Source organism: Klebsiella terrigena, from assembly GCF_012029655.1.
GTDB classification, from domain to species: Bacteria; Pseudomonadota; Gammaproteobacteria; order Enterobacterales; family Enterobacteriaceae; genus Klebsiella; species Klebsiella terrigena.
Map to the genome: position 1 here is coordinate 1,707,629 of NZ_CP050508.1, position 115,343 is coordinate 1,822,971.

Genomic DNA, 115,343 nt, shown 5'->3' on the forward strand with positions numbered 1-115,343 from the left:
TCGCGGCGCTTCAGCCACCAGTGCGCGGCGAGCACCAGCACAACCGCAAGGATCAGCCAGACTGCGTGCTTGAGATGACCATCAAGATGATGCAGCCACGGGCCAATGGCTTCTCCCCCCAGGTAGCCGAGGGTGGTGAACAGCAGCGCCCAGACGATCGCCCCGAGGATATTGAGCGGCATAAAGACCTTCGGCGGCAGGCGGCTGGCGCCGATCAACAGCGGGCCGATGATGCGAAAGCCGTACATAAAGCGCGTCCCGATGACGAACAGATAGGGGCGGCGCTGGATCATGCGCTGCGCCTTACGGATCCGCGCCTGTTGGCGGGAAAAGCGTCGCAGCAGCCGGCCGCCAAAGCGCCTGCCGAGCAGGTACAGCAGCTGATCGCCAATCATCCCGCCGAGCGCCACGGAAATGACCACCAGCGGAAACTTCAATAAGCCCTGATGCGCCGCCACTCCGCCAAGGAGGGTGATCGTTTCGCCTTCCGCTATGCTGCCGATGACCAGCGCAGCGTAGCCATAATGGGAAATCAGGTTATTGATATCCATACAAAAAATTCTCCCTCCTCGCGGCATTTTTCCGGTAGCGCCGGCGCGCGGCCTGTGCCCGGCCCGACTGCCAGTCTTACCCGTCCTGAATGACGCGACGTTTTGACCCTAAAGCCTAAGCATACACCCTGGCGCTTAAAATGAGGTTAAGTGCCTTTTTATCGCTGTACACAAAATAATCTCTCAGGGTGAATTATACTTGTATCACTGCTGTACGAAGCCGTGACAAGGGGGACGATATGAACCATGTCTGGGGACTCTTCTCTCATCCGAATCAAGAGATGAGCGTTATCAAGAGCGAAAACGAAACGATTTCGCATCACTACACGCACCACGTGCTGGTCATGGCGGCGGTTCCGGTTATCTGCGCGTTTATTGGCACCACGCAGCTGGGCTGGAACTTCGGCGATGGCACCGTGATAAAACCGTCGCTGTTTACCGGGCTGGCGCTCGCGGTGCTGTTTTATGCCGTGATGCTCGCCGGGGTTGCGGTGATGGGGCGGGTCATCTGGTGGATGGCGAGAAGCTATCCGCAGCGGCCTTCGCTAAAACGCTGCATGGTGTTTGCAGGCTACGTCGCGACGCCGCTGTTTTTAAGCGGGATCGTGGCGCTCTATCCGCTGGTGTGGCTGTGCGCGTTTGTCGGCACGGTGGCGCTATTTTACACCGGCTACTTGCTCTATCTCGGGATCCCAACCTTCCTGAGTATCAATCGTGAAGAGGGGCTAAGCTTTGCCAGCTCCACCCTCGCAATCGGGGTGCTGGTGCTGGAAGTGCTGCTGGCGATAACCGTTATCCTGTGGGGCTACGGATACCGGCTGTTCTAACAACATACATTGCCAGCATAAATGGATTTTTATGCTGGCAATGCAGCATTTGCTCACTATTCTTATTAGCCAGGCGCGGCCGTGGCGCGGTATGATTGCTCCCGCCAGCGTCGTTTTTGCTTCAGCGCCGCAGCGTACGTACAAACGTGCAAAAATACTTTTCAGAATGCTCACCATGCCGAAATTTCGAGTTTCTTTGCTCAGCCTGACTTTGCTGCTGGCTGTTCCTTTTGCGCCCCAGGCGATAGCAAAAACCCCCGCGACCCTTCACGCCATGCAGCCGGATATCGCTTCCGGTAGCGCGATGATTGTCGATCTTGCGAGTAAAAAAATTGTCTACCAGAGCCAGCCGGATCTGGTTCGCCCGATGGCCTCCATCACCAAAGTGATGACCGCCATGGTGGTTCTTGATGCCCATCTGCCGCTGGATGAGATGCTGAGCGTGGACATCAGCCATACCCCGGAAATGAAGGGGATCTATTCGCGCGTGCGCCTGAACAGCCAAATCAGCCGCCGCAACATGCTGCTGCTGGCGCTGATGTCTTCAGAAAACCGCGCCGCCGCGAGCCTCGCTCACCATTACCCCGGCGGCTATGACGCCTTTATTCGCGCGATGAACGCCAAGGCGCAGGCGCTGGGCATGACCCATACCCGCTACGTTGAACCGACCGGCCTGTCGATTCACAACGTCTCCACCGCGCGCGATCTGACCAAACTGCTGATTGCTACCGAGCAGTATCCGCTGATCGGCCAGCTGAGCACCACCAAAGAGGATATGGCCACGTTCGCCCAGCCGGCCTACACGCTGCCGTTCCGCAACACCAACCACCTGGTGTATCGCGATAACTGGAATATTCAGCTGACCAAAACCGGCTTTACCAACGCCGCAGGCCACTGCCTGATCATGCGCACGGTGATTAATCAGCGCCCGGTGGCGCTGGTGGTGATGGATGCGTTTGGCAAATATACGCACTTTGCCGACGCCAGCCGCCTGCGGACGTGGATTGAGACCGGGAAGGTGATGCCGGTTCCGGCTTCCGCTCTGAGCTATAAAAAGCAGCGTGAAGCGCAGATGGCGGATGCGATGCTGAAAGGCGGCGCGCAGACCGCGCAGAACGATTAATCGGACGCCAGGCTTTGCCCAAAGCGCCGGCTCGGGGATTGCCCGTCCCGGCGCTTTTGCGCTCTCCCCGCAGGCGACGCCGCTGCGGGTTTTCGCCCAAATCTACTCCGGGATCGTCAGGTCGCCGTCGCCAAGCCGGCGCTGCATAATCAGCGTATCCCGCCAGTCGCCCATCTTGTAGCCCACGCTGCGCAGCTGTCCCGCCACGCTAAAGCCAAATTTTTTGTGGATCGCCAGCGAGCCGGCGTTATTGTGCCCGTCGCCGATGATCGCCAGCATCTGCCGCCACGGCCCCTGCTCGCACTTCGCGATGAGCTGCGACAGCAGGGCGCTGCCGATGCCGCGTCCGCCCATGCCTGATTCGACGTAAATCGACTCTTCCAGGGTGTAGCGATAGGCCGGGCGAGGGCGGTAAAAGGTGGCGTAGCAGTAGCCGACGATGGACCCACGCCACAGCGCCACCAGCCACGGAAGGCCGTTGTCGCGTACGGTTTTAATCCGCTTGCGCATTTCGTCGACGGTGGGGGGAATATCTTCAAAGGAGGCGCGCCCGTTGAGGACGTGCCAGACGTACAGCGCGGCGATGGCGTGAGCATCATCGGGCAGGGCTTCGCGGATTTCTAATTCAGCGCTGTGTAACATATCCGCTTCGGACATGGTGGGGCTCCTTAAGCCAGGTTTACCGGAGACGCGTTTTCTTCGGCATGCAGCGTAATACATAACCCCGGTAGATGAATAGCCCCGGCAGGGATCGTTCTTCGGCCTGCTTGCCCGCGGGCGAAGTCAGGCCGAAGACGTTCGCGGTTAGCCTCTGCGCCTACGAGGCGCTGCCGTCGCTCTCCTGGCGCTCGCCCCAGTATTTTTGCTTGCTGGTTTTGCCGATCCCCGGGTTCATGCTGTTGGTCGGGTCGTTCTGGCGGTAGAACTGCTTTAAGCTCTCCGGCGCTTCGTAAAGATGCCCGACGTTGTGCTCGGCGGGATACTGCGCGCCGCGCGCTTTTAGCAGCTCCAGCATTTTCTCCTTCAGCGCGTGGGCATCCACGCCTTTCTTAACGATGTAGTCCTGGTGGAAGACGTGGCACATAAAGTGGCCGTAATAGAGCTTATAGACCAGCTGGTCGTCGATTTCGGCCGGTAAATGCTCAAACCACTCGGTGTCGTTGCGGCGCAGGGCGATATCCAGCGCCAGAATATCCTCCACCTCGTCGGCGTGAACGGCCTGGTAGCGGATAGCGGCACCCGCCGCGGCGAAGCGGTGCAGGAACGCCTTGCTGCCTTCCTCCGCCGTGCAGACGAAGAAATCGCCCTCGGCCTCTTTAAAGTACTCCGTCAGCCACGCCTGGGCTTCCTCGACGCCGTCGCCCGCCATCTTCAGCAGCAGGTGGTGCTCATATTTATCGCGCCAGGTTTTCATTCGCTCCGGCAGGTGCGCCGGGAAAACGTGACCGATTTTTTGCATAAAGCGGTCGGTGAAGTGCGGCTTAAACAGCGGCACTTTCTCCAGCATCGCGTCGGTGCGGCCCTTCATGGTGAAGAAGAACGGCATTTTGTCGGTGCCGAGCTTGTCGATCATCAGGAAGGTGTCCTTGCCGTAGCGCTCGGCGATATCGTAGATATCGCGATGCATATACTCTCCCGCCACCGGCAGGTTGTTAAATTCAGCAAGAATATGGCGGCGGATTTCGGTCAGCACTTCAGGCCTGTTGCTGCCGATATAAAACACCTGCTGGCGCTTTTCCGCCGGGAAGGTGTCGAGACGGGCGGCAAACACCGCCAGCTTGCCGGCGCAGCCCGAGGACTCAAACAGGCGGTCGGGGTCGGCGTTGTAGCGCGCCGGCGTGTCGGCGGTCACGTCGCGCACGCGGGTGACGTAATCATGATCGTGGGCGTGGCGGCCGTCGTGCAGGACGTCTTCATCCTTAATGCGATCGTCGTCGAGACGGCTGAGGATCTGCTCCGGCGTGGCGCCGAGATCGATGCCCAGGTGGTTAACCAGGCGCAGCCTGCCGCTCTCATCAATCTGCGCAAACAGCGACATTTCGGTATAGGCCGGGCCGCGCTGAACCAGCGAGCCGCCGGAGTTATTGCAGATACCGCCGATAACCGATGCGCCGATGCAGGAGGAGCCAATCACCGAGTGCGGCTCGCGGCCAAACGGCTTCAGCGCCTTCTCCAGCGAGTAGAGCGTGGTGCCAGGGAAGGCCAGCACCTGCTCGCCTTTACCCAGCAGATGCAGCTTGTCGAGGCGCAGGGTGCTGATAATCACGATCTCGCGATCGTAATCGGTGCCGCTGGGGGTGGAGCCTTCGGTGAGGCCGGTATTCGCCGCCTGCATGAGAATAATTTTATCGGCCTCCACGCAGGCGCTCAGCACCCGCCAGAGTTCCAGCAGCGTTCCCGGAAAAACCACGGCCAGCGCGTCGCCGTGGCCGGAGCGGAACCCTTTGCGATAGCGCTGGGTTTTGGCCGGATCGGTGAGCAGATGCGAGGAGCCAACCAGTCGCGCCAGCTCTGTCAGAAATGCGTTGTTTTGGGGTGTTGCTGCAGATGACATGATCCACTCCTTGTGGTGGGACAAAAAATTCTGCACTAAGAATAGCGCTTTGTATGACAATTTGGTGCAAGAATGTTGCGAAAAATCAGAGCAGAAGCCGAGCTTTCTACAGGCGTCTCGCCTATGTTTATGGCAAACTGCGGTTTTTATTATACTTGTCGCCTACAAGCTGCGCGCCGCCGGCCTCGCCCTTTACGGGCCGGCGTCGGGACGACGAGCGCCGCAGTTCGAAATTGATAAAGTATAGGTTTCGCCAAAATCCTCGCTACTGGAAGAAAGAGAGATAACCATGAAATGGCTCTGTACTGTAGGCCTCGCCGTTAGCCTGGCGCTGCAACCCGCGCTGGCGGATGAACTGTTCGGCAACCATCCTTTGACTCCGCAGGCGCGGGATGCCTTCGTCAGCGAACTGCTGAAGAAAATGACGGTGGACGAAAAGATAGGCCAGCTGCGGCTGATTAGCGTCGGGCCGGATAACCCGAAAGAGGCGATCCGCGAGATGATCAAAGAGAGCCAGGTCGGGGCTATCTTTAACACCGTGACCCGCTCGGATATCCGCGTGATGCAGGACCAGGTGATGCAGCTCAGCCGGCTGAAAATCCCGCTGTTCTTCGCCTACGACGTGCTCCACGGCCAGCGCACCGTCTTCCCGATTAGCCTCGGCCTGGCCTCCTCCTTTAACCTCGACGCGGTCAATACCGTCGGGCGTATTTCGGCCTATGAAGCCGCCGACGATGGCCTCAACATGACCTGGGCGCCGATGGTGGATGTCTCCCGCGATCCGCGCTGGGGACGCGCCTCCGAGGGCTTTGGCGAAGATACCTATTTAACCACCATGATGGGCAAAGCGATGGTTGAGTCGATGCAGGGCAAGAGCCCGGCGGACCGCTACTCGGTGATGACCAGCGTGAAGCACTTCGCCGCCTACGGCGCGGTGGAGGGCGGTAAAGAGTACAACACCGTCGATATGAGCCCGCAGCGCCTGTTCAACGACTATATGCCTCCGTACAAAGCGGGGCTGGATGCCGGCAGCGGCGCGGTCATGGTGGCGCTTAACTCGCTCAACGGCACTCCGGCCACCTCCGACGCGTGGCTGCTAAAAGAGGTGCTGCGCGACGACTGGGGCTTTAAGGGCATTACCGTTTCCGACCACGGGGCGATCAAAGAGCTTATCAAGCACGGCGTTGCCTCCGACCCGGAAGACGCGGTGCGCGTGGCGCTGAAGTCCGGCATCAATATGAGCATGAGCGACGAGTACTACAGCAAATACCTGCCGGATCTGGTGAAGTCCGGCAAGGTGACGATGGCGGAGCTGGACGACGCGACGCGCCACGTGCTTAACGTCAAATACGACATGGGCCTGTTCAACGATCCGTACAGCCACCTGGGGCCGAAGGAGTCAGACCCGCAGGACACCAACGCCGAAAGCCGCCTGCATCGTAAAGAGGCCCGGGAAGTGGCGCGCGAAAGCCTGGTTCTGCTGAAAAACCGTCTCGAGACGCTGCCGCTGAAAAAATCGGGTACCGTGGCGGTCATCGGGCCGTTGGCCGACAGCAAGCGCGACATGATGGGCAGCTGGTCGGCGGCAGGCGTTGCCGACCAGTCGGTTACCGTGCTCACCGGGATTAAAACGGCGCTCGGCGATCGCGGCAAGGTGCTTTACGCCCGCGGTGCCAACGTGACCGACGATAAAGGCATCGTTGATTTCCTCAACCTGTATGAGAAAGCGGTGCAGGTCGATCCGCGCTCGCCGCAGGCGATGATCGACGAGGCGGTGGCCACCGCGAAGCAGTCCGACGTGGTCGTCGCGGTTGTCGGCGAAGCGCAGGGGATGGCGCACGAGGCCTCCAGCCGCACCGATATCACGCTGCCCAAGAGCCAGCGCGACTTAATCAGCGCCCTCAAAGCCACCGGTAAACCGCTGGTGCTGGTGCTGATGAACGGCCGCCCGCTGGCGCTGGTCAAAGAGGATCAGCAGGCTGACGCGATGCTGGAGACCTGGTTTGCCGGCACCGAAGGCGGCAACGCCATTGCCGACGTGCTGTTTGGCGACGCCAATCCGTCCGGCAAGCTGCCGATGTCGTTCCCGCGCTCGGTCGGGCAGATCCCGGTCTACTACAGCCACCTCAATACCGGTCGTCCTTACAACGCCGACAAGCCGAACAAGTACACCTCGCGCTACTTCGACGAGGCCAACGGCCCGCTCTACCCGTTCGGCTACGGCCTGAGCTACACCACCTTTAGCGTCTCTGACGTCAAAATGTCGGCACCGACCATGCAGGCCGACGGCAGCGTGACCGCCAGCGTGCAGGTGACCAATACCGGCAAGCGCGAAGGGGCCACGGTTATCCAGCTGTACCTGCAGGACGTGACCGCCTCGATGAGCCGTCCGGTGAAAATGCTGCGCGGCTTCAAGCGCGTCACGCTCAAGCCGGGCGAGACGCAAACCGTCAGCTTCCCGATTGAGGTTGACGCCCTGAAGTTCTGGAACCAGAAAATGAAATACGCCGCCGAGCCGGGCAAATTCAACGTCTTTATCGGCGTCGATTCCGCCCGCGTGAAGCAGGGCGAGTTTGAATTGCTCTAGTTCGGGCCGGCGCGATGCGCCGACTTTGCTCCTCTATCAGGCCGGGTAACCGGCCTTTTCTTTTCCTTTCATCGCGCATTTGGGCTACTCTTTTCTCTTAAGCTTCTGTAAATGGAGCGCAAATTAAAGAGGGATGCGGGATGAGGATTGCAAGCAAATGGTCGGGCGCGCTGGCGCTGGCAGCCCTGGTGAGCCTTCCGCTGCAGGCGGCGGAGCCGGTCAAAGTGGGCTCAAAAATTGACACCGAAGGGGCGCTGCTGGGCAATATTATTTTGCAGGTTCTTGAGAGCCACGGCGTAAAAACGGTGAACAAAATTCAGCTCGGCACCACGCCGGTAGTGCGCGGCGCCATTACCGCGGGCGAATTAGATATTTACCCTGAGTATACCGGCAACGGAGCCTTCTTCTTTAAGCAGGAGAACGACCCGGCGTGGAAAAACGCGCAGCAGGGTTATGAGAAGGTCAAAACCCTGGACGCCGAGAAGAATAAGCTCATCTGGCTAACGCCCGCGCCGGCCAACAACACCTGGACCATCGCCGTGCGTCAGGATGTGGCGCAAAAAAATCATCTCACTTCGCTGGCCGACCTGAGCGGCTATCTGCAAAAGGGCGGCGAATTTAAGCTGGCGGCCTCCGCGGAGTTTATCGAACGTCCGGATGCGCTCCCGGCCTTTGAAAAGGCCTACGATTTCAAGCTTAATCAAAGCCAGCTGCTGTCGCTGGCCGGCGGCGACACGTCGGTGACCATCAAGGCGGCGGCGCAGCAGACTTCCGGCGTCAACGCGGCGATGGCCTACGGGACCGACGGGCCGGTGGCCGCGCTCGGGCTGCAAACGCTGAGCGACCCGAAAGGCGTGCAGCCGATCTACGCCCCGGCGCCGGTCGTGCGCGAAGCGGTGCTGAAGGCCTATCCGCAGATAGCGCAGTGGCTGCAGCCGGTCTTCGCCAGCCTTGACGAAAAAACGCTGCAGCAGCTCAACGCCAGCATTGCGGTGGAGGGGCTGGACGCGAAGAAAGTTGCCGCAGACTATCTGCAGCAAAAAGGGCTGTTGAAGTAGGTTTTGGTGGCTATTCGTTGCTATAACCGCGTTTCGCTGCTGCTGGCACTTTTACTGCTGATGATGGTGGCGCTGCCGTTTGTTAACTATGCGCCGAACCGGCTGCTCTCCGGCGAGGCGCGCTGGCTGTGGCAGAGCTGGCCGTGGCTGGCTGCCGCGCAGCTGGGCATGGCGGCGGCCGTCCTGCTGCTTTGCGCGCTCCCCGGGCGCTTACCGCTGCTGTTAACTTTCCTGATAGCCGATGCGCTGCTGCCGCTGCTGTGGTACGGCGGCGGGCAGGCGGCGCTGCAGCTGGCGCAAAGCGGGTCGTCGCTGGCGCGCACGTCGCCGGGCAGTGGCCTGTGGCTCTCGCTGGCGCTGTGCCTGCTGCTGGCCAGCGATGCGATACGGCGCCTGACGGCACGCACCCTGTGGCGCTGGTTGCTCAATGCGCAAATCTGGCTCATTCCCTGCGTCCTGCTGGCGACGGGGAGGCTTGACTCGCTCTCGCTGCTAAAAGAGTACGCCAACCGCCAGGATATCTTTGACGATGCCCTGCGCCAGCACGTGCTCCTGCTGCTCGGTACGCTGCTGCCCGCTCTGCTCATCGGCGTACCGATGGGCGTGTGGGTCTGGCGGCAGCCGCGCTGGCAGGCGTCGGTGTTTACCTGCCTCAACGTCATTCAAACTATCCCTTCGGTGGCGCTCTTTGGCCTGCTGATCGCGCCGCTTGCCGGCCTGACGCGCCGCTTTCCCGCGCTGGCTGAGGCCGGCATCTCCGGCACCGGAACGGCGCCCGCGCTGATTGCGCTGGTGCTCTACGCGCTGCTGCCGCTGGTGCGCGGCGTGGTCACCGGTCTGCAGCAGGTGCCGCGCGAAGCGCTGGAAAGCGCGGCGGCGATGGGCATGAGCGCTTTCCAGCGTTTCTGGCAGGTACAGCTGCCGCTGGCGCTGCCGATACTGCTGCGCAGCCTGCGGGTGGTGAGCGTACAAACCGTCGGTATGGCGGTGGTGGCGGCGCTGATCGGCGCCGGGGGATTTGGCGCCCTGGTCTTCCAGGGCCTGCTCAGCAGCGCGCTGGACCTGGTGCTGCTCGGGGTGATCCCGACGATCGCGCTGGCGGTGGTGGTGGATGCGCTTTTTGCGCTGTGGGGCGCGTTGCTAAAAGGAGAGGCCGGTGATTGAATTTGACGGCGTAAGCAAATCGTTTGCCGGGCAGCCGGCGGTGAAAAACCTCAACCTGCATCTGCGGGAAGGGGCATTCTCGGTGCTGATCGGCACCTCCGGCTCGGGCAAGTCGACCACCCTGAAGATGATCAACCGGCTGGTCGAGCACGACAGCGGCACCATCCGCTTCGCCGGCCAGGATATTCGCGAGCAGCCGGTGCTGGCGCTGCGTCGGCGGATGGGCTATGCCATCCAGTCGATAGGCCTGTTTCCCCACTGGACGGTGGCGCAGAATATCGCCACCGTCCCGCAGCTGCAGAAGTGGCCGCGCCAAAAAGTGGATGCGCGGGTTGATGAGCTGATGGCGCTGCTGGGGTTGGAGGCTACGCTGCGGGCGCGCTATCCGCACCAGCTTTCCGGCGGCCAGCAGCAGCGGGTTGGCGTGGCGCGGGCGCTGGCGGCCAATCCGGAGGTGCTGCTGATGGACGAACCCTTCGGCGCGCTCGATCCGGTGACCCGCGAGGCGCTGCAGCAGGAGATGATCCGCATTCACCGGCTGCTGGGGCGCACCATTGTCCTGGTCACCCACGATATTGACGAGGCGCTGCGGCTGGCGGACCACCTGGTGCTGATGGACGGCGGGGAAGTGGTGCAGCAGGGGGAACCGCTGCAGATGCTGCTGCAGCCGAAGAACGACTTTGTTGAGACCTTTTTTGGCCGCAGCGAGCTTGGCGTGCGCCTGCTGTCGCTGCGCGGCGTCGGCGACTATCTGCGTCGCGATGAACGTCTCGCCGGCGATACCCTCAACGTGGCGATGACGCTGCGCGAGGCGCTGTCGCTGTTCGTGGCCCATCGCCGCGAGGTGCTGCCGGTGGTGGATGAACGGGGAGTCGCCTGCGGGACGCTGCACTTCGCCGATCTGCTGCGCGAGGGGGGGCGGCATGAAGGCTCTGCGTGATCCGCTGCTGTGGCTGCTGGCGCTGTTTATCGCCATTCTGCTGGCGCTTCCCTACAGCGCGCCGCTTTTTAGCGCCCTGTTTCCGGAGCTGCCGCGCCCGGTCTATCAGCAGCAGAGCTTTCTGGCCCTGACCCTCGCCCACTGCTGGCTGGTGGCGCTCTCCAGCCTCGCGGCAACGCTTATTGGCGTAGGCGCGGGGATTGCGGTAACCCGCCCCGCGGGCCGCGAATTTCGCCCGCTGGTGGAGACCATCGCCGCCATGGGGCAAACCTTTCCGCCGGTGGCGGTGCTGGCGATTGCGGTTCCGGTGCTGGGGTTTGGCTGGGAGCCGGCGCTGATTGCGCTGGCGCTGTACGGCATTCTGCCGGTGCTGCAGGGCACACTAGCGGGCCTGAGCGCGGTGCCCTCGGGGGCGCTTGAGGTGGCGCAGGGAATGGGGATGACCGGCTGGCAGCGGCTGGTAAAAGTCGAGCTGCCGCTGGCGGCGCCGGTGATGCTGGCCGGTATTCGCACTTCGACGATCGTCAATATGGGGACGGCGACGATTGCCTCAACCGTCGGGGCCAATACGCTCGGCACGCCGATCGTCATTGGCCTGAGCGGGTTTAATACCGCCTATGTACTGCAGGGGGCGCTGCTGGTGGCGCTGGCGGCGATCGTGGTCGATCGCGGGTTTGAGCGGCTGAATCAGCGAATCAGCCGACACCACCGCGAACGATAAAGGAGTAACCGGCAAGCATAACGCCGCTGATCCCGCCGATAGCCATAAATAAGAACAGGGTAATAACCGCAATTTTTGCTGGCTTCATAATAGGCTCCTGATGTTAACGGGGCGATTATACGGTGAAGCGCAGGTGTTAATGAAACATTAATTGCTATTTAGCCAGATAACGCGCCCCTGCTGCTGCCACTCCAGCAGCTGCTCCTGCTCGGAGGCAGCGGGCGTTTCACCGCACCACACCAGCAGGGTGCTCTCGGGGAACAGCTCCGGGCGAATCTGCGTCAGCGAGTGGGCGACGACGTCGACCCGCCAGCCCTGTTCGCTGGCCACCCAGCCCTCCAGCCACAGCCGGGCGATGTCGCCGCTGTTCCAGCCCACCACCAGCGCGTGGCTGCCCGGGTGCTTCCAGGCGCTGGCGAGGCTCTGCGCAATATGGTTGATGAGGATCCCGTCGAGAATGCCGCGCAGCGCGATAAGCGTTGGCTGGGGGCTGAGCAGACGATGGCGTAAAGGAACGAAGAGGTGGTTGACCAGGGTGTGCGCCGGATAGCTGTGGCTGCGCTCTTTAATCCACGTCCGCAGGCGATGGTAGCTGCCGTCGTGGAGCAGCGTCAGCACGATCTCCTGCTGTTCGCGCCAGCCGCCTTGCTCCTGCGGGTCGCTGTCGGCGAGCAGCGTTTTGACTTTTCCTACCTGAACGCCGGAGTCAATCCAGCGCTTAATTTCGCGGATGCGGTCAATTTCCTGCTCGTTGAACAGGCGGTGGCCGCCGTCGGTACGCTGAGGTTTAAGCAGTCCGTAGCGCCGCTGCCAGGCGCGAAGCGTGACCGGGTTAACATCGCAAAGCTGGGCCACTTCACCAATCGTATAAAGCGTCATCTCTTCCCCTCCCGCAGAATTCTCCTCCCTATAACTGTAGAAGCTGTTTGTGGAAGGGGAAATATTTGCTCATTTTTTGTGCTGCCAAAAGAGAGCGAGGCGCTAAGAAGTGTGATCGCGGCCATGAATGTTCATTTTCTTGTAGCGCTTCAAAGAAAGATTTTCCCCGGCGGTGTATGTTACGCGCTTTCAGGTGATGTGTGGTCTGCGGGTATGTACGAGTTCGATCTGGTGTTGCTGCTGCTTCAGCAGATGTGCGTCTTTTTAGTCATCGCGTGGCTGATGAGCAAGACGCGGCTGTTCATCCCCCTGATGCAGGTTACCGTCCGTCTGCCGCACAAGCTGCTGTGCTACGTCACCTTCTCCATTTTCTGCATTCTCGGGACCTACTTCGGCCTGCATATCGAAGACTCTATCGCCAATACCCGGGCCATCGGCGCGGTGATGGGCGGCCTGCTCGGCGGGCCAGTGGTCGGTGGCCTCGTCGGGCTGACCGGCGGGCTGCACCGCTACTCGCTTGGCGGCATGACCGCGCTAAGCTGCATGGTTTCCACCATTGTTGAAGGGCTGCTTGGCGGGCTGGTGCACAGCATCCTCGTCAAGCGCGGGCGGCCGGATAAGGTCTTTAGCCCGCTGACTGCCGGGGCGATCACCTTCTTTGCCGAACTGGTGCAGATGATGATCATCCTGCTGATCGCGCGCCCGTTTCAGGATGCCCTGCATCTGGTGCAGAGCATTGCCGCGCCGATGATGGTCACCAACACCGTTGGCGCCGCGCTGTTTATGCGTATCCTGCTCGATAAGCGGGCGATGTTTGAAAAATACACCTCGGCGTTTTCCGCCACCGCGCTGAAGGTCGCGGCCTCGACGGAGGGGATCCTGCGCCAGGGGTTTAACGAAGAGAACAGCATGCGGGTGGCGCAGGTGCTTATCCAGGAGCTGGATATCGGCGCGGTGGCGATTACCGATCGCGACCGGCTGCTGGCCTTCACCGGCATCGGCGACGATCACCATCTACCCGGCAAGCCGATCTCCTCCCTCTACACCCAAAAGGCGATCGACAGCGGAGAAGTGGTGTATGCCGACGGCAACGAGGTTCCCTACCGCTGCTCAATCCATCCGCACTGCAAGCTCGGCTCGACGCTGGTGATCCCGCTGCGCGGCGAGAACCAGCGGGTGATTGGCACCATCAAGCTGTATGAGGCCAAGAACCGGCTGTTCAGCTCAATCAACCGCACGCTGGGCGAGGGGATTGCCCAGCTGCTGTCGGCGCAAATTCTTGCCGGGCAGTATGAGCGCCAGAAGGCGCTGCTCACCCAGTCGGAAATTAAGCTGCTGCATGCCCAGGTTAACCCCCATTTTCTGTTCAACGCCCTCAATACCCTGAAGGCGGTGATCCGCCGCGACAGCGACCAGGCCGGCCAGCTGGTGCAGTATCTGTCGACCTTCTTTCGCAAGAACCTGAAGCGGCCGTCGGAGATTGTCACCCTGGCGGATGAGATTGAGCATGTGAACGCCTACCTGCAGATTGAAAAGGCGCGTTTCCAGACCAATCTACAGATTCAGATGCTGGTGCCCGAGGCGCTGGCGCATCACCAGCTGCCGGCGTTTACGCTGCAGCCGATCGTTGAAAACGCCATTAAGCACGGCACCTCGCAGCATCTTGGGGTGGGCGAGATTATCATTCGCGCCAGCCAGGATGAGCGCTGGCTGCAGCTGGATATCGAAGATAACGCCGGGCTCTATCAGGCCAATCCGGACGCCAGCGGACTCGGTATGAGCCTGGTGGACCGGCGGCTGCGGGCGCGATTTGGCGCCGAGTGTGGAATTACCGTGACCTGTGAAGCCGAGCGCTTTACCCGCGTTACGCTGCGACTGCCCGTGGAGGAGAGCGCGTGTTAAAAGTACTGATAGTTGATGATGAGCCGCTGGCGCGTGAAAACCTGCGGATCCTGCTGGAAGCGCAGAGCGATATCGAGGTCGTGGGCGAGTGCGGTAACGCCGTTGAGGCGATCGGCGCGGTGCACAAGCTGCGCCCGGACGTGCTGTTCCTCGACATCCAGATGCCGCGCATCAGCGGGCTGGAGATGGTCGGCATGCTCGACCCGGAGCATCGGCCCTATATCGTGTTCCTGACCGCCTTCGACGAATACGCGGTGAAGGCGTTCGAGGAGCACGCGTTTGACTATCTGCTCAAGCCGATTGAGGGCGCGAGGCTGGATAAAACCCTCGCGCGCCTGCGCCAGGAGCGCAGCCTGCAGGATATCTCGCTGCTCGACGACGCCCGGCAGGCGCTGAAGTATATTCCCTGCAGCGGGCATAGTCGGATCTGGCTGCTGCAGATGGAGGACGTGGCGTTTGTCAGCAGCCGGATGAGCGGTATCTACGTCACCGACAGCGAAGGGAAGGAGGGCTTTACCGAGCTGACCCTGCGCACCCTCGAGAGCCGAACGCCGCTGCTGCGCTGCCACCGCCAGTATCTGGTCAATATGGCCCACCTGAAGGAGATCCGTCTCGAGGAGAATGGCCAGGCCGAGCTGCTGATGCGCGCCGGGCACACGGTGCCGGTCAGCCGCCGCTACTTAAAAAGTCTGAAAGAGGCGATTGGTCTGTAAAACGGCAGAATCGTGGTAGACTTAGCGCCAGTATTTTTCATCATGAAGGCATTATGATCAGCAACGATATCCTACGTAGCCTGCGCTACACCTTGAAAACCAATAATGATGGCCTGGTGCGTATTTTCGCGCTCGGCGATTCCGTCGTCAGCGCAGAGCAGCTGGTACCGTGGCTGAAAAAAGAGGATGAGGAAGGCTTCCAGCGCTGCCCGGATATCCTTCTGTCGATCTTCCTCAACGGTCTGATTTACGATAAACGCGGTAAAGATGAGTCCGCACCGCCGCTGGCGGTGGAGCGTCGGGTGAATAACAATATCGTGCTGAAAAAGCTGCGTATCGCCTTCTCCCTGAAGACCGACGACATTCTCGCCATTCTGACCCAGCAGCAGTTCCGCGTCTCGATGCCGGAAATTACCGCCATGATGCGCGCGCCGGAGCATAAAAACTTCCGCGAGTGCGGCGACCAGTTCCTGCGCTATTTCCTGCGCGGTCTGACCGAGCGCGTTCACGCCGCTAAAGCCTGAGTTTCAGCCTCAGGCAGCCCGGCTGACGCAACGCTTAGCCGGGCGATGACCTACTTCACTTCCTGAAAACCCTGCTCTTCGAGTAATTTTGTCGACACCGACATCGACACGAACTGCCGCGAGCAGTCGGTAAACATCGATCCCGGCAGCTTGCACAGCTCGCTGATTTTCGCCTCGCTAAAATCGACGCTCAGATGCTCCAGGGCATAGCTGTCTTTGTAGTCGATGGTCTGCTCCACACCCTTTATGCTGCGGTAAACGCTGCTCATCGGTTCAATAATCGCCCGCGCCTGCTCTTTATTGCTGGCGCCGATGGTTTTATAGGGGATGGTGTTGTTGGCATCCTGGCGCAGCACCTTGTCGCCATCATAATAGTAGGTAAAGCTGAGCTCGACGCCTTCGGCCGCGCGGTTAAAGGTTTTGCTCTGCTCTTTTTTGTTGTCGCAGCCGGCCAGCGCCGTGGCAAGGAGAGCGGCGACGGCGATTGCGGTCAGCCTGTGTGTGTATTTCATCCCGGTTCCCTGTGTTGGTATGTATACCGTTCCGTTGTCAGAATAGCGTATTGAGTATTGTTCTTATCCGCGAGGGGTGCAAATAAAAGCGCCCGTCCGGGCGGGCGACAGGCAAAAAAAAAACGCTGCCGGGGCAGCGTTTTTCGCGGAGATTATTTGACCTGTTGGCCAGGCTGGGCGCCGCTGTCCGGGCTGAGCAGGAAGATATCTTTCCCGCCAGGGCCCGCCGCCATCACCATCCCTTCGGAGATGCCGAAGCGCATTTTGCGCGGCGCGAGGTTCGCCACCATCACCGTCAGGCGGCCAATCAGCGCCTGCGGATCGGGGTAGGCGCTGCGGATGCCGGAGAAGACGTTGCGCTTCTCGCCGCCGATATCCAGCGTCAGGCGCAGCAGCTTGTCGGAACCGTCGACGAATTCGGCGTTTTCAATCAGCGCGATGCGCATATCCACTTTAGCAAAATCATCAAAGGTGATGGTTTCCTGCAGCGGATCGTCCGCCAGAGGGCCGCTGACCGGTGCGGAGAGCGCCTTCACCTCTTCCTTCGATGCTTCTACCAGCGCCTCAACCTGCTTCATTTCGATGCGGTTATACAGCGCTTTGAAGGTGTTGACCTTATGCGCCAGCAGCGGCTGCTGAACGGCATCCCAGCTCAGTTCGCTGTTGAGGAACGCTTCGGCGCGGGCGGTCAGCTGCGGCAGCACCGGCTTGAGCCAGGTCATCAGCACGCGGAACATATTCAGGCCCATGGTACAGATCGCCTGCAGATCGGCATCGCGGCCCTCCTGTTTGGCGACTACCCACGGCGCCTGCTCGTCAACGTAGCGGTTTGCCACGTCGGCCAGCGCCATGATTTCACGGATGGCCTTACCGAACTCGCGGCTGTCCCAGGCTTCGCCAATGCTTGCTGCCGCATCGGTGAAGGTTTGATACAGCGCCGGGTCCGCAAGCTCAGCCGCCAGCATGCCGTCGAAACGTTTGGCGATAAAGCCGGCGTTGCGCGATGCGAGGTTAACCAGCTTGTTGACGATGTCAGCATTCACACGCTGAATGAAGTCTTCGAGGTTCAGGTCGATATCGTCGATGCGCGAAGAGAGCTTGGCGGCGTAGTAGTAGCGCAGGCTGTCGGCATCAAAGTGGTTCAGCCAGGTGCTGGCCTTGATGAAGGTACCGCGCGATTTAGACATCTTCGCGCCGTTGACCGTCACGTAGCCGTGAACGAACAGGTTGGTTGGCTTGCGGAAGCCGCTGCCTTCCAGCATCGCCGGCCAGAACAGGCTGTGGAAGTAGACGATATCCTTGCCGATAAAGTGATACAGCTCGGCGTCAGAGTCTTTCTTCCAGTAGGCGTCAAAGCTTTCGCTGTCGCCGCGCTTGTCGCACAGGTTTTTGAAGGAACCCATGTAGCCGATCGGCGCGTCCAGCCAGACGTAGAAGTATTTGCCCGGCGCGTTGGGGATTTCGAAGCCGAAGTACGGCGCATCGCGGGAGATGTCCCACTGCTGGAGGCCCGACTCGAACCACTCCTGCATCTTATTCGCCACTTGCTCCTGCAGCGCGCCGCTGCGGGTCCACGCCTGCAGCATCTCGCTAAAGGAGGGCAGGTCGAAGAAGAAGTGCTCGGACTCACGCATCACCGGCGTCGCGCCGGAAACCACCGATTTCGGCTCGATAAGCTCGGTCGGGCTGTAGGTCGCGCCGCACACTTCGCAGTTATCGCCGTACTGATCCGGTGATTTGCATTTCGGGCAGGTTCCCTTCACGAAACGGTCAGGGAGGAACATCCCTTTTTCCGGATCGTAGAGCTGAGAGATGGTGCGGTTTTTAATAAAACCGTTCTCTTTCAGGCGCGAGTAGATAAGCTCCGACAGCTCGCGGTTTTCGTCGCTGTGGGTGGAGTGGTAGTTATCGTAGCTAATGTCGAAACCGGCAAAATCGGTCTGGTGCTCCTGACTCATCTCGCCAATCATCTGCTCCGGAGAGACGCCAAGCTGCTGAGCTTTCAGCATGATCGGCGTGCCGTGGGCGTCATCGGCGCAGATGAAGTTGACCTCGTGGCCGCGCATTCGCTGGTAACGGACCCAGACATCAGCCTGGATGTGCTCCAGCATGTGGCCGAGGTGGATTGAGCCGTTGGCGTACGGCAGTGCGCACGTTACCAGAATTTTCTTCGCGACTTGAGTCATAGTGAGCATTACATCTTCTGTTGTAAAAAGGGCTTCCGATATTACCAAAAGGGCACTGGGTGCGCCATAAATGGCTGACCATATATGGATAATCCTCAGCTGTGATAAACTCAATCATTACTGAAAGCATCTCATAACAACAAAGGAGTCGGGATGAATTCGCAATCCCAGGCCAAATCCCCCGAACGTCTACGCGCGATGGTCGCCGGAACGCTGGCTAATTTTCAGCACCCCACTTTGAAGCATAATCTCACCGCGCTGAAGGCGCTGCACCACGTTGCCTGGCTGGACGACACCGTGCATATCGAGATTCAGATGCCATTCGTCTGGCACAGCGCTTTTGAAGCCCTGAAAGAGCAGTGCAGCGCCGAGCTGCTGCGCATTACCGGCGCGCAGGCTATCGACTGGAAGCTGACGCACAGCATCGCCACCCTGAAGCGGGTGAAAAACCAGCCGGGCGTTAACGGCGTGAAGAATATTATTGCCGTGAGCTCCGGCAAGGGCGGCGTCGGCAAATCGTCTACGGCGGTTAACCTCGCGCTGGCGCTGGCGGCGGAAGGGGCGAAGGTCGGTATTCTCGACGCCGATATTTACGGCCCGTCGATTCCTACCATGCTGGGCGCTGAAGATCAGCGTCCCACCTCGCCGGACGGCACCCATATGGCGCCGATTATGAAATTCGGCCTCGCCACCAACTCCATCGGCTATCTGGTGACTGATGAGAATGCCATGGTGTGGCGCGGCCCGATGGCCAGTAAAGCGCTGATGCAGATGCTGCAGGAGACGCTGTGGCCGGATCTCGACTATCTGGTGCTGGATATGCCGCCGGGCACCGGCGACATTCAGCTGACGCTGGCGCAGAACATCCCGGTGACCGGCGCGCTGGTGGTCACCACGCCGCAGGACATCGCGCTGATCGATGCCAAAAAGGGCATCGTGATGTTCGAAAAAGTGGAGGTGCCGGTGCTGGGTATCGTGGAGAACATGAGCATGCATATTTGCAGCAACTGTGGTCACCATGAGGCTATCTTTGGCACCGGCGGTGCGCAGAAGCTGGCGGAAAAATATCACACCCAGCTGCTCGGCCAGCTGCCGCTGCACATTCATCTGCGCGAGGACCTGGATAACGGGACCCCGACGGTGATCGCCCGCCCGGAAAGCGAGTTTACCGATATCTATCGCCAGCTGGCAGGGCGCGTAGCGGCCCAGCTCTACTGGCAGGGTGAGGTTATCCCCAGCGAGATCGCCTTCCGCGCGGTGTAAGCGTCGCGGATAAAACAACGCCCGGGACTTCGCTGCGCCATGCGGGAGCAGCAGAAGGACCGGGCGTTTTTCGTGGCGGCAAGCGGCCGCTACGCACAATCAGTGCTGGTAGAAAATCTCGCCGTCGTAAATTTTGACAATTTTGCCTTCCGGCTCGGTGACCAGCACGTAGCTGCCGCCCATATAGGTCCAGTGGGTGTTGGCGTCTGGCGCCGGCAGGTGGCGCTGCTGCCACTGCTTAATGGTGTACTCCGGGGTCATATACAGCGGCGGTACGCTATCGCCGACGCGAAACTGCTGGAAGTCGGAGGTCACGCCGTCCAGCTCATATTTCTGCAGATCGGCGGCGGAGACCGACCCAACTGCGCAGGTGCCGGCCAGCAGTACGCCCAGAAGCATCATTTTTGTTTTACGCATAAATTCCTCATTATTATCCTGGACACAAAATCGCAGCCTCGTATCATTCCGAAGCATGAGGGCGATGGCAAGTACTGGTTGATTAAAAATGTAAGCAAACGATGGTGCCGATTACGCGATTCAGCAAACCGCGCCTGTTTTAGGAAAAGTCCGGGGATCCGGAGGTGGGAGTGAATATGTTCAGGCTGGAAGATCTGACGTTATTTGTCCGCGCGGCGGCGTTGGGCAGCTTTAGCGACGCGGCGCGGGAGGTCGGGCAGCAACCGGCGCAGGTCAGCGCGGCGATTAAGCGTCTGGAGACCACGCTGAATATCCGCCTTTTTGCCCGCTCAACCCGCAGCCTGCGCCTGACCCCCGAAGGGGAGACCTGGCTGCCCTATGCCACGCAGATGCTCGATACCCTGCACGCCGGGCTGCAAAAGATTCAGCTGCCGGATGACCAAATCCGCGGCACGCTGCAAATTGCGGTGCCCTCCGACCTCGGGCGTAACCTGCTGCTGACCGTGTTTCGCGGATTTCGCCAACGCTACCCGGAGCTCAGGCTGCGTATCCTGTTCTCCGATCACCGCACCGACGTGTTTAAAGATCCGGTCGACGTGGCCTTTCGCTACGGCGATAACGACGACGCGTCGTTTATCTCGCTGCCGGTGGCGGCGGAAAACCGCCGGGTGCTGGTGGCTTCCCCGGCGTGGATCGCCGAACACGGTGAACCGCAAACCCTGGAGGAGCTGGCGCAGCGTAACGCTCTGCTGTACGTGCTGCGCGGCAGGCAGTTCGATCGCTGGCCGTTAAGCCTGGCGGGTGAGGTTCAGCATCTGCAGGTTTCTGGCGTTATCGTCAGTGACGATGCGGAAGTGATTCGCCGCCTGGCAATTGCCGGGGAGGGGTTTGCCTACAAGTCCTGGCTCGACGTCAGCGACGATATTCGCGCCGGGCGGCTGCAGGTCCTGCTGCCGCAGTATCAGGGCGACCGGGTGCCGCTGAATATGATTTGCCCGCACCGCAAGCAGCTCTCTGCCGCGGTGCGTTTGCTGTATGAAGAGGTGAAGGCCCGCTGCGAGGCGCTGCACAACCAGCGCCCGGCGCCCTAGTGCCTGACCAGGGTCGCGAAGTAGTAGACCAGCGGAATCGCGAGGATCCACAGCCCTAACGGGATCTCGCGCCACTTTCCGGCCACGCTCTTAATCACCACGTAGAACAGCAGCCCGCCGGCGATGCCAGTACCGAAGCTGTTGGCAATCAGGGTGATCATCACCATCATCAGCACCGGCAGCCCGTCGGTAAAGTTGGCTAAATCGACCTTGCGCAGGCCGCTGAACATATTCAGGCCAATCAGGATCAGCGCCGGCGCGGTGGCCTCTTTGGGGATCATCAGCGCAATCGGGGTAAACAGCAGCATCAGCAGGAACATCACCGCCGCCGCCAGCGCCGTCAGCCCGGTCTTACCGCCGGCTTCGGCCGCCGCGGAGGACTCAATCAGCGCGGTGGCCGCCGGAATGCCGACCCACGGCCCGATGGCCGCAGCAATGGAGTCAACCATAAACGGCCGGTTGATGTGCACCATATTGCCCTCTTCATCCAGCAGTCCCGCCTCGCCGCCTACCGCCAAAGTGGTTCCCATGGTGGAGAAAAACTCGGAGGCGAAAAAGATAAACAGAAACGGCAGAAAGGCGATATTCAGCGCGCCGAGCATATCGACGTGGCCGAGAACCGGCGTCAGCGAGTGCGGCATGGCGATAAAGCTGGTCGGCAGCCGGGTGACGCCGAACGGGATCCCGACAAGGGTGGCAACGAGGATCGCCCACAGGATCGCACCCGGAATGCGCCGCGCCTGCAGCGCAATGGCGAGAAACAGGCCGCACAGCGCTACCAGCGCGCCGGGGGAGAGGAAGTCGCCGAGCATCAGGGCGTTGGTTTTCGCATTCGCCAGCACCAGGCCGGCGTTGCGAAAGCCGAGAACCGCCACGAACAGCCCGATGGAGGCGGTGAGCCCCAGCTTGATCGACTGCGGCACCGAGCGGGTCACCACCTCGCGCAGGCCGAATTTGGTCAGCAGGAAGAACAGAATCCCGGACCAGCAGGCGATGCCGAGGCCGATTTGCCAGCCGATGCCTTCGCTCCCTGCGAGGGTGACGCCCACCAGCACCGACCCGCCGATGCCGGGGCCGACGATAAACGGCAGGTTCGCGTAGAACGCCATCAGCAGCGTGCCGGCGACGAAGACCAAAATGGTTCCGGTAGTGACCGCGCCTTTATCCATTCCGCCAACCGCCAGCAGGCCGGGGATCACCACCAGCAGATAGGCGGCGGCGAGAAAGCCGGTGACCCCCGCCAGGCACTCGGTGCGTAGCGTGCTGCCGCGGGAGTAGAGGGCAAATCGCTGTTCCAGCCAGCGGCCCCGGGTTGATGCAGGAAGCGTGTTGTCAGCCATTATCAGGCTCCGTGATTATTGTTGTGGGTATGCTCCGGGGTTTCCCGGCAGGCTATCAGCGGGTCGACGATCCGGCGGGTGGTGCCGTCGGTCAAGCCCAAATCGGTCAAATGCGGCCCGGCGTTGCAGGCGAGGCAGGTCCCCTCGATGGCCTTAAACACCCGGTACGGCGGCTCCCAGTCGGCAATTTCAGCGCTCAGGTCGCGCAGCTCGCGGAACTGGCGCGCCAGCTCCGTCGCCGGCAGGTCGGAAAGCATTCCGGCAATCGGCATGGCGACGTGGGCCAGAATCTCCCCCCGCTGCGCCAGCGCCATGCCGCCGCCGGAGGCGATCAGCCGGTTGGCGGCCCGCGCCATCTCTTCGGCGTCTCGCCCGAGCACCACGAGGTTATGCGAGTCGTGGGAGTAGCTGGTGGCAATCGCCCCGCGCAGCTCGCCCCAGCCCTCAAGCAGGGCAATCTGCGGCGTCGCCTGATGGCGACCGTGGCGGTGCTTGACCCAAATCAGGCTGAAGCCGTCGGGCAGCTGGACTTTGCCGTCGCGGATCTGCACCTCAACTTCTCCCCACTGCGTAAAGCGCGCGCCGCGAATATGCCGCAGGCGGGCAACGCCGTGGTGAATACCGGCCACCTTAAGGATAAAGTCGTCGGCGCTCAGCGGCGCAAGCTGCAGGGTATCGCGCGGCGGCGTGACGCCGGTGGCCGCAGGGATTGGCCGGCACAGCCGCCCGTCCCGGGCAATCAGCTTCCCGGCAACGTAGACCTCGCGCGCCTGCAGCTTATCCAGATCGGGAAACACCACCAGGTCCGCGCGGCGGCCGGCGGCAATCAGGCCTAAATCATGGCGCTGCAGGCGGATCGCTGAGTTCAGCGTAGCGAAGCGCAGGGCATCGGTGGCCGGCAGGCCGTGCCCGATCAGCAGGTTGAGCAGGGCGATAATGCCGCCTTTTTCCAGCAGCATATCCGGCGGCACGTCGTCGGTGCAGACGGTGATCTGCGAGGAGAGGTGCGGCAGGGTTTTCAGCGCCTTGACGATATCCTCCAGCAGATAGGGGTGCGAGCCGCGAATTTGCAGCGTCAGTCCGGCGCGCAGCTTTTCCAGCGCATCCTCCGCCGAGGTGAGTTCATGATCGGAGGTGACGCCGGCGGCCAGATAGGCCTGCAGGTCCGCGCCGTTCAGCCCGCGGGCGTGGCCTTCAATCAGCTTGCCGCTGTCCAGGCCCGCCTGAACTATCTCCTGCATCCGCTCGCTGGCGTGCAGCACGCCGTGCATGTCCATCACTTCCGCCACGCCGCGCACCTCCGGCCACGCCAGCATGGTGGTCATCTCTTCTCCGGCAAAATCGGCGCCGGACATCTCCAGCCCGGGCGTGGACGGGACGCTGGAAGGGGCGGCGACCATCACCTCGAGCGGCAGATTGCGGCTGGCGGCAACGGCGTAGCGCACGCCTTCCACGCCGAGCACGTTGGCCAGCTCGTGCGGATCCCAAAATACCGCCGTGGTGCCCTGGGCGAGGACGATTTCCGCGTAGCGCTCGGGGGGGAGATGGGAGCTTTCGAGATGGACGTGGGTATCCATCAACCCCGGGGAGAGGTAGGCGCCCTGCAGGTCGCGGGATTCAGCGGCGTCGCTGCGGCTGCCGCGCGGATGGACGCTGGCAATCATCTCGCCGACGATGCCGACGTCGGCGGCGCGGAGTTCCCCGGTGACCATATCAACGATCTGCCCTCCGGTGAGTAACAGGTCGAACGGCAATTCGCCCCGGGCGGCCTGGACGGCGCGGCGGCGGTTTTCAGCACTGCTGGACATAACAACTCCGGCACAAGGATAATGGCGCTACTCTAGGGGCACAGCAAACGTTTGCCCAGATGAATAAATTTATCGCCCGATAAGTTCGGGTTATTCTGCCTACTCACCCTCAGCGATGGATAACATGACCGAACCCTGGCAGCGGCTGCCCGCGCTTTCTCTTAAGCAGCTCCAGTATTTTGTTACCCTGGCGCAGCTGCGTCACTTTACCGATACCGCCAACCGGCTGGCCATCAGCCAACCGGCGCTGAGCAGCGCGCTGCGCCAGGTTGAAGCGGTGCTCGGCGGCAGGCTGGTGAACCGCACCGCCTCTTCGGTCACGCTGACCGAACTGGGCGCGGCGATCCTGCCCCACGCGCAGCGCGTGCTGAGCGTGGCCCAGCTGGCGTTTCAGGATATGCAGCAGATCGTTGAAGCCGGCGGCGACGGCACGGTGCGCATCGGCCTGATGCCGTCGGTCAGCTCGCTGCTTTTTCCCCTGCTGCCGCAGACCTTGGCCGAAACCTTTCCGCGCCTGCGGGTCGAGTTTCACGATCGGGCCAACGACGCGCTGGTGCGCGAGCTGCTGAGCGGGCAGATTGATTTCGCCGTGGGCGCCATCGACAGTTCGATCCCCGCAGAGCTGCAGGTCTATCCGCTGCGCGAGGACCCGTTTGTGGCGGTGCTGCACGGCGACGATCCGCTCGCCGGTCAGCCGCATCTGCCGTGGAAGCTGCTGGCTGGCCGCGATATCGCGGTGTTCTCGAAGGGCAATATCCAGCGGCTGGTGGGGGCGCTGGCGGAGAGCCATCGCCTGATGCTGAATACGCGCTATCAGGTGGACTATATCGAAACGCTGTATGGCCTGGTGCGCTCGCGCCTGGCGATAGCCATTCTTCCCGAGCTCTATACCACCCACTTATGCGATCCGCAGCTGAAGATAGCCCAGCTGCAGCAGCCGGCGCTGAGCCGCACCGTGGCGCTGATGCGCGGGCCGCAGACGCTACCGCCGCTGATTGAGTCGAGCTTCGCGTTGCTGCTGAGTTCGCTGCGGGAAGTGAATCCCTGATCGGCCGGACGGGGCCTGCGCGAGCGAGCTACGGCAGGTGCTTAATCAGCACCAGCGCATGGTGATAAACGGACATAGCCCACCTCGGCTGGTTATCTGCGAAATCACTATTCCCACAGCTAATCTTGTGACCGGGGCGGTGGGGAAAGCAAATCGAGATGTGCGCGCAAGGGCAGGGAATCAGGGCGGGAAGCGCAGGGGGGGCGCGGAAATGGCCAAAAAAAATCCCCCGCGACCGGCGGCCTCGGGGGATGATAATCGGCTCAGTTACGGAGTAACGATATTGAACCAGAACTCAAACTTGTCCATGTAGCTCAGCATTTCGTCCAGCTTCGCAGCATTACCGGTAATTTTCACCTCACCCTGATCAACCGCCTGCTTCAGCGTCTCTTGCTTGAGGATAATCTTGTTCAGCGTATCGCGATCGAGGGTGATGTTGGCATCCGCGTTGTCGGCGACCGCGTTAGCGGTGTGGTTCAGGACGCCGTTTTCCAGCTCCAGCTTGTACTTGCCGCCGTCTTTACCCAGATCGACGTTGAGAATCGCCTTCGCCGCGCCGGCTTTTTCGCCGTTAATATGCACGCCCAGGTAGTCGAAGAACATTTCCGGGGTCATCGCGCGGACGGTATCCGGGCTGGCGGTGTTCGGCGTTGGCAGCTTCTGCACGCCGTTACGCAGCTCCTGCGCGCCGGTGAGGTAGAAGTTACGCCAGGTGCCGGCTTCCGCCTGGTAGCCCAACTGCTCCAGCGCATCCGCTTCGAGGTTCCGCGCGTCCTGGTTTTGCGGGTCGGCGAACACCACTTTGCTGGTGACCTGCGCCACCCAGCGATAGTTACCCTGGCGGTAATCCTCTTTGGCTTTGCTCAGGATATTGCCGGCGCCGCCCATATATTCGACAAACTTCTTCGCAGCCTGCTCGGGCGGCAGCTCGTCGAGGGTAGCCGGGTTGCCGTCAAACCAGCCGAGATAGTACACGTAGGTGGCCTTGACGTTGTGGCTGACGGAACCGTAGTAGCCCCGGCTTGACCACTGCTTCTCCAGCGCTTCCGGCAGCTTGAAGTTCGCGGCAATTTCGTCGCGGGTCAGGCCTTCGTTAGCCATGCGCAGGGTCTGGTCGTTGATATAGCGATACATGTCGCGCTGGCCTTTCATCAGCTTAACAATGTTGTCGTTGCCCCAGGTCGGCCAGTGGTGCTGTGCGATAATCACGTCGGCGTCGCTGCCCCAGCGGTCGATGGCTGCGTTGATGTATTTCGACCACGCCAGCGGATCGCGGATTTTTGCGCCGCGCAGGGAGTAGGTGTTGTGCAGCGTGTGGGTCACGTCTTCCGCCGCTTCGATCATTTTCTTCTCTTTGACGTACCACAGCATTTCCGACGGGGCCTCAGAGCCCGGCGCCATCATGAAATCGTAGGTCAGGCCATCAATCACCTCTTCCTGCCCGGTTTTAGTGATGTAGTTTGTCGGCTGGATCAGCGTAACGGTACCGGCGGAGGTGGTGGTACCCAGACCCGCGCCAACCTGACCTTTCGCGTCGGGCTTGAGCAGGTTGCCGTACATATAGCTGGCGCGGCGGCTCATCGCCGTACCGGCCATGATATTTTCCGAAACCGCTTCTTTCATAAAGCCGTCCGGCGCGTAGATTTTGACTTTGCCCGACTTCACGTCGGCTTCGTCAACCACGCCGCGAATGCCGCCGTAGTGGTCAACGTGGCTGTGGGTGAACAGCACCGCGACCACCGGCTTCTTGCCGCGATTGGCGTAGTAGAGGTCCAACCCCTCTTTGGCCGGTTCGGCGCTCAGCAGCGGATCGATGATGGTAATGCCTTTATCACCTTCGATAATGGTCATGTTGGAGAGGTCGAGGTTGCGAATCTGGTAAACGCCGTCGGTGACCTTGAACAGACCGCCGATATTAATCAGCTGGGACTGGCGCCACAGGCTAGGGTTAACGCTATCCGGAGACTTTTGGCCTTCTTTAACGAAGTCGTATTTCGCCGGATCCCAAATAACGTTGCCCTGTTCGCCTTTAATCATGCTCGACGGCAGCGCGGCGATGAAGCCTTTATGCGCGTTTTCAAAATCGGTTTTATCGGCAAACGGCAGCTTGTTGTACAGCGCGCTATTGGCCTGACGGGTGGCAGGCGTCGCATCGTTCGGCTGAACCTGTGCAAAAGCGGAAGCGGACAGCGAAACCAGAACACCGGCCATCGCCAGGTGTTTAGCAATCTGATTTAATTTCATTAAATGACCTCTTAGATTATTTGTGCCGAAATCAATAATAAATATGATACGGCTAATGCAAATGCGGACTCATTACCGGCTATTGTAAGTGGAATAGATGGTGTTAATAGTCCCATATGGGACTGCCTGGAAAATAACAACGGTAGGCCTCGAATCCACGCCGGACTCGCTGCTATACTGAACTTACGGCAGAATGGAGTGAGGGCATGCGGTGAATTTTCAGGAAATACACGGCTATTACAGCACGTTAGAGATTGATAGCTATCTGGATGAAATCATTCAGGAAGGCGAGGTCGTTTCGTTGCCTGCCAATAAAAAATTAGAAGTCAAGGCTGGCTATATTTATTTTTGTACTGGCGGTTCTTTATCAATATTAATGCCGGAGAACGGTCTTAATATCGGGAATAGCATTGAGCATATGCCGATTGGCCTAATGGAAAGATACTGCCCGCTGGCTAAGTTTGAATATATGGGAAGCGCGCCGGTCAGGCTTATTAAAATATCCTATGAGGCGTTTGACCGTATCTTTATCCAAAATAATCCGCAGCGCGTGCAGGAGCTGGCGACGATTCTGGTGTATATGACTATTTTCACCATCGACCTGCATAACGAGCGTCGGCAGCTGACCAGCTACCAGACCATCCGGCCGATGCTGTTTCGCTATCTCTACCGGCAGAATACGCATGAGGGTGAAAATGAAGGCCTGGCGCTGTTTATCATCAAGCGAACCAATCTTTCGCGGACCCACGTTTTCCGGGTGCTTGCCGACCTCAAGGCCGGGGGCTACATCACGATGGCAAGAGGAAAGCTGGTGTCTATCGACCGGGCGCTGCCAGAGGAGTATTAGCGCAGAGAAACCCCGCGACCGGAGGCCGCGGGGGGAGGTTTACGGCGTCACAATGTTGAACCAGAACTCGAACTTGTCCATGTAGCCCAGCATTTCATCCAGCTTCGCCCCGTTACCGGTGACCTTCACTTCACCCTTATCTTCAGCCTGTTTCAGCGTTTCTTCTTTCAGGATGATTTTGTTCAGGGTCGCACGGTCCAGCACGATAGTGGCATCCGCATCTTTCGCTTCGGCCTTAGCGGTGTGGTTCAGCACGCCGTTTTCCAGCTCCAGCTTATACTTGCCGCCGTCGTTGCCGAGGTCGATGTTGAAGACCGCTTTGGCTTTACCGGCTTTCTCACCGTTGATGTGTACCGCCAGATAGTCAAAGAACATTTCCGGGGTCATCGCGCGGACGGTATCCGGGCTGGCGGTGTTCGGCGTCGGGCCTTTCACCACGCCGTTGCGCAGCTCCTGCGCGCCGGTGAGGTAGAAGTTGCGCCACGGACCGGATTCTGCCTGGTAACCCAGCTGCTCCAGGGCATCCGCTTCCAGATTACGCGCCGCCTGGTTTTTCGGGTCGGCGAAGACGATTTTGCTCACCACCTGGGCTACCCAGCGGTAGTTACCCTGGTCATAGTCCTCTTTGGCCTTCTTCATGATGGCGTCGGCGCCGCCCATGTAATCAACAAACTTTTTAGCCGCTTCTTCCGGCGGCAGTTCGTCGAGGGTGGCCGGGTTGCCGTCGAACCAGCCGAGGTACAGCACGTAGGTGGCCTTCACGTCGTGGCTGACGGAACCGTAGTAGCCGCGGTTGGCCCAGGTGTGCGCCAGGCTGTCCGGCAGCTTGAATTTGGCGGCAATTTCGTCGCGGGTCAGCCCTTCGTTAGCCATGCGCAGGGTCTGGTCGTTGATGTAACGATAGAGGTCACGCTGGCTCTTCAGCAGGTTGACGACGTTTTCGTTGCCCCAGGTCGGCCAGTGGTGCTGAGCCATGATGATCTCAGCTTTGTCGCCCCAGCGAACGATCGCTTCGTTGATATATTTCGACCACGGCAGCGGCTCGCGGATTTTGGCTCCGCGCAGGGAGTAGGTGTTATGCAGGGTATGGGTGACGTCTTCCGCCGCTTCGATGAGCTTCTTCTCTTCGATATACCACAGCATTTCAGACGGTGCTTCAGAGCCCGGCGCCAGCATGAAATCATAGGTCAGGCCGTCGATAACCTCTTTCTGGCCGTCTTTTTCAATGATGTTGGTCGGAGCAATCAGGGTCACGGTGCCGGCGGAGGTGGTGGTCCCCAGCCCAGCGCCTACCTGGCCGGTGGCTTCCGGCTTCAGCAGGTTGCCGTACATATAGCTGGCGCGACGGCTCATGACGTTACCGGCCATGATGTTTTCCGCCACGGCGGCTTCCATAAAGCCGGCCGGCGCATAGACTTTCACTTTGCCCGACTTCACGTCGGCTTCATCAATGACGCCGCGCACGCCGCCGTAGTGGTCAACGTGGCTGTGGGTGTAGATAACGGCCACCACCGGCTTCTTGCCGCGGTTTTTGTAGTACAGGTCCATGCCCACTTTCGCGGTTTCAGCGGATACCAGCGGGTCAACGACGGTAATGCCTTCTTTACCTTCGATGATGGTCATGTTGGAGAGATCGAGGTTGCGGATCTGATAGACGCCTTCGGTCACTTCAAACAGGCCGCTGATGTTAATCAGCTGAGACTGACGCCACAGGCTCGGGTTGACGGTATCCGGCGCCTTTTCCCCTTCTTTGATGAAGGCGTACTGCTGCGGGTTCCAGACGACGTTGCCCTGTTCGCCTTTGATGACATAGCCAGGGAGAGCGGCAATAAAGCCTTTATGCGCGTTGCTAAAATCGGTGTTGTCGGAGAAGGGCAGCTGGTTGTAAAGGGCATCGTTTGCCTGTTTGGTGGCGGCGGTCGCTTCTTTAGGGGAGGTATCAGCCCAGGCGGAAAGGGCAAAGGTCGATAGCACCCCGGCTAACGCCATTCCCTTTACTATTGGTGTCAATTTCATTGGAATCCTCATGATTTTTCGGTGATTCACTCGGTAATATCGATGTGACAACGGGTCACACTTTGTAACGCTTGCTAAAACTATAACCACTTGTTTACATTGATCAAGTTTATGGTTACAAAAATATTTATTTAGTTAATAAATTACTACTTTAGTACTAGATTTGTTGCCGAGCGTTTCTATGGCATGGGGTATCTTTCAGGCAGCAGAACGAAGGCCGCCTGGCCCAACAATGTGCTAAGGAGCCGCGGCTGCAGGAAAACAGCATGAGCCTGCTGCTCCAAAGGACGCGCTTTTTGTCTGGGGGATTAGCTGAGGTTCACATAGTGACCAGGCAAGATATAGTGACAACGCTAAAATTAATTAAGAAATAAAGGTTTTTATAGATCCCTAAGCCCCGTTAACTATTAAAACTCTCTGGCGAGGGTAAGGTAGCCATTAAATCTGATGGAACACTCATCTTTATTCATAAGGCTGGAGGCAATGAATATATCTTTCATGCCCCGGACGTTGGTGTAGGTATATTTTGCGGTAATGGACCGAGCGTTGTTCTCATAGTAGCTGGAGAAATAATCCCTCACGGGAATTGTCGCCAGGCCTTTATCAATACTTTCTTTATGGTCCCTTTTAGCCAGCGATTCTGCATAGAGTTCTGATACGGTTGCCGTATTGATTATCTCTACCGTCGTTTTATCTCTTTGAATCGCGGCTGGATCGATTTTTAAATCCTTGGAGATAGCGTCAAACAGGGATAATTCCATTGACGCACCCACGGAAGCGCAGCCGAGATCGTCAGCATAAGAAGCGGGGTGAACCGCAGCCAGGGTGAAAATGAGTGCTTTTTTCATCATTTTTAATCTTCCACTACCAGAGTTTTATCGCTACTGGCCGCAACGATCTGACTCCAGGACTATTCCCCGCGTTAGCGGAAAGACGATTAAAGGCCGGTTGGTCACAATCTTTGTCATTCAATGGGTCAGCCGTATTCAGATAAACGCGATAAACGCTATGCGAGTTTACTTTATAAAGCCCTGCCATTCGTCTCTCCCTTATGACCATTATAGCCACTCCATTATTCGTCATATTTTGTGTTGTTTTGAGTGTCAATCGTACACGTGTGCGGCCGTTATCAGGAATGGAGATTTCAGGGAAAGCTCTGAAAGTCCGGACTCTCGCTCTGGGGCAGCGCTTAAAATCGAAGGGCTTAAGTTAACTTGTATGGCCTATTAAGCAGATCTAAATCCACGGCCATCAGAAGCGCATCAGGACAATATCTTTTGTCATCCGGAGTTGCATTGACCAGCTGATAATCAGAACTTTCCCGGAAAAAATATTTCCTCTATTTGATTGCATAGTAGTACGATAAATGACCAATTCCATTGCAGAGTAGAGGGATTTTGAATGCCTGTAAATGAAAGGATTAACGCAACATCGGGAACACATATTAACCCCGGCGGCGTGAGACTTATCACAATGGGTGAGATCGCGTTAGGAAGATCGCTTTATGGCTATGGCCTCAGATACAATCAAATTTGGCTGCATCGGGAAAGCTGTTTACCGTTCAACCTACAGCCTATTGATGTTGCTATGAGCCCAAATGGTGAAATGTGGTTTAGGGAAGACACCTATTCTCACGATTTCTCGATGGAAGCGAACGTACAGAAAAAACATAGATTTATGCACGAAATGATGCACGTATGGCAAGCACAGCACGGAATGTTTGTTAGAACAAGGGGACTATTTTCCCGTTTTGCTGATTACAGCTACAGCCTGGATAAAGCTGACATTCGGCATTACAGTTTAGAACAACAAGCCTCTTTAGTTAGCGATTATTGGTTATTGAAAACTTATGGCTTTAAAAACTATATGTATCTTCCTGCATTACGAGATTCTGAGCCTAAAGAGTCTGATTACTCATTGCTCCAAAGATACGGAAGTGTGATGAAGGGATTTCCGGCATGAAGAGATTAACTATTCTACCTTTAGTTTTCCTTCTTTCCGGTTGCCCTGGCGGTAATCCTGCACCACACCCCAGAACGACATTTATCAATGGCGAACATCTTTGTTTCAGTGAAGATAATAAAGATGTATTGAACTATTACACTATTGATACAAGTGAAAACGGTAAAATAGGAACAGTGGTTAGCTCAGGTTATAATAAATTAAATTCTTCTTATCCGGATAATTGCATTAATGTTAAATGGAAGAATAATCACACCTATGCGATCAACTATGGGTTAAATAATAAAAGGTACGTTCATGAGTTTTTTATTGATAGCAATGGAAAGTTAACCAAATAAGGAGGCGGAAATGTCATTACCAGCTTATTTATTCCTTTACGATGAAAATGGAATGCAAATTATAGGTGATTGTTTGGCGTCAGGCCGTGAGGGGGCAATCGAGATCATGAATAGTAGCTACGGTGTAAGGCAAGGCGTAGATAGCTGCACGGGGAGCATGACGGGAACACGGCAGCATGATCCCGTTACTATTCATAAGCAGCTGGACAAAGTGAGTCCTTATCTTGCTATTGCTGTATGTGAAGGGCGACGCCTGCAGAAAGCAGTGATCAAATACTATCAAATAATCGAGGCTGGAATAGAAACGGAATTTTATAAAATTACTCTTGAAAACGTTGTTATTTTCTCTGTTGATTTCTCACATGTTTATTATCCCGGCAGTACATCTCCTAACATGCACGAGGTGGTGGGGCTTCGATTCCGTGGAATTGAATGGAATTATGTCAGAGGAAATATTAAATACGATGACGCATGGATGAAACCGAAGAAAGAAGGATAGAAGACACAATAAAATAACCCTTAACGGTAATTCGCTACGTAGTTCTGCATTGCCGTCCAGTAGCGGCAATGCGCCAGCGTACACGTTGCATCCTATATTCAATCTGAGACTTGATACATTCTTACCGCACACCATCGGCAGCGATTCAAGCGCTCAATCTTCACCGGGTGGATAAGATAAAGGCGCTTCGGCTCCTTTTTCCAGTTTGGTGGGGGCAAAAAAGGGTTAGATACCTTTCTAAGGCGAAGAAGCGATAACCACAAGGGCGCGCTTGCATCAGCCAGCCACTTCCCCTAATCTGGCAAAAAGTACAGAGATTCAATCTACATGACTCGGGGTGCCCTTCCTTGTGAAGGCTGAGAAAAACCCGTACCACCTGATCTGGATAATGCCAGCGTAGGGAAGTCAGAGACCACAAGGTCGTTGCTTCTTCATCGCCTGGCTGGAGCAAACGATGCAAGCTGAGCCACTGAACCCCGCGCATATCGCGCATCTGCAACATCTTTTTCGCCGCCACTCCCCCCTTATTCACTGCATGACCAACGACGTGGTGCAGACGTTCACCGCCAACGTTCTGCTGGCGATTGGCGCTTCCCCCGCGATGGTGATTGACCCGCAGGAGGCTAGCCAGTTTGCTGCCATCGCCGATGCGCTGCTGATTAACGTCGGCACCTTAACCGTCGATCGCGCCGACGCCATGCGCGCGGCCGTCTCCAGCGCGCAGCGGGCGGGCAAGCCGTGGGTGTTGGACCCGGTTGCGGTCGGGGCGCTCACGCTGCGCAGCGAATTCTGTCGTGACCTGCTAACCCAGCAGCCGGCCGCCGTTCGCGGCAACGCCTCGGAAATTATGGCCCTGGCGGGGATGAGCGGCGGCGGGCGCGGGGTCGATACTACCGATACCGCGGCGGCGGCGCTGCCGGCCGCCCGGGCGCTGGCGCGTCAGCTGAATACGGTGGTGGCGGTAACCGGCGAGGTGGATTACGTCACCGACGGCCAGCGCACGCGCGCCGTCAGCGGCGGGGATCCCCTGATGACCCGCGTTGTTGGCACCGGCTGCGCCCTGTCTGCGGTGGTTGCTGCCAGTACGGCGCTGCCCGGTGACCGGCTGGAAAACGTCGCGGCGGCCTGTGGCCTGATGAAGCTGGCAGGCGGGCGGGCTGCCCGTCAGGGCGGCCCGGGCAGCTTTACCCCGGCGTTCCTTGATGCGCTCTACGGGGAGGTACAGCAATGAAGCGAATCAATGCCTTAACGATTGCCGGCACCGATCCCAGCGGCGGCGCGGGCATTCAGGCCGATCTTAAAACCTTCTCCGCCCTCGGGGCCTACGGCTGCTCGGTGATCACCGCGCTGGTGGCGCAGAATACCCGCGGCGTGCAGTCGGTGTACCGCATCGAGCCTGACTTTGTTGCCGCCCAGCTGGACTCGGTGTTCAGCGACGTCCGTATCGATACCACCAAGATTGGCATGCTGGCGGAGACGGATATCGTCGAGGCCGTGGCGGAGCGGCTGGCGCGCTATCGGATCGCCAACGTGGTGCTGGATACGGTGATGCTGGCGAAAAGCGGCGATCCGCTGCTGTCAGCATCGGCGGTGGCGACGCTGCGCACCCGGCTGCTGCCGCAGGTTTCGCTGATAACGCCTAACCTGCCGGAGGCCGCGGCGCTGCTGGATGCGCCGCACGCACGCAATGAAAAAGAGATGCTCGAGCAGGGCCGGGCGCTGCTGGCGCTGGGCTGCGGCGCGGTGCTGATGAAGGGCGGTCATCTCGATGATGCCGAAAGCCCGGACTGGCTCTTTAGCGCCGAAGGCGAGCAGCGCTTCACCGCCCCGCGGATCCTCACCAAAAATACTCACGGCACCGGCTGTACGCTCTCCGCCGCGCTGGCCGCGCTGCGCCCGCGCTACGACAATTGGGGACAAACCGTCGCCGAGGCCAAAGGTTGGCTCTCCGCAGCGCTGGCGCAGGCGGATTCGCTGGAGGTGGGGCAGGGGATTGGCCCGGTGCATCATTTCCACGCCTGGTGGTAAGCCTGATATACTGACGCCAGATTTCAGTCAGGAAAAGACAAATGGAACAGGCGCATACCCGGTTGATTCACCAGCTCGTTGAACGCATGGCCGCGGAGGATAACGTGCCGCTGTACATCAGGTTTGCTGACACCATCAAAGACGCCGTGCGCAGCGGCTGGCTGGAAAACGGCAATATCCTGCCCGGCGAGCGCGATTTGAGCCAGCTCACCGGCGTGTCGCGCATCACCGTGCGCAAGGCGCTGCGGATGCTGGAAGATGAAGGCGTGGTCACCCGCGCCCAGGGCTACGGCACCCGGGTTAACAATATTTTCGAGTATTCGCTGAAGGAGGCGCGCGGCTTTACCCAGCAGGTTGTGCTGCGCGGCAAAAAGCCCGACACCCTGTGGGTCAACAAGCGGATCGTCAAATGCCCGGAGGAGGTCGCGCAGCAGCTGGCGATTGCCGCCGGCAGCGACGTGTTTATACTCAAGCGCATTCGCTACGTGGATGACGCGGCGGTATCGCTCGAAGAGTCGTGGGTGCCCGCGCACCTTATCCACGACGTCGAGGCGATCAGCGTCTCGCTGTACGACTACTTCCGCAGCCAGCAGATCCTCCCCCAGCGTACCCGCTCCCGGGTCAGCGCCCGCATGCCGGATGCCGAGTTTCAGTCGCATATCCAGATGGATAGCGCGATCCCGGTGCTGGTGATCAAACAGGTTGCCCTCGATCAGCACCAGCACCCTATCGAATACAGCATTAGCTACTGCCGCAGCGATCTATACGTCTTTGTGTGCGAGGAGTAGGGCTTCGCGATCCGGGGCGCAGTCGCCGCCACGGTGGCTGACCACCCATGCCGCCACCGCATTCCCCAGCGTCACCGCCTCCTGCAGGCTCCAGCCGGCGGCAAGTCCGGCCAGAGTGCCGCCCGCGTGGCTGTCCCCGGCGCCGATGGTATCGACCACCGTCGCCGGGAAGGCCGCGACCTCACCGCAGGCCTGCGGGCTGAAATACCACGCGCCTTCTTTATCCAGGCGGACGATCAGCGGAGCGCCGTACTTCTTCAGCCATGCGGCGCCGAACTCGCTTACCTCGGCGGAGAAGCCGTTGGCCTCGGCGGCAATCAGCGCCTCCTGACGATTAACGGAAACCAGCGGCTTCAGCGCCATCAGGCGCGCCATTAATGCCGCGGGGATATCGGCAATGCGCGGACCAAAGTCGATAAACGGCGTGACGTCACGCTGCTTTTCCAGCCACGCCACCAGCCGCTCGCCGCTGGGGGAGGCCAGCTGGTAGCCGGAAAGATAGACCAGGGCGCTGGGCCCGGCGCTGAGCGGCGTGAGCCAGTCGTCGCACCACTGGTTTTCGACGCCGCTGAAGGACATAAACGTGCGCTCCCCGTCCGGCTCCACCAGCGCCAGGCACCAGCCGTTATCGCCGCTGGCGCGGGTGATAACGCTGGTTATTCCCTCCTGCGCCAGGCGATTGCGGATGATGTCTGCCCACACGCCTTCGCCGATGGGCAGCGCGTTTTGCGCCGCGATGCCCAGCCTTTTTAGCGCCACCGCAATATTCAGGGCGCAGCCGCCAACGTTGACGCTCTGCTGCTGCAGCTCGATATCGCAGCCGCGCCACGGCAGGGCGTAGGCGTCGGCAATGACGTCGATCACCGCGGCCCCGATAACCGTCACCGGTCGGGAGGCGGTGAGGGTGGCGAGCTTATCGCTCAGCTGACGGCTATTCATTGCGCCTCCCGCTGCTGGCGGTAACGGCTGAGAGCGTCGGCGTAGCGCGTGAAGTCGAGCCTGTTGACCTCGTCCAGACGCGCTTTGAGCCGGCTATCGATGGCCGATATGCCGTTTAGCGCCCCGCAGATGGCGGTAGCCATCGCGCCGATGGTATCGGTATCGCCGCCAAGGTTGGCGCAAAGCACGGCGCAGCGGTTAGGGTCGGTTCCGGCAAGCTCAACCATCGCCACGGCGCAGGGCACGGATTCGATAGTGCTGGTTCCGGCCCCCACCAGCTGATAAAGCTGCTCGCAGGCGGACTCGACTCCACCCGCGCCGCGAACGGTGCGCAGCGCCAGCTCAATGCGCAGGGCCAGCGAGGCGCTAAAGGTGGTGGTGCGCAGCTGCTGGGCGTGCCCGGCGATGGCCGGTAGCGCGTCGGCGATGGCGGACCAGCTTGCGCCGTCAACGGCGCGTGAGATGGCCCAGGCGATGACCGTCGCGCCGGCGATGGCTAAATCAGATTTATGCGTCGGGCTGGAGGCGGCGGCGACCTCGTGAATAAAGGCGTCGAGGTCGCCGGTCGGCAGCAGGCATCCCAGCGGCGAGGCGCGCATGGCCGCGCCGTTGGTCACCCCGTTATTCTCCAGTTCGCTCACCGGCGTGCCGCGGCGAATGGCCTTGAGGGCGATTTTCGACGTCGGTCCGAGGACGTTTTTATTAAAGGCGTCAAACTCCTCCGCCCAGCGCAGGATGTGGCGGCCGATGGTATCGGGAACAATCCGCCCGTCGCACTCGATGATGGCATCGGCGAGGCACAGGGCCATTGAGGTGTCGTCGGTGAACTCGGCCTCGGCAAAGTAACAGGCGGCATTGTTTTCCGCCGGACCGGGCAGGAAGCGGTCGATCCAGCCGAAATGGGCCTTCACCCGCGATCTTGGCCATAGCTCCGACGGCATGCCCATCGCATCCCCTAATGCCTGCCCGTAAAGGGCTCCGAGAATACGTTCTGCTTTCATTTGACTTCCTCTTGTGTAAGCGCAGCATCCTGCGTATCGATGTCAATGGTGGTGATCTCCTTATCCGACTCGCGGAAGAACACCATGAACAGGACGGCGATAACGGCAATCATTATGGCGCCGAACGTCCACATCCCAGCCCAGTTAAAGGTATGGCCGTTAACCGGCGTCGGGTAGGCAAACATTTTCTCCATCATCACGCCGCCGAGGCGGTAGCCCAGCAGGCTGCCGAATCCCTGACAGCAGAGGGTGATTAGCCCCTGGGCGGCGTTGCGCATCGCCACCGGCGCCTTTTTATCGACGTAGATATAGGCGGTGACGTAATAGAAGTCGTAGCTGACGCCGTGCAGCAGAATACCGAGGAACATCAGCGTATAGGTGAAATAGTTATCTGCCGCGCCGTAGACGAAAAAGCCGTAGCGGATGGCGGCGGTAATAAGACCAAGCAATAGAACCTTTTTAATACCAAAGCGCTTGGTGAAGAACGGCAGCGCCAGCATAAAGAAGATTTCAGAGAACTGGCCGAGAGTCATCCAGCCGGTGGCATTTTTCATTCCCGATTCGCTGAGATAGCCGTTGGCAAAGATGTAGTAGAAGGCCAGCGGCATGGCGAAGAGGAACGAGCAGAAGAAAAAGACGAGGAAGTTCCTGTCGCGCAGCATGATCAGCGCGTCCAGCCCCAGCATCACCTTCAGGCTCAGCTTGCCGGTGCTCTTCGGCGGCGTATCCGGCAGGCACAGCGCAAAAATACCCAGCACCAGCGAGCTTCCCGCGGCGATAAGCAGCGGTACGTTAGTGGGCGAGATATCACTCAGGCCGAGCATTCCCGGCAAGAAGCCGCACACCAGGCCGGAGCCGATCCAGCCGATGGTCCCCATGACCCGAATGCGCGGGAAATCGCGCTCGACGTCGGCAACGTTGGAAAAGGCGATGCTGTTGGTTAGGGCGATGGTCGGCATGTAGGTGAGCGAGTAGGCCAGCAGCAGCGGGAAGAAGCCGCTGAAGGTGGTCTGCTGCGCGGCCAAGTACATCAGTATCGCCCCGGCGAACATCAGAATCGCCAGTACTTTTTGTGCGGAGAAGAAGCGGTCCGTCAGCGAGCCGACCAGCACCGGGGAGAGAATAGCGGCGATGGCGGTACAGGCATAGGACCAGCCAATTTCGCCGGCGCTGAAGCCGCTTTTGCTTAGCCACAGCCACAGGGGAACAAACCACGCTCCCCAGATAAACCACTCAACGAACATCATGAACGACAGCTTTGCTGTAGTTTTCATTTGGAGATCCTTCATGACAGGTAAGGTACGCATTGAGAGTACCATTTGATAATACCTTTGAAATACCATTGAGGCGATTGTTTGAGCAAGCTAACACTTTTTCGTATCTGAATCGTGCCAGCAGAAGTTGCTGAAAAAATGCGATCCCGGCTGGAAAATCTGCTAAGTCGGTACCAGGCTTAACCTGCCCAAAAAAGTTGGGTCAGGATAATTGACGCCGGCTGCGGCCGGCCTTACGGGAGTTATTGCTATGACTGATATTACGCAGTTGCTTGGCAAAGATGCCGACAGCCTGTTACAGCACCGTTGTATGACTATTCCAGCCGATCAGCTCTATTTACCGGGAGCGGATTACGTCGACCGGGTGATGGTGGATAACAATCGTCCGCCGGCGGTGCTGCGTAATATGCAGACCCTGTACAATACGGGGCGCCTGGCCGGCACCGGCTACCTGTCGATCCTGCCGGTTGACCAGGGCGTGGAGCACTCGGCGGGCGCCTCTTTTGCCGCCAACCCGCTGTACTTCGATCCGAAAAATATCGTTGAGCTGGCGATTGAAGCCGGCTGTAACTGCGTGGCGTCAACCTACGGCGTGCTGGCCTCGGTATCGCGCCGCTACGCGCACCGCATTCCGTTCCTCGTTAAGCTGAATCACAACGAGACCCTGAGCTACCCGAACACCTTCGACCAGACGCTGTACGCCAGCGTTGAGCAGGCCTTTAATATGGGCGCGGTGGCGGTGGGCGCGACCATCTATTTCGGTTCTGAAGAGTCGCGGCGCCAGATAGAAGAGATCTCCGCGGCGTTCGAACGCGCGCACGAGCTGGGGCTGGTCACCGTGCTGTGGGCCTATCTGCGCAATCCGGGATTTAAGAAAGATGGCGTCGATTATCACGTTTCCGCCGATCTGACCGGGCAGGCTAACCACCTCGCGGCGACCATTGGCGCGGATATCGTGAAGCAGAAAATGGCGGAAAATAACGGCGGCTATAAGGCGGTTAGCTTCGGCTATACCGACGACCGCGTCTACAGCAAGCTGACCACCGACAACCCGATCGACCTGGTGCGCTACCAGCTGGCGAACTGCTATATGGGGCGGGCGGGGCTGATTAACTCCGGCGGCGCGGCAGGGGGCGAAACGGACCTGACCGATGCCGTCCGCACGGCGGTCATCAACAAGCGCGCCGGCGGCATGGGGCTGATCCTCGGACGTAAAGCCTTCAAAAAATCGATGGCCGACGGCGTGAAGCTGATCAACGCCGTGCAGGACGTCTATCTCGACGGCAAGGTAACCATAGCCTAGGCATGTCTTTTGTGTCTTTTATGTCTTTGAATGTCGTTTATCGAATGCTCTGAAGCCAGCTGAAACCGCGGGTGTTATCGGCCTCAAAATCGCTGAGACGCTGCTGGCAGGCCGGGGCAGCCCGCATGGATGCGGGCTGAGGGCCGTGATTTACAGGGACGTTACCTCGGCCCGACCCGACAGCCTGACGGCATCGGTCGAAGGGACCGCGCAGCGGCGATTTTGGCTGGCCGGAGCCCGGGGGTACAGGGGGCGGCGGCGATGGGCCGCCCCCTGTGCGCTCCCTGCGCTTTAGGATACATGGGGCAGGGAAACCGCCGGGGAGCGCAACATCCTGCGGAGCAAGAAAATATCCTCCACCGTGGCGACCACCAAACCTTATGTGACGGCAACGGGCTGCAACATCCTGCGCAGCAGGAAAATATCCTCCGCCGTGGCTACCACCAAACACCAAACCTCATGTGACGACGATGGGCTGCAACATCCTGCGCAGCAAGAAAATATCCTCAGCCGCGGCGACCGCCAAACCTCAGGGAGCCAGACCGACTCCTCCTTAAACCCACCGAACGCCACCCGCCGCTACTCCCTTATCAGCCTTGCCGTCTTCTGCAAAGCCAAATAAGCCTCATAGCGACGCTGGTGAACCCCCTGATACTGCGTCGCGCTGCCATAGGTCCTGTCCACCCGCGTAAACCGCTTCATCGCCTCCGGCAGCGACGCGCAAACCCCGCCGGCAACGGCGCCAAGAATCGCCGAACCCAACAGCACCGGCTCGCTGCACTCGGTGCTCATCACCGGGATCCCGCAGGTATCAGCCAGCAGCTGGCGAACCAGCGGATGCTGCCCCGCGCCGCCGCTAATCACGATATTCTCGCTGCGCACGCCGCAGGCCTCCTGGGCATCAAGGATCTGCCGCAGGCCGTAGCCGATACCGCACAGCCCGGCCACGTACAGCGCCAGCAGATTATCGATATCCCCTTCCATTCCCAGCCCGGCAACGATCGCCCTGGCACCAGGATCCGCCAGCGGGGCGCGGTTGCCTAAGAATTCGGGCACCACGTGCAGGCCAGCGGCGAGGTGTACCGCCTCGGAGGGGCTCTCCATGCGGGCCAGCACCCGGTCCGCGAGATAGACCGGCAGCGGCAGCCCGGCCTCCTGCGCCAGCTGGCGGGCCTCGTGCGCCGCCGGATGGAAGCTCAGCAGCCGGTCGATAGCGGCGCCGGCCGCGCTCTGGCCGCCTTCATTAAGCCAGAAGCCCGGCACCATCGCCGAGTAGTACGGACCCCAGACGCCGGGTACGAAGATAGCCTCCTGCGAGGTGGTCATGGTGCAGGAGGAGGTGCCGAACACGTAGGCCATATTGCTGAGCGCGCCGTCGAGCACCCCAACGGTGCCAATGCCGCCGGCGTGGGCGTCAATCATGCCAACCGCCACCGGCGTTCCGACGGGCAGGCCCATCTGCTGAGCGGCGACGGCGGTAAGGCCGCTGCCGCAGGGCGTTCCCGGATCGACAATGCGCTGGCCGATGCGCGCAAAGTCTTCATCCGCCAGCTCGGCGAGCCCAATCTGGCGGAAGTAGTCGGCATCCCAGCGCTGCTCGTGGGCCAGATAGGTCCATTTACAGGTGACGGTACAGACCGAGCGGGCCTCGTCGCCGGTGGCGCGCCAGGTCAGGTAGTCCGCGAGGTCAAAAAAGTGTCGCGCCTGCCGATAAGTCTGCGGGCGGTTCTCCTTCAGCCACAGTATCTTCGGCGTCTCCATCTCCGGCGAGATAATGCCGCCGACGTACTGCAGCACCGGATGGCGGGTGGCGTTAATCTTTTCTGCCTGCCCGGTCGCGCGGTGATCCATCCAGACGATAATGTCGCGGTTGGGGTCTTCTGAAGGACCTACCGCCAGCGGCGCGTCGTTTTCACCGACCACCACCAGCGAACAGGTGGCGTCGAAGCCAATGCCCGCCACCGAGCCCGGCGTGGCGCCGGCGCGCGCGATCGCGGTTTTAATACAATCGCACACCGCCTGCCAAATCTCGCTGCTGGATTGTTCAACCATGCTGCCCGCGCTGCGAAAGAGGGTAATCTCCCGCGTCGCGTGGGCGAGCAGTTCACCATTGAGGTTGAAAATGCCCGCCCGCACGCTGCCCGAGCCGACATCGACGCCAATAATGGTTGGTGTATCGCAGTTCATAGAGCCATCCTTTAGCCAGCCTGATTGAAGAGTTAGAGATCCACGCTGTTAGGCAGGATAACGAGGTCGCGCACGGTGACGTTCTTCGAGCGGGTCACCATAAACAGCACGGATTCAGCCACCTCAATCGGCTGCATCAGGCTGCCGTTGGCCAGCGCCTCCTCCATTTTTTCTTTCGGCCAGTCGTCGAGCAGGGCGGTCACCACCGGGCCAGGCAGGACCGCGCCGACGCGTACGCCGTACTGCGACACCTGACGGCGGGTAGTGTGCACGAAGGCCTGAACCGCGAATTTCGAGGCGGTGTAGATAGGCTCCCAGATAACCGGCACCACCCCGGCGATGGAGCTGGTGAAGATGATATCGCCGGACTTCTGTGCGATCAGGTGCGGCAGTACGCTGCGCACGCTGCGAAAGGCGGCGTTGGTGTTGAGATGTAGCACGCGATCCCACACGTCCGGATCGCCTTCGGCCACCGGCCCGCCGATATAGGCGCCGGCGTTGGCGTGGAAGATATCCAGCCCGCCCGCCAGCTTAAGAATGCCGGGCAGAATATTATCGACCTGTTCGCCCTGCATCAGATCCACCTGCAGGGCAAAGGCGTTTTCGCCCAGTTCGGCCACAATCTTATTGAGCTTTTCGCCTTCACGGTCGATCAGCACCACCTTCGCGCCCGCCGAGAGCAGGGTTTTGGCGCATTCAAGGCCGATACCGGAAGCCGCGCCGGTCACCGCAGCGACTTTACCATTGAGAGAAGTATTCATAGAGGATACAGAGTGGTTCATTTTATAATCCTTCACCGAGTCTATTTTGGTAAATCGATCTGGCCCGCAATAAGCCGGGACCAGCGTTGGAGTCAGGCACTAAATCTTGCTAAGATTTTGAATATCAGCATCATTTATTTATATACGCTGGATACTGAGCGGCGTGCGACCTGGCGCGCCGGGGAGCATAGTGGTAGCTCAATCGATGAAGCTAATGTGCGCCAGCTTCATCGATTGAGCAAGTGGGTAAATTAACAGCGAAATGAATTTGTGACGCAAGTTGGGAAAATGAAAAAAATCACTATCTACGATCTGGCGGAATTATCCGGCGTCTCGGCAAGCGCGGTCAGCGCGATCCTCAACGGCAACTGGAAAAAGCGCCGTATCAGCGCGAAGCTGGCGGAGAAGGTTACCCGGATTGCCGAAGAGCAGGGCTATGCGATCAACCGCCAGGCCAGCATGCTGCGCAGTAAAAAATCCCACGTGATCGGCATGATCGTTCCTAAATATGATAACCGCTACTTCGGATCGGTGGCCGAAAGCTTTGAAGAGATGGCGCGCGAGCGCGGCCTGCTGCCGATTATTACCTGTACCCGTCGCCGCCCGGAGCTGGAGATTGAAGCCGTGAAGGCGATGCTCTCATGGCAGGTGGACTGGGTGGTGGCGACCGGGGCGACCAACCCGGACAAAATTACCGAGCTGTGCCAGCAGGCGGGCGTGCCCACTGTCAACCTTGACCTGCCGGGCACCATTGCGCCGTCGGTGATTTCCGATAACTACGCCGGGGCGCGGGCGCTGACCGATAAAATCCTCGACAACAGCCTGCGCCGGCACGGCAGCCTCGCACCGCTGACCTTCGTCGGCGGACGCAGCAGCGACCACAACACCCTTGAGCGCTTGCGCGGCTTTCACGACGCGCATCGGGCGCGCGGCCTGAGCGTACCGGCGGAAAATATTCTCGCCCCCGGCTACTCGAAAGGCAAAGTTGAGGCCAGTATGCAGGCCCGCTTCGGCGCGCCGGATGAGCATCTGCAGGGCTTCTTCGTCAACTCCACCATCTCGCTTGAAGGGGTCGTCCGCTGGCTGGCCCAGCGGGGCCTGACCGGCACCGGGCAGCCGCCGATGGGCTGCTTTGACTGGGATCCCTTCGTCTATCTGCTGGGGCACGATATCGACATGGTTCAGCAGAACGTGCCGGCGATGCTGGAGGCGGTGTTCGGCATTATCGATTCCGGCGATGCCGCTAAGCAGCTGGTCGAAATTCCGCCGCTGCTGATCGGCAGCCGGGAGCTTATCTGAGCGCCGCGCGGGCGCTAGCGCGTTAGCAGCCAGCGGGCGGTGTGTTCATCGGTCACCAGGCCGTTGATCCAGCCGCCCTTCAGCGCGGCCAGAATCGCCGGACGCTTGTATTCGCCGCAGGCCACCGCAATGCGCGGGCAGCGGTTGTGGCGGATATCGTAGCTGGTGATCATCTGGTTGATATTGCTCTCCACCACGCCGCCTTCGGCATCAATAAAGCGGCCGAGGATCTCGCCGATCCCGCCCTGCGCCGTCAGCTCGTCCAGCTGCGCCTGATTAATAAATCCGTCCTTGAAGATCGGGCTCTGCGTGCCCAGCGGGCCAATGCCGACGAAAATCACGTCCGCCTGCTGCGCGACGCCCGACACGCTCTGAAACAGCCGGCTGGTGCACCACATCCGGTGCTCGTCCGCCGTTTGCGCGTAGCGCGGCGCCGGCCACTGGTAATATTTGGCCTGAATTTTCCGCGCCAGCAGCAGGGGAACGTCGTCGTAGTAGTTGCACTGTCCGTCGGCATCCATCGCGCTTATCAGCGCCACGCAGCGGGTGTTGAAGCTGTCGAAATCGATGCGCTGCATGGTTTTCTTTAGCGTCAGCCCGGAGCCAATGCCGATGATTTTGGCCTTATCGTCCTGCAGATAGCGGGCCATCAGCTGGTAGCAGCCGAACGACACGCTGTCGAGGGTGCTCTCCTCGCTGTAGGCCGGGACGATATTGCAGTCGATAAGCTGATATTTTTCCTGCAGCAGCTGGGCGTAGTCGAGGCAGTTTGCTACCGGATGATGTAGCCCAATCGAGACGATACCTTCCTCTTTCGCCGCGGCAATCAGCCGCTGGACTACCGGCCTGGAGGTGCCGAGCTGGCTGGCGATCTCGCTCTGATTCTGGCCGGCAATGTAGTACATCCACGCGGCGCGGACCTTCTGGTCCAGCCTGATGTCATCTTCTTTACTCACGGTTCCCTGCCTTAAGTTTGCGGCCACGGTGAGACGTTCGTCTTTCTGCAGGCCCGCTGATGTTGACTGTTAGCAGCATTTTGGCCGCGGCTCAGAAAACAGGCAAGCTTTTGCTCTTATTTGGTCATTTGTAATTTGTTTGGGTAATTGTTCTTTTGTGATCTACGGCTCTTAATTGGGTCAAATGATCATCTACAGTGAGCCACATCACTCAAGGAGATCAGAATATGAATCAGCAATACACATGGCTTCACATCGGTTTGGGTTCTTTTCACCGTGCGCATCAGGCGTGGTACCTGCATCGCCTGATCGCCAGCGGCGATAAGCGCTGGCATATCGCCGCGGGCAATATTCGCGACGATGCCGAGCAGGTGGTGCAGGCGCTGGCCGCGCAGGGCGGGCGCTACGTGCTGGAGACCGTCAGCCCGGAAGGCGAGCGCGAATATGAAGAAATCACCTCAATTCAGAAGCTGCTGGCGTGGCAGAAGGGGCTGCAGCCGCTGATTGACGAAGGGGCTAACTCACAGACTAAGGTGATTGCCTTCACCGTGACCGAAGGGGGCTACTACCTCAATACCGGCCATTGTCTGGAGACCAGCAACCCCGATCTGCTTGCCGACCTGCAGGGCGACTGCAAGACCATTTACGGCACCATCGCGCGTATTCTGGAAAAGCGCATGGCGGATAACGCCGGGCCGCTGACCCTGCTGAACTGCGATAACGTCCGCCACAACGGCGAGCGCTTTCACGACGGGCTGGTGGAGTTCCTGCAGCTAACCGGCAGGCAGGCGCTGGTCGAGTGGCTGGCGGCGAATGCGAACTGCCCGAACACCATGGTTGACCGCATCACGCCGCGCCCGGCGGCGGATCTGCCGGCGCGCATCAAAGCGCAAACCGGTATTGACGATAGGGCGCCGGTGATGGGCGAAAGCTTCATTCAGTGGGTGGTGGAGGATAATTTCCGCGCCGAACGGCCGAACCTGGAAGCCGTTGGCGTCGAGATGGTGGACTCGGTTATCCCTTACGAAGAGGCGAAAATTCGCGTTCTCAACGCCTCGCACAGCTGCATCGCCTGGGCGGGCACCCTGATCGGCCAGCGCTATATCCACGAAAGCACGCTCACCGGGTTCATCTACGCCATTGCCGATCGCTACGTCACCGAAGACGTGATCCCGTGCCTCGGCGATAACGGTATCGACCTCGCGACCTATCGCGACGTGGTGCTCAAGCGCTTTACCAACCCCTACATCCAGGACACCAACCAGCGGGTGGCGGCGGACGGCTTCTCTAAAATCCCGGCGATGATCGCCCCGACCCTGCAGGAGTGCTACCAGCGCGGCGCGCGTCCGGAGGCGACGGCGATGCTCCCGGCGCTGTTCTTCGTCTTTATGGAGCAGTGGCATAAGGGAACGCTGCCGTATCAATACCAGGACGGGATCCTCGACGCGCAGGCGGTGCACGAGATGTTTGAGGCCAGCGACCCGATCGCCGTCTACGCCAAAGACCGGGCGCTGTTCGGCGCGCTGGCGGAGAACGAGGACTTCCTGGCGCTGCTGCGCGAGAAGATTGCCGCAGTTTATACGCTGATTAAGTAAGAGGTGGCTATGTACTTAGGGATCGATCTTGGCACGTCGGAAGTGAAAGCGCTGGTCATTGACGAGAACAACGACGTCGTCGCCAGCCATAGCGCACCGCTGAGCATTCAGCGGCCCCATCCTCACTGGTCAGAACAGGCGCCGCAGGCGTGGTGGGAAGCCACGGAATATCTGATGACCACCCTGCGGGAAAAGTGCGGCCCTCACTGGTCGGCCATCAAGGCGATTGGCCTTTCGGGGCAGATGCACGGCGCGGTGCTGCTGGACGAGCGCGGGGAGGTGATCCGCCCGGCAATTCTGTGGAACGACACCCGCTGCGCCGACGAGTGCCGCGAGCTTGAGGAGGCCGCCCCCGAGCTGCACCAGGTGGCGGGAAACCTGGCGATGCCGGGGTTTACCGCGCCTAAGCTGCTGTGGGTGCGCCGCCACGAGCCGGCCAACTTCCAGCGCACGGCGACGGTGATGCTGCCGAAGGATTATCTCCGCTACCGGATGACCGGCCGCAAAATCTCCGACATGTCGGACGCCGCCGGGACGCTGTGGCTGGACGTGGCGAAGCGCGACTGGTCCGATGCGCTGCTGGACAAGTGCGGCCTGTCGCGCAGCCATATGCCGACGCTGGTCGAAGGCTGCGAGGTTTCAGCAACCCTCGATCCGCAGGTGGCGGAGCGCTGGGGGCTGAACGCGTCGGTGGTGGTGGCCGGCGGCGGGGGCGATAACGCGGTCAGCGCCATTGGCGTTGGGGCGGTCTCGCCGGGGGATGCCTTTATCTCGCTCGGGACCTCCGGCGTATTGTTCGTGGTCACCGACGCCTATCGTCCGGCGCCGCAGTCGGCGGTTCACGCCTTCTGCCACGTGCTGCCGAACCTGTGGCATCAGATGAGCGTGATGCTCAGCGCCGCCAGCTGCCTGCAGTGGTTTTGCCGTCTCACCAGCACCACCGAGGTCGCTCTGCTGGAGGAGATTGCCCAGCTCAGCGAGGAGGAGAAAGCCAGTGCGCCGTTCTTCCTGCCGTACCTTTCCGGCGAACGCACCCCGCATAACGACCCCGACGCTCGCGGGATGTTTTGGGGGATGACGCACTCCAGCCTGCGCGCGCAGCTGGGCTACGCGGTGCTGGAGGGCGTGAGCTTTGGCATCAACGACGGGCTGCAGGTGCTGAAGGAGAGCGGCACGCGGATTGAGCAGTGCTCGCTGGTCGGCGGCGGCGCCCGAAGCCCGTTCTGGGCCCAGCTGCTGGCGGATATTCTCGCGATGCCGGTGGTCACTCACAAAGGGGGCGAAACCGGCGGCGCGCTGGGGGCCGCGCGGCTGGCCTGCCTGGCGGCAGGGAAACCGCTGGCCGCGGTGTGCGAAAAGCCGGAAGTCTGGCAGACCTGGCGCACAACGCCGGCCCGCCATCAGGCACTGATGCAGCGCTATGCGCAGTTTAAAACCTTATATCTCAACGACCTGAATTACCGTCAGCGCTAAATATCAATAACATACCCTAACGAATTCGGGCCGCGGGAAGGCAAGGCGCCTGCGGCCTGAACGATGAGGGGTAGAACAACCGCTCCGGTGGCGTCATCGGAGCGAACTCCTGTACCCTGCAAACGAGGTCATTATGTCCACAACCAATAAACAGTGGCTCGGTCTGCCCCTGAATCTGATATGGGGATACATTGCTATCGCCGTGTTTATGACCGGCGACGGTTTCGAGCTGGCTTTTCTCTCGCACTATATCAAAGAGCTGGGCTTCACCCCGGCGCAGGCCTCTTTCGCCTTTACGCTGTACGGCCTGGCCGCCGCGCTCTCGGCGTGGATTTCCGGCGTGGTGGCGGAGATCATCACCCCGCAGAAAACGATGATGATCGGCTTCGTGCTGTGGTGCGTGTTCCACGTTCTGTTCCTGATTTTTGGCCTCGGACACGCTAACTATCCGCTGATCCTGCTGTTCTACGGCATTCGCGGCTTTGCCTATCCGCTGTTCCTCTACTCGTTCATCGTGGCGATTATTCACAACGTCAAAAGCGACAGCGCCAGCTCGGCGCTGGGCTGGTTCTGGGCGGTCTATTCCATCGGCATCGGCGTGTTCGGCAGCTACATCCCGAGCTTTACCATCCCGCATATCGGCGAGCTCGGTACGCTGTGGCTGGCGCTGGCGTTCTGCATCACCGGCGGCGTCATCGCGATGGTCGCGCTGCGCAAAATCGAAACGCCGCGGCATATGCAAAACCTGACCACCCGCGAGAAGTTTGCCGAGCTGGGCCGCGCGGTCACGCTGCTCTACAGCAATCGCAATATTCTGCTCTCCAGCATGGTGCGTATTATCAACACCCTGTCGCTGTTCGGCTTTGCGGTCATTATGCCGCTGATGTTTGTTGACGAGCTGGGCTTCACCACCTCGGAGTGGCTGCAGGTGTGGGCGGTGTTCTTCTTCACCACCATTTTCTCCAACGTGCTGTGGGGGATCCTCGGCGAGAAGCTGGGCTGGATCAAAGTGGTGCGCTGGTTTGGCTGCGTCGGCATGGCGCTGTCGAGCCTTGCCTTCTACTACATTCCGCAGCACTTCGGGCATAACTTCGCCATGGCGCTGATCCCGGCGGTTGCGCTGGGGATCTTTGTTGCCGCCTTCGTGCCGATGGCCGCCGTGTTCCCGGCGCTTGAGCCAAAGCATAAAGGGGCGGCCATTTCGGTCTATAACCTGTCGGCGGGGCTCTCCAACTTCCTCGCCCCGGCGATAGCGGTGGTTCTGCTGCCGTACTACAGCACCATCGGGGTGGTTATCGCCTACACCGCGCTGTACGTGCTGGCGTTCTTCCTCTGCGCGTTTATCCGCGTCGAGCAGCCGGGCTTTAGCCAGCAGCCGGCCGGCAGCGGTAAAAGCGTCGAATTTTCCTGATGATAGTCTACGGGCCGCGTGAGCAATATCGCGGCCCGCCTGAGGTGGATGATGAGTATTAAAGCGGTAATTTTTGATATGGACGGCGTGCTGATTGACTCGGAAGGTCTATGGCGCCAGGCGCAGATGGAGGCCCTGGCATCGCTGGGCGCGACGGTCAGCGTCGAGGAGTGCGAAACCTTGACCAAAGGCAAGCGGCTGGACGACATTGCGCGCATCTGGTGCCGCCACTGCCGGCTCAGCGTCGCGCCGCAGCGCCTGCAGCAGACTATCCTGCAGCGGGTCACCGGCCTGATTACCGCCAGCGGCGAGGCGATGGAGGGGGTCAATGACGCCTTAGCCCATTTCCGCCGCTGCGGCTATAAGATTGCGCTGGCGACCTCCTCGTCCCATCAGGTGATTGCCGCCGTGCTGGATAAGCTCGCCCTGCGCCCCTGGTTCGATGCGATCTCCAGCGCCGACGACGAAGCGTGGGGCAAGCCGCACCCGGCGGTCTACCTCTCAACCCTGCGCAAGCTCAACCTCCGCGCGGAGCAGTGCCTGGTTATCGAAGATAGCGCCAGCGGCTTTCAGGCCGCCCGGGCCGCGGGTATTCCGACGATAGCGGTGGCTGAAGATTGCCAGCATCCGCAGTTCCACGGTGCGGTTGCCCGCCATCACTCCCTCACCGAGCTGCTGCTATCGCGCGACGAACGCGTTAAGGCGGCCGGATAGTTCCGAACCGGTGAGCGCAGGATCCCTGGAGGTGTAAACGGTCGGTTTATCTCTTTTCTGCGCTCATTTTTCACGCTTTTCCCTTGGCGATCGCCTTCACATTTCCTCTCCCTTTTGTGAAAACAATCACGTCCTGTCGTGCCGATGCCCAAAATTCGGTCGTTGCATAGCGGAATTTGTCCGAGGCAGTGTTAATGATTTGTGCTTAGATTAATAATTGAAACGCTTTTTCAATTATATGAACTCATTCACCATGCTTATCAGTTGGGCGAATTTTGGCCATATGGGTTCAGGTGCATCGTACTAAGGACAAAGAATGAAAATTGAATCTGTAAACGTCACCGTTTTTCACTATCCCACCCGGCGGGTTGCCGATAGCGCCGGGCACTCCCACCCGGGAGCGGAAGGGCTGGCGAAAATGGCGATGCTGACCATCACCGCCGATGACGGCACCCAGGGCTACGCCTTCGCGCCGCCGGAAGTGGTGCGCCCGTTTGTGGTGGACACCTTTTTCCGCAAGGTACTGGTGGGGCAGGACCCCTTTAATCGCGAGCGCATCTGGCAGGATCTTAACCACTGGCAGCGCGGCAGCGCCCACCAGCTGACCGAACGCGCGCTGTCGTTTGTTGAGCAGGCGCTGTGGGATCTGCTGGGCCGCAGGCTCAATATGCCGGTCTATAAGCTGCTGGGCGGCTATCGCGATAAGGTGCCGGCCTACGGCAGCACCATGTGCGGGGACGATCTGCCCGGCGGCCTGTCGACGCCGGACGAGTTCGCGGCGTTTGCCGAAAAGCTGGTGGCGCGCGGCTACAGGGCCATCAAGCTGCACACCTGGATGCCACCGATCGCCTTTGCGCCGAATCCGAAGATGGATATCAAAGCCTGCGCCGCGGTACGTGAAGCGGTTGGCCCGGACGTTGAGCTGATGATTGACGGCTACCACTGGTACAGCCGCGCCGAGGCGCTGTGGATTGGCAAAGAGCTGGAAAAGCTCGACTTCGCCTGGTTTGAAGAGCCGATGGAGGAGGATTCGATGTCGTCCTACGCCTGGCTGGCGGAAAACCTGACCATTCCGATCGTCGGCCCGGAGAGCTTCGGCGGCAAGCATCATATGCGCGCTGAATGGGTGAAGGCCGGAGCCTGCGATATTTTACGCGCCGGGGCCAACGGCGTCGGCGGGATTACGCCCACCATGAAGGTGGCGGCGCTGGCGGAGTCTTTCGGCATGGACTGTGAGGTTCATGGCAACGGGGCGGCGAGCCTGGCGGTGGTGGGGGCGATCCGCAACTGCCGCTGGTACGAGCGCGGTCTGCTGCACCCGTTCCTCGATTACGACACGCCGGCCGCCTATCTCAACAGCATCGTTGACCCGATGGATGAGCAGGGCTTTGTGCATTTGTCACAGCGCCCGGGCCTCGGAGAAGACATCAACTTTGCGTATATCGAAGCCAATACCGTTAGCCACAACTGATTAATAAAAAGTCCGCATGCTGAAGGCATAGCGGATATGGCCGAACGGATAACAATGATAAAACAGGCCCTGAGTCAGCCGCTGCGGCGCCAATGATGACGGGCGTGTACCCTACAGGCGAAAGATAGATGAAGAAATCCTCCTTACTGGGAGCGTGCCTGCTCGCGCTCGCCGTGACGCTGGGGAGCGGGGCGAGCTACGCCAAAACGCCGCCCGACCAGCTGATCGTCGGTATGAATATGAATAACCTGCTGACACTCGACCCGGCGGCCATGACCGGCAACGAGGTGGTGGGGGTAGTGGTCAATCTTTACGATTCACTGGTTGAACTGGACCCCGAGCAGCTCACCAACGTGCGTCCGGCGCTGGCTAAATCCTGGGAGATAAGCCCGGACGGCGCGACGCTGACCTTCCATCTGCACGACAACGTGACGTTTCACTCCGGCAATCCGCTGACCGCGGCCGACGTGGTGTGGTCGATGCGGCGGATCCTGCACCTTAACCTCGCCCAGGCCTCGGTGTGGAAATCCTACGGCTTCAGCAAAAGCAATATCGATAAGCAGGTGACGGCGCTGGACGACGTGACGGTGCAAATCACCCTGCCGAAGGCCAACGATCCGCAGCTGGTGCTCTACTCCCTCGGCGCGCTTGGCAACCTTGGCGTGATCGACAGCAAAACGGTGCAAAGCCACGCGCAGGATAACGACTGGGGCAACCGCTGGCTGACCACCCACGAAGCCGGGTCCGGGCCGTTTATGCTGGAAACCTGGCAGGCGAAGGAGGTGCTGCGCATGCAGCGCAACCCGAACTACTGGCGCGGGGAGGCGAAGATGAGCCGGGTGGTGTTGCGCCATTTTCAGGAGTCGCAAACGCTGCGCCTGATGATTGAGAAGGGCGATCTCGACATCGCCAACAATATGGCGGTATCGGATATCAACGCCCTGCGCAGCAACCCGCAGCTGAGCGTCGATGCGGTGCAGCGCGGAACGATGTACTACGTGGCGATGAGCATGAAGGAGGCGCACTTCGCCAATCCTAAGGTGCGCGAGGCCCTGCGCTACCTGATTGACTATCAGGGGATTAACCGGGCGCTGATGCCGGGCTACGGCGTGCTGCACCAGCGGCCGATCAAAGCCGGCATGCCCTCGACGCTACCGGACCCGGGCTACCGGCTGGATATTGCGCGGGCGAAAAAGCTGCTGGCGGAGGCGGGCTATCCCGACGGCTTCACTACCACGCTGCGGGTGCTCTCCGACCAGCCGTTCCTCAATATCGCCATTGCCGTGCAGTCCACGCTGATGCAGGCGGGCATTAACGCCAAAATTATTACCGGTACCGGCAACCAGATCTACGGGGCGATGCGCGAGCGTCAGTTCGACCTGCTGGTGGGCCGCGGCGGCAGCGGGATGGAGCCGCATCCGCACTCCAGCCTGCGGGCGCTGGTCTATAACCCGGATAACAGCGACGCCGCGCGGCTGACCAACTTCCAGGGCTGGCGGACCGGTTTTTACGACCCGCAGCTCAACGCGATGATCGACGGCGCGCTGCTCGAACGCGACCCGCAGAAGCAGGTTGCCGACTACCGGGCGATTCAGGCCCGCTACGACCAGCTGATCCCGGCTCTGATCCCGCTTTCACAGATGGTTGATTCGGTGGTGGTCCGTCGGGAGGTGCACGACTATCGACCGCATCCGTCCGCCACCACCTTTTTACGCGAAGTCTATAAAGTCAGCGAAGGAGAGAAAGGATGAGTACACGCCTTTTCGCGCCCGGCTCCCGCGCCCGGCGTTTGGCTAAACGGCTGCTGCAGGTGGCGATCACGCTGTTCGGCCTGCTGCTGCTCACCTTCACCATCGGACGGGTGATGCCCATCGACCCGGTGCTGGCGATTGTTGGCCCGGATGCCGACCACGGCACCTATCAGCAGGTGTACCACCAGCTGGGGTTTGACCAGTCGCTGGTCACCCAGTTTGCCATCTATTTCGTCAACCTGCTGCACGGGGATCTGGGCAACGCCCTGCTGACCGGGAAACCGGTGATGGACGACATTATTCGCGTCTTCCCGGCGACCATGGAGCTGGCGACGATGGCGATCATCGTTGGTGCCGGGCTCGGTATTCCGCTGGGCGTGCTGGCCGCGGCGCGGCGCAACAGCCTCAGCGACTACGTGGTGCGTATTATTAGCCTCGCCGGCTACTCGACGCCGATCTTCTGGGTCGGGATGATCGGGCTGCTGGTGTTCTACGCCTGGCTCGGCTGGGTGGGCGGCGCCGGACGGGTGGATCTCGGCCTGGACGGGATCGTGCCGCGGCGCACCGGCCTGATGACCGTTGACGCGCTGCTGGCGGGGAATGGCCGGGTATTCTGGAACGCCATCAATCACCTGATTTTACCCGCTTCGCTGCTCGGCTTTCACTCGCTGGCCTACATCAGCCGCATGACCCGCAGCTTTATGCTGGCCCAGCTGTCGCAGGAGTTCATTATCACCGCCAGGGTGAAGGGGCTCACCGAGCGGCAGGTTATCTGGCATCACGCCTTTCGCAACATACTGGTGCAGCTGCTGACGGTCGTGGCGCTGGCCTACGGCGCGCTGCTGGAAGGGGCGGTGCTGATCGAGACGGTCTTCTCGTGGCCCGGCTTCGGCTCCTATCTCACCGGCAGCCTGCTGCTCGGGGATATGAACGCGGTGATGGGCTGCGTGCTGCTGGTGGGGGTGATTTTCGTGATGCTCAATCTGCTTTCCGACATGCTGTACCAATTCTTTGACCCGAGGACCAAATCATGACGGTTTCGCTGGATACCCCGCTGCGAGGCGGAACGAACGAGGGCCGCCAGCGGATAGTTCGCGGGCTGAGGCGCGGCGCCGGGTTTATCGGCCGGATGGCGCGCAATCCTCTCACCGCGATCGGCGGCGGGATTATCGGCCTGCTGCTGGTGGTGGCGATTTTCGCGCCGCAGATTGCCCCCTATCACCCGCTGGTGCAGGACCTCAATAACGCGCTGGCGGCGCCCAATGCGCAGCACTGGTTCGGCACCGACGAGTTTGGCCGCGATATCTTTAGCCGGCTGGTCTACGGTTCGCGCATCACGCTCTATATCGTGCTGCTGGTGTCGGTGACCGTTGGGCCGCTGGGGCTGCTGCTGGGGGTGAGCGCCGGCTACTTTGGCGGCAGGGTGGATATGGTGCTGATGCGCGTCACCGATATCTTTATCTCCTTCCCAAGCCTGGTGCTGGCGCTGGCCTTTGTGGCCGCGCTGGGCCCCGGCCTTGAGCACGTGGTGATTGCGATTACGCTGACCGCCTGGCCGCCGATTGCACGTCTGGCCCGCGCGGAAACGCTCTCTCTGCGGCAGGCCGATTTTATCTCGGCGGTGCGTTTACAGGGCGCTTCTGCGACCCGCGTGCTGTGGCGGCACATTGTGCCGCTGTGCCTGCCATCGGTGATCATCCGCATCACCATGAATATGGCGGGAATTATCCTGACCGCCGCCGGGCTGGGGTTTCTCGGCCTCGGCGCCCAGCCGCCGGATCCGGAGTGGGGGGCGATGATCTCCAGCGGTCGCACCTACATGATGGAGTGCTGGTGGGTAGTAACGATCCCGGGGCTGGCAATCCTGATCAACAGTCTGGCATTCAACTTCTTAGGAGATGGCCTACGTGACATCCTCGATCCTCGTAGCGAATAGCGCACCGCTGCTCGACGTGCGCGACCTGTGCGTCGACTTTGTTAACGGCGGCGCGGTCACCCATGCGGTGCGCGGCGTCTCCTTCCAGCTGGGGCGGGAGAAGCTGGCGATTGTCGGCGAGTCCGGCTCGGGCAAATCCACCGTCGGGCGGGCGCTGCTGCAGCTGCATCCGAAAAAGGCGCGGGTTAGCGCCAGCCGGATGCAGTTTGCCGACCTTGATTTACAGCAGCTCAGCGAGGCGCAGATGCGCGCCGTGCGCGGCAAGCGCATCTCCATGATTATGCAGGACCCGAAATACTCGCTCAATCCGGTGGTGTGCGTCGGCGATCAGGTGGCTGAAGCCTGGCTCACCCACCATCCGGGGCGTAAAAACGAGGCCAGAAGCAAAGCGCTGGAGATGCTGGAGGTGGTGCGCATCCGCGACCCGCAGCGCGTCTATCGGCTCTATCCGCACGAAATTTCCGGCGGCCAGGGGCAGCGCATCATGATTGCCATGATGCTGATCGTCGACCCGGAGCTGGTGATTGCCGATGAGCCCACCTCGGCGCTGGACGTCTCGGTGCGTCTGCAGGTCCTCGGCCTGCTCGACGATCTGGTGCAGTCGCGCGGGCTGGGGCTGATATTTATCAGTCACGATATCAACCTGGTGCGCAGCTTCTGCGATCGGGTGCTGGTGATGTACGCCGGGCGGGTAGTGGAGTCCATTGCCGCCAAAGACCTTGATAACGCCCGCCATCCCTACACGCAGGGGCTGATTAACTCCCTGCCGGATATGCAGCGTCGCCGCCCGGTGCTACCGGTCCTACAGCGCCAGGCCAGCTGGCTGACGGAATAAGGAGAGCCTGATGATTGACGTACAAAACCTCAACCTCGCCTTTGGCGAGGGCAGTAAGCGTAGCCAGGTCCTGCATGACGTGAGTTTTCACGTCCGTTCCGGCGAGATCTACGGCCTGGTGGGGGAGTCCGGCTCCGGCAAAACCACGGTGCTGAAGTGCCTGGCCGGGCTGTTCACCCACTGGCAGGGGGCGCTGGCGATCGACGGCCGCGCGCTGGAGCATAAAATCAGCCGCCAGCGCTGTCGGCAGGTGCAAATGGTGTTTCAGGATCCCTACGGCTCGCTGCACCCGCGGCATACCGTGGGCGATATTCTTGAGGAGCCGCTGCAGATCCACGGTATCGGCGATCGCGATCGGCGGGTCAATACGCTGCTGGACAGGGTGGGGCTAAATCGCGCCTTTCGCGACCGCTATCCGCACCAGCTTTCCGGCGGCCAGCGCCAGCGGGTGGCGATCGCCCGGGCGCTTATCCTCGAACCTCAGGTGCTGCTGCTGGATGAGCCCACCTCTGCGCTGGACGTTTCGGTGCAGGCCGAGATCCTCAACCTGCTGGCGGAGCTGCAGCGGGAGGCGAAGCTCACCTATTTAATGGTCACCCACGACCTTGGGGTGATTGCCCATCTCTGTCATAAGGTGGCGGTGATGCAGCACGGGCAGATCCTCGAAACCCTGACGGTGGATGCGCTGGTCAACGGCGAGGCGCAGGCGGCCTACACGCAAATGCTGGTCAACGCCAGCCGGCAGTATACCCGGGAGATGGCGCGGGAGGTGGCCGCGTACTGAATGACGCCCGGCGGCCTGTCGCCGCCGGGCGTCGGGGATTATTTCAGCAGCGCGCAGTCCGGCGGCAGCCGGCAGCGCAGGGCGCCGGGCAGAATTTCCATGCGGAAGGTTTTGCCGCTCAGCGGCTCGCCGTCGAGGTTAAAGGTCATCTCGTGGGCGGCGGTAATTTCAAACCACGACGACACGCCGTCCACCAGGTTAGGGGAGTTGTCGGGATTGGCCAGCGTGCTGAACAGCGCCGGCAGCAGCTCCTGGCCGGTAAAGATGCGCAGATGCAGCAGCCCGTCGTTGATTAACGCTTGCGGGCACAGCTGCTGGCCGCCGCCGGCCTGACGTCCGTTGCCGATGCCGATCACCAGCGCGTCCCCTTGCCAGGAGAAGTTTTCCCCGCGAATTTCACAGCGGTCGGGCTTAAGGGTATCCATGCGCATCAGGCCGTGGATCAGGTAGGAGACGCCCCCCAGCGCGGCCTTGAGTTTTTCCGGCGTTTCGGTGGTGATCCGGGTGCCGAAGCCGCCGGTGGCCATATTGATAAAGCCGGTTTTATCGTTGACCCGCGCGACGTCAATCGCGATATCGCGCCCGACGATCGCCAGCTTGAGTGCGCTGGCAAGATCCTGCGGGATGCCGACGCTGGTGGCGAAGTCGTTGGCGGTGCCGAGGGGGATGATCCCCAGCGCCGCCTTGCTGCCACTCTGCACCAGCGCGGTGGCGACTTCATTGATGGTGCCGTCGCCGCCGCCGGCAATCACCGTGCCGACGTTAAGCCGTTCGGCCTCATCGACGAAGCGCTCGGCGTCGCCTTTTTCCCAGGTGACGCGGACGTGGATATCGACGCCTTCGTCGCGTAACAGCGTTATCGCTTCGCGCAGCTGCGGCTCATTAGCGCCTTTGCCATTCAGGATCAGTAAGCTGGACGGAAACGTTGACATGATGGTTGCCTCATTGCACAAGATGCAGACAGTGTATCTCAGGTTGGCGGCGATGAAAATTTTACGCGAAAAATCGTGGGGATAGCGCGCGGGCGGCGGGATTAAAAAAATAAGCCCGCGTAAGGGAGATTACGCAGGCTAAGGAGGTGGTTCCTGGTACAGCTAGCATTTATGGGTTATGTTTTTCAGCGAAATGGATGATAACGACTTTAAGCGAAACGGTATGTGATCCGTTTCTAATATCCGTGCATCCTGAAAAAATAACCCTGATAAACTAGTTGCTGTGCGGGTTTCGGGTGCTCTGGCCGGTGAAGTTGCGCATCAGCAGGGCGTACTGCAGCACCATATCTTCCGGTACCGGCAGCCAGACCGTGTAGCCATCGCCGGGGGCGACCGGCATCACTTCGCCTTTGGCATTTTCCATATGCTCGAGGGTGAAGTTGACGTTGCCCTGCGGCGTCATCAGCTCAAGGCTGTCGCCGAGGGTGAATTTGTTCTTCACCGCCACCGCCGCCAGCTGGCCGTTACGTTCGCCGGTAAACTCCCCGACAAACTGCTGGCGCTCTGACAGCGAGTAGCCGTACTCGTAGTTCTGATAGTCATCGTGGGTATGGCGACGCAGGAAGCCTTCGGTATAGCCGCGGTGGGCCAGCCCTTCGAGGGTTTCCAGCAGGCTTTCGTCGAACGGTTTGCCGGCGGCAGCGTCGTCGATCGCCTTACGGTAGACCTGCGCGGTACGGGCGCAGTAGTAGAAGGACTTGGTGCGGCCTTCGATTTTCAGCGAATGCACGCCCATCTTGCTCAGGCGCTCAACGTGAGCGATGGCGCGCAGATCCTTCGAGTTCATGATGTAGGTGCCGTGCTCGTCTTCGAAGGCGGTCATATATTCGCCCGGACGCTTGGCTTCTTCAATCATAAATACCCGATCGGTCGGCTCACCAATTCCAAGAGTGGGCTCAACGTTCTGTACCGGGATCGGCTCATGCTTGTGCACGATATTGCCGACGTCGTCCTGCTTGCCTTCCTGGACGTTATATTCCCAGCGGCAGGCGTTGGTGCAGGTGCCCTGGTTCGGGTCGCGTTTGTTGATATAGCCGGAGAGCAGGCAGCGGCCGGAGTAGGCCATGCACAGCGCGCCGTGAACGAAAATCTCGAGCTCCATCTCCGGCACCTGGCTGCGAATTTCGGCGATCTCTTCCAGCGACAGCTCGCGCGAGAGAATGACCCGGCTGAGCCCCATCTGCTGCCAGAATTTTACCGTTGCCCAGTTGACGGCGTTGGCCTGGACCGAGAGGTGGATCTGCATCTCGGGGAAGTTTTCCCGTACCAGCATGATTAGGCCCGGATCGGACATGATCAGCGCATCCGGCCCCATTTCCACTACCGGCTGCAGATCGCGAATAAAGGTCTTCAGCTTGGCGTTATGCGGCGCGATATTCACCACCACGTAGAACTTTTTCCCCAGCGCATGGGCTTCGTTGATGCCGAGCTGCAGGTTTTCGTGGTTGAATTCGTTGTTGCGCACGCGCAGAGAGTAGCGCGGCTGGCCAGCATAAACGGCATCTGCGCCGTAGGCGAAAGCGTAACGCATATTTTTCAGCGTTCCCGCCGGGGAAAGGAGTTCCGGTTTAAACATGATTTTCTCGTTCTGATGACAGGTCAGATTCGCCGCAGCTGGTGGGCGAGTTGGGGAGTGTCCCCACATTAAGGGCGGGCATTGTAGCGCCGTGGGGCAGGCAGGTAAACCCTTTCCCGCCGCCTGCGCCGGTCGGATGGTTCAGGCGCTATAGAGGGCATAACGGCGGAGGCGCTGTAAGCGTAAAAAAATACCCGCCAGAAGGCGGGTAATGGCGCTAGCCCCGGCCTATGCCAGTCGGCAGGCGTCCGCCTCCCAGCGGTAGCCGACGCCGTAGACGGCGCGGATAAACGACTGCTCGGCGTCCAGCGACTCCAGCTTGCGGCGCAGGTTTTTAATATGGCTGTCGATGGTGCGGTCGGTGACTACGCGATAATCATCGTAGAGATGATTCAGCAGCTGCTCGCGCGAGAACACTTTGCCCGGCTCCTGGGAGAGCGTTTTCAGCAGGCGAAACTCCGCGGGGGTGAGGTCCAGCAGCTTGTCGCGCCACGAGGCCTGAAAGCGCCCTTCATCGACGATCAGCGGGCTGTCGGCATCCAGCGCCTGCAGCTCCGGGCGCGGCCGGCAGCGGCGGAGGATGGTTTTCACCCTCGCCACGACTTCACGCGGGCTGTAGGGCTTGCAGATATAGTCGTCGGCGCCGATCTCCAGCCCCAGCAGGCGGTCGATCTCCTCAATTTTGGCCGTCACCATCACCACCGGAACGTCGGAGAAACGGCGAATTTCGCGGCACAGCGTCAGGCCGTCGGTGCCCGGCAGCATCAGATCCAGCAGGATCAGGTGCGGCGGCGTCTGGCGAACGTAGGGCAGCACCCGATCGCCGTGGTTAATCAGCGTCGGCGCGTAGCCCGCGGCAAGCAGATAGTCGATCAGCAGCTGGCCGAGCTTGGGTTCATCTTCCACGATAAGAATACGCGGCGTGTTTTCATCAACAGGTAATTCAGTCATACGTCTCTCGGTAAATCGCGTTCCAGAGGTAACTCTACTTTAATGCTAACCCCGCCAAAAGGCGAATGGCCGGCCCGTAAGGTGCCGCCGTGGGCGGCGACGATATTCACGCAGATAGCCAGCCCGAGGCCGGAGCCGCCGCTGGCGCGATTGCGCGAGCCTTCCGCGCGGTAGAAGCGTTCACAGAGGCGCTCCAGCTGGGCGTCGCTGACGCCAGGGGCGCTATCGGCGAAGTCGACGATCAGCATCCGACCGCTTTGCGCGGCGCTAATCAGCAGCTTGCCGCCGCTGTCGGTGTAGCGAAGGCTGTTTTCCAGCAGGTTGTTGAAAAGCTGCATCAGGCGATCGCCGTCGCCGAAAATCATCGCGCTTTCCGGCAGCGATACGCCGATCTCCAGCCCGCGGCTGGCGAAGCGCTCGCGGAAGGCTCCCGCCGCGACTTCCAGCAGGTTGATGATATCCACGGAGGTTTTCTGATAGGCCAGCGCGCCCTCGTCCGACATCGACAGCTGGTGCAGATCGTCAACCAGCTTGGTCAGGGTAGCGACCTCCGCCTGCAGGGAGGGAATAGAGTCCGGGGTGAATTTGCGCACTCCGTCCTGAATCGCCTCCAGCTCGCCGCGCAGAACCGCCAGCGGCGTGCGCAGCTCGTGGGAAATGTCCGCCATCAGGTCGCGGCGCATCTGTTGGTTGCGCTCAAGGGTGCTGGCGAGCTGGTTAAAGTCCTGCGCCAGGCGGCCAAGCTCGTCGCCGCCGCTGGCGGTGACGCGGGTGGAGAAATCCCCCGCCGCGAGGCGATGGGTGCCCTCTACCAGCCGCTTGACCGGCGCCAGCAGGCCGCGCGCCAGCGGGAAGGTGGCCAGCGCCGCGAGGATGGTCGCCAGGGCCACAATCAGCCAGCTGGTGCGCTTCTGCTGACGATCGAAGTTGATATCGGTATTGCGGGTTAAGCGCTCTACCGGCGAGGCGATGACCGCCCCCACCGCGGCGCCGTCAACGAGGATCTCGCGGCGGGTGCCGTCTTCGGGCACCGGCTCGCGCGGGCCGACCAGCACCCGGCCATTCTGATCCACCACCCAGAACATCGTCCGCCAGCCGTGCGGCGGAATATCCGGCCCGGGACCGCGCGGCCCGTCATCCGGCGGCGGTCCGCGGTCCGAGCCGGGGCCTGGCCCGCGCGCTCCGTCAGGCCCGGGTCCCTGGCCGTGGCCGGCGGGGGAGCGGTCGTCGTTGTCGCGTTCAAAGGTGCGCAGCAGCTGGAAAATAAAGCGGTCGTTGTTGCGCAGGAACTTCCAGCTGCCGTGCTGGGCATACTGCTCGCTGAGGGCGTCGCCGAGCATCGTCAGCCGCTGCTCGTTGCCGCGCTTAATGTAGTCGATAAATCCGCGCTCAAAGCTGATCCGCACCGCCCAGTGCATGCTGATCAGCAGCACGATACAGGTGGCGAAGATGGCGAGAAACAGTTTGCCGGTAATGCCGGGACGCCAAAACTTCACGGTTCACTCCTTTTGCGGCGGGCGATGACGGTATTGCCTTCGATGTCATCCGGCACGCGGGAAAAAATAAGCGCCGGCAGCGAAATAATGACCGCCATGCTCAGATAGGTGTAGAGAAAGACCTGATGCGCGGTCGCCGCATCGGCGCTGAGGTGCTGCTGGCCGAACATCCCCAGCAGCATGCCGGCGATGGTCACGCCAATGCTCATCGCCAGCTGCATCACCATCGACAGCATGCTGTTGCCGCTGCTGGCCAACGGGTCCGGCAAATCCTTCAGCGTCAGGGTATTCATTGACGAGAAGCGGCTGGAGTTGATCATGCCCTGTAAAAACAGCACTACCGGCAGCAGCCAGTACCAGCCCGCCAGCGCGACGGCCATAAACAGCAGGCTAACCAGCGCGAGGCCGAGGGTGGCGACGGTCAGCACCCGGCGGTAGCCAAAGCGGTTCACCACCTGTACCACGATGCGCTTCATGCCCATGCTGCCGAGCACCATCGGGATCATCATCAGGCCGGCGTGGAACGGCGTGAAGCCGAGGCCAATCTGCAGGAATACCGGGGTCATAAACGGCAGCATGCCGCTGCCGATGCGCCCGGCAAAGCTGCCGCCGAGCCCGAGGGAGAAGGTGCGGTTGCGGAACAGGTCGAGGCTGAACAGCGCCCCGTCGTTGCCCCGCGCGTGCCACAGATAGAGCCCAATGGAGGCGATGCCGATGGCCACCAGCGCCGCCAGCAGCGGCGGAGAGATGCCGAGGCCCTTTTTGCCGTCAAGGGCGAGGGTCAGCGTCGCCATGCCGGCGGCGAGCAGGATAAAACCGAGCATGTCAAAGCGCCGCGTCTGCAGGGTGTAGTTCGGCATCAGCGAGAGCGTGGCGATAGCGCCGATAATGCCGACCGGAATATTGATTAAAAAGATCCAGTGCCAGGAGGCATATTCCACCAGCACGCCGCCGAGCGCCGGGCCCAGCAGCGGCCCGACCTGGCCGGGAAGGGTGACGAAGGTCATCGCCGCCATATACTGCGAGCGGGGGACGATTTTCATCACCGTCAGGCGGCCAACCGGCACCATCATGGCGCCGCCGACGCCCTGCAGCACCCGGGCCAGCACCAGCTGGTCGAGGGTATTGGCCTGGGCGCAAAACAGCGATCCGAGGGTAAAGAGGATAATGGCGCTGAAAAAGATATTGCGCACTCCCACCCGGTCCGCCAGCCAGCCGCTGGCGGGCAGCATAATCGCCACCGTCAGCACGTAGGAGACGATAACCATATGCATATGCAGCGGGCTCTCGCCGAGGCTTTTGGCCATCGAGGGGAGGGCGGTATTAACGATAGTGGTATCCAGCGACTGCATAAAGAAGCCGAATGCCACTATCCATAGCTGCCAGCGTACGCTGGACGGGAGATCGGTCATGTTATTCGCTTACCGGTTGCCGGGCTTTTCGGGAAAAACGCAGCCGCAGACGATCGAAGAACAGATACACCACCGGCGTGGTGTACAGCGTCAGCAGCTGGCTCACCACCAGGCCGCCGACGATGGTAATCCCCAGCGGCTGGCGCAGCTCCGAGCCGTCGCCGCCGGATAGCACCAGCGGCAGCGCGCCGAACAGCGCCGCGAGGGTGGTCATCATAATCGGGCGAAAACGCAGCAGGCAGGCCTGGAAAATGGCCTCTTCCGGCGGCAGGTTGCCGTTACGCTGCGCCTCCAGCGCGAAGTCGACCATCATGATGGCGTTTTTCTTCACTATTCCAATTAATAGCATAATTCCGATCAGCGCGATGAGGCTGAACGGCGCGCCGAACAGCTCCAGCGCCAGCAGCGCCCCGACTCCCGCCGAGGGGAGGGTGGAGAGGATTGTCAGCGGATGCACGTAGCTTTCGTAGAGGATCCCCAGCACGATATAGACCGTTGCAATCGCCGCCAGAATCAACACGATCTGCGAATTCATGGTCTGCTGGAAAACCTGCGCGGTTCCGGCAAACGAGCCGCGCACGCTGGAGGGCACCCCGAGCTGGGTCATGGCGCGGTTGATGGCCTCGCTGGCCTCCGACAGGGATTTACCGGTCGGCAGGTTAAAGGAGACGGTGGAAGCCGCCGAAAGTCCCTGATGGTTCACCGACAGCGGGGCGTTAGCCGGCTGCCATTTGGCGAAGTAGGAGAGCGGGATCGGTTTGCCTTCGCTGTTGATAACAAACATCTTATCCAGCGCGCTGACGTCCTGGGTATAGACCGGGTCAACCTCCATCACCACCTTGTACTGGTTGAGGGGCTGGTAGATGGTGGAGATCTGCCGCTGGCCGAAGGCGTTGTTGAGCAGGCTGTTGGCGTCCTGCACGCTGATGCCGAGGCGCGACATGGTATCGCGATCGTAGAGCAGGTTCATCTCCGCGCCGTTGTCCTGCTGGTCAGAGTTGACGTCAGCCAGCTCGGGCAGCGCCGCCAGCGCTTTGCGAATTTTGGGCTCCCACTCACGCAGCGCCGCCAGGTCGTCCGACAGCAGGGTGTACTGGTAGCTGGCGTTGGACTGGCGTCCGCCGACGCGGATATCCTGCACCGCCATCAGGAACAGGTTCGCCCCCGGCTCCTTCGCCAGCTTTTTCCGCAGCCGGTCAATGATCTGCTGCGCCGTTTCGTGGCGCTGGTCGCGGGATTTAAGGGTGATAAACATCATCCCGCTGTTGACCCGCGAGCCGCCGGTGAACCCGGTAACGTTATCCACCGCCGGGTCTTCCCGAATGATTTTCATAAAGTCCTGCAGCTTGCCGCGCATCGCCTGGAAAGAGATGCTCTGGTCCGCCTGAATGCCGCCCATCAGCACGCCGGTATCCTGCTCCGGGAAGAAGGTTTTCGGAATCGAGATATAGAGCCAGATGCTAAGGGCAATCGTGCCCAGCAGGACGAGGCCGGTCATTCGGCTGTGCCTCAGCACCCACTTCAGCGATTTGCCGTAGCCGCCCTGGACGGCCACCAGCAGGCGGCCAAAGCCGCGGTTGCGCGTAGGCTCGTGCGGCTTGCCGCTCTTCAGCAGCCAGCCGCACATCATCGGCGTCAGGGTTAATGACACCGCCAGCGATATACCAATCGCCACCGACAGGGTGACCGCGAACTCGCGCAGCAGGCGCCCCGGCAGGCCACCCATCAGCAGCAGCGGTAAAAAGACTGCCACCAGCGACAGGCTCATCGACAGCACCGTAAAGCCCACCTCCCGGCTTCCCTGCAGCGCCGCCTGCAGCGGCTTCATCCCCGCCTCAAGGTGGCGGGAGATATTCTCCAGCACCACGATGGCGTCATCCACCACGAAGCCGGTGGCGATGGTCAACGCCATCAGCGACAGGTTGTTGAGGCTAAAATCGCAGAGGTACATGGCGGCAAAGGTGCCGATCAGCGACACCGGTACCGCCACCGCCGGGATCAGCGTGGCTCTGCCGGAGCGCAGGAACAGGAACACCACGAGGATCACCAGCGCCACCGAAATCACCAGCGTCTGCTCGACCTCCTCCAGCGAGGCGCGGATCGTCGGGGAGCGGTCCTGGGCGATTTGCAGATCGATCGCCGCCGGGATGGTTTTTTGTAGATCCGGCAGGCGCGCGCGAATGCCGTCCACCGTCTGGATGATATTGGCTTCCGGCAGCTTGCGGATCATCAGCAGAATTGCCGGTTTGGCATTGGTCATCCCGGCGTTGCGCACGTCCTGTACCGAATCGCTGATGTTGGCAACGTCGCCGAGACGCACCGCCGCGCCGTTGCTGTAGTGCACGATGACGGGCTGATACTCCGCGGCGGTTTTCAGCTCATCGTTGGTGTGGATCTGCCAGCGATGGCTGCCGTCCTCCAGCGCCCCCTGCGGCCTGCGCACGTTGGCGTTATCAATCGCCGTGCGCACGGCGTCCAGCGACACGCCCTGGTTAAACAGCGCCTGAGGATTGAGGTCAACGCGCACCGCGGGCAGGGAGCTGCCGCCGACGTCAACGTCGCCGACGCCGTCAATCTGGGCGATCGTTTGCGCCAGCTGGGTGGAGGCAAAATCGTACAGCTCGCCCTGGGAGTAGGTATCCGAGGTGAGGGTCAGGATCATAATCGGCGAATCGGACGGATTGGCCTTGCGATAGGTTGGACGGCTCGGCATGCCGCTGGGCAGCAGGCTTTGCGCGGCGTTGATCGCCGCCTGCACGTCGCGGGCAGCGCCGTTGATATCGCGGTCGAAGTTGAACTCCATAATAATGCGCGTGCTGCCCAGCGAGCTGGAGGAGGTCATCTCATTGACCCCGGCAATGCGCCCGAGGGAGCGCTCCAGCGGCGTCGCCACCGACGAGGCCATGGTTTCCGGCGAGGCGCCGGGCAGCGAGGCGCTGATCATGATTACCGGGAAATCCACCTGCGGCAGCGGGGCGACCGGCAGCAGGCGGAAGCCGAGAATGCCGCACAGGGTGATGGCCAGCGAAATCAAAATCGTCGCCACCGGGCGGTAAATGAAGAGAGCGAAAAACTTCATTTACGCCTCCTCCTCACGCCGTGGGAAGCGGCTTTTGAGGTACAGCGACAGGCGGTCGAACAGCAGATAGATGACCGGGGTGGTAAACAGCGTCAGCACCTGGCTGAGCATCAGGCCCCCGACCATGCCGATCCCCAGCGGACGCCGCAGCTCCGCGCCGACGCCGGTGCTCAGCATCAGCGGCAGCGCGCCGAGCAGCGCCGCCAGGGTGGTCATCAGAATGGGGCGAAAACGCAGCAGGCAGGCCTGATAAATGGCCTCGCGCGGCGGCATGCCCTGTTCGCGCTCGGCGGCGAGGGCAAAGTCGATCATCATGATGGCGTTTTTCTTGACGATACCAATCAGCAGGATGATGCCGATAATGGCGATCACGTCCAGCTCGCTGCCGGCCAGCCACAGAGCCAGCAGGGCGCCGACGCCGGCGGTCGGCAGGGTGGAGAGAATGGTGATCGGATGGATAAAGCTCTCATACAGCACGCCGAGGACGATATACATCGCCACCACCGCAGCGACCACCAGCCAGACGGTATTCCCCAGCGCCGACTGGAAGGCAAGAGTGCTGCCCTGGAACTCGGTGCGGATATCGGTGGGGAACTCCAGCGCCTGCTCGGCGGTCTGAATCGCCTCCACCGCATCGCCGAGGGAGTAGCCGTCCGGGACGTTAAACGAGATGGTGGTCACCGGGAACTGGTCGAGGTGGTTGATCGACAGCGGGGCAAAGCGCTGCTCAACGGTGGCGATTGACTTCAGCGGCACTATGCCGCCATCGCTGCTGGTGAGGCGAATGCCGTCGAGCGCGGCGAGTCCCGGCGTGGCCTGGGTGTCATGCTCCAGCACTACCCGATACTGGTTGGCCTGGGTATAGATGGTTGAGATCAGGCGCTGACCAAAGGCGTTGTACAGCGCATTGTCGACATCGGCCATGCTGATCCCAAGGCGGCTGGCGCTGTCGCGGTCGACGTTGATGTAGGCCGCCAGGCCTTTATCCTGCCAGTCGCTGCTGACGTCGGAGAGCTGCGGCAGCGCCTGCAGGCGGGTCAGCAGCTGCGGAACCCAGTTGCTGAGCGCATCCAGCGAGTTGGCCTGCAGCGTGAACTGGTACTGCGTGCGGCTGACGGTGGTATCGATGGTCAAATCCTGGGTGGGCTGCAAATAGAGCGCGATGCCCGGAATGCCGTCCACCGAGCGCTGCAGGCGAGAGATAACCGTCTGGACGCGGTCGTCGCGCTCGCTCAGCGGCTTGAGGTTGATCTGCAGCCGGGCGCTGTTCAGCGCCGGGTTGGTGCCGTCGACGCCCACGAACGACGTCAGGCTCTCCACGGCCGGGTCCTTGAGGATCAGCGCCGAGACCTGCTGCTGGCGCTGGGCCATGCTGGCAAAAGAGGCCGACTGCGGGGCCTGCAGCGTGCCCTGAATAATGCCGTTGTCCTGGATCGGGAAGAAGCCTTTCGGGATAAACACCCACAGCATAATCGACAGCGCCAGGGTGCCCAGCGCCACGCTGAGGGTCAGCCACGGGTGGTTCAGCACCCGGCTCAGCAGGCGGCCGTAGGCGGCAATTACTCGATCGAAGAAGCGTTCGCTGGCGCGGGAGAAGCGGTTTTGCTTGCGCAGCGATTCATGGCTCAGCATCCGCGCGCACATCATCGGCGTCAGGGTTAGCGACACCACGGCGGAGATCAGGATCGCCACCGCCAGGGTGACGGCAAATTCGCGGAATAATCTGCCGACGATATCGCCCATAAACAGCAGCGGGATCAGCACCGCGATCAGCGAGAAGGTCAGCGAGATGATGGTAAAGCCGATCTCGCCGGCGCCCTTGAGCGCGGCGGTCAGCGGTTTTTCGCCCTTTTCGATATAGCGCGAGATGTTTTCGATAACCACGATGGCGTCATCGACCACGAAGCCGGTGGCGATGGTCAGGGCCATCAGCGTCAGGTTGTTAATCGAGAAGTCGAGAAACACCATCACCGCAAAGGTGCCCACCAGCGAGAGCGGCACGGCGACGCCGGGGATAATGGTTGCCGGGACGTTGCGCAGGAACAGGTAGATGATCATCACCACCAGGGCGATTGCCAGCATCAGCTCAAACTGCGTATCGCTCACCGAGGCGCGAATGTTGTTGGTGCGATCGGAAAGGACCTGCACCTTGACCGATTTCGGCAGGCTTTCGGTCAGCTGCGGCAGCATCTGGCGCACGCTGTCGGCGGTGGCGATAATATTCGCTCCCGGCTGGCGCTGAACGTTCATGACGATCGCCCGCTGGTTGTTCGCCCACGCGCCGAGCCAGCTGTTTTCCGCACCCTGCTCGATGGTGGCGACGTCGCCGAGGCGAATCGGCGCGCCGTTCTGGTAAGCGACGATCAGCCGGCGATACTCTTCCGCCGACTGCATCTGGTCGTTCGCGGAGAGCGTCACCGCCCGCGACGGGCCGTCGAGGCTGCCTTTCGCCGAGTTGACGTTGGCGCTGGTGATGGCGGTGCGGATGGTTTCACTGGTCAATCCGAGGGCGGCAATCGCCTGCGCGTTGAGCTTCACGCGCACCGCCGGACGCTGGCCGCCGGCGAGGGTCACCAGGCCGACGCCGGAGACCTGGGAGATTTTCTGCGCCACGCGGGTTTCCACCATATCTTCCACCTGGGTCATCGGAATGGCGGAAGAGGTGACCGCGAGGGTCATAATCGGCGGATCGGCCGGGTTCACCTTGCTGTAGACCGGCGGATTAGGCAGGTCTGAGGGGAGCAGGTTGGTGGCCGCGTTAATCGCCGCCTGCACCTCCTGCTCGGCGACGTCCAGCGGCAGCGTCAGCTGGAACTGCAGGGTCACCACCGAGGCGCCGCCCGAGCTTTGCGACGACATCTGCTTGAGGCCGGACATCTGGCCAAACTGGCGCTCCAGCGGCGCGGTGATCGCGGAGGTCACCACGTCCGGGCTGGCGCCAGGGTAGAGGGTGATTACCTGAATGGTCGGATAATCCACTTCCGGCAGCGCCGAGACCGGCAGAAAGCGGTAGCCGATAATCCCGGCCAGCAGAATAGCCACCATCAGCAGCGTGGTGGCCACCGGGCGCATGATAAAGAGACGGGAAGGGCCGCCCGTACTGCTCGGCGGTAGAACTTGCATCAGGAGCGCGCTCCTTTTTTGCCGTATTCGCGGCTGGTGGCTTTTTCCGGCGCGGCGGCGGATGCGCTGTGCGGCTCGACCACTTCAACCTTCGCGCCTTCGGTCAGGCGATCGATACCGTCGGTGACCACGCGATCGCCGGCGGAAAGCCCGGCGCTAATGACCACCTTCAGGCTATCCTGAATACCCGGCGTCACCGTATGTTTGCTGACCTTGTTGTCGGCGTTCAGCACCCACACGAAGTGACCCTCGTTGCCCATCTGCAGGGCGGCGGCAGGGATCACCACCGCATTGTGCTCGGTATCCACCAGCATGCGGGCGTTAACGAACTGGTTGGGGAACAGCGCATCGTCCTGGTTGCTGAAGCGGGCTTTCAGCTTAATGGTGCCGGTGGTGGCGTCAATCTGGTTATCCAGGCTGAGCAGCGCGCCGCTGGCGATTTTCTGCTTGTTGGTGCGGTCCCAGGCCTCAACCGGCAGGACTTTACCCGCCTTCTGCGCCTGAACCACCGCCGCGATGTCATTTTCCGGCAGCGTGAAGACTAAATCGATCGGCTGGGTTTGCGTTAATACCACAATGCCGGTGGTATCGCCGCTGGCGATCTGGTTGCCGATATCCACCTGCTTTAAGCCGACGCGCCCGTCGATGGGCGCGACGATGCGGCTCCAGTTGAGCTGCAGCTGGGCGCTGGCCACCGCCGCTTCATCGGCTTTAATCGTGCCGTTGGTTTCGCTGACCAGCGACTGCTGGGTATCCAGCTCCTGACGGGAAACGAGGTTGCTTTTGACCAGCTGCTGATAGCGGGCGAGGTCGCGCCTGGCGTTGGCAAGGGTCGCCTTATCTTTCGCTAGCTGGCCCTGGGCCTGTGCCAGCGCGACTTTGAACTGGCTGGGGTCGATTTCCGCCAGCAGATCGCCGGCTTTTACCTGCTGGCCTTCCTGGAAGTGGATCGCCAGCAGCTGGCCGTCGACGCGGCTGCGCACGGTGACCGTATTGGCCGCGGTGACCGTGCCGAGGCCGCTGAGATAGCGCGGCACCGATTCGCTGGTGGCCGTAGCCGCCTGTACCGGTGCCAGGGGCGCGCCGAAGCGGCCGTGACGGCCGCCCGCAGCGGGCGCACCTTGTCCTGCCGCCGCCGGAGCCGCTTCACCCGCCGTATCACGACCCTGCCAAAACCAGTATGCGGCGCCGGCAACGATGACGACCGCCAGGGCGGTTGCCCAACGAAGTGTGTGACTGCCTTTCATTATTTTGCTATCTCATCCTGAAACGTTTCGCGAAATGATACTAGTTTAGTGAGGGAACGCCCCGCAAAAATGGAGGAATTATGAAAAGACTGTTGAGATATGTCTGGATAGAGGCCATTCCCGGCGCCGCCGGGCGGCCGTTTTCCCTCCTCAACCCGCTGCGCCGCGCGCATCGACGCAGCCTCTGCTGACCTTCCCCTCCGTCGGCGCATCTTCTTGCGGCATCCCGGCGGCAAAGTGCGAAGAAGATGCAGCGAAGTTGCATGATTAAGCACTTGATGCACATCAAGCATCCTGTCGACTTTTAGTTTAAAAAATAAAAAAGAGTTGTAACTGACGCGGCTTTTATTCAATTTATACGGCGAATGTTTTAGTGCACTTCGATAATAAAAATATATGTGCACTGAACGCGACGGGTTCATAAATCAGGGGTAATTTTAGTGGCCAGTGCAAACAAACTCACGCTCTTCATCGTTATCTTTATGCTGATGGGCATACTTTCCGGCGCGGCAATTCACGCCTACGCCTCCCCGACTGCCATCGTGGCATGGTCGGATAACATCACGCTCTTCACCGATATGTTTTTACGTCTGATCAAGATGGTGATTGCACCGTTGGTCTTCAGCACCCTGACCGTCGGCATAATGCGGCTGGGCGAAACCGCCACTATCGGTCGCGTAGGCGGTAAGGCGATGGTGTGGTTTGTCACCTCCTCGATCCTCTCCATTCTGGTGGGATTAGTGATCGTCACCCTCTGGCATCCCGGCAACGGCCTGAATCTGGCGATCCCCAAAGAGTCCGTGGATACCGGGCTGGCGGTCAGCGGGATGAGCCTGAAAGGGTTCCTGTCGCATACCATTCCGACCAGCATTACCGAAGCGATGGCCAGTAACGAAATTCTGCAGATCGTGGTTTTCTCGATGTTCTTTGGTATCGCCGGGGCATCGCTGGGGGAGAAGTTTAACGCCCCGCTGGTGGCCGCGCTGAACGTGGTCTCCCACATTATGCTCAAGGTGACCGGCTACGTGATGTACGTGGCTCCGCTGGCGATTTTTGCCGCTATCTCCTCGGTGATCGCCTCCCAGGGGCTGGGCATTCTGCTGAACTACGCCTCATTTATCGGCGGCTACTACGTTGCGGTACTGCTCACCAGCGCGGTGCTGGTGGCGGTGGGCTATATGGTGCTGAAAAAAGAGGTCTTCCGCCTGCTCAATATGCTGAAAGATCCGGTGCTGGTCGCCTTTACCACCAGCAGCTCGGAAGCGGCCTATCCGAAGACGCTGGAGCGGCTGGTCAGCTTCGGCTGCTCGCGTAATATCGTCTCCTTCGTTTTGCCTATCGGCTACTCCTTTAACCTGGTCGGTTCGATGGTCTACTGCTCCTTTGCCTCCCTGTTTATCGCTCAGGCGTATAACATTCACCTCAGCTTCAGCGAAATTACGGTGATGATGCTGACGCTGATGCTGGCTTCGAAGGGGATTGCCGGGGTGCCGCGTTCGGCGCTGGTGGTGCTGGCCGCGACGATCCCCAGCTTCAATATTCCGGTCGCCGGGATTTTGCTGCTGATGGGGATCGACCATTTCCTCGATATGGGGCGCTCCGCTATTAACGTGCTGGGCAACGGTATTGCGACGGCGATGCTGTCAAAAAATGAGGGTCAGCTGCAGGAAGAGGTGCCGGAAACGGAGCCTCAGGGCGTTCAGGCCTGACGATGGCATACGCGCTCTTGGCGGAGCGCGTATTTCTTTCAGCGCGCGGGTGCGGCGAAATAAAAAGATGCCCCTAACAGGCACGCAAGGGGCGATGTGACGAAGTAATAATTCCCCGCTAGATACGTTGTTATTATTGTATAACCACGCGGTGAAGCGTCTTTATACCGGGGATGCGCTGATGTTATCCGCTGTCTGGCGAGCATGAGAAGCTATTTTTCCGCACGGCGCTTTTTTTAGGAATTGCCTCCCTGTGCAACCCCATAAATTCCTAAATTTAAACTCTGGGCCGCAAATATTCCCCGACGATGACGCGGGCTATCCTCTTTCTCTAAGTAAATTCATAAACTGAAAAAAATCATGGTTGTTATTAAGCCGGTATTTTTCCATGATCTTACTTTTATGGTAGGTGGTCGTTTTGATACTCACCTTATTGATGGCGGATATTTTACCGATATCAAACCCGTGAATAAGACCGTGGGCGACCGCGACCTGCGAACGCGATAGCGTTTGGTGCGGACAGTGGTTGCAGATTAACCCGGGGTCCTTGAATAATTTAATCGGCGGATTTTCAGCGCTCTTAAGCACCTTTTCGATAATTGCCCGCATCTGCGCCACGCTGGCCGATTTGATGGCGAAAAAGATAACGTCCCTCAGGCAGTTGACGATGCCGGCCGGCTCCGGGAGGGCGTCGTAGCTATGCAGGATAATGACCGAACTGCCCGGTTTGCGATTTTTTATCAGCGTATTGCACAGGTGAATTTCCCCCGGCAGAAGGTCGGCGAAAATGATGTCCTCGTGCGCCAGGGTATCGCTGCGCGAGGAGAAGTTCACCCGGACGCCGGGGCGATCCCGGGTGAGCTCATTCACCATGTAAACTAACGCATCGCGGATAAAGGCGCTGCGGGTGTTAAGCGCAATATTAATCGTTTTCATGGCGTGACTTCCTTTATAAGTCAACGTGACGCCATTGCGCGACCGGACCTCCGGCGTAGGCGATGGTTGCTGTGTGTGCTGCAGAAAAAAGCTGCGCATCGGCTTATTACCGCTGCCGGTTATTATTGGACGCATTATTTTTCGTGTTGCCCGAAATCCGCTGAACGTTATTTTTTACGTCCGTAGGTAAACGGAATCTTTTGTTTTTTACGGTCCTTCAGATAGGACACCAGGCAGTAAACCGAAATACACAGACAAAATACGCACAGCAGCAGGGCGAACCCCGTTTGCATGTTCATGATGAATTTCCTTTATTTAAGGGCCTGTCGGGCAGGCTCTAAACGGTGTATGGCACAAAAAAAGGGGTGAATATTGCTCTACGCTGCCTGCTGCGCCGCGGTTAATGCTCTGGCAAAGCCAGGCAGGGCGGCGTTATCGTTATATTTACCTGGCGGCCGGTATCACGAACTGTGCCTGTCAGACCGTTCGCTAAAGGGGAGACACCGGCAGCCCGCGCTTGATGGCGCAAAATCAGTGTAAGAAAATTCCTAATCGGGGCGTCAGTCTCATTTCTCTCATTTCTCTCAAAAAGTGAGAAAAAATAACAACGACAGCAAAATGAATAACGTACCGGCAATGACGACGGCGCGGGAAGGGGCGCACCTGTCCATCGAACTCAGGAAAGAAACGCCAGGCCTTTGCCGAAAATGGCGCGGATAGGCAGGCTGATACCGTGTAGCCGCGCCTTATGCCGCAGCCGGCTGATGACCACGTCGATGCGGTGCAGCTCGGGTTCCCCTTCGTCGGTGAAGAGCCAGGCATGCAGATCGACCTTGCTGCACACTTCATTGCGGTTGCGCATCAGGATCTCCATCAGCCGGTACTCCTGCTGCGTCAGCGGAAGGATCAGCCCCGACGGTGCCACCAGCCGCTCGGCCTGCAGCGTCCACGGGGAGGAGACCGCCGGGTCGGCCACTCGCGCCGGCGGCGCGGGCGTCACCGCCTGTTGCTCCTTCAGCCGCGCGCCCAGCGCATGGATAGTGTCCGCAAGGTCGGAAAAGTTAACCGGTTTAATCAGGTAGAAGTCTGCGCCGAGGCTTAACGCCTGCAGCTTGTCCTGCTGGTGGCCTCGGGCGGTAATCACGATCAGACCAAACTGGCCGAGCTGGTGCAGATACTCCAGCACGCTGAAGCCATCTTCGCCCGGTAGCCCGATATCGATTAATACAATATCAACCGGATCGGCGTGCAGCTGCCGCCAGAACGCCTCGGCGCTGCGTACGCCCCAGGCCGCAAACCCGCGGTGGCGGAGAAAAGCCTGCAGTTCGTCGAGTAAATCAGCGCTATCTTCAATGATAGCCACGCGTAATGTCATAACCTGGCCTTCTGCTGTTCTGTCAGGGGAAGCGTTAACGCAAATTCGCAGCCGGTCGGCGTGTTCGCCGCCAGCCATAAATCGCCGCCGTGGGCCTGGACTATTTGCCTGGCAACGTACAGCCCGAGGCCGGTACCGGCCGGAGACGCACCGTGGGTTTCGCCGCGTCGGTAGCGCTCGAAAATCAGCTCGATCGCTTCGCCGGCAATGCCCGGGCCCATGTCGCGGATCCTTATCTCGACGTGCCGCTCCTTTTGCGCGATATCGATGCTGATTTCGCCGCAGGGCGCATACTTCACCGAATTGTCGAACAGGTTGGCCAGCGCAACGCACAGCAGCCCGCTATCAATAAACAGCGTCGGCGAGGGGGCATCGGGCGTCACGAGCTGGCCCTCGAGCCTGATCCTGAGGTTGTGCTTCAGCGAGAGGTCCACCACCGTCGCCGCCATTTTGATCACCGGCAGCAGCGCCGCGTCCTGTTTATCGACGGAAAACGCCTCAGAGGAGAGCCGGGCATCGGCCAGGCAGTTATCGGTGAGCTGCACGAGGCGGGTGGTCGCCCGCTGCATGCGATCCAGCCGGGGCTCCTGCTCCAGGGTTGCGGCGCACAGGCGCAGGTTTTCCAGCGCGGCCTGGATAATCGCCAGCGGCGTTCTGAACTCATGCGCGACCATCCCCATAAACTGGCGCTGGTTAAAGCTGGCCTCGCGCTCGATGCGCAGCTCACGCGCCAGCTGCTGTTTCTGCAGCAGCCGGCGGTTTTCCGCGCGTACCCGCAGCACGGCGATGATCAGCACGGTGATGATATGGACGATCAGCGCGTACTGCCAGGCGGAGTAGATCGCTTGATGATAGGGAATGATGCCGTGTATCGAGAGCAATACCAGCGCCGCCGAGGCGACGTAGACCGGCGGCAGCAGGCCAAGGAGCAGCGTATTTAAGTCGATCGCTTTGCGCCTCCACAGCATCCAGGAGGTGGTCAGCAGCACCGGGGAGGCAATAAAGAATATCCCCGCCTCAATCTGCATCGCCAGGCCGTAAAAGCCCAGCGGAATGCTCAGCTGGAGTAAGACGTTCAGCCCCACCGCCAGCAGCAGCAGGCGATAAAGCCTGGGCATGTTCTTCTTCAGGTCGAACACTTCGGCGTGCAGCCACAGGGCGGTGGCGTAGCTGAGCAGCGACAGGCAGCTTATCATGTAGTCCTGAACGGGCAGCACCGCCTGGCCGAATAGCCACTCCGGATAGCCGTGCAGCGCCGCAACCAGCGGGTAGTTGAGGGAGAAGAGGCAGATCCCCCACAGCAGGCGACGGCGCAGCGCGATGGCCAGCCACAGGGCAATGCCGCTGGCAATAATGGCGAGGCCGAAATAGAAGCTCCAGAAGGCGGTATCGATGGTGGCCGACTGTACAAACTCCTCGGGGGAGGAGAGAGTCGCCAGCAGGATCAGGGTGCTGGTGCTCTGAAGATGGAACACCACCTCGTAGCCCGCAGGGCCCGGGGGCGGCTGAAAAATCAGTACGCTTTCGCGATAGTCGATATCGCTCTCCCTGGCCGGGGCGTGGTCGCCGAAGGTCTTGCGGATCCAGGGCGCAGCGCTGCCGGCCGGACGATAGAATACCGTCAGGTTGTCGACAAAAGAGGGGCCAACCTGCAGCCAGCGCGGCTCGCCGGCGAAGTAAGAGGCCGGCAGGGTGGCCTTAAGCCACCAGGCCTTGCGCGAGTAGCCAAAGGAGGGGATTTTGTGCAGCGGCTGCAGGTCACTCTCCGGCAGCGAAGCGAAGGTATCCACCGTCATTCGGCCATCGGCGTCGGCAAACCAGAAGACCGGAATATCAATTCCCAGCTGGTAGGTCTCAGCATGAGCCGGCGCCAGGGTCTGGAAATAGCTCAAAATGCCGCAGCAGACTAAAAAAAGGCACCTGAACCAGGCTGCCGGCTTAGCCGTAGCAAAAATAGCGCACACGCGATTCAATCACGCCCCCTTGCGGCATTATTAACGGTATTTTAAATAGCGCGACAGTGAATAACCGGCAGCGTAAATCCGCCGGGATCCCGGGGAAAATGCAGAGGTTCAGACGCGAAAGCATTTTGCTGACCCGACAGAGAATATTCCAGCTTTATTTCAGTTCGCCGTTTCTGTTGGTCATAACGGGCCAAAGCCTTGCAGCAGCGCCGCGGGCTTAGGGTATATCACGAATGACAGAGGATGGGAGAGAGCATTTTGTGATATCAGGCGTCCGGAGCGGGCTGAGAATATCGTTTTATTTGCCGACGAGTTGGCCGATACGGGCGACAGGAGAGTTTATCGCCCGCAACATTGACGGACGACGGGGCGGCCGAAGGTGCGGCCGCCCGTAGCGGGGTTAGCTAAAGACCACCTGCGCCCAGCGGGCCAGACCGGCGGTGACCGAACCAAAGTCATCGCCACCGGCAACGGGAATACCCGGCAGATGGGCCGCCAGCGCTTTCTTAATCAGCGGGGAGCGGGCGCTACCGCCGGTCAGATAGATCACATCCGGCGTTTCGCTGCTGCTGTCCAGCGCGAGCTGAACCTGCTCCATGATCCGCGCCAGCGGCTGATTCAGCGCGGCTTCCAGCCCCTGCTGGCTGATGGCCGTCGCCAGGTCGGCGCTGATAAACGGCAGCCCGGCGGTGACGCTATCCTGCGCGGAGAGGGCAATTTTGCTCTCCTCGGCACCGCGTACCAGGCGATAGCCGAGGCGCTGGCGCCACACCTTGGTCAGCAGCGCAACCTTCTCGCCGTCGCGGGCGTCACGGACTAAATCGTTGAGCAGTCTGCCGTTGGCGCTGCTGTAGAAATCGGTCTGCGCCGGGACGTCGTTAATCGCCACCGCGTTCCACCACGGCAGAACCGGCAGGGCAATCCCTTTTTCGGTTTCGCCGCCCATGCCGAGCAGCGGCATCAGGCATTTAAAGGCGAGGGCGATATCAAGATCGTTTCCGCCGACGCGACAGCCGCTGTGCCCCAGCAGGCTTTGCTGGCGATCGGCCTTCTGACGCCATTCCGGGCCCATCAGCAGCAGCGAACAGTCGGTCGTACCGCCGCCGATATCGACAACCAGCACGCGCTTTTCCGCGCCGAGGGTGGCTTCGAAATCGAGCCCCGCGGCAACCGGCTCAAACTGAAATACCACGTCGCGGAACCCGGCACGCTGCGCCGCGCGTTCGAGGATCCCCTGCGCCTGGGCGTTAGCCTCATTGCCGCCGAGACCCTGGAAGTTAATGGGGCGACCAATGACCGCCTGGTCGATGGTCTCCGACAGCTGGGTTTGCGCCTGTTGCTTAATATGGACCATCATGGCGCAGACCAGATCTTCAAACAGCGCGACCTGCTGCGGCTTCAGGCCGCTGGCGCCGAGGAAGGATTTCGGCGATTTGACGAAGTACACTTCCTCCGGGTCATCGACGTACTGGTGCAGGGAGGCGAGACCAAACTGCACGCTGCTATCGAGAACCTCGATATCTTCCTCGCGGTTAAAGTTCATCGCGCGGCGCAGCAGCGCCTGATTTTCATCACCGTTGGTCGGGACGCTATGATGCCGGTAGAGCCACTCGCTGACCGCTTCGCGGGTCGGCGCAGAGAGCATTGAAGGCAGCAGCTTGCTGCCGTTTTCCAGCGTTAACAGCTGCGGCGTATTATCGCGCATTACGGCAACCGAACAGTTGGCGGTTCCGTAGTCAAAACCAATAAACATGACCTGAAAATCCCCATGCCAGTGAAGAAGGGGGGCGACTTTAGCGGATTGCCGCCACGGCGACAACTGGAATTTAAAAGCAAGGTGCGCCATCCGCACAGCGGCTATCATTGAGGCAATTCATCAGGAGAAACTATGACGCTATTACCCTGGCACCCGCCCTACGACGGGGAGTGGATACTCGGTTTTCTCGGCGCCCGCGCGGTTCAGGGAATCGAAACCTTTAGCGAAGGGCGCTATACCCGCAGCTTCTCCCTGGCGGGGCACGGCGGGTTGATAACGATCGCCCCGGACGATGCCGCGCAGGGGCTGCGGGTGACGCTCTCCGAGGGACTGCTGCCGGTTGCGGATGAGTGCCTGCTCCGCGTGGCGCGTATGTTTGACCTCGCCTGCGACCCGCAGGAGATCATGCTCGCGCTGGGTCCGCTGGCACGGCCACGGCCGGGTCTGCGCCTGCCCGGCTGTCTCGATCCCTTCGAGCAGGCGGTGCGGGCGGTGCTCGGGCAGCTGGTTAGCGTAGCGATGGCGGCCAGGCTGACGGCGAAGGTGGTAGCGGCTTTCGGCGAGCCGCTGGCGCTGGCGCCGGGATATTTTCTTTTTCCGTCGCCGCAGAAACTGGCGCTGGCCGACCCGCTGGCGCTGAAGGCGCTGGGCATGCCGCTGCGGCGCGCCGAAGCGCTGGTTTATCTGGCGCAGGCGGCCATCAGCGGCGAGCTTCCGCTGACGGCGCCGAACGATATTGCGGCGGGGATGAAGCAGCTGCAAACTCTGCCGGGCATTGGCCGCTGGACCGCGAGCTATTTCGCCCTGCGCGGCTGGCAGGCGAAGGATATTTTCCTCGCCGATGATTATCTGATTAAGCAGCGCTTCCCCACCCTGACCCCGGCGCGTATTGCTCGCTATGCCAGCCGCTGGCAGCCGTGGCGATCCTATGCGCTGTTGCACATCTGGTACACCGAAGGGTGGAGCCCGGTCGCGGAATAGCCTAACGGGGCGCTTAGCGCTGGTATCGCCGCGCTGAAGCCCCTATAATTGCCGCGTTTGACGCTAAAACGTCACCCTTCCTGTACATAAAATCATTCGAGATGCGTCAAGGCGGCGGGGAAGTGAACCCCCGGAAGCGGGCTAAAGCCAGCGACCGAAGTGCACGACGCAGCTAACGCCGAGGCAGTTTGCAGGATGATGTGTATATATATCCAGGTTAATCAGGTCGCAAAAAGTTATGACTGATACGTCTCATCAGTGCGTCATTATAGGTATTGCCGGCGCATCGGCTTCGGGAAAAAGTCTTATTGCCAGCACGCTCTATCGCGAATTACGCGAGCAGGTTGGCGACGAGCATATCGGCGTTATTCCGGAAGACAGCTATTACAAAGATCAAGGTCATTTGTCGATGGAAGAGCGGGTTAAAACCAACTATGACCATCCCAGCTCTATGGACCATAGCCTGCTGTTTCAGCACCTGCAGATGCTGAAAAGCGGCCAGCCGATTGAATTACCGGTTTACAGCTACGTTGAGCACACGCGGATGCCGGAAACAATTCATATTGAGCCGAAGAAAGTGATTATCCTTGAGGGGATTTTACTCCTGACCGACGTGCGTTTACGCAATGAATTAAACTTTTCCATTTTCGTCGATACGCCGCTGGATATCTGCCTGATGCGCCGTATTAAGCGCGACGTTAACGAACGCGGGCGCTCGATGGATTCGGTGATGGCACAGTATCAGAAAACCGTCCGTCCGATGTTCCTGCAGTTTATTGACCCTTCCAAGCAGTATGCCGACATCATCGTGCCTCGCGGCGGTAAGAACCGCATTGCGATTGACATTCTGAAGGCCAAGATCAGCCAGTTCTTTGAATAACACTAACGAATTGTGTAACGTGCAAAGAGAACCCATATTGCCCTTATCCCCGGAAGGTGTGAGGGCGCGATGCCTTAAAGGAGAAAGCTCATGCGTCTGTGCGACCGAGATATAGAAGCCTGGTTGGATGAGGGCCGGCTATCCATCAGCCCGCGTCCACCCGTTGAGCGCATTAATGGTGCGACCGTCGATGTCCGCCTGGGCAATAAGTTCCGCACCTTTCGCGGCCACACGGCGCCGTTTATCGACCTGAGCGGACCGAAGGCGGAAGTGAGCGCGGCGCTGGAGCGTGTGATGAGCGAAGAGATCGTGCTGCCGGAAGGCGAAGCGTTCTATCTCCATCCGGGCGAGCTGGCGCTGGCGGTTACCTTTGAGTCGGTGACCCTGCCTGCGGATCTGGTGGGCTGGCTGGACGGACGTTCGTCGCTGGCGCGCCTGGGGCTGATGGTTCACGTGACCGCCCACCGCATCGATCCGGGCTGGTCGGGCTGCATCGTGCTCGAGTTCTTTAACTCCGGCAAGCTGCCGCTGGCGCTGCGTCCTGGGATGCCGATCGGCGCACTGAGTTTTGAACCGCTGTCCGGCCCGGCGGCCCGTCCCTATAACCGCCGTGAAGACGCCAAATATCGCGACCAGCAGGGCGCGGTGGCGAGTCGAATCGACAAGGATTGATAACGTAAGCGGCTTGCTGAGGGTGCCATGAGACGAATTCTGACGACGCTGATGATCTTACTGGCGGTAGTTGTCGCCGGGCTTACCGCATTGGTATTGCTGGTCAATCCCAATGATTTTCGCGCCTATATGGTGCACAAGGTGGCGGAGCGTAGCGGTTATCAGCTCAAACTCGATGGCCCGCTGCGCTGGCACGTCTGGCCGCAGCTGAGCATCCTGTCCGGGCGCATGACGCTGACGGCGCCCGGCGCGGCCGAGCCGGTGGTTCGCGCCGACAATATGCGCCTCGACGTGGCGCTGCTGCCGCTGATTTCCCACCAGCTGCAGGTTAAGCAGGTGATGCTTAAAGGCGCGGTTATCCAGCTGACGCCAAAAACGGAAGCGGTGCGCGATCTGAATGCGCCGGTGGTTCCGCACGACAACACGCTGCCGCAGGTGTCGGAAGACAGCGGCTGGTCCTATGACGTGCGGAAGCTGCAGGTTGTCGACAGCGTGCTGTTCTTCCAGCACGAAAGCGGCGAGCAGGTGACGGTGCGCGATATCCGTCTGCAGATGGATCAGGATCAAAATCATCACGCGACGCTCGATTTCTCCGGGCGGGTCAATCGCGATCAGCGCGACCTGGCGCTCTCCTTCTCCGCCGAGGTGCAGGGCGGCGATTATCCGCACTCCCTGCAGGCCGAAATTACCCAGCTTAACTGGCAGCTGCGCGGCGCCGAGCTGCCGGCTAACGGCATCAGCGGTCAGGGCAGCCTGCAGGCCAGCTGGCTTGAGGATCAGAAAAAGATCGGCTTTGATAAGCTGAATCTGACGGCTAACGGCAGCACGATTTCCGGCAGTGCCAGCGTGGTGCTGGGCGAGCAGGCCGACTGGAAGCTTAATCTCCACGCCAGTACGCTCAACCTCGACAGCCTGCTGACGCACACCGAGACCGCCGGCGATAGCGCGGCAAGCCAGCAGGGGCAAAGCCAGCCGCGGCAGATGCGTCCGGTGATTGCCGATAGCGACATTCAGCAGGATTACGATAGCCTGCGCGGCTTCAGCGCGCATATGGCGTTGACCGCCGATCGCCTGCAGTGGCGGGGAATGAACTTTACCCAGGTTAAGAGCGATATCACTAACCAGCAGGGGCTGCTGACGATTAATCAGCTGCAGGGCGAGCTCGACGGCGGGCTTATCTCTCTGCCAGGCACGCTGGATGCGCGCAAGGATACCGCTGAGGCTTCTTTCCAGCCAAAACTCGATAACGTCGAGATTGCCACCATCCTTAATGCCTTTAACTACTCGTTGAACCTCACCGGTAAGCTCTCGCTGGCCGGCGATTTTTCCGGTCAGCGTATTGATGCTGACGACTTCCGCCGCAGCTGGCAGGGGCAGGCGCATCTGCAAATGAGCGATACCCGCACCGAAGGGCTCAACTTCCAGCAGCTGGTACAGCAGGCGGTTGAGCGCAGCACCAACGTGCAGGCGCAGGAGAACTACGATAACGCCACCCGCCTCGACTCCATGAGCAGCGACCTGCTGCTGGATAAAGGCGAGGTCACGCTGAAGAGCCTGCAGGGGCAGTCTGAGCTGATGGCGCTTACCGGGCAGGGCGGCCTGAATCTGCTGAAAGAAGAGTGCGACATGCGCTTTAACGTCCGCGTGCTTGGCGGCTGGAAAGGCGAGGGCAAGCTGATCGAACGACTCAAGCAGACGGCGATTCCGCTGCGAATCTACGGTAAATGGCAGGCGCTGAGCTACAGCCTGCAGGTTGACCAGATTCTGCGTAAGCAGCTGCAGGATGAGGCGAAGCAGCGCCTGAACGATTGGGTTGAACGCAATAAGAATAGCCAGGATGGCAAAGACGTGAAGAAGCTGCTCGATAAGCTTTGAGCGCTTTGACCTGCTGCTGGACTCCCGGATAGCGGCGTAACCGCCTTATCCGGGCTACGCGATCGTACTCGCCCCGTAGCCCCGGTAAGCGCAGCGCGACCGGGGACGGTCGTCAACGTTCGCCACAGGTGAAATCATCCACCTCTCCGCTCCAGTTAGCAGGATATAGCCCGCGCCGGACATCCCGCTGAAAGGTTGAAAATGGCCAGTCCTGTATCTGTTTTACCCAGCCATGTTTGAACGGATTCATGTAGATGTAATCGACGTGACGGCGATAATCCTGCTGATTGCGAATCGTATGTTCCCAGAAACGAGGCTGCCAGACGTTATTCTGACTTAATGTTCTGGAAAATCCTCCCTTTATGTCCCGCCAGCGCCCCGAAAAATCACAGTCGTTGTCCGGCAAGGTCCAGATGCAATGCAGGTGCTCCGGAAGTACAACCCAGGCGTCGATATAAAAAGGCTTTTGCCGTTTAACGGTCATAATCGCGTGACGTAAGGCTGCAACCTGCTGAGTCAGGAGCGCGCTTTTCCTGTTGCGTAAATTGACGGTAAAAAACCAGGTTGCACCATGAATGTAGTTGCGGCGATAGGCGACCAAAGAAGGCTCCTTATGTGAGATGTGGTCTCTGCAGCGGGAGAATAAATTGGGATAAGCGCGTAGGCCATGAACAGTAGAAAGGATTGGCAAATGGCTCGCAAAATGCCGGTATACGCAGTGCGGCCGGGGGAAGCAGAAGCAGGCCAGATGCTGAATGCGGGTTTAACGGTTATCACCGATAGCTTCCCGGATAGCGGCGCAAGCGCCTTATCCGGGCTACGCGATCGCATACGCTTCGTAGCCCCGTTAAGCGCAGCGCGACCGGGGGACGCGAGCCATATGCTGAACGCGGGTTTAGCGGTTATCACCAGGGGCTTTCCCGGATAGCGGCGCAAGCGCCTTATCCGGGCTACGCGATCGCATACGCTTCGTAGCCCCGGTGAGCGCAGTGCGGCCGGGGGAAGCAGAAGCAGGCCATATGCTGAACGCGGGTTTAACGGTTATCACCAGGGGCTGTCCCGGATAGCGGCGCAAGCGCCTTATCCGGGCTACGCGATCGCATACGCTTCGTAGCCCCGCTAAGCGCAGCGCGACCGGGGAGTGCCATCATCCTATACTTCGTAATTCAGCTCATCGTCATGCACCGGCGGTGGGATTATCTGTACCTTCTGCACCCGGTGGCTTTCAACCTGCAGGGTGCGCAGAATATAATCGCCAATCTTAACCTCTTCCCCTGCTTCAGGCACATGCTGGAGATATTCCATCAGCAGGCCGGCGATGGTGTGATATTCGCGCTTATCATCGATCGGCAGGGGAACGTACTGGACTAAATCTTCGAGCGGCATATGGCCGTTGACCGTCCAACTGCCGTCAGGGGCCCGGGTAATATCGTGGCGGGCGTCAATCTCTTCCGCCTCGTTCGGCAGATTGCCGGCAATCGTTTCCATCACGTCGCTCAGCGTCACCAGCCCCTCAACGGAGCCGAACTCATCGACCACGAAGGCAAAGTGGGTACGGGCATGACGAAACTGCTCGAGGGCGGGAAGCAGCGGCAGCGTTTCGGGGAACACCAGCGGCTGGCGCAGCAGAACGCGCAGGTTGAGCGGCTCGTTGCGCAGGGACTGCTGCAGTAGGTCGATAACGTGCACCACGCCGAGCAGGTCTTCGTCATCTTCCCCGCCGGTGACCACCAGCCGGGTATGCTGGTTTTTCTCCAGTAGCGCGCGGATTTCGGCTTCCGGTGCGCTCATATCGATATGCTCGATATCATGGCGTGAGGTCATAATGCTGCTGACGGTGCGCTGGTTGAGGTTAAGCACCCGCTCAATCATCCGCCGCTCCTGGGGGTTGAACAGCGGGCCGTCCTGCTGATTGACAATGAGCGCCGCGCTGTCGGTATTCAGCTCGGCGTTTTCCTTATGCCCGCTCAGCAGGCTCATCACCGCTTCCGTGGTGCGCTGGCGCAGCGTCAGATTGGCCGAGAGGAAACGACGGCGATTGAACAGTGCCAGCTGGTTGAGCGACTCAATGATCACCGAGAAGCCGATCGCCGCGTACAGATAACCTTTCGGGATTGGGAAGCCAAATCCTTCGGCGATGAGGCTAAAGCCGATCATTAACAGGAAGCTGAGACACAGGATAACGATAGTCGGGTGGCTGTTAACGAAGCGGGTCAACGCTTTGCTGGCAAGCAGCATCAGGCTTATGGCGATAACCACCGCCGCCATCATTACCGCCAGATGATCGACCATGCCGACCGCGGTAATCACCGAGTCGAGCGAGAATATGGCGTCCAGCACCACAATCTGCGTTACCACGCCCCAGAACCGCGCGCCTTTGCGTTGAACGGGATTATCGCTGTCCTTGCCTTCGAGGCGTTCGTTAAGCTCAACCGTGGCTTTAAACAGTAAAAATAGCCCGCCAAACAGCATGATCAGGTCGCGCGCGCTGAAGCTCAGGTCATGATAGGTCAGCAGCGGCTTCGTCAGGGTGACTAGCCAGGATATCGATGCCAGCAGCAGCAGGCGCATCAGCATGGCCAACAGCAGGCCAATGACGCGGGCGCGGTCGCGCTGAGCGGGGGGAAGTTTTTCGGCAAGAATCGCGATAAACACCAGGTTATCAATCCCGAGCACCAGTTCAATAACGACAAGCGTTACCAGACCGGCCCAGATTGAGGGGTCGGCAATCCATTCCATCATTCGTTAAAACCTTTACAACATAAGCGTGCCATACGTCGATCATGGATAAGCGACTGCTAAATTGCAACTCGAATTATGTCGTATACGGTCCTTCAGACCCCGCCGCCGCTGAGGTCGGAGACAAATAAAAGTAATCGTGATGAATATTCCAGCGGGTGAAATATAAACGTTATGACTTATATTTATGCGAATTAATCGATTTATAAGCGATTGAAATCAGGGTTGCCGCCGGGAGAGGGCTTATTGTGGCTCTGAGCGCCAGCGGCGTTATATCGCGGCTCATTGCCGGCTATCATCAGCGCGATTGCTGGTGTCGCGGTACGAGGTGCAGGCAGCTATTTTGCTACATCAGGGTGGTGAATAGTTTTTCCTACTACCTATTTGCGTAGATTGTGATATATCCGTTTATATATGATGATATGAGTAGATTTATATGGTGATTAGAGGCGTATTGTCTGGTCAGGTATAGGGTGGGTATTTCAAAATATCTCAACTTCACGCTCATTTTAACGCAGCGCTGAGCGCTATTCAGCGAGCGGTTTCTGCGCACCTGAACTATAAAATATTAAGTAATATCAAGTGGTTGGTGTTATTTTGCGTTTACTGATGCATAGCTTAATCTTATGAGTGGCGATTAAAGGATAAGTAGGGTGCATCACGATGAGCGCGCCTTGCGATCCAACGAAATAAATGGCATAAGAATTTTCTTAAATCGGCCTGTCGGCCATCGTACTTTAAGTGTATTCTCTGGTTAAACGCGTAAATTCAGAATTTGACGGGAAGTCGGGCCGGTCGCAAACCTGTATTATCAGCAATAAATGCCGTTGATACATGCGGTCTGACAGGCATAGAAAGATCTATAACTTACGGATGGATATGAGAATGGCGAGTTTGAAAGCGGTTATTCCGGTAGCAGGGTTAGGTATGCATATGTTACCGGCAACTAAGGCGATCCCCAAAGAGATGCTGCCGATCGTCGATAAACCTATGGTTCAGTACATCGTTGACGAAATTGTTGCCGCCGGCATCAAGGAAATTGTGCTGGTTACCCATTCATCCAAGAATGCAGTTGAAAACCATTTTGATACCTCCTACGAGCTGGAAGCGCTGCTTGAACAGCGCGTGAAGCGCCAGCTGCTGGCTGAAGTGCAGGCTATTTGTCCGCCGGGCGTCACCATAATGAACGTACGTCAGGGACAGCAGCTTGGTTTAGGCCACTCTATCCTTTGTGCCCGCCCGATTGTTGGCGATAACCCGTTTGTTGTCGTGCTGCCGGATATCGTATTAGACGATGCCAGCGCCGATCCGCTGCGCTATAACCTTGCGGCGATGGTTGCCCGCTTTAATGAAACGGGTCGCAGCCAGGTTCTGGCGAAGAGAATGCCCGGCGATCTGGCCGAGTATTCGGTTATTCAGACTCGTGAGCCGCTGGAGACAGAAGGGCAAATTGGCCGCATTGTCGAGTTTATCGAGAAGCCGGATGAGCCGCAGACCCTCGACTCCGACCTGATGGCCGTAGGCCGTTACGTTCTTTCCGCCGATGTGTGGAGTGAACTGGAGCGCGCTGAGCCGGGCGCATGGGGCCGTATTCAGTTAACGGATGCCATCGCAGAGCTGGCGAAAAAGCAGTCCGTCGACGCTATGCTGATGACCGGCGAGAGCTACGATTGCGGTAAGAAGATGGGCTATATGCAGGCATTCGTTAATTACGGACTGCGTAACCATAAAGAAGGCAACAAATTCCGCGAGAGCATTAAGAAGCTGCTGGCCTAACAGCGTGAAGGCGACAGCGTAAAAATAGCAGGCTACGGAAGCAAAATTAAGAAGGTAAATCCCTCGATGCTCCTGTAGCCGGTTAGATAGTCTTTAACCTGAAAGAAATATTTATCTAAAAAGTATATACAATCAATGGGTTAGCGGTTTTTGATAAGCATTTCACTGAATTTATGCGAAATAAGCCCTGTGGAACAGGTTGCGAGCGGATAACGGCAAAACTGCGTAATGGTCAGACGAGCAGAATTTAATCTTAATGAAGAACTACTTAGTAAGATTATTCTTAAAACAGATGCGTAGTCCCGGCGAACATAAAAAAATAAAACTTGACTGAGATCATACTTACGCATTAAACAACGGTTATGCATGCATAAAAATGTGAAGTTTATGGGTATGCATGCCCACATAAACATCGTGGAAAACGCTATGAACAGGAGATATCGTCAAAGGATGAAAAGTAAATGAGCTGGCAATTTGTCTCCTTTTTTGGCGATAGCACCGTGCTGTTACCTAGCGCGGCGGTACTGTTGATTGTGTTGTTCCTGCGGGCACCATCCCGGCAGGTGGCCTGTCACTGGGCACTCTTGTTCGGTATCACTGGCGCAATCGTTAGCGCATCTAAACTGGCCTTTATGGGCTGGGGCATCGGAATTCGGGAACTCGACTTTACCGGTTTTAGCGGACATACCGCTCTGTCAGCCGCATTTTGGCCGATTTTTTTATGGCTCCTTTTCTCTCGCGCCACGACAGGAGTGCGTCGCGCCGCCGTCGTAATGGGCTATGCCCTTGCGGCGCTGGTGGGTTACTCCAGATTAATGATTCACGCCCACTCCACCTCGGAAGTGGTCGCAGGCCTGCTGCTTGGTGCGAGCGGCAGCGCATTGTTCCTCCTGCTGCAATCGCGGACATCGCGGGCGGGGAATGTACAGCTTTCTTGGAGCGGGGTGTTCAGCGTAATGATGATCCCCGTCCTGCTGCTTAACACTGGCGTAAAGGCGCCAACCCAGTCCTTACTGGGTGAGATTGCGGTGAAGATTGGCCCGCTGGAAAAGCCCTTTACCCGCGCGGATCTGCATAAGTACTTTTATTGATCGCACCAAAGACACGCGTTGAGCTTACGGGCATCGCTAAATATCCCGGACACAGAGCTAGCGTCAGGATAGCTGCAGATTGATTAAGCGGGCTTAAGCTGATTCATATTCGTGAAATAAATAACTGTTACTACATCCTGAGCGATATCCATGTTTTTTATGGTGCTTGTGAGATGATTCCTAAATAGAGCGATAAGATTAACGTCTGATTTTAAATTAAGTTTGTCAAGTATAATCACCAAACTAGATCTATTAGATTTTGTAGTTGACCGGAGCGGATAGTGAATGAATTCATTCGCACTAATAGTTAGGTAAAGCGTTTTAAAACAACGGTTTACGTTGTTTTTTCGTCTGTGGCGAATGTTAGGAGACTAAATTTTAGGATGCTGCTGAATAAGTTTAATGCTAAGCGTGTGTTTAGATTTAGCATCAAGGCAGATGGGTTTTAATGAGTGAATAATTTTCATTTGCTCTCCCATTTGACGGCAGAATCTCGTAAACTTGATGCCGCTAAAATTATAGTGTGTGAGTAATTATTCGACGGACATGAAGTCGGTCATTTGGCTTAAAAAAGGAAGTACAGTGCATTGGTAGCTGTTAAGCCAAGGGCGGTAGCGTTTCCGAAAGTACTCGAATCCTTTCAGCAAGGCCTTCTTCAGGCGTTCGAAATTCCTAAAACCTGCCTCGGCAGGTGAATAACCTGACGACCCGTATATACTGAGTCGCTTTCAGAGAATAGCCGGTGCGATCTGCAGCAACACGCCAGTCACGGCTATACACAGCAAAGAATAGTTCTTGATAACGCTACGCGTGTTTTTTGCTTGCATTATATGCGATATGAACGATTATCAACCGCTGAGGCGGCAACGTTTCACCGATGATTTACTCTACCGCTCCCCGGTGATCGTTGCTGCAGTATAGATGTGGCACAAACATACTGAAGGCTGGCGTCAGAGTACGCTCTCAATACCTACATTCCCCGCAACCGTGTCTGTTTGCAGGTGGGGCTAAAAAATGGATCTTGTATAATGATGAAAATTGCGCGTATCGCACTTGCTCTCGGGCTGCTTACCTCGGTGAGCTCGCCGGTTTATGCCGCTGGTCTGGTGACGAATGATAACGAGCTGCGTAACGACCTGTCGTGGCTATCCGACCGGGGCGTTATCCAGCTCAGCCTTTCAACGTGGCCACTGAGCCAGGAAGAGATTACCCGCGCATTGAAGAAGGCCAAGCCCTCCTATTCGTCAGAGCAGGTTGTCCTGGCGCGCATTAACCAACGCCTCTCTTCCCTGAAGGCTGATTTTCGCGTCAGCGGCTATACCTCGACCGACCAGCCCGGAACGCCGCAGGGCTTTGGTCAAAGCCAGCCAGCGGATAACTCGCTTTCGTTGGCCTTCAATAATAGCGGTGAATGGTGGGACGTTCATCTCCAGGGAAATGTTGAAGGCGGAGAGAGGATCAGCAACGGCTCTCGCTTTAATGCGAATGGCGCCTATGGCGCCGTGAAGTTCTGGAACCAGTGGCTGTCGTTTGGCCAGGTCCCGCAGTGGTGGGGCCCTGGTTATGAAGGCAGCCTGATCCGCGGCGACGCCGCCAGGCCGATGACCGGCTTTTTAATGCAGCGTGCCGAGCAGGCCGCACCAGAAACCTGGTGGCTGCGCTGGATAGGCCCGTGGCAGTATCAGATCTCCGCCAGCCAGATGAATCAATATACCGCAGTGCCACATACCAAGATTATCGGCGGCCGATTGACCTTTACTCCGTTCCAGTCGCTTGAACTGGGTGCGTCACGCATTATGCAGTGGGGTGGGGAAGGGCGGCCGCAGTCTTTCAGCAGCTTCTGGGATGGCTTCACCGGGCAGGATAATACCGGTACGGCGAATGAGCCCGGGAATCAATTGGCTGGGTTTGATTTCAAATTCAAGCTTGAACCAACGTTAGGCTGGCCGGTAAGTTTCTACGGACAGATGATCGGTGAAGATGAGGCTGGCTTTTTACCTTCAGCAAACACCTTCCTCGGTGGTGTTGAAGGGCATCATGGTTGGGGTAAAGATGCTGTTAACTGGTACGTAGAAGCGCACGATACCCGCTCTAATATGAGCCGTACAAATTATGTTTATACCCACCATATTTATAGAGACGGCTACTATCAGCAGGGCTATCCGCTGGGTGATGCAATGGGCGGTGATGGACAGTTGTTTGCCGGAAAAGTAGAACTGGTTACAGAAGATAACCAGCGCTGGAGTACGCGCTTAGTCTTCGCGAAGGTTAATCCCGAGAATCAATCGATTAATAAGGCGTTTCCACACTCAGATACATTGAAAGGTGTACAGTTAGGATGGAGTGGGGATGTATATAAGACGGTGCGCCTGAATACTTCACTCTGGTATACCGACGCTGAACATAGTGACAGCGATGATGTAGGTGCAAGTGCAGGGATCGAAATCCCGTTTAGTTTATAGGCTGAATGCTGCGAATTTTAAAGGGAAAGAGATGTTTTCTTCCTAAAGTCGGTATGAAATAAACTGACGAATTGAAAGCGGTTCAGGTATTAACAAATTTTGGTTTACTGATGATGTGACATTATGAAGAAAAAAATTGTTAGATTTTCGGCATTAGCATTGGCAATTGGGTTTTTAGCGGGTTGTACTATCCTTCCTGGCCAGGGATTAAATAGCCTGCGCAAAAATGTGGTTGAACTACCGGATAGCGATTACGATCTGGATAAGTTAGTTAACGTTTATCCTATGACGCCGGGCCTAATCGACCAACTACGGCCAGAAACGGTAATGGCGCGTTCCAACCCACAGTTAGATAACCTGCTGAGAAGCTATGAGTATCGAATTGGCGTCGGCGATGTACTGATGGTAACCGTTTGGGATCACCCAGAGTTGACTACGCCCGCAGGACAGTATCGCAGCGCAAGCGATACCGGCAACTGGGTTAATTCTGATGGGACAATCTTCTATCCTTATATAGGCAAAGTCCAGGTTGTAGGTAAAACTTTGGCTGAAGTAAGGCAAATAATTGCTAGTCGCTTGACTACGTACATTGAAAGTCCTCAGGTTGATGTCAGTATTGCTGCATTTCGTTCGCAAAAAGTTTATGTGACAGGTGAAGTAACAAAATCTGGCCAGCAGGCAATTACAAATATACCTTTGACAGTTATGGATGCAGTTAATAGCGCAGGTGGTCTTGCGCCTGATGCTGACTGGCGCAATGTTGTTCTCACTCATAATGGTAAAGACACAAAAATTTCATTATATGCATTGATGCAAAAAGGGGATTTAACCCAAAACCATTTGCTATATCCAGGTGATATTTTGTTTGTACCACGCAATGATGATCTGAAGATATTTGTGATGGGTGAGGTTGGTAAACAGAGCACTATGAAAATGGACCGTAGTGGTATGACTCTTGCTGAAGCTATAGGGAATGCGGAAGGGATATCTCAGGCAATGAGTGATGCAACAGGTGTATTTGTTATCCGCCAATTAAAAGGGGATAAACAAGGCAAGATAGCGAATATCTACCAGCTCAATGCTCAAGATGCCTCTGCTATGGTATTAGGGACTGAATTTGCGCTACAACCTTATGATATTGTCTATGTCACAACAGCCCCACTCGTACGTTGGAACCGAGTAATGACCCAGTTAGTACCGACAATTACTGGTGTCCATGATATAACTGAAACCACCCGTTACATCAAAACGTGGCCATAATATGTTCAACTCTATCCTTGTTGTATGTACTGGAAATGTGTGCCGGTCTCCAATAGCGGAGCGACTGCTGCGCAAGCAGTTGGTTGGAAAGAAGGTCGATTCAGCCGGTGTCGGTGCACTAGTCAATCATTCTGCCGATTCCTCAGCCATTGCAATTGCAGAAGAGCACGGGTTGTCATTAAGCGGGCATAAAGGGCAGCAATTTAGTTCGAAAATGGCGAGAGAGTATGACCTGATATTAGTCATGGATAAGTCTCATATAGAACAATTGAACAGGATTGCACCAGAGGTTCGTGGGAAAACATTGCTTTTAGGTCATTGGATTGATCAAAAAGAAATTCCCGATCCTTACAGACAAAGCAAAGAAGCATTCGAGTTTGTATATCAGCTAATTGAGCAGAGTTGCAAACTTTGGGTACAAAAACTGAACAGTTAACTCTTTAGGAATTTCGTGCATGCCTTCTGAAACGCCGATAAAAAATACAACCCAACAGAAAACTGAAATTGATATCGGTAGACTAGTTGGTGAAGTTATAGATCATCGTAAATTAATTATCAGTGTCGTGGCAATCTTTGCGACGATTTCGTTGGTATACGTGCTTTTTGCAACACCAGTATACCAGGCTAACGCATTAGTGCAGGTTGAGCAAAAGCAAGGAAATGCTATCCTTGATAGCTTGACCCAAGCATTGCCAACAACCCAGCCTAAGTCAGACCCAGAAATATCACTGCTTTTATCTCGTATGATTCTAGGGAAAACAGTTGATGATCTGAATCTGCAGGCACAAATTGAGGAAAAGCATTTCCCATTATTTGGGAAAGGTCTGAGTAGAATCTCAGGAGGATCTGATGGACGTATTTCAGTAAGCAATTTCAATCTGATTTCTTTGAATAAGAATCATCCTAAAATTGAATTGGAAGTTATTGATAACAAATCATTCGTGATTACAAATGATGCTGAAGAAATAAAAGGAAATGTTGGAGAGTTAATAGATAATGGAAATTTATCTATTAAGGTTAACAGTATTGATGCTTTACCTGGAAGTGTATTTGAAATCACATATTTGAGTAAATTGGACGCAATCAATAATATCCAGAACTCATTTAAAGTTGAGGATCAAGGCAGAGATACAGGGATGCTTAGCCTCACACTTACTGGTGAGGATCCAATTTTAATTAAAAGGATTTTGGACAGCATTAGTAAAAATTATCTGGAGCAGAATATTGATAGACAAGCGGCACAAGATGCCAAAAGTCTTGAATTTTTGGGTAAGCAATTACCAAAAGTTCGCAATGATCTAGATAAAGCTGAAAATATACTAAATGCTTATAGGCAAAAGAAAGATTCTGTAGACTTATCTTTAGAAGCAAAATCAGTCTTGGATCAAGTTGTCAACGTTGACAATCAGTTAAATGAGTTAGTTTTCCGTGAAGCAGAAATATCACAGCTTTATACGAAAGAACATCCGACATATAAAGCATTAGTTGAAAAAAGAGAAACACTAAATCAAGAGAGAGCTCGGCTAAATAAACGTGTAGCTTCAATGCCCGAAACACAACAGGAGATTTTGCGATTAAGTCGCGATGTAGAATCTGGTCAAGCCGTATATATGCAATTGTTAAATAGACAACAAGAGCTTAGTATCGCAAAATCAAGTGCAATCGGTAACGTACGGATTATTGACCCTGCAGTGACTGAACCAACAGCAGTTAAACCTCAAAAAATTGCGATTATCGCAATTGGAATAATTGCAGGCTTCTTTGTATCTGGGTGGATTATTCTTCTCCGTATCTTACTAAGAAAGGGCATTGATTCACCTGCCCAATTAGAAGAAAATGGCATTAATGTCTATGCAAGTGTCCCAATTTCTGATTGGTTATATAAAAATAGCGACAATGCTGGGAAACTAGGTATTAATAAAGCGCATCATCATAAAGCTTATGGTTTATTGGCGGTTGAAAATCCGGCTGATTTAGCGATCGAAGCAATAAGGAGCCTTAGAACGAGCCTCCATTTTGCTATGCTAGATGCTGTAAATAATGTATTAATGATCTCTGGTGCGAGTCCGAATGCTGGTAAAACATTCGTAAGTAGTAACCTTGCTGCTGTTATGGCTCAAGGAGATCGAAAGGTCATTTTTATAGATGCCGATTTGCGCAAAGGATACGCTCATAAGATATTCGGTTTACCAAATGATATTGGCTTATCTGAATATTTATCCGGTTCTGCAGATATAAAGCGTGTTGTTAAAAGAGTAGATTCTGGTCAATTTGATTTTATCAGCAGGGGAACAAATCCGCCTAACCCAGCAGAATTGTTGATGCGTGGAAATCTCGAAGAACTAATTGAATGGGCTTCTAAAAATTATGATCTCGTGATTGTAGATACGCCACCAGTTCTTGCTGTAACGGATCCAACAATAATATCCAGATGTGCAGGTACGACATTAATGGTTATCAGACATGAGGTAAATACTTTACCTGAGGTTGTGGCAGCAATAAAACGTTTCGAAATGAATAATGTTAGTGTCAAAGGTGTAATTCTTAATGCTGTAGTTAAACGCGCAACTAACTATTACGCGTATGGATATACTAATTATACATATGACTACACTGATAAAAATAAATAAATGTAGGTTCGAAATGTCAGCCAGAAATGGCTGGCATTACCTTTACTAAAAATGAGATGATTTCATGTTGGTCAATGGTTTTGGAACTACAAATAAATGCGAGAGCTTCACAATATGGAGTATTGTGATTCTGAGTGTTTTAGGTGCAACATATACAGCAAAATTGTTACCAATTTCTGAAACAGGATTGCTTGAAGTTATTTTCTTGCTGTCCTCCGCGCTGGCTTTAATTACAACTGGAATAAACAAAAGTGCAATGTTTATTTCAAATGCTTTTTTAATTTATCTCTTTTATTCTTTCGTTACAGTAACACTGATAACGCATGCCAATTTGTTGGATTTTATTCAGGCATATAAATCTTACTATTACTTCATACTACTTGGCGTTTTTTATAAGAAAGCGATTTTCTCAGAAAAGGTCGTGGAAAGGCTTTTTAAGTTTCTTTTATTTGTTTTTATCGTTAAATATAGTTTTGATAAATTCGCATTGAAAATTGATAGACCAACAGTACTTATAGAGAATAACTTCGAACTGATATTACTGATACTGCTTTATTACTATGTAAATATAATAAAAAAAGATGCAAATATAATAAACACTCTGCTTATGCTTGTGGTTTGTATAATTTCTGGCTCTCGCTCCTCATTGATTGCAATGATGATAGCTATTCTATTTTCGTTTGACCGTCGATTAGATATTAAAAAAATAGTAATGATGACTTTGGTGCCACTAGCGGTACTAGGGGTTTATATGATATTTCAGGCGCGGTTAGAAGATTCTGGTGGTAGTTCCTACGAACAGATCGATAGATATAGATTTTTTTTGGAGTTTCTTTCATCAACATCTGAGTGGCCTTGGTGGAAGTTTTTTACAGGCTCTACGGCATTGACTCCATTATCTGCCATATCATGTGGAAATTTATCATATTATCACCTTCTTTTCAGTTATGCTGGTGATGGGAAATGCTATTCCGTAATATTACATTCATTTTTACTTCGCGTTATATATGATCATGGTATTTTTGGATTTGTCGTACTCTTAATAGTTTTAAATTTATTTTTGAATAAATTCTCCCTAAAAAATAAATTTTGTATTATCGCTATCTTAATGGCTACCGCAATGTCAGTTTCGTCATTAAATAATGTTTATGTATCATTAGCATTAGTTTTCTTTATCGGTGCTGAAAAAAATTATAGGGTAACAAATGGAACAACTTAAAGAAAATGTCAAGGAACCATTTACTATAGTAATACCGAATTATAAAAGAATTAATGAGTTAATAAGAGCTATTGATAGCATTAGAGAACAAGAAAATTATGATTCATTAGTTCATCAAATAATAATTGTGGACGATAAAAGTGAAAACATTGAAGATATTGAAAATGCATTGAAAATTTTTAGCGATGATAAAATTTTTTTAGTAAAAAACTCCTTTAAAAGTAATGCTGCAGCAACACGTAATCAAGGCGCCAGGTTAGCTCAAACTGAATGGGTATGCTTACTTGACTCTGATGATGCATTTACAAATAACAAACTTCAGTTACTAGTAGATAAAATAGGTAGTAAGGCTGATGTTTATTATAATAAAGCTATAGTCTATTTTGATGAAAAGATTGAAGATGTAGTACCACATAGGCCCAAAAAACCAGATGAAAAAATATCTGAGTATTTATTTGTTAGTGATGAATATATGCAGACATCAACACTAACTATTAAAAGAAGTTTCTTTGAAGATAGTGGTTTCAATGAAAAATATATTCGACACCAAGACTATGATCTATGCTTAACGTTTGATGATAAGAAAATGATGGTAGAATATGCTGATTTTATTGGTACTAAAATATTCTGGAATTCTAAAGAAAGACCAAATGAAAAGGGAGAGTCATTTCAGTATTCTCTGAATTGGCTTGAAGAGAACAGGTATCGAATCACTGAAAAAGCGTATCAGAAATTTTATTTTAAATTCATTGTGTTGAAATCTGCAAGAAGTGGTTTAAAAAAACTCAGCATCAAAAACTTCCTTAAATTAAATATTAAAACACTTCATATTAAACAAATTATAATTTATTCAATAGTAATTATTATACCTAGCAATCTGCAGCGAACACTTTATATGATGTATAAAAAGGCTAAAATTAATGCAGCTAAATTCAAATCCAGTTAAAGAATTATCCAAAAAAATACCACAAACTGAATTTCATATAGAAAATAACAAAGGTATTAATACATTTCTAAATTGTTATTCCTATTATGTATATCGAAAAATAGCAAACAGCTATCAAAGTTTCGATAAAATTTATTGTGATGGTATCTTGTTCCAAAAAATGGTAGGGCTTATTGGTATCAAAACTAAAAGGATTAGTTTTGATATGACTTCACTTGCACCAGAAGTTTTCGGGTATGCTGAACGGAATCTTAACACCGTCGCAATCATAGGTAGTGAGGATAAATATCTGCAAAAAGCCATTTTGGAAATAAAAAATAATTTCCCAAAATTGGATATAATTGAATCCAGGAATGGATTTTTTAATTCAAAGGAAGAACGCACTGATTATTTGGAGAAACTATCTGGAATAAATCCTGATATTATTATTGTTGGAATGGGAACTCCTTTGCAAGATTATTTTTTGACAGATATAAAGGATAAAGGTTGGGAAGGAGTTGGTTATACTTGTGGTGGTTTTATTCATCAAACTGCGAGTAAAGGAACTGTTTATTATCCAAAGCTTATTGATAAATATAATCTAAGATGGCTTTACAGGATATATGATGAACCAAAATTGTTTAAACGATATTTCATTTACTATCCATTGTCCATAGCGCTATTCTACTATGATTATGTCAGAGGTAAATTTAACAAATAATGCAAATGCAGTCATAATGTATGAAAGTATATCACTTCAAAGACTAATTAATAGGAAATTGTCATGCTGGATATTACAAAAAGAAATTTTTTAAAGTTTGTATCTTTACTTAGTACCCAGCTTGTTTTACCTAATAAAGTTTTTTCAGCTACAGAAGGTGATCTCGATTCAGTTACATCAGCTCAGCTATTTCCAAGCAATATTGCTGGGAAAATGACAAGTTTACATGATTACATGTCTCCAGAAGAATTAGAAGATGCAAATAGTGACAATCCACATCGAGACCATTCTGCAGCGTTAAAAAAAGCGCTGCAAAATACATCTTTTTTATATCTACCTGCAGTAAAAGGAGCATACCGTTTCAAAGATGTGGAATTACCTGATGGCGTTTGGTTAATAGGGAATTCCAAATTACCATATATGGGAAGTCAATCTTCTAAGTTGATAGGGTGTGGTTCATCTATTATTATGGCTGAAGGGGGGACATGCATATTTAAATATAATAATAATGTGACGCTTTTCGGTTTAGCTCTATATGGGAATGAGAAACTTGATAGCGATGGGGTCACGTTTGCTAACACAGAAGTAGGCAAACTTTCTAATTTGCGTTTTTTATATTGTGGTTTCTACGGTTTCAGAATCGCAATCGGGAATAAAAATAAGTATATTAAGGTAGATGTAAATAACTGTGTTATTTCTGCTAATAAAGTTGGAGTATACAATATTGTCGACTCAAAAGTATTTGGTGGAAGTATTAATGGGAATATGGCAGATGGTATATTATTAAATAAAGGCGCAAATGACAATACTTTCTTAAATGTAAAAGTTGAATGGAATGATGGAAGTAATTTTAAATTTATAAACTCAGTAAACAATATTATTTCTTCTTGCATTAGTGATCGCGCAGGACAATATGGTATATATTTGAATAGCTCTCAGGTTGTTATTGACTCTTCAGTATTTAGACGTAACTCTGCAAAAATTAGTAATGATGAAAAGTCTGGACATGTATTGTTAACAGGTGAGAGAACGTCAGCCTTGATAAGGAGTATAAAAACAGTTATAGGCCGCGATGATGATAAGAGTGGTAAGGTATCCCCTAAGTATGGAATTGTATGTCAAGGAGAAAGTTCGGCTATGAAGCTAATTGTCTCTGATAGTGATCTTACAGGTGTTACGGGCAGCTCATTCAACTTTTCTGTTAAACCAGATATATTCAAAAACACAAATAATATAACTAAATAATATTCATTTAATAATTAAAGTCCCGATAAAGAATACTATATTGGTCTTGTCGGTTAACTAGGAAAGAAATGTATGTCGATAACTAGAAGCAAACCCTTGCTGAATATGATTTGGCTATCAGGTGATAGCATTATACGCTTGGGGTTCGGGTTCTTAATTAGCGTTTGGCTAGCTCGTTATATGGGGCCGAATGAGTTTGGATTATATAATTATGCCATTGCTATAATTGCTATTTTCACTGCAGTGGCATCACTTGGGATGAATGGTGTTACTGTTAGAGAATTGGTAAGCAAACCTGATAATTCAGATGTTATTATGGGAAGTTCTTTCCTTTTACAAATTTCTGGCAGTATTCTAGCCTGCTTTTTAGTAGTTATTTTTACCTTGCTACTGCGACCACATGAATATGATGTTCTACTTGTTGTTGTAATAATGTTACCTTCTGTATTATTTAGATCTAGTGATATTATAAAGTATTGGTTTGAATCAAATGTAACGTCAAAGCATACGGTAATAGCACAGAATATAGCATTCTTTATAAGTTGCGCTCTTAAGATTACAGTTATTTTATTAAAAGGCTCATATTTATTAATATCTCTTACGGTTTCTATCGAAGCATTATTCGTTGCAATTATCTTGTTTTATATTTATTATAAGAAAACTTCTAAAATAAAATGGAAAGTTGACTCGAAAGAATGTAAACAACTACTTTCACAAAGTTGGCCTTTGATTTTTTCTGGTTTAGCATTGATGCTTTATATGCGAATGGATCAAATCATGATCGGGAATTTAATCGATAATACAGCTGTTGGTGTATATTCTGTTGCTGTTAAAATGATAGAGGTATGGTATTTTTTTCCAATTGCTATAGTTTCTTCCTTTTTCCCGAAGATTATTAAATCAAAAGAGAAAGGTGAAGAGGTATATAATGCCAAAATGCAATTATTATATGATGCTCTTGTGATAATCGGACTCTTATTAGCAATATTCATAACATTTGTTTCTAGTTATATAATTATTTTTTTCTTCGGTGAGAAATATTCTTCTTCTATTGATGTTATTAAAATATACGCATGGGTTAGTATATTTTATTTTCTAAGTTCGGCAAGTGGACGATGGTATATAAATGAAAAGTTGCAAATGTTCGCTCTAACTAGAAATCTTTTAGGCTTATTAGTTGGTGCTGCTTTGAATTATATATTAATACCTATATATGGGATTGTAGGATCCGCATACGCGACCTTAATTGCATATTTTTGTGCAGCTTATCTTTTTGATGTATCTAATAGGAAAACACGAATTTCATTTTATCAAAAATCCAAAGCATTATGGATCCCTGGTGCTATTTTTCGCTTGAGAAAATCATTGTTGAATAAAGGTTTAGTATGATCGCAAAACACAAGGTAAAAGAAATAATATTGTATGGTGCGTTTGATAGATATAACTATGGCGACAATTTAATGCCCATATTAATGGAAATGTATTTAGTACGTTTTCATGCCAATGCGGTTAAAAACTATAATATCTCTTTTGCATCTATCAAATCATCAGATTTAACAAAGTATGAATGTAAAAAAACTTTGCCAATCACAGAATTTTTAAATGCAGAGGATGGATCTGTTTTAATTGTTGTTGGAGGTGAAGTACTTAGCGCCGATGTTGTCGGATTATTCACTCATGTACAAAAAAATCCATTACATGCAAAGCTTATCCGCGCCGGAAATAAACTATTTCCACAGCTTATAAAGAATATCGCAAAACAGAATTATGGCGCCATATGGGATTATCCATATATACCTCAAATCAATTCTTTCAAAAATAAAGTCAAAGTCATATATAATACAGTTGGTGGTATTCCTTATCCATCACAAAAAGAAAATATAACTAATGCAGCATATATTTCATCTAGGGATGAAAGAACATACAATGCTGTTTCGTCAATGGTTCCTACCGAATTAGTCCCTGATTCTGTCTTAATGGTTTCATCGTTAATTGATTTTGATTTCTTAGAAAATCATGTGCGATTAGAAATTAAAAATTTAGTCAAGTCCAAAAAAATCATTACGGTTCAAGCTTGTCCTTACAAGGTACAATTTACATATCAGGAAATGGCTCGAGAACTAGATTTGATAGCCTCTACTAGTGATGTTCAGCCAGTTCTATTACCTATTGGGTATGCGAGTGGACATGACGATGTTGTTTTTCTTCAGAAGGTTAAAGATGCTTCGTTATCTGGGCTTGCAATATATGATGATCTTTCTGTATGGGAAATTATGTATATGATCGCTAGCTCCGAAGCATTCTATGGTACTAGTTTGCATGGGGTGATTACTGCAATGTCCTTCGGAGTTCCTCATTACTGCATTAATCATGATATTAAAAAATTAGTTTCTTTTTTGAAAACATGGAGTATTTATCCATATAATGAATCGATCGCGGTTACTGATATTGCGTCAACTTTAAAGTATGATCATAGTAGTAGACGTTCTGAACTACTCAATACCGTAGAAGAATCTAAAAAAAGAATATTCGAAAGTCTAAATAAAATATCTGCAATTTTATAACCCCCCGTGCTGGGGACATTGTAAAATGTCTATTGAGAAACATGGCAGGTTAGTACATGAATGCTTTAATTATTGCAGTAATTTATAATAAAAAAATCAACAATTCTCAGACACTAAATTCATTATTAGATGCACTCGAGGTCGATGCTCATCTCTTGATATTCAATAATGGGCCAAGAGTCCTAGAAACAGACGATGAAACTTATATTGGTCTAAAAAATAAATTTAATGGGAAAGTTTTTGTTCAAGAAGATTTAAGCAACAGACCCTTAAGCGTGTTGTATAATTATGCAATAGATGAATATAGTGGTTACAGCTATTATTGCCTTTTTGATGACGATACAAATATTCCAGTCGATTATTTTGTAGAAATTGAGAAAGCTAAAAACCTCCATCCTGTTGATCTAATGTTACCAGTTATTCGCTCAGTAAGTGATGATGTCGTGCACTATCCATTAATTAACAATCAACCAACTGACACAAAAGGCGTCTTGTCTTCTGAGAAAACCGTTTTTTCAATTGGCTCAGGACTTACAATATTTAATTCATTAATTGAGTGTTTCAAAAATAATAATCTAAAATTATTCGATGAAAGGTATGCTTTTTATGGTGTTGACTTCAGTTTATTTAGAAGAATTAAACGAATTCAAAAGGAGGGGGCAACTATCAATATTGCAGTCGTATCCTCATTGTCACACTCTTTAGCGAAGACCAAAAAAGTCAAAGAGAATTGGCGTAAGTGTGAAATAACGATAGATCAAGCGTTAACAACGAAGTTTTATGGAAAGACTCCTTTTGATATATTGTTCGTCATTGCAAAAAAATTATTGAAATTGGATTTTAATAATGCTTTGTTAGCATTCAAAACATATAGTAAAGGTTATCATCCGCGGTCAAAGAAATACATGTGACTTCTCTTATAAATTTATCTCCATTAAATTTAATTGTACTGTCAAGTCAATCTCTGTAGTTAACACCTTGTAATTTCTAAGCATGTGGTTACGGTACAGCATATAAATATATTCCATTTTAGGTCTGAAAGAGTAAAATATGGCGATATTACATTATCGTTCGCGCTCAAATGCGAATGCTTCACTAATTTCGGTTTTACAACGCTTTTCAGATATAATAATTATTTTTTTATCTTTATATCTGGTTTGTTTATTTCACAAAATGCAGTTCAATTATCAAGCTTTAATGATTGCTCTATTGGTATTGGTCATTTTTCAAATGATTGGCGGAATTACAGATTTCTATCGCTCTTGGCGAGGAGTGAAATTTTCAGCAGAAATAATATTGATTTTGCAAAACTGGACTTTGAGCCTTATATTAACTATGGGAGTAACCTCTTTTCAAGAGACCTTTGAGATCGGGATTGATATCTTTTTCCAATGGTATTTGATTGTTGCCTTAGGTTTTGTATCTTGTCGGTCATTGATTCGTTTTTTATCAGGGGTTTTACGCAAGTTAGGATATAACACACGGCGCATTGCTTTGGCTGGATCTATGCCCGCTGGTGTTAACTTAATAAAAAGTTTTACCGATGAACCTTGGCTTGGATTTATCGTAAAAGGTATTTATGATGATGAATTGTTTGAATCTAAGGATGGTATTGATTATATCGGTAACTTTGATATGTTAGTACAGGATGCAAGGGAAGGAAAGCTAGATCGTATATATATAGCTATGAGTATGAGTAACGAAAATACGATGAAAGAGCTTGTTCGTAAACTAACCGATACGACATGTTCCGTTCTTTTCATCCCAGACCTTTTCACATTCAATATTCTTCAGTCCCGTACAGAAGAAATTAATGGTGTACCTGTTGTTCCGCTTTTTGATACTCCATTGAACGGAATTAACATGGTTTTTAAAAGGCTCGAGGATATAATCTTTTCTTTAATAATTATTTTGTTAATCTCCCCAGTGCTATTTTGCATCGCATGTGCAGTTAAAATATCATCACCTGGGCCGGTTATTTTCCGTCAAATACGATATGGTATGGATGGTAAGCCGATAAAGGTATGGAAGTTTCGTTCTATGAAAGTCATGGAAAATGATGATAAAGTTATACAAGCAACAAAGAATGACTTCCGTGTTACAACAGTTGGTAAATTTCTTCGAAGTACCTCTTTAGATGAACTCCCTCAATTTTTTAATGTTTTATTTGGCCAGATGTCTGTTGTAGGTCCGCGACCTCATGCTGTTGCACATAATGAGCAATATAGGAAACTAATTCAAGGTTATATGTTACGGCATAAAGTGAAGCCTGGTATTACAGGTCTTGCTCAAATAAATGGTTGGCGTGGAGAAACAGATACTCTTGAAAAAATGGAGAAAAGAATTGAGTATGACTTGCTTTATATTAGAGGTTGGAGTATCTGGCTAGATGTTAAAATTATATTCTTAACCATTTTCAAGGGTTTTATTAACAAATCCGCATATTAATGATTTATAATTATATTATTTTATAAAAAGAGGATGTAATGAAAATTTTGATCACCGGTGGTGCTGGGTTTATTGGGTCTGCAGTAGCAAGATATATTATTAATGAAACTGATAATGAAATTATTATTGTAGATGCTTTGACTTATGCTGGTAATTTAGAATCACTTCATACTATATCTAACAATTCACGTTTTCACTTCGAAAATATAAATATTTGTGATCGCATATCATTAGATCGTGTTTTTAGTGAGTATAAACCAAATGCCGTGATGCACCTTGCTGCAGAGAGTCACGTCGATCGTTCAATCGATGGCCCATCTGCTTTTATTGAGACTAATATTCTTGGGACCTATACTTTATTGGAGTCTACGAGAGAGTATTGGAATAATCTTGATAGTGTTGCAAAAAAAGACTTTCGTTTTCATCATATCTCGACAGATGAGGTCTTCGGTGACCTTCATGGAAGCAATGATTTATTTACAGAGACAACTCCTTATGCGCCAAGTAGTCCTTACTCTGCGTCTAAGGCATCCAGTGATCATTTAGTTAGGGCATGGTTACGTACTTATGGTATGCCGACCATGATCACTAATTGCTCAAACAACTACGGGCCTTATCATTTCCCAGAAAAATTGATCCCACTAATTATTTTGAATGCACTAGATGGCAAACCTTTGCCTGTTTATGGTAATGGTGGACAAATTCGTGATTGGTTGTATGTGGATGATCATGCTCGTGCGCTTTACACCGTTGTAACTAACGGCCAAGTTGGAGAAACTTACAATATCGGGGGACATAATGAACGTAAAAATATTGATGTTGTTACCACTATCTGTAACTTACTTGAGGAATTGGTTCCAACTAAACCTGATGGCGTAGCAAAATATTCCGATTTGATTACATATGTTGTTGACCGTCCTGGCCATGATATGCGTTATGCTATTGATGCCAGTAAAATTGAGACTGAATTGGGTTGGAAACCACAAGAAACGTTCGAAAGTGGTATCCGAAAAACGGTGCAGTGGTATTTATCAAACGTTGACTGGTGGAGTCGTGTCAAAGATGGGTCCTATGCAGGCGAACGTTTGGGCATTTCTCAGTAATTATAGATAGGAAAATCCGAAATGAAAGGTATTGTTTTAGCTGGAGGGTCCGGCACTCGTTTATATCCACTAACCCAAGGAACATCTAAACAGTTAATGCCAATCTATGATAAACCTATGGTTTATTATCCTATTTCAGTTCTTATGTTAGCTGGCATCAGAGATATTCTTATAATTTCAACTCCCGATGATATGCCAGCCTTCAAACGACTACTTGGGGATGGTAGTCAGTTTGGTATTACTTTTAGTTATGCAATACAACCAAGTCCTGATGGTTTAGCTCAAGCTTTTCTGATCGGAGAGGAATTTATTGCTGGCGATTCTTGCGCTTTAGTTCTGGGAGATAATATTTACTTTGGTGAAAGCTTTGGCCGTAAGCTGGAAAATGTTGTAATGCGTACTGACGGAGCTACTGTTTTTGGTTATCAAGTTATGGATCCTGAACGTTTTGGGGTCGTAGCGTTTGATGATGAGAACCGCGCTGTTTCGCTTGAGGAGAAACCTACAAAACCTAAATCAAACTGGGCAGTTACTGGTTTATATTTTTATGACAATAATGTTGTGGAAATGGCCAAGAAAGTAAAACCGTCGGAGCGTGGTGAACTTGAAATTACGACTCTTAACGAAATGTATTTAGAGCAGGGTAATTTACATGTCGAGAAACTTGGACGCGGTTTTGCTTGGTTAGATACAGGTACACACGAAAGTCTGCTTGAGGCATCGCAATTTATTCATACAATTGAGCAACGCCAGGGATTTAAAGTTGCTTGCCTTGAGGAAATTGCTTATCGCAAAGGATGGCTATCTAAAGAAGATGTGCTTGCACAAGCGAAAGTGTTATCAAAGACACAATATGGTAAATATTTGCAAATGCTGGCTGAGGAAAGTTAATATGCATATTGTTGAAACACGAATTCCTGACGTTAAGATTATTCAACCTAAAGTTTTTGGTGACGATCGAGGTTTTTTCCTAGAAACTTTTGAAAGAAAACGTTATCAAGAATTACTACATATTGATCTTGAATTTGTTCAGGATAATCACTCTCGCTCTTCTCAAGGTGTTTTACGTGGTTTGCATTTTCAGAATCAAAATCCGCAAGGTAAACTGGTGCGAGTAGTCCGTGGTACTGTATTTGACGTTGCTGTTGATATCCGTCCTGAATCACAAACGTTTGGTCAGTGGGAAGGTGTTATTCTTTCAGAAGAGAATAAAACACAATTTTGGGTGCCACCGGGACTTGCTCATGGTTTTGTCGTATTATCGGATGTTGCTGATTTTGAGTATAAATGTACGGATTATTATAATCCTTTATATGAAAGTTGCCTTATCTGGAATGATCCGGAAATTGGTATCGAATGGCCAATAGATAACCCTTTATTATCTGACAAAGATAAAAAAGGAAAAACACTGAAGGAACTTTTCCCATGAGAGTTTTATTGACTGGTGCTAATGGGCAACTTGGTCATTGTTTTCAGGATCGTCTTCCGAAAGAATGGGAGATCTGGCCGACAAATACTCATGAGCTTGATATTACTGATTGTGATACTGTTTTAGCTGCCGTAGGAAGCTATCAACCTGATATTATTGTTAATGCTGCTGCCTACACTGCCGTTGATAAAGCTGAAACGGATATTGAATCTGCTGATCTTGTGAATCATCGTGGTCCACACCATCTTGCATTTGCTGCAAAAAAATATAACTCTCGATTTATTCACGTTTCTACTGACTATGTCTTTGATGGTAATGCTACTGTTCCTTACACGGAAAGGGATCGTACTAATCCTCTTGGTGTATATGGAAAAACAAAACTCGATGGAGAGAAGGCTGTAATTGAAGAGCTACCACAATCTATCATTATACGGACTGCATGGGTATTCAGCGAGTATGGTAATAACTTTGTAAAGACTATGTTACGTCTGGGACTTGAGCGTGAAAGCATAGGGATTGTTGGTGATCAGCGTGGTTGCCCAACATATGCTGGTGATATTGCCAATGCAATCATTGAACTAATCAATGCTCAGGCTACCGGTGGTGTTTATCATTACTGCGGAGATAGGGACGTTTCATGGTTCGAATTTGCAAAGGAAATTTTCGATTCAGCCAAATATGCTGGTAAATTGAGCAAAATTCCAGATATTAATGCGATCACGACGGATTGCTATCCTACACCGGCTAAAAGACCTCTCTTTTCAATTCTTGATACAACAAAAATTCAAAAATTAGGTGTTTTACCTTCTAACTGGCGCGTGGCCATTGGTGATGTGGTTGCAAAGTTATAAATCAATTTCGTGTTGTTATACAAAACCTTACTATCTATTTTGACATGGGCAATTTAGTTGGTGTGTCATTCTGTGCGCTTTAGTAATTATCCCATTGCTGAATGATTAGTTGTAGTTTTCGCGAACGGGAATCAAAATATATACATGGTATTTGACATTCTAGTGTGGCCTTAATTTTTAGGCTATGCGCCTCACCTGCTTTGAGCTAACATAATCATCACATTTAAGCTGCGAGCGTGTCGCAGTGACCACACCAGACAGGAGTATGTAATGTCCAAGCAACAGATCGGGGTTGTCGGTATGGCAGTGATGGGGCGCAATCTTGCGCTCAACATCGAAAGTCGTGGTTATACCGTCTCTGTTTTCAACCGCTCCCGTGAAAAGACTGAGGAAGTGATTGCCGAGAACCCTGGCAAGAAACTGGTCCCGCATTATACAGTCAAAGAGTTTGTTGAATCCCTCGAAACTCCGCGCCGCATCCTGTTAATGGTCAAAGCGGGTGCCGGCACTGATAGTGCGATCGATTCTCTCAAACCGTATCTGGATAAAGGAGACATCATCATTGATGGTGGTAACACCTTCTTCCAGGACACCATCCGCCGCAATCGTGAACTGTCTGCTGATGGTTTTAACTTCATAGGTACCGGTGTTTCTGGCGGAGAAGAGGGCGCACTTAAAGGCCCATCCATTATGCCTGGCGGTCAGAAGGAAGCCTATGAGCTGGTAGCGCCAATCCTTGAGCAGATCGCCGCCCGAGCGGAAGATGGGGAGCCTTGTGTTGCCTATATTGGTGCTGATGGTGCAGGCCACTATGTGAAAATGGTTCATAACGGCATTGAATACGGCGACATGCAGCTCATTGCAGAAGCGTACGCTTTGCTGAAAGGTGGTCTGGCCCTTTCTAATGAAGAGCTGGCTACAACCTTCACTGAGTGGAATCAAGGTGAGTTAAGCAGCTACCTGATAGATATTACTAAAGACATCTTCACTAAAAAAGATGAAGAAGGTAAATACCTGGTTGACGTGATTCTTGATGAAGCGGCCAACAAAGGTACAGGTAAATGGACTAGCCAGAGTTCTCTGGATCTGGGAGAACCTCTATCCCTAATCACTGAGTCCGTATTCGCTCGCTACATCTCTTCTCTGAAAGATCAGCGTGTTGCCGCTTCTAAAGTGTTGACTGGTCCGCAGGCGCAACCGGCTAGTGATAAAGCAGAATTTATCGAGAAAGTGCGTCGTGCTCTTTATCTGGGTAAAATTGTTTCCTATGCGCAGGGCTTCTCTCAGCTGCGTGCTGCATCTAATGAATACAGCTGGGACCTGAACTACGGCGAGATTGCTAAAATCTTCCGTGCTGGCTGCATCATTCGTGCCCAGTTCCTGCAGAAAATCACAGATGCTTACGAAGAGAATGCAGGGATTGCTAACCTGTTACTGGCACCGTACTTCAAACAGATTGCTGATGAGTATCAGCAGGCGCTGCGTGATGTCGTTGCATATGCTGTGCAGAATGGTATTCCGGTACCAACTTTCTCTGCTGCTATCGCATACTACGACAGCTATCGCTCTGCGGTTCTGCCGGCTAACCTGATTCAGGCTCAACGTGATTATTTTGGTGCGCATACTTATAAGCGTACCGATAAAGAAGGTGTATTCCATACCGAGTGGATGGAATAATCACAGCTTGTTAAGCTAATTAAAACCCGGTTATTTCATGGCCGGGTTTTCTCTATCAAGTGCTTTCAATCCAAACACTCTTGTTGTGATTGTCCGTCCCCCCTTAAGCTATTCAGTTTGCTCTCATACAAAAAGGTCTGTCTTGACATACAGTCAGTCGGAGAGTAAAACCGCCACAAGTGTAGATTTCCAGGGTGGCAAATTGCCATTGTCCAGTTAACTGATTAAAGTGTGATCGAATGAAAATTACTATTTCCGGTACCGGTTATGTTGGTTTATCGAACGGCATCCTGATTGCGCAAAACCACGAAGTGGTCGCGCTTGATATCGTTCAGTCCAAAGTAGATATGCTTAACCAGAAGATTTCTCCGATTGTCGACAAAGAGATCCAGGAATATCTGGCCGAAAAGCCGTTGAATTTTCGTGCGACAACTGACAAGCAGGACGCTTATCGTAATGCTGACTATGTCATTATCGCTACCCCGACTGACTACGATCCAAAAACGAACTATTTTAATACATCTACCGTTGAAGCCGTCATCCGTGATGTAGCAGAGATTAACCCTGCGGCGGTAATGATTGTTAAATCAACTGTTCCCGTTGGTTTTATCCGTGATATTAAAGAGCGTCTAGGGATTGATAACGTTATTTTCTCCCCAGAGTTCCTGCGCGAAGGCCGTGCGTTGTATGACAACCTGCATCCGTCTCGTATCGTTATTGGTGAGCGTTCCGAACGTGCTGAACGATTTGCCAATCTTCTAAAAGAAGGGGCGATTAAACAGGATATCCCAACGCTGTTTACTGATTCGACCGAAGCCGAAGCGATTAAACTGTTTGCCAATACCTACCTTGCTCTTCGCGTTGCCTATTTTAATGAGCTGGACAGCTATGCTGAGAGCCAGGGTCTTAACAGCAAGCAGATCATTGAAGGTGTGTGCCTGGATCCGCGCATTGGGAACCACTATAACAATCCGTCGTTTGGCTATGGTGGCTATTGCTTACCAAAAGATACAAAGCAGCTGCTGGCAAACTACGAATCGGTACCGAACAACATCATTGGCGCTATCGTTGATGCTAACCGTACCCGTAAAGACTTTATTGCCGATTCTATTCTTGCCCGTAAGCCGAAGGTGGTTGGCGTTTATCGTCTGATCATGAAGAGTGGATCAGACAACTTCCGTGCGTCCTCTATCCAGGGAATCATGAAGCGTATTAAAGCCAAAGGTATTCCGGTTATTATTTACGAACCCGTCATGCAGGAAGAGGAGTTCTTTAACTCTCGAGTTGTTCGTGATCTGGAAGCTTTCAAGCAGGAAGCTGATGTCATCGTGTCCAACCGTATGGCAGAAGAACTTGCTGACGTCGCTGATAAGGTTTATACCCGCGATTTGTTCGGCAACGACTAGCATTTCGCTGACCATGACTGGCGGTACCTGCCGCCGGTCTGTTTTAACCATCCCTCCTCAACCCTCCTCAACCCTTCTAGCCTCTTCCTCTACTGTTACCTGGCACCACTAAAATTGTGATGTATCCCGTAATCTAACATTCCATCCATTGCACCGTCTGAACAGGTCGGATATGTTGAATCTACCTTGTGAAGAGCTACCGTCACTGTGATGTAGATGCTGGAGATAAGCGCCGGAAGGTAAAACGAAGCCTGCAATGCAGGCTTTTGTTATTTTTGTAGCCTGATGAACCAGGTATATTACTAACTAAATTGCAGATTAATTATTAAAGGAGTCTGTACCGAAAAAAAACACGGCTGCTCTTATTAAATCTTATTTCAGGTGCCAATGTGCTGACACTGCGACTACCATTGACGTTTATTGAACGATAATTTCGTTCTTTTTCTATCCTTTAAATAAGAAATTAAAAAGTAAATGGAAACGGCAAGTAGTATGGCAGCAACAACCAAGAAAAATAAGTTTTCCATATGATCTACCAGAGCGAAGTTACGGGAGTAAGTGATTAGCTTGCAATTAAAAGATCGATAAAAATTATCTTTATCACACTAACATATCTTCTTTCTAAGAAGATTCCTATACGCTAATTGTGTTTTTTTTATGGAGAATGAAAAACTATACTTTCAAAAGAAAACTGGCTCGTGCTCCGGCTCTTTGGTGAAAGTGACAATTTTAGTCTGCCATAACGAGGTAAGCGCGCTTCAATTGAAAGAAGGGCAAGGATACCGTGGTTGAAGATATGAGACTTTCCGCAGCAGTGAACAAGGTTACGCGTAAGAGGGGAGGAGCGATACCAGAAGAGAGAACCGCAGCTATGCTGCTGCGGTTGAGAAACTGATTGCCCGATTATGCCTTGTAATAGGCCTTGTACCAGTCGACAAAATTCTGCACACCTTCTTTGACGGTGGTCTGCGGCTTGAAGCCAACAAGATCGTACAGCGGTTTGGTATCCGCGCTGGTGTCAAGCACGTCGCCCGGTTGGATAGGCATCATGTTTTTCTCTGCGATCATTCCCAGCGCTTCTTCCAGGGCGGTGATGTAATCCATCAGTTCAACCGGGGAGCTGTTGCCGATATTGTAAACCCGATATGGAGCCGAGCTGTCTGCCGGAGAGCCATTCTCGACGGTCCACTCCGCGTTCGCCTGCGGGATAACATCCTGAACGCGTACAATGGCTTCCACAATGTCGTCAACGTAGGTGAAATCACGCTTCATCTTGCCGTAGTTGTACACGTCAATACTCTTGCCTTCCAGCATAGCTTTGGTGAATTTGAACAACGCCATGTCAGGGCGACCCCACGGGCCGTATACGGTGAAGAACCGCAGCCCGGTAGTCGGTATGCCGTAAAGGTGGGAGTAGGTATGTGCCATAAGCTCATTGGCTTTCTTGGTGGCGGCATAGAGTGAAACCGGATGGTCGACCGAGTCATCGGTTGAGAACGGCATTTTACGGTTCAAACCATAGACGGAACTGGACGATGCGTACAGCAGATGTTCGACCTTATTGTGTCGGCAACCTTCCAGAATGTTCAGATAGCCGATCAGGTTGGAGTCAGCATAGGCATGAGGATTTTCAAGCGAGTACCGAACGCCAGCCTGAGCGGCCAGATGGATCACGCGGTTAAACTTCTCTTCTGCGAACAGTTCTGCGATGCCCTGGCGATCGGCAAGATCGACTTTATGGAAACTGAAAAGGGAGGAGTGCAGTAAATCCAGACGCGCCTGCTTAAGATTGACGTCGTAGTAATCATTCATGTTGTCGATACCAACAACCTGATGACCCGCCTCAAGAAGGCGCTTGCAGGTGTGGAAACCGATAAATCCTGCGGCTCCAGTGACTAAAAACTTCATGTTAATCCTCCGGGTTCGTTGTTTCCCGTTATATATAATCGTCGATTTTACACCGGGTTGCCTTAGGGGTCATCTGCTTTCCCGTTACAGGATCTTCATAAAGCGGTCAGAGCGGGGCAGCGCTTGAGGAGCAGCGATCGTTTTTGCGGCATATCTACTGTATTATCCTATCAAATAGAAATCATTATCATTTGTATGTAACTTAGCATCATAATAATACCTATAGTTTCTTATACTAATAATTGATGTTCCGCCGATAAAGTACTCAATATGAGATTGAGCATGCCCTGCTGACTATATTGTTACTGATTATATAATTTCCGAGCATTCCGCCGCTGAATGCTCGTGATTCCTATGTCAATTGAGCTTTTTTTGATTTTTTTAATTACATATCAATTGGTTATGTCCTTTATTTTGAATTGTGTAAATAATGTATCCTTATTGTTTGCTTTTCACATGAATTGATTTGCCATGCTTTTTGATTTTTATTCTTAGTTACCAGCGTTATAATGCGCGGATAATCTATGTGTCCCAGGAGTGTTGCTTTACAGGGTAACGCTTCCTCGGAACATCCGGTGAGCCGTGTGACAAACCCGGAAATGGATACTCTTTATCTGGGGGGGAACAATATGAGCAATGTTCTGGAACGTTGCGTCAGTTTGGCTACCCTTGATGCTTTAGTGATGCGTACAGCAGCTTTACTGGCTCGTGCAGTCGGCTTTCAACGACCGTACCGGTGATGTTGGTGAACCCTGGAGCTTGCTAAATGAGAAAGTCCCGATAGATAGCCGGCAGCAAAACGGGGAGAGTAGCGCTCGCGCATTTACTGTCCGGTTGTACGGCGTAGGGCCTGAAAACAGAGATATGGCTTGCGAGATATATCTCTGTTTTTAGTTGTTTATCGCGGGTCTGCCAGCCTGTTTTGTTTGTGGCGGCAGAACGCAGCGTAAAGGCCAGCCGTCAGGTAGCAGCAAGAGCATGCTGTGACTGACTGGCCAAAGCCATAATCATGAAAGTAGTACAGCAGCGTTACGCGCTTTGGTTGCGATAGCCAATGGCGGTAGCGTGCCTGAAATTTATGATATATGTTGATTAGCATATAACTATTTGAAAAATGAGATAAAGTATGAAGATCCTTGTTACGGGTGGCGCGGGTTTTATCGGTTCCGCCGTTGTTCGTCATATTATTGAAAATACCCAGGATGACGTTCGCGTCGTGGATTGCCTGACGTACGCGGGTAATCTCGAGTCTCTGGCATCCGTTGCCCAAAATGAACGCTATTCGTTTTCACGCACGGATATCACCGACGCGCAGGGGATCGCCGGGCAGTTCAGTGAGTTTCAGCCTGATATCGTGATGCACCTGGCGGCTGAAAGCCACGTTGACCGCTCTATTGACGGTCCTGCAGCCTTTATCCAGACTAACCTGATCGGCACGTTTACGCTGCTTGAGGCGGCGCGTCACTACTATCAGTCGCTGAACGAAGCGCAGAAACAACGCTTCCGCTTCCACCATATCTCCACCGATGAAGTCTACGGCGACCTGCACGGTACCGATGACCTGTTCACGGAAGAAACCTCCTACGCACCAAGCAGCCCGTACTCGGCCTCGAAAGCCGGTAGCGATCATTTAGTGCGCGCCTGGAACCGCACCTACGGACTGCCGGTGGTGGTGACTAACTGCTCGAACAACTACGGTCCGTATCACTTCCCGGAAAAACTGATCCCGCTGACTATTCTCAACGCGCTGGCGGGCAAACCGCTGCCGGTCTATGGCAACGGTGAACAGGTCCGCGACTGGCTGTACGTCGAAGATCACGCGAGAGCGCTGTATAAGGTGGCTACCGAAGGACATAGCGGCGAAACCTACAATATCGGCGGCCATAACGAGCGTAAAAATATCGATGTGGTCAGAACCATCTGCGCCATCCTTGATAAAGTGGTGGAGCAGAAGCCGGGCAATATCAGCCACTTTGCCGATCTCATTACCTTTGTCAAAGACCGCCCGGGCCATGACCTGCGCTACGCTATCGATGCGGCTAAGATTCAGCGCGACCTCGGCTGGGTGCCGGAAGAAACGTTCGAAAGCGGCATTGAAAAAACGGTGCACTGGTATCTGAACAATCAGACCTGGTGGCAGCGCGTGCTGGACGGCTCCTATGCCGGCGAGCGTCTTGGTCTGAATAACTAATTAAGGTGGATTGCAGGATGAAAGGTATTGTTCTGGCCGGCGGTTCCGGCACCC

At 55.3% G+C, this 115,343-nt stretch carries 95 protein-coding genes and 1 riboswitch (2 of these 96 running past the window's edge); of the genes, 59 read left to right on the top strand and 36 right to left on the bottom strand.

All coding sequences use genetic code 11. The features are described 5' to 3' along the window. Positions 1-551, bottom strand: the 5' portion of a protein-coding gene (locus tag HCK03_RS08080; protein ID WP_041146459.1) for a DedA family protein. The gene continues 19 nt to the left of window position 1, outside the view; 551 of the gene's 570 nt are visible here — the first part of the coding sequence; the start codon lies at positions 549-551; its stop codon lies off the left edge, out of view. Between the two features lie 239 nt (positions 552-790). On the opposite strand from HCK03_RS08080, the gene HCK03_RS08085 reads away from it, so the two are divergent. Further along, positions 791-1,378 (top strand): Yip1 family protein, encoded by a 588-nt coding sequence (locus HCK03_RS08085; RefSeq protein WP_041146458.1) that lies wholly within the window; start codon positions 791-793, stop codon positions 1,376-1,378. 175 nt (positions 1,379-1,553) lie between these two features. Continuing rightward, positions 1,554-2,501, top strand: a complete 948-nt coding sequence (gene pbpG, locus HCK03_RS08090; RefSeq protein WP_041147702.1) for a D-alanyl-D-alanine endopeptidase — start codon at positions 1,554-1,556, stop codon at positions 2,499-2,501. Between the two features lie 102 nt (positions 2,502-2,603). Here the strand turns inward: pbpG and HCK03_RS08095 are convergent, their stop codons facing one another. Both HCK03_RS08095 and dld read right to left on the bottom strand, forming a co-directional pair. After that, positions 2,604-3,158, bottom strand: a complete 555-nt coding sequence (locus tag HCK03_RS08095) for a GNAT family N-acetyltransferase (RefSeq protein ID WP_041146457.1) — start codon at positions 3,156-3,158, stop codon at positions 2,604-2,606. A gap of 160 nt (positions 3,159-3,318) precedes the next feature. Further along, positions 3,319-5,055 (bottom strand): D-lactate dehydrogenase, encoded by a 1,737-nt coding sequence (gene dld, locus HCK03_RS08100; protein ID WP_167691378.1) that lies wholly within the window; start codon positions 5,053-5,055, stop codon positions 3,319-3,321. A 289-nt stretch (positions 5,056-5,344) separates the two neighbouring features. Here dld and bglX point away from each other — a divergent pair, with 289 nt between their 5' ends. The 5 genes from bglX (at position 5,345) to HCK03_RS08125 (ending at position 11,525) form a co-directional block, all read left to right on the top strand. Next, positions 5,345-7,642 (top strand): beta-glucosidase BglX, encoded by a 2,298-nt coding sequence (gene bglX, locus HCK03_RS08105; protein ID WP_167691379.1) that lies wholly within the window; start codon positions 5,345-5,347, stop codon positions 7,640-7,642. Positions 7,643-7,782: 140 nt separating this feature from the next. After that, a complete protein-coding gene (osmF, locus tag HCK03_RS08110) occupies positions 7,783-8,700 on the top strand; it encodes a glycine betaine ABC transporter substrate-binding protein OsmF (protein WP_134527066.1) in 918 nt (305 codons plus the stop codon). Between the two features lie 6 nt (positions 8,701-8,706). Continuing rightward, positions 8,707-9,864 (top strand): ABC transporter permease, encoded by a 1,158-nt coding sequence (locus tag HCK03_RS08115; protein WP_041147701.1) that lies wholly within the window; start codon positions 8,707-8,709, stop codon positions 9,862-9,864. After that, positions 9,857-10,804 (top strand): ABC transporter ATP-binding protein, encoded by a 948-nt coding sequence (locus HCK03_RS08120; RefSeq protein ID WP_041146452.1) that lies wholly within the window; start codon positions 9,857-9,859, stop codon positions 10,802-10,804. Before HCK03_RS08115 ends, HCK03_RS08120 begins: the two co-directional genes overlap by 8 nt. Continuing rightward, positions 10,788-11,525: an ABC transporter permease gene (locus HCK03_RS08125; protein WP_123551728.1), complete on the top strand. Its 738-nt coding sequence runs from the start codon at positions 10,788-10,790 to the stop codon at positions 11,523-11,525. The genes HCK03_RS08120 and HCK03_RS08125 overlap by 17 nt, the downstream gene beginning before the upstream one ends. Here HCK03_RS08125 and HCK03_RS08130 read toward each other — a convergent pair. Then, a complete protein-coding gene (locus tag HCK03_RS08130) occupies positions 11,500-11,613 on the bottom strand; it encodes a protein YohO (protein ID WP_071844955.1) in 114 nt (37 codons plus the stop codon). The two genes, HCK03_RS08125 and HCK03_RS08130, sit on opposite strands and share 26 nt — an antisense overlap. A 59-nt stretch (positions 11,614-11,672) precedes the next feature. Continuing rightward, complete coding sequence (locus HCK03_RS08135) at positions 11,673-12,404, bottom strand: MerR family transcriptional regulator (protein ID WP_143717287.1); 732 nt, start codon at positions 12,402-12,404, stop codon at positions 11,673-11,675. Positions 12,405-12,617: 213 nt separating this feature from the next. Here HCK03_RS08135 and HCK03_RS08140 point away from each other — a divergent pair, with 213 nt between their 5' ends. The 3 genes from HCK03_RS08140 to HCK03_RS08150 are packed head-to-tail and all read left to right on the top strand — an operon-like array spanning position 12,618 to position 15,543. Further along, positions 12,618-14,306: a sensor histidine kinase gene (locus HCK03_RS08140; RefSeq protein WP_041146449.1), complete on the top strand. Its 1,689-nt coding sequence runs from the start codon at positions 12,618-12,620 to the stop codon at positions 14,304-14,306. Beyond that, positions 14,300-15,019, top strand: coding sequence for a two-component system response regulator BtsR (gene btsR, locus HCK03_RS08145; RefSeq protein WP_041146448.1), 720 nt, complete (start codon positions 14,300-14,302; stop codon positions 15,017-15,019). The genes HCK03_RS08140 and btsR overlap by 7 nt, the downstream gene beginning before the upstream one ends. A gap of 53 nt (positions 15,020-15,072) precedes the next feature. After that, positions 15,073-15,543, top strand: a complete 471-nt coding sequence (locus tag HCK03_RS08150) for a YehS family protein (protein WP_041146447.1) — start codon at positions 15,073-15,075, stop codon at positions 15,541-15,543. Positions 15,544-15,593: 50 nt separating this feature from the next. Here HCK03_RS08150 and HCK03_RS08155 read toward each other — a convergent pair whose 3' ends face one another. Further along, the gene (locus tag HCK03_RS08155; protein WP_041146446.1) at positions 15,594-16,055 is read right to left on the bottom strand and encodes a YehR family lipoprotein; all 462 of its coding nucleotides are present in this window, start codon (positions 16,053-16,055) and stop codon (positions 15,594-15,596) included. A gap of 152 nt (positions 16,056-16,207) precedes the next feature. After that, a complete protein-coding gene (gene metG / locus HCK03_RS08160; RefSeq protein WP_041147700.1) occupies positions 16,208-18,241 on the bottom strand; it encodes a methionine--tRNA ligase in 2,034 nt (677 codons plus the stop codon). Between the two features lie 153 nt (positions 18,242-18,394). Between metG and apbC the strand changes: the two genes are divergently transcribed. Continuing rightward, positions 18,395-19,504 carry an iron-sulfur cluster carrier protein ApbC gene (apbC, locus tag HCK03_RS08165; RefSeq protein WP_041146445.1) on the top strand — a complete coding sequence of 370 codons (1,110 nt, stop codon included), beginning with the start codon at positions 18,395-18,397 and terminating at the stop codon, positions 19,502-19,504. Between the two features lie 99 nt (positions 19,505-19,603). Here apbC and HCK03_RS08170 read toward each other — a convergent pair whose 3' ends face one another. After that, on the bottom strand, positions 19,604-19,921 hold the full coding sequence (locus tag HCK03_RS08170; protein WP_041146444.1) for an RcnB family protein: 318 nt from the start codon (positions 19,919-19,921) through the stop codon (positions 19,604-19,606). A gap of 176 nt (positions 19,922-20,097) precedes the next feature. Here HCK03_RS08170 and HCK03_RS08175 point away from each other — a divergent pair, with 176 nt between their 5' ends. Next, the gene (locus HCK03_RS08175) at positions 20,098-21,012 is read left to right on the top strand and encodes a LysR family transcriptional regulator (protein WP_076945845.1); all 915 of its coding nucleotides are present in this window, start codon (positions 20,098-20,100) and stop codon (positions 21,010-21,012) included. Here the strand turns inward: HCK03_RS08175 and HCK03_RS08180 are convergent. Together HCK03_RS08180 and HCK03_RS08185 are read right to left on the bottom strand one after the other, a co-directional pair. Continuing rightward, a complete protein-coding gene (locus HCK03_RS08180) occupies positions 21,009-22,352 on the bottom strand; it encodes an NCS2 family permease (RefSeq protein WP_167691380.1) in 1,344 nt (447 codons plus the stop codon). The genes HCK03_RS08175 and HCK03_RS08180 overlap by 4 nt on opposite strands. A 2-nt stretch (positions 22,353-22,354) precedes the next feature. Then, positions 22,355-24,160, bottom strand: a complete 1,806-nt coding sequence (locus HCK03_RS08185; RefSeq protein WP_167691381.1) for an adenine deaminase — start codon at positions 24,158-24,160, stop codon at positions 22,355-22,357. A 124-nt stretch (positions 24,161-24,284) separates the two neighbouring features. On the opposite strand from HCK03_RS08185, the gene HCK03_RS08190 reads away from it, so the two are divergent. Then, positions 24,285-25,208, top strand: a complete 924-nt coding sequence (locus HCK03_RS08190) for a LysR family transcriptional regulator (RefSeq protein ID WP_041146441.1) — start codon at positions 24,285-24,287, stop codon at positions 25,206-25,208. A 267-nt stretch (positions 25,209-25,475) separates the two neighbouring features. On the opposite strand, the gene HCK03_RS08195 is transcribed toward HCK03_RS08190, so the two are convergent. Beyond that, positions 25,476-27,452, bottom strand: coding sequence for an alkyl/aryl-sulfatase (locus HCK03_RS08195; RefSeq protein ID WP_041146440.1), 1,977 nt, complete (start codon positions 27,450-27,452; stop codon positions 25,476-25,478). 211 nt (positions 27,453-27,663) lie between these two features. Between HCK03_RS08195 and HCK03_RS08200 the strand changes: the two genes are divergently transcribed. Next, a complete protein-coding gene (locus HCK03_RS08200) occupies positions 27,664-28,299 on the top strand; it encodes a helix-turn-helix domain-containing protein (RefSeq protein WP_041146439.1) in 636 nt (211 codons plus the stop codon). Positions 28,300-28,338: 39 nt separating this feature from the next. Here HCK03_RS08200 and HCK03_RS08205 read toward each other — a convergent pair whose 3' ends face one another. After that, positions 28,339-30,315 carry an alkyl/aryl-sulfatase gene (locus tag HCK03_RS08205; RefSeq protein ID WP_167691382.1) on the bottom strand — a complete coding sequence of 659 codons (1,977 nt, stop codon included), beginning with the start codon at positions 30,313-30,315 and terminating at the stop codon, positions 28,339-28,341. Positions 30,316-30,722: 407 nt separating this feature from the next. Next, positions 30,723-31,163 carry a Shiga toxin A subunit gene (locus tag HCK03_RS08210; RefSeq protein WP_167692406.1) on the bottom strand — a complete coding sequence of 147 codons (441 nt, stop codon included), beginning with the start codon at positions 31,161-31,163 and terminating at the stop codon, positions 30,723-30,725. A gap of 553 nt (positions 31,164-31,716) precedes the next feature. Between HCK03_RS08210 and HCK03_RS08215 the strand changes: the two genes are divergently transcribed. The 6 genes from HCK03_RS08215 to HCK03_RS08240 all read left to right on the top strand — a co-directional run bounded on the left by HCK03_RS08215 (position 31,717) and on the right by HCK03_RS08240 (position 35,930). Next, a complete protein-coding gene (locus HCK03_RS08215; RefSeq protein ID WP_167691383.1) occupies positions 31,717-32,277 on the top strand; it encodes a type IV secretion protein Rhs in 561 nt (186 codons plus the stop codon). After that, positions 32,274-32,615: a putative T6SS immunity periplasmic lipoprotein gene (locus tag HCK03_RS08220; RefSeq protein ID WP_143717281.1), complete on the top strand. Its 342-nt coding sequence runs from the start codon at positions 32,274-32,276 to the stop codon at positions 32,613-32,615. Before HCK03_RS08215 ends, HCK03_RS08220 begins: the two co-directional genes overlap by 4 nt. 10 nt (positions 32,616-32,625) lie before the next feature. Further along, the gene (locus HCK03_RS08225; protein WP_167691384.1) at positions 32,626-33,114 is read left to right on the top strand and encodes an Hcp family type VI secretion system effector; all 489 of its coding nucleotides are present in this window, start codon (positions 32,626-32,628) and stop codon (positions 33,112-33,114) included. A 323-nt stretch (positions 33,115-33,437) separates the two neighbouring features. After that, positions 33,438-33,534: riboswitch (TPP riboswitch) on the top strand. Positions 33,535-33,568: 34 nt separating this feature from the next. Next, positions 33,569-34,345, top strand: a complete 777-nt coding sequence (thiM, locus tag HCK03_RS08230) for a hydroxyethylthiazole kinase (RefSeq protein WP_167691385.1) — start codon at positions 33,569-33,571, stop codon at positions 34,343-34,345. Continuing rightward, positions 34,342-35,142: a bifunctional hydroxymethylpyrimidine kinase/phosphomethylpyrimidine kinase gene (gene thiD / locus HCK03_RS08235; protein WP_041146430.1), complete on the top strand. Its 801-nt coding sequence runs from the start codon at positions 34,342-34,344 to the stop codon at positions 35,140-35,142. Before thiM ends, thiD begins: the two co-directional genes overlap by 4 nt. Before the next feature lie 41 nt (positions 35,143-35,183). After that, on the top strand, positions 35,184-35,930 hold the full coding sequence (locus tag HCK03_RS08240) for a GntR family transcriptional regulator (protein WP_167691386.1): 747 nt from the start codon (positions 35,184-35,186) through the stop codon (positions 35,928-35,930). Here the strand turns inward: HCK03_RS08240 and HCK03_RS08245 are convergent. Genes HCK03_RS08245 through HCK03_RS08255 form a run of 3 tightly spaced genes read right to left on the bottom strand, consistent with a single transcriptional unit; the run spans position 35,904 to position 39,144 of the window. Next, a complete protein-coding gene (locus HCK03_RS08245) occupies positions 35,904-36,869 on the bottom strand; it encodes a PfkB family carbohydrate kinase (protein ID WP_167691387.1) in 966 nt (321 codons plus the stop codon). The two genes, HCK03_RS08240 and HCK03_RS08245, sit on opposite strands and share 27 nt — an antisense overlap. Then, positions 36,866-37,870, bottom strand: coding sequence for an ADP-ribosylglycohydrolase family protein (locus HCK03_RS08250; protein WP_123551708.1), 1,005 nt, complete (start codon positions 37,868-37,870; stop codon positions 36,866-36,868). Before HCK03_RS08250 ends, HCK03_RS08245 begins: the two co-directional genes overlap by 4 nt. Further along, positions 37,867-39,144 (bottom strand): nucleoside permease, encoded by a 1,278-nt coding sequence (locus HCK03_RS08255; RefSeq protein ID WP_167691388.1) that lies wholly within the window; start codon positions 39,142-39,144, stop codon positions 37,867-37,869. Before HCK03_RS08255 ends, HCK03_RS08250 begins: the two co-directional genes overlap by 4 nt. 250 nt (positions 39,145-39,394) lie before the next feature. Between HCK03_RS08255 and fbaB the strand changes: the two genes are divergently transcribed. After that, positions 39,395-40,447: a class I fructose-bisphosphate aldolase gene (gene fbaB, locus HCK03_RS08260; protein WP_167691389.1), complete on the top strand. Its 1,053-nt coding sequence runs from the start codon at positions 39,395-39,397 to the stop codon at positions 40,445-40,447. Positions 40,448-41,026: 579 nt separating this feature from the next. Here the strand turns inward: fbaB and HCK03_RS08265 are convergent. Together HCK03_RS08265 and HCK03_RS08270 are read right to left on the bottom strand one after the other, a co-directional pair. After that, positions 41,027-42,634: an FGGY-family carbohydrate kinase gene (locus HCK03_RS08265; RefSeq protein ID WP_148250203.1), complete on the bottom strand. Its 1,608-nt coding sequence runs from the start codon at positions 42,632-42,634 to the stop codon at positions 41,027-41,029. Between the two features lie 32 nt (positions 42,635-42,666). Beyond that, complete coding sequence (locus tag HCK03_RS08270; RefSeq protein ID WP_167691390.1) at positions 42,667-43,416, bottom strand: SDR family oxidoreductase; 750 nt, start codon at positions 43,414-43,416, stop codon at positions 42,667-42,669. 267 nt (positions 43,417-43,683) lie between these two features. Here HCK03_RS08270 and HCK03_RS08275 point away from each other — a divergent pair, with 267 nt between their 5' ends. Beyond that, positions 43,684-44,694, top strand: a complete 1,011-nt coding sequence (locus tag HCK03_RS08275; RefSeq protein ID WP_041146422.1) for a LacI family DNA-binding transcriptional regulator — start codon at positions 43,684-43,686, stop codon at positions 44,692-44,694. A gap of 14 nt (positions 44,695-44,708) precedes the next feature. Here HCK03_RS08275 and HCK03_RS08280 read toward each other — a convergent pair whose 3' ends face one another. Beyond that, positions 44,709-45,650 carry a sugar-binding transcriptional regulator gene (locus HCK03_RS08280; protein WP_041146421.1) on the bottom strand — a complete coding sequence of 314 codons (942 nt, stop codon included), beginning with the start codon at positions 45,648-45,650 and terminating at the stop codon, positions 44,709-44,711. 227 nt (positions 45,651-45,877) lie between these two features. Here HCK03_RS08280 and dalD point away from each other — a divergent pair, with 227 nt between their 5' ends. The 10 genes from dalD (at position 45,878) to HCK03_RS08330 (ending at position 57,620) form a co-directional block, all read left to right on the top strand. Next, positions 45,878-47,245 carry a D-arabinitol 4-dehydrogenase gene (dalD, locus tag HCK03_RS08285; protein WP_041146420.1) on the top strand — a complete coding sequence of 456 codons (1,368 nt, stop codon included), beginning with the start codon at positions 45,878-45,880 and terminating at the stop codon, positions 47,243-47,245. Between the two features lie 9 nt (positions 47,246-47,254). Next, a complete protein-coding gene (gene xylB / locus HCK03_RS08290) occupies positions 47,255-48,718 on the top strand; it encodes a xylulokinase (RefSeq protein ID WP_143717841.1) in 1,464 nt (487 codons plus the stop codon). A 133-nt stretch (positions 48,719-48,851) separates the two neighbouring features. Next, positions 48,852-50,129: an RbtT/DalT/CsbX family MFS transporter gene (locus HCK03_RS08295; RefSeq protein WP_143717271.1), complete on the top strand. Its 1,278-nt coding sequence runs from the start codon at positions 48,852-48,854 to the stop codon at positions 50,127-50,129. A 51-nt stretch (positions 50,130-50,180) separates the two neighbouring features. After that, the gene (locus HCK03_RS08300) at positions 50,181-50,843 is read left to right on the top strand and encodes an HAD family hydrolase (RefSeq protein WP_041146417.1); all 663 of its coding nucleotides are present in this window, start codon (positions 50,181-50,183) and stop codon (positions 50,841-50,843) included. A 316-nt stretch (positions 50,844-51,159) separates the two neighbouring features. Further along, positions 51,160-52,314, top strand: coding sequence for a mandelate racemase family protein (locus tag HCK03_RS08305; protein ID WP_076945694.1), 1,155 nt, complete (start codon positions 51,160-51,162; stop codon positions 52,312-52,314). 128 nt (positions 52,315-52,442) lie between these two features. Next, positions 52,443-54,065, top strand: a complete 1,623-nt coding sequence (locus HCK03_RS08310; RefSeq protein ID WP_041146415.1) for an ABC transporter substrate-binding protein — start codon at positions 52,443-52,445, stop codon at positions 54,063-54,065. Further along, positions 54,062-55,099 carry an ABC transporter permease gene (locus tag HCK03_RS08315; protein ID WP_041146414.1) on the top strand — a complete coding sequence of 346 codons (1,038 nt, stop codon included), beginning with the start codon at positions 54,062-54,064 and terminating at the stop codon, positions 55,097-55,099. Before HCK03_RS08310 ends, HCK03_RS08315 begins: the two co-directional genes overlap by 4 nt. Then, the gene (locus HCK03_RS08320) at positions 55,096-56,001 is read left to right on the top strand and encodes an ABC transporter permease (RefSeq protein ID WP_041146413.1); all 906 of its coding nucleotides are present in this window, start codon (positions 55,096-55,098) and stop codon (positions 55,999-56,001) included. Before HCK03_RS08315 ends, HCK03_RS08320 begins: the two co-directional genes overlap by 4 nt. Further along, positions 55,973-56,836, top strand: a complete 864-nt coding sequence (locus HCK03_RS08325) for an ABC transporter ATP-binding protein (protein ID WP_045856425.1) — start codon at positions 55,973-55,975, stop codon at positions 56,834-56,836. The genes HCK03_RS08320 and HCK03_RS08325 overlap by 29 nt, the downstream gene beginning before the upstream one ends. Before the next feature lie 10 nt (positions 56,837-56,846). After that, entirely contained in the window at positions 56,847-57,620 is a 774-nt protein-coding gene (locus tag HCK03_RS08330) for an ABC transporter ATP-binding protein (protein WP_143717269.1), read from the top strand. Between the two features lie 38 nt (positions 57,621-57,658). Here HCK03_RS08330 and yegS read toward each other — a convergent pair whose 3' ends face one another. The 8 genes from yegS to HCK03_RS08370 form a co-directional block, all read right to left on the bottom strand. After that, on the bottom strand, positions 57,659-58,552 hold the full coding sequence (gene yegS / locus HCK03_RS08335) for a lipid kinase YegS (RefSeq protein WP_041146411.1): 894 nt from the start codon (positions 58,550-58,552) through the stop codon (positions 57,659-57,661). Positions 58,553-58,826: 274 nt separating this feature from the next. Continuing rightward, positions 58,827-60,188: a prephenate-dependent tRNA uridine(34) hydroxylase TrhP gene (trhP, locus tag HCK03_RS08340; RefSeq protein WP_115192257.1), complete on the bottom strand. Its 1,362-nt coding sequence runs from the start codon at positions 60,186-60,188 to the stop codon at positions 58,827-58,829. A gap of 228 nt (positions 60,189-60,416) precedes the next feature. Then, positions 60,417-61,139 carry an envelope stress response regulator BaeR gene (gene baeR, locus HCK03_RS08345; protein ID WP_045855766.1) on the bottom strand — a complete coding sequence of 241 codons (723 nt, stop codon included), beginning with the start codon at positions 61,137-61,139 and terminating at the stop codon, positions 60,417-60,419. Next, positions 61,136-62,635, bottom strand: coding sequence for an envelope stress sensor histidine kinase BaeS (gene baeS / locus HCK03_RS08350; RefSeq protein WP_041146408.1), 1,500 nt, complete (start codon positions 62,633-62,635; stop codon positions 61,136-61,138). Before baeS ends, baeR begins: the two co-directional genes overlap by 4 nt. Next, positions 62,632-64,047 (bottom strand): MFS transporter, encoded by a 1,416-nt coding sequence (mdtD, locus tag HCK03_RS08355; protein WP_167691391.1) that lies wholly within the window; start codon positions 64,045-64,047, stop codon positions 62,632-62,634. Before mdtD ends, baeS begins: the two co-directional genes overlap by 4 nt. Position 64,048: 1 nt before the next feature. After that, positions 64,049-67,126, bottom strand: coding sequence for a multidrug efflux RND transporter permease subunit MdtC (mdtC, locus tag HCK03_RS08360; protein WP_167691392.1), 3,078 nt, complete (start codon positions 67,124-67,126; stop codon positions 64,049-64,051). After that, a complete protein-coding gene (locus HCK03_RS08365; protein WP_041146405.1) occupies positions 67,127-70,249 on the bottom strand; it encodes an MdtB/MuxB family multidrug efflux RND transporter permease subunit in 3,123 nt (1,040 codons plus the stop codon). Next, positions 70,249-71,496 carry an MdtA/MuxA family multidrug efflux RND transporter periplasmic adaptor subunit gene (locus tag HCK03_RS08370; RefSeq protein WP_167691393.1) on the bottom strand — a complete coding sequence of 416 codons (1,248 nt, stop codon included), beginning with the start codon at positions 71,494-71,496 and terminating at the stop codon, positions 70,249-70,251. The genes HCK03_RS08365 and HCK03_RS08370 overlap by 1 nt, the downstream gene beginning before the upstream one ends. Before the next feature lie 482 nt (positions 71,497-71,978). On the opposite strand from HCK03_RS08370, the gene HCK03_RS08375 reads away from it, so the two are divergent. After that, positions 71,979-73,205, top strand: a complete 1,227-nt coding sequence (locus HCK03_RS08375) for a dicarboxylate/amino acid:cation symporter (protein ID WP_266096259.1) — start codon at positions 71,979-71,981, stop codon at positions 73,203-73,205. A 318-nt stretch (positions 73,206-73,523) separates the two neighbouring features. Here HCK03_RS08375 and HCK03_RS08380 read toward each other — a convergent pair whose 3' ends face one another. From HCK03_RS08380 to yegD, 5 genes are all read right to left on the bottom strand, one after another. Next, the gene (locus HCK03_RS08380) at positions 73,524-74,141 is read right to left on the bottom strand and encodes a helix-turn-helix domain-containing protein (protein WP_135184254.1); all 618 of its coding nucleotides are present in this window, start codon (positions 74,139-74,141) and stop codon (positions 73,524-73,526) included. A 167-nt stretch (positions 74,142-74,308) separates the two neighbouring features. Further along, on the bottom strand, positions 74,309-74,440 hold the full coding sequence (locus HCK03_RS08385; RefSeq protein ID WP_141334811.1) for a small membrane protein: 132 nt from the start codon (positions 74,438-74,440) through the stop codon (positions 74,309-74,311). A gap of 377 nt (positions 74,441-74,817) precedes the next feature. Continuing rightward, positions 74,818-75,516 (bottom strand): response regulator transcription factor, encoded by a 699-nt coding sequence (locus HCK03_RS08390; RefSeq protein ID WP_041146400.1) that lies wholly within the window; start codon positions 75,514-75,516, stop codon positions 74,818-74,820. Continuing rightward, entirely contained in the window at positions 75,513-77,408 is a 1,896-nt protein-coding gene (locus tag HCK03_RS08395) for a sensor histidine kinase (RefSeq protein ID WP_407692380.1), read from the bottom strand. Before HCK03_RS08395 ends, HCK03_RS08390 begins: the two co-directional genes overlap by 4 nt. 472 nt (positions 77,409-77,880) lie before the next feature. Continuing rightward, complete coding sequence (yegD, locus tag HCK03_RS08400; protein ID WP_041146399.1) at positions 77,881-79,233, bottom strand: molecular chaperone; 1,353 nt, start codon at positions 79,231-79,233, stop codon at positions 77,881-77,883. Positions 79,234-79,368: 135 nt separating this feature from the next. Here yegD and alkA point away from each other — a divergent pair, with 135 nt between their 5' ends. The 4 genes from alkA (at position 79,369) to asmA (ending at position 83,644) form a co-directional block, all read left to right on the top strand. Then, the gene (gene alkA / locus HCK03_RS08405; RefSeq protein WP_167691395.1) at positions 79,369-80,217 is read left to right on the top strand and encodes a DNA-3-methyladenine glycosylase 2; all 849 of its coding nucleotides are present in this window, start codon (positions 79,369-79,371) and stop codon (positions 80,215-80,217) included. Positions 80,218-80,455: 238 nt separating this feature from the next. After that, positions 80,456-81,097 (top strand): uridine kinase, encoded by a 642-nt coding sequence (gene udk, locus HCK03_RS08410; RefSeq protein WP_041146397.1) that lies wholly within the window; start codon positions 80,456-80,458, stop codon positions 81,095-81,097. A 90-nt stretch (positions 81,098-81,187) separates the two neighbouring features. After that, positions 81,188-81,769 (top strand): dCTP deaminase, encoded by a 582-nt coding sequence (gene dcd, locus HCK03_RS08415; protein WP_041146396.1) that lies wholly within the window; start codon positions 81,188-81,190, stop codon positions 81,767-81,769. Between the two features lie 27 nt (positions 81,770-81,796). Continuing rightward, on the top strand, positions 81,797-83,644 hold the full coding sequence (gene asmA / locus HCK03_RS08420) for an outer membrane assembly protein AsmA (RefSeq protein ID WP_135184256.1): 1,848 nt from the start codon (positions 81,797-81,799) through the stop codon (positions 83,642-83,644). Positions 83,645-83,756: 112 nt separating this feature from the next. Here the strand turns inward: asmA and HCK03_RS08425 are convergent, their stop codons facing one another. Beyond that, positions 83,757-84,245: an REP-associated tyrosine transposase gene (locus HCK03_RS08425; protein WP_167691396.1), complete on the bottom strand. Its 489-nt coding sequence runs from the start codon at positions 84,243-84,245 to the stop codon at positions 83,757-83,759. Between the two features lie 551 nt (positions 84,246-84,796). Then, positions 84,797-86,383, bottom strand: coding sequence for a TerC family protein (locus HCK03_RS08430; protein ID WP_041147696.1), 1,587 nt, complete (start codon positions 86,381-86,383; stop codon positions 84,797-84,799). 885 nt (positions 86,384-87,268) lie between these two features. Between HCK03_RS08430 and galF the strand changes: the two genes are divergently transcribed. From galF to ugd, 20 genes are all read left to right on the top strand, one after another. Beyond that, positions 87,269-88,159, top strand: coding sequence for a UTP--glucose-1-phosphate uridylyltransferase GalF (gene galF, locus HCK03_RS08435; protein ID WP_041146393.1), 891 nt, complete (start codon positions 87,269-87,271; stop codon positions 88,157-88,159). Positions 88,160-88,620: 461 nt separating this feature from the next. Then, complete coding sequence (locus HCK03_RS08440) at positions 88,621-89,250, top strand: phosphatase PAP2 family protein (RefSeq protein ID WP_167691397.1); 630 nt, start codon at positions 88,621-88,623, stop codon at positions 89,248-89,250. 1,028 nt (positions 89,251-90,278) lie between these two features. Next, the gene (locus tag HCK03_RS08445) at positions 90,279-91,712 is read left to right on the top strand and encodes a capsule assembly Wzi family protein (protein ID WP_167691398.1); all 1,434 of its coding nucleotides are present in this window, start codon (positions 90,279-90,281) and stop codon (positions 91,710-91,712) included. Positions 91,713-91,835: 123 nt separating this feature from the next. After that, positions 91,836-92,972 (top strand): polysaccharide export protein, encoded by a 1,137-nt coding sequence (locus HCK03_RS08450; RefSeq protein ID WP_134527020.1) that lies wholly within the window; start codon positions 91,836-91,838, stop codon positions 92,970-92,972. A gap of 1 nt (position 92,973) precedes the next feature. Continuing rightward, the gene (locus HCK03_RS08455; RefSeq protein WP_134527015.1) at positions 92,974-93,408 is read left to right on the top strand and encodes an arsenate reductase/protein-tyrosine-phosphatase family protein; all 435 of its coding nucleotides are present in this window, start codon (positions 92,974-92,976) and stop codon (positions 93,406-93,408) included. 19 nt (positions 93,409-93,427) lie between these two features. Next, on the top strand, positions 93,428-95,602 hold the full coding sequence (locus tag HCK03_RS08460) for a polysaccharide biosynthesis tyrosine autokinase (RefSeq protein WP_167691399.1): 2,175 nt from the start codon (positions 93,428-93,430) through the stop codon (positions 95,600-95,602). 64 nt (positions 95,603-95,666) lie between these two features. Continuing rightward, on the top strand, positions 95,667-96,821 hold the full coding sequence (locus tag HCK03_RS08465; protein ID WP_134527009.1) for an O-antigen ligase family protein: 1,155 nt from the start codon (positions 95,667-95,669) through the stop codon (positions 96,819-96,821). Beyond that, positions 96,808-97,767, top strand: a complete 960-nt coding sequence (locus HCK03_RS08470) for a glycosyltransferase family 2 protein (protein WP_167691400.1) — start codon at positions 96,808-96,810, stop codon at positions 97,765-97,767. Before HCK03_RS08465 ends, HCK03_RS08470 begins: the two co-directional genes overlap by 14 nt. Next, positions 97,742-98,467, top strand: coding sequence for a WecB/TagA/CpsF family glycosyltransferase (locus tag HCK03_RS08475; RefSeq protein ID WP_167691401.1), 726 nt, complete (start codon positions 97,742-97,744; stop codon positions 98,465-98,467). The genes HCK03_RS08470 and HCK03_RS08475 overlap by 26 nt, the downstream gene beginning before the upstream one ends. Positions 98,468-98,530: 63 nt before the next feature. After that, positions 98,531-99,712 carry a right-handed parallel beta-helix repeat-containing protein gene (locus HCK03_RS08480; protein WP_134527000.1) on the top strand — a complete coding sequence of 394 codons (1,182 nt, stop codon included), beginning with the start codon at positions 98,531-98,533 and terminating at the stop codon, positions 99,710-99,712. A gap of 72 nt (positions 99,713-99,784) precedes the next feature. After that, positions 99,785-101,101, top strand: a complete 1,317-nt coding sequence (locus HCK03_RS08485; protein WP_134526995.1) for a flippase — start codon at positions 99,785-99,787, stop codon at positions 101,099-101,101. Further along, on the top strand, positions 101,098-102,276 hold the full coding sequence (locus HCK03_RS08490) for a polysaccharide pyruvyl transferase family protein (protein ID WP_141334813.1): 1,179 nt from the start codon (positions 101,098-101,100) through the stop codon (positions 102,274-102,276). The genes HCK03_RS08485 and HCK03_RS08490 overlap by 4 nt, the downstream gene beginning before the upstream one ends. Before the next feature lie 56 nt (positions 102,277-102,332). Beyond that, positions 102,333-103,187 (top strand): glycosyltransferase family 2 protein, encoded by an 855-nt coding sequence (locus HCK03_RS08495; protein ID WP_141334815.1) that lies wholly within the window; start codon positions 102,333-102,335, stop codon positions 103,185-103,187. 139 nt (positions 103,188-103,326) lie between these two features. After that, positions 103,327-104,724 (top strand): undecaprenyl-phosphate glucose phosphotransferase, encoded by a 1,398-nt coding sequence (gene wcaJ / locus HCK03_RS08500; RefSeq protein ID WP_167691402.1) that lies wholly within the window; start codon positions 103,327-103,329, stop codon positions 104,722-104,724. Positions 104,725-104,762: 38 nt separating this feature from the next. Further along, entirely contained in the window at positions 104,763-105,827 is a 1,065-nt protein-coding gene (gene rfbB / locus HCK03_RS08505) for a dTDP-glucose 4,6-dehydratase (RefSeq protein WP_134526989.1), read from the top strand. Between the two features lie 21 nt (positions 105,828-105,848). Continuing rightward, positions 105,849-106,718, top strand: coding sequence for a glucose-1-phosphate thymidylyltransferase RfbA (gene rfbA, locus HCK03_RS08510; RefSeq protein WP_134526986.1), 870 nt, complete (start codon positions 105,849-105,851; stop codon positions 106,716-106,718). 1 nt (position 106,719) lies between these two features. After that, positions 106,720-107,256 carry a dTDP-4-dehydrorhamnose 3,5-epimerase gene (rfbC, locus tag HCK03_RS08515; protein WP_134526983.1) on the top strand — a complete coding sequence of 179 codons (537 nt, stop codon included), beginning with the start codon at positions 106,720-106,722 and terminating at the stop codon, positions 107,254-107,256. Further along, positions 107,253-108,107: a dTDP-4-dehydrorhamnose reductase gene (rfbD, locus tag HCK03_RS08520; RefSeq protein WP_167691403.1), complete on the top strand. Its 855-nt coding sequence runs from the start codon at positions 107,253-107,255 to the stop codon at positions 108,105-108,107. Before rfbC ends, rfbD begins: the two co-directional genes overlap by 4 nt. A gap of 270 nt (positions 108,108-108,377) precedes the next feature. After that, the gene (gene gndA / locus HCK03_RS08525; RefSeq protein ID WP_123551675.1) at positions 108,378-109,784 is read left to right on the top strand and encodes an NADP-dependent phosphogluconate dehydrogenase; all 1,407 of its coding nucleotides are present in this window, start codon (positions 108,378-108,380) and stop codon (positions 109,782-109,784) included. A gap of 239 nt (positions 109,785-110,023) precedes the next feature. Next, positions 110,024-111,190: a UDP-glucose 6-dehydrogenase gene (ugd, locus tag HCK03_RS08530; RefSeq protein ID WP_115192277.1), complete on the top strand. Its 1,167-nt coding sequence runs from the start codon at positions 110,024-110,026 to the stop codon at positions 111,188-111,190. A gap of 404 nt (positions 111,191-111,594) precedes the next feature. Here the strand turns inward: ugd and HCK03_RS08535 are convergent, their stop codons facing one another. Both HCK03_RS08535 and HCK03_RS08540 read right to left on the bottom strand, forming a co-directional pair. Further along, a complete protein-coding gene (locus tag HCK03_RS08535) occupies positions 111,595-111,717 on the bottom strand; it encodes a small membrane protein (protein WP_143716129.1) in 123 nt (40 codons plus the stop codon). 376 nt (positions 111,718-112,093) lie between these two features. Next, on the bottom strand, positions 112,094-113,098 hold the full coding sequence (locus HCK03_RS08540) for an NAD-dependent epimerase (RefSeq protein ID WP_167691404.1): 1,005 nt from the start codon (positions 113,096-113,098) through the stop codon (positions 112,094-112,096). Positions 113,099-114,224: 1,126 nt separating this feature from the next. Here HCK03_RS08540 and rfbB (HCK03_RS08545) point away from each other — a divergent pair. Further along, positions 114,225-115,289, top strand: a complete 1,065-nt coding sequence (gene rfbB / locus HCK03_RS08545; RefSeq protein WP_041146378.1) for a dTDP-glucose 4,6-dehydratase — start codon at positions 114,225-114,227, stop codon at positions 115,287-115,289. Between the two features lie 17 nt (positions 115,290-115,306). Beyond that, a protein-coding gene (gene rfbA / locus HCK03_RS08550) for a glucose-1-phosphate thymidylyltransferase RfbA (RefSeq protein WP_041146377.1) crosses the window boundary here: on the top strand, positions 115,307-115,343 show its 5' portion. 833 nt of this gene lie beyond the right edge of the window; the window shows 37 of its 870 coding nt (coding positions 1-37); it begins with the start codon at positions 115,307-115,309; its stop codon lies beyond the right edge, outside the window.

Excerpts from the sequence above, each read along its gene's own strand:
- HCK03_RS08085 (WP_041146458.1), top strand. The coding sequence starts at position 791 with ATGAACCATGTCTGGGGACTCTTCTCTCATCCGAATCAAGAGATGAGC.
- pbpG (WP_041147702.1), top strand. The coding sequence starts at position 1,554 with ATGCCGAAATTTCGAGTTTCTTTGCTCAGCCTGACTTTGCTGCTGGCT.
- HCK03_RS08095 (WP_041146457.1), bottom strand. The coding sequence starts at position 3,158 with ATGTCCGAAGCGGATATGTTACACAGCGCTGAATTAGAAATCCGCGAA.
- dld (WP_167691378.1), bottom strand. The coding sequence starts at position 5,055 with ATGTCATCTGCAGCAACACCCCAAAACAACGCATTTCTGACAGAGCTG.
- bglX (WP_167691379.1), top strand. The coding sequence starts at position 5,345 with ATGAAATGGCTCTGTACTGTAGGCCTCGCCGTTAGCCTGGCGCTGCAA.
- osmF (WP_134527066.1), top strand. The coding sequence starts at position 7,783 with ATGAGGATTGCAAGCAAATGGTCGGGCGCGCTGGCGCTGGCAGCCCTG.
- HCK03_RS08125 (WP_123551728.1), top strand. The coding sequence starts at position 10,788 with ATGAAGGCTCTGCGTGATCCGCTGCTGTGGCTGCTGGCGCTGTTTATC.
- HCK03_RS08130 (WP_071844955.1), bottom strand. The coding sequence starts at position 11,613 with ATGAAGCCAGCAAAAATTGCGGTTATTACCCTGTTCTTATTTATGGCT.
- HCK03_RS08135 (WP_143717287.1), bottom strand. The coding sequence starts at position 12,404 with ATGACGCTTTATACGATTGGTGAAGTGGCCCAGCTTTGCGATGTTAAC.
- HCK03_RS08140 (WP_041146449.1), top strand. The coding sequence starts at position 12,618 with ATGTACGAGTTCGATCTGGTGTTGCTGCTGCTTCAGCAGATGTGCGTC.
- HCK03_RS08150 (WP_041146447.1), top strand. The coding sequence starts at position 15,073 with ATGATCAGCAACGATATCCTACGTAGCCTGCGCTACACCTTGAAAACC.
- HCK03_RS08155 (WP_041146446.1), bottom strand. The coding sequence starts at position 16,055 with ATGAAATACACACACAGGCTGACCGCAATCGCCGTCGCCGCTCTCCTT.
- metG (WP_041147700.1), bottom strand. The coding sequence starts at position 18,241 with ATGACTCAAGTCGCGAAGAAAATTCTGGTAACGTGCGCACTGCCGTAC.
- apbC (WP_041146445.1), top strand. The coding sequence starts at position 18,395 with ATGAATTCGCAATCCCAGGCCAAATCCCCCGAACGTCTACGCGCGATG.
- HCK03_RS08170 (WP_041146444.1), bottom strand. The coding sequence starts at position 19,921 with ATGCGTAAAACAAAAATGATGCTTCTGGGCGTACTGCTGGCCGGCACC.
- HCK03_RS08175 (WP_076945845.1), top strand. The coding sequence starts at position 20,098 with ATGTTCAGGCTGGAAGATCTGACGTTATTTGTCCGCGCGGCGGCGTTG.
- HCK03_RS08180 (WP_167691380.1), bottom strand. The coding sequence starts at position 22,352 with ATGGCTGACAACACGCTTCCTGCATCAACCCGGGGCCGCTGGCTGGAA.
- HCK03_RS08185 (WP_167691381.1), bottom strand. The coding sequence starts at position 24,160 with ATGTCCAGCAGTGCTGAAAACCGCCGCCGCGCCGTCCAGGCCGCCCGG.
- HCK03_RS08190 (WP_041146441.1), top strand. The coding sequence starts at position 24,285 with ATGACCGAACCCTGGCAGCGGCTGCCCGCGCTTTCTCTTAAGCAGCTC.
- HCK03_RS08195 (WP_041146440.1), bottom strand. The coding sequence starts at position 27,452 with ATGAAATTAAATCAGATTGCTAAACACCTGGCGATGGCCGGTGTTCTG.
- HCK03_RS08205 (WP_167691382.1), bottom strand. The coding sequence starts at position 30,315 with ATGAAATTGACACCAATAGTAAAGGGAATGGCGTTAGCCGGGGTGCTA.
- HCK03_RS08210 (WP_167692406.1), bottom strand. The coding sequence starts at position 31,163 with ATGAAAAAAGCACTCATTTTCACCCTGGCTGCGGTTCACCCCGCTTCT.
- HCK03_RS08215 (WP_167691383.1), top strand. The coding sequence starts at position 31,717 with ATGCCTGTAAATGAAAGGATTAACGCAACATCGGGAACACATATTAAC.
- HCK03_RS08220 (WP_143717281.1), top strand. The coding sequence starts at position 32,274 with ATGAAGAGATTAACTATTCTACCTTTAGTTTTCCTTCTTTCCGGTTGC.
- HCK03_RS08225 (WP_167691384.1), top strand. The coding sequence starts at position 32,626 with ATGTCATTACCAGCTTATTTATTCCTTTACGATGAAAATGGAATGCAA.
- thiM (WP_167691385.1), top strand. The coding sequence starts at position 33,569 with ATGCAAGCTGAGCCACTGAACCCCGCGCATATCGCGCATCTGCAACAT.
- thiD (WP_041146430.1), top strand. The coding sequence starts at position 34,342 with ATGAAGCGAATCAATGCCTTAACGATTGCCGGCACCGATCCCAGCGGC.
- HCK03_RS08240 (WP_167691386.1), top strand. The coding sequence starts at position 35,184 with ATGGAACAGGCGCATACCCGGTTGATTCACCAGCTCGTTGAACGCATG.
- HCK03_RS08245 (WP_167691387.1), bottom strand. The coding sequence starts at position 36,869 with ATGAATAGCCGTCAGCTGAGCGATAAGCTCGCCACCCTCACCGCCTCC.
- HCK03_RS08250 (WP_123551708.1), bottom strand. The coding sequence starts at position 37,870 with ATGAAAGCAGAACGTATTCTCGGAGCCCTTTACGGGCAGGCATTAGGG.
- HCK03_RS08255 (WP_167691388.1), bottom strand. The coding sequence starts at position 39,144 with ATGAAAACTACAGCAAAGCTGTCGTTCATGATGTTCGTTGAGTGGTTT.
- fbaB (WP_167691389.1), top strand. The coding sequence starts at position 39,395 with ATGACTGATATTACGCAGTTGCTTGGCAAAGATGCCGACAGCCTGTTA.
- HCK03_RS08265 (WP_148250203.1), bottom strand. The coding sequence starts at position 42,634 with ATGAACTGCGATACACCAACCATTATTGGCGTCGATGTCGGCTCGGGC.
- HCK03_RS08270 (WP_167691390.1), bottom strand. The coding sequence starts at position 43,416 with ATGAACCACTCTGTATCCTCTATGAATACTTCTCTCAATGGTAAAGTC.
- HCK03_RS08275 (WP_041146422.1), top strand. The coding sequence starts at position 43,684 with ATGAAAAAAATCACTATCTACGATCTGGCGGAATTATCCGGCGTCTCG.
- dalD (WP_041146420.1), top strand. The coding sequence starts at position 45,878 with ATGAATCAGCAATACACATGGCTTCACATCGGTTTGGGTTCTTTTCAC.
- xylB (WP_143717841.1), top strand. The coding sequence starts at position 47,255 with ATGTACTTAGGGATCGATCTTGGCACGTCGGAAGTGAAAGCGCTGGTC.
- HCK03_RS08295 (WP_143717271.1), top strand. The coding sequence starts at position 48,852 with ATGTCCACAACCAATAAACAGTGGCTCGGTCTGCCCCTGAATCTGATA.
- HCK03_RS08300 (WP_041146417.1), top strand. The coding sequence starts at position 50,181 with ATGAGTATTAAAGCGGTAATTTTTGATATGGACGGCGTGCTGATTGAC.
- HCK03_RS08305 (WP_076945694.1), top strand. The coding sequence starts at position 51,160 with ATGAAAATTGAATCTGTAAACGTCACCGTTTTTCACTATCCCACCCGG.
- HCK03_RS08310 (WP_041146415.1), top strand. The coding sequence starts at position 52,443 with ATGAAGAAATCCTCCTTACTGGGAGCGTGCCTGCTCGCGCTCGCCGTG.
- HCK03_RS08315 (WP_041146414.1), top strand. The coding sequence starts at position 54,062 with ATGAGTACACGCCTTTTCGCGCCCGGCTCCCGCGCCCGGCGTTTGGCT.
- HCK03_RS08320 (WP_041146413.1), top strand. The coding sequence starts at position 55,096 with ATGACGGTTTCGCTGGATACCCCGCTGCGAGGCGGAACGAACGAGGGC.
- HCK03_RS08330 (WP_143717269.1), top strand. The coding sequence starts at position 56,847 with ATGATTGACGTACAAAACCTCAACCTCGCCTTTGGCGAGGGCAGTAAG.
- yegS (WP_041146411.1), bottom strand. The coding sequence starts at position 58,552 with ATGTCAACGTTTCCGTCCAGCTTACTGATCCTGAATGGCAAAGGCGCT.
- trhP (WP_115192257.1), bottom strand. The coding sequence starts at position 60,188 with ATGTTTAAACCGGAACTCCTTTCCCCGGCGGGAACGCTGAAAAATATG.
- baeR (WP_045855766.1), bottom strand. The coding sequence starts at position 61,139 with ATGACTGAATTACCTGTTGATGAAAACACGCCGCGTATTCTTATCGTG.
- mdtD (WP_167691391.1), bottom strand. The coding sequence starts at position 64,047 with ATGACCGATCTCCCGTCCAGCGTACGCTGGCAGCTATGGATAGTGGCA.
- mdtC (WP_167691392.1), bottom strand. The coding sequence starts at position 67,126 with ATGAAGTTTTTCGCTCTCTTCATTTACCGCCCGGTGGCGACGATTTTG.
- HCK03_RS08365 (WP_041146405.1), bottom strand. The coding sequence starts at position 70,249 with ATGCAAGTTCTACCGCCGAGCAGTACGGGCGGCCCTTCCCGTCTCTTT.
- HCK03_RS08370 (WP_167691393.1), bottom strand. The coding sequence starts at position 71,496 with ATGAAAGGCAGTCACACACTTCGTTGGGCAACCGCCCTGGCGGTCGTC.
- HCK03_RS08375 (WP_266096259.1), top strand. The coding sequence starts at position 71,979 with ATGCTGATGGGCATACTTTCCGGCGCGGCAATTCACGCCTACGCCTCC.
- HCK03_RS08380 (WP_135184254.1), bottom strand. The coding sequence starts at position 74,141 with ATGAAAACGATTAATATTGCGCTTAACACCCGCAGCGCCTTTATCCGC.
- HCK03_RS08385 (WP_141334811.1), bottom strand. The coding sequence starts at position 74,440 with ATGAACATGCAAACGGGGTTCGCCCTGCTGCTGTGCGTATTTTGTCTG.
- HCK03_RS08390 (WP_041146400.1), bottom strand. The coding sequence starts at position 75,516 with ATGACATTACGCGTGGCTATCATTGAAGATAGCGCTGATTTACTCGAC.
- yegD (WP_041146399.1), bottom strand. The coding sequence starts at position 79,233 with ATGTTTATTGGTTTTGACTACGGAACCGCCAACTGTTCGGTTGCCGTA.
- alkA (WP_167691395.1), top strand. The coding sequence starts at position 79,369 with ATGACGCTATTACCCTGGCACCCGCCCTACGACGGGGAGTGGATACTC.
- udk (WP_041146397.1), top strand. The coding sequence starts at position 80,456 with ATGACTGATACGTCTCATCAGTGCGTCATTATAGGTATTGCCGGCGCA.
- dcd (WP_041146396.1), top strand. The coding sequence starts at position 81,188 with ATGCGTCTGTGCGACCGAGATATAGAAGCCTGGTTGGATGAGGGCCGG.
- asmA (WP_135184256.1), top strand. The coding sequence starts at position 81,797 with ATGAGACGAATTCTGACGACGCTGATGATCTTACTGGCGGTAGTTGTC.
- HCK03_RS08430 (WP_041147696.1), bottom strand. The coding sequence starts at position 86,383 with ATGGAATGGATTGCCGACCCCTCAATCTGGGCCGGTCTGGTAACGCTT.
- galF (WP_041146393.1), top strand. The coding sequence starts at position 87,269 with ATGGCGAGTTTGAAAGCGGTTATTCCGGTAGCAGGGTTAGGTATGCAT.
- HCK03_RS08440 (WP_167691397.1), top strand. The coding sequence starts at position 88,621 with ATGAGCTGGCAATTTGTCTCCTTTTTTGGCGATAGCACCGTGCTGTTA.
- HCK03_RS08445 (WP_167691398.1), top strand. The coding sequence starts at position 90,279 with ATGATGAAAATTGCGCGTATCGCACTTGCTCTCGGGCTGCTTACCTCG.
- HCK03_RS08450 (WP_134527020.1), top strand. The coding sequence starts at position 91,836 with ATGAAGAAAAAAATTGTTAGATTTTCGGCATTAGCATTGGCAATTGGG.
- HCK03_RS08455 (WP_134527015.1), top strand. The coding sequence starts at position 92,974 with ATGTTCAACTCTATCCTTGTTGTATGTACTGGAAATGTGTGCCGGTCT.
- HCK03_RS08460 (WP_167691399.1), top strand. The coding sequence starts at position 93,428 with ATGCCTTCTGAAACGCCGATAAAAAATACAACCCAACAGAAAACTGAA.
- HCK03_RS08465 (WP_134527009.1), top strand. The coding sequence starts at position 95,667 with ATGTTGGTCAATGGTTTTGGAACTACAAATAAATGCGAGAGCTTCACA.
- HCK03_RS08470 (WP_167691400.1), top strand. The coding sequence starts at position 96,808 with ATGGAACAACTTAAAGAAAATGTCAAGGAACCATTTACTATAGTAATA.
- HCK03_RS08475 (WP_167691401.1), top strand. The coding sequence starts at position 97,742 with ATGCAGCTAAATTCAAATCCAGTTAAAGAATTATCCAAAAAAATACCA.
- HCK03_RS08480 (WP_134527000.1), top strand. The coding sequence starts at position 98,531 with ATGCTGGATATTACAAAAAGAAATTTTTTAAAGTTTGTATCTTTACTT.
- HCK03_RS08485 (WP_134526995.1), top strand. The coding sequence starts at position 99,785 with ATGTCGATAACTAGAAGCAAACCCTTGCTGAATATGATTTGGCTATCA.
- HCK03_RS08490 (WP_141334813.1), top strand. The coding sequence starts at position 101,098 with ATGATCGCAAAACACAAGGTAAAAGAAATAATATTGTATGGTGCGTTT.
- HCK03_RS08495 (WP_141334815.1), top strand. The coding sequence starts at position 102,333 with ATGAATGCTTTAATTATTGCAGTAATTTATAATAAAAAAATCAACAAT.
- wcaJ (WP_167691402.1), top strand. The coding sequence starts at position 103,327 with ATGGCGATATTACATTATCGTTCGCGCTCAAATGCGAATGCTTCACTA.
- rfbB (WP_134526989.1), top strand. The coding sequence starts at position 104,763 with ATGAAAATTTTGATCACCGGTGGTGCTGGGTTTATTGGGTCTGCAGTA.
- rfbA (WP_134526986.1), top strand. The coding sequence starts at position 105,849 with ATGAAAGGTATTGTTTTAGCTGGAGGGTCCGGCACTCGTTTATATCCA.
- rfbC (WP_134526983.1), top strand. The coding sequence starts at position 106,720 with ATGCATATTGTTGAAACACGAATTCCTGACGTTAAGATTATTCAACCT.
- rfbD (WP_167691403.1), top strand. The coding sequence starts at position 107,253 with ATGAGAGTTTTATTGACTGGTGCTAATGGGCAACTTGGTCATTGTTTT.
- gndA (WP_123551675.1), top strand. The coding sequence starts at position 108,378 with ATGTCCAAGCAACAGATCGGGGTTGTCGGTATGGCAGTGATGGGGCGC.
- ugd (WP_115192277.1), top strand. The coding sequence starts at position 110,024 with ATGAAAATTACTATTTCCGGTACCGGTTATGTTGGTTTATCGAACGGC.
- HCK03_RS08535 (WP_143716129.1), bottom strand. The coding sequence starts at position 111,717 with ATGGAAAACTTATTTTTCTTGGTTGTTGCTGCCATACTACTTGCCGTT.
- HCK03_RS08540 (WP_167691404.1), bottom strand. The coding sequence starts at position 113,098 with ATGAAGTTTTTAGTCACTGGAGCCGCAGGATTTATCGGTTTCCACACC.
- rfbB (WP_041146378.1), top strand. The coding sequence starts at position 114,225 with ATGAAGATCCTTGTTACGGGTGGCGCGGGTTTTATCGGTTCCGCCGTT.